Below are 115,343 nucleotides of genomic sequence, written 5' to 3'. Positions count from 1 at the left end.
AAATCCTCTTTGGAAAAAAAAGCAGTTGCCTGGAACGATATCGTAAAAATCGGCCGGACTCATATGATGGATGCAACCCCTTTGACACTGGGACAGGAATTTTCCGGTTATGCCTCAATGCTGGATCATGGTCTTTGCGCCCTTGACAACACCTTGCCCCACCTGTCTGAGCTGGCATTGGGGGGAACTGCTGTGGGGACCGGCCTGAATACGCCAATAGGCTATGATAAAAAAGTGGCCGGAGCCATTTCCGATCTGACCGGTTATACATTTATTACAGCGCCCAATAAGTTTGAATCCCTGGCCGCACACGATGCCCTTGTGACCACTCATGGGGTATTGAAAACCATGGCAGGCAGTCTCATGAAAATAGCTAATGATATAAGATTGTTAGGATCCGGGCCGCGCTGTGGTGTCAGTGAACTGATGCTGCCTGGAAATGAACCCGGCTCATCCATCATGCCGGGAAAAGTGAATCCCACCCAGATAGAAGCATTAACCATGGTGTGTGCCCAGGTTATGGGAAATGATGTCACCATCGGCATTGGCGGGGCAAACGGACATTTTGAGCTGAATGTGTTCAAGCCGGTTATTATTTATAATTTTTTGGAATCTGCCCGGCTCATGGGTGCTGCTGCCTTGTCTTTTAAAAATAATTGTGTGGACGGAATGGAGCCCAATCGTGAAAAAATTGCAAAATGTCTTCAAGAATCGCTTATGCTGGTGACAGCCTTAAATCCACATATCGGTTATGAACAGGCTGCCAGGATTGCAAAAAAAGCCCAGGAAGAAAACAAAACACTCAAACAGGCAGGCCTTGAGCTGGGAATTGTTACCAACTATCAGTTTGATCAATGGGTAGATCCCAACAAGATGATTGGACGTCCGTGAAAAAAGAGCTTATTCTCTGAAAATAAGCAATGAATATTTAATAACTGCCAAGGGCAGACTTGGTCTTTCGCTCAGATTTGCCCACAACAAAATATGAAAGTTACTGTTTGGATTTTTTGAAGACTTTCATATAAAAAACAGGAGCCAATGCTATGAATCATGATGTGACAGTGTTTACGCCTTATCCGTTCAAACTCGGGCAAAAGATACGAATTGAGGGATCAAGACGATCCGGTGACTGGGAGGTTATTGATTTGAGTGAAACCAAGGTGACCCTTAGGTGTCCGATTTCAAAAAAAGAGGTGAACTGGGACAGATTTTGTTATTTTGTTGAAGAAAAAAATATGAAATGGCCAAGTGACTGAGACCCGATAACTTGAGACCTTACGCCTTAGATCCGGGTGCATGAGATCCGGATGAATAAGATCTATATGCATAAGATCGGAGGCGTTAAAAAAGGATAGTAAACAATGAAAGTGATACTCTTGATGGCTGTTACAGCAGACGGGATGATTGCAAGAAATTCCATGCAATTGGTTGACTGGACCGGAAAAGCAGACAAACAATATTTTGTTGATGTCACACGAAAGGCAGGAGCCATGATCATGGGCTCGAAAACATTTGATACCATCGGGAAAGTGTTGCCTGACCGCAAAAATATTGTCATGACAAGGAACAAAAAAAGGACAAGCAAAAACACGGATCTGATTTTTACCGACCAGACACCAAAGCAGGTTTTAAAAGAACTTGAAGCACAGGGCTTAACTTGTGCAACACTTGTTGGCGGATCAGTTGTGAATACCTTGTTTTTACAAGAAAATCTGGTGGATGAAATCCATCTCACCATTGTACCAAGGTTTTTCGGCAAAGGTATGTCCTTGTTTAATGAAATTCTGGATACCCGTTTGGAACTGATGGAAGTCAAAAAAATTGATGAGGGCCATGTGTTATTGATATACAGGGTTAAAAAAGAATCATACTAAAAATTGAATGTCTTCATCTGAAAAAATAAACGCATTAGAACCGGATTTTGAAAAAACACCTTTGTTTTTGAAAACCCTTCCAGTACGACTTATTATTCCTGTCGCATTAACCATTCTTCTTTTTATCCTGACCATTTTCTTTTTAATCATTCCCCTTTTGGAAAAAAATATGATGGACGGTAAAAGAGAAGGCATTATGCATCTGACTGAAACAGCGTGGAGTACATTGGATTTTTTTTATTCAAAAGCCCAACGCGGTTTGATTTCACAAAAAGAAGCAAAACTTGCCGCCATCACCCATTTGCAGCAATTAAAATACGGCCCTGAACAAGAAGATTATTTCTGGATAAATGACATGACTCCCGGAATGATCATGCATCCCTACCGCCCGGATCTTGAGGGCAGGGATATGTCGAATTTTAAAGACTCTGCAGGCAAGCTTTTGTTTGTTGATATGGTTAAAATCGTGGAACAAAAAGATGCCGGGTTTGTGGATTATCTGTGGCAATGGAAGGGGGATTCCAATAAAATTGTTCCCAAAATTTCCTATGTAAAGGGATTTGCCCCCTGGGGATGGATTATCGGAACAGGTATCTATGTTGAAGATGTCAGGCAGGAGATTCTTACCATCACACACCAATTGATTTATACTTGTTCCGGAATTTTGATGCTGTTTTTGTTCTTGTCCGGGTATATTGTATGGCAGGGAACAAAGGGTGAAAAACAACGGATAATGGCAATGGAACAATCACGTTTAAGGGATAAACAATTGCTTCAGGCAGATAAAATGACCTCCCTGGGCATACTGGTTGCAGGTGTTGCCCATGAAATCAATAATCCTGCCACCTCGTTGATGCTCAATGCACCGAATCTTAAAAAAGCCTGGGCGTCATTTACCCCGATTCTGGATGATCATTTTAAGCAGCAGCAACAGCATGCTGTTGTCTGCAATATGCCTTACAAAGATCTTTCAAACCGCATTGAGATGATGTTGACGTCAATGGAAGACAGTGCGGCACGGATAAAAAGAATCATCACCGAGTTAAAGGATTTTTCCCGGCCCACAAGGGTTGAAATGGATGATGATATCAATATTAATAGTGTGGTTGAAAAATCCCTGGACCTGACACGTTCCATATTGAAAAAAGCAACCCATCACCTGTCGGTTTATCTGGAAGAGGGGTTGCCAAAGATTTCAGGCAATTTTCAGCAACTGCAGCAGGTGATGATCAATTTGGTGGTGAATGCCTGTCAGGCCCTTGAAACCCCGGAACAGTCAATTCAAGTGAAAACCTCAATTTCTCTAAATTCCGGTTTTATTGTGATAGAGTTGTCCGATACCGGACCGGGAGTTCATCCACGAGATTTGAACAAGCTGAAAGAGCCTTTTTTTACAACCAAAAGAGATCATGGGGGGACCGGTCTCGGGCTTTCTATTTCAGAGAAGATTGTGTATGATCACAAGGGGATAATGGAATTTTATTCGGAATTTGGAAAAGGTCTGACCGTAAAAATATTTTTACCGGTGAGCCGTGTTGAGAACAAGGTTTAAATCAGCAGGATACAATATACAATAATGGCAAACAGACAACATACCCTGGACCGGCCTATTTTTATTGTTGACGATGAACCGGAAATTCTTCTGGCTGTGGATACCTGCCTGAGAATGGCGGGTATGGACAATATTATCACCATCAGCGATGCCAGGGACGTTATCCGGCAAATGGAACGTCAGATTCCCTGCCTGATGATCCTGGATTTGAATATGCCCCATATCAACGGCAGGCGGTTGCTTCAAATTATTCGTAAAACTTATCCCAGGATACCTGTTATTATTCTTACAGGTGCAATTGACGTGGATACGGCTGTAAACTGCATGAAAATAGGGGCCATGGATTATGTGGTCAAACCGGTGGAGGAAAAGCGGCTTCTGGCTGCAGTCAAACAGGCACTTGCCCTGATCAACCTGGAAAACAAAGCCAAGGTGACTCTGCCAACAGAATTGTTTGCCCAGATTAAAAATCCCAAGGCATTTGCCCATATTATCACTCAGGATGAAAAGATGCACTCCATCTTTCACTATATTGAGGCCATTGCCCCGTCTTCTCAGCCGGTCCTTGTTTTTGGGGAAACCGGAGTTGGAAAGGAACTCATTGGCCAGTCCATTCATGAGTTGAGCCAGAGAAAGGGAAAACTGGTTGTGGTCAATGTGGCGGGACTGGATGACAATATCTTTTCCGATACGCTTTTCGGGCATGTTACCGGGGCGTTTACCGGGGCACAAACCTCAAGGCCCGGCCTGATCGAACAGGCGGCCGGGGGCACGCTTTTTTTGGATGAAATAGGAGATCTTGCCTTGACCTCCCAGGTTAAACTGCTTCGTCTGCTTCAGGAAAGGGAATACCTGCCCTTGGGGTCTGACAAGACACGGCAGTCAGATGCCAGGGTTGTTGCCGCCACCAACCGGGATCTGTGGAACCTTGAAAGAAAAGGGGTTTTTAGGAAAGATTTGATTTACAGGCTTTCCACCCACACCCTTACCCTGCCTCCCCTCCGGGACCGTCTTCTGGATCTGCCGCTGCTGCTGGACCGTTTCATATGCCAGGCCGCCAATGAACTGGATAAACCGGTTCCCGAACTTCCCAAAATATTGATTGAACAGATGGAAACTTATCCGTTCAAGGGCAATATACGGGAGTTGAAATCCATGGTGTATGACGCTATTTCACGATATCGGAAAGGACCTATGACAGCGGATCTGTTCAAGGGCCTGGGCCTAGCCGGATCGGGCGTGTTTGGATCAAGTTCATTTTGTTCAGGCGAAACCGTATCCGGGTCATTTGAATCCGGGGCCGGGCCAGACAAGGATTCGTCTGTCTCTCTTCCAACCCTTAAAGAAGCCTCCAGAGAGCTTGTGGAAAAGGCTATGAAGCAAACCGGCGGAAACCAGTCCGCTGCAGCGGGAATTCTGGGCATCTCTCAGCAGGCCTTGAGTAAGCGGCTGAAAAAGTTAAAACAGGAACAAGATAAAAACTAATTTACAACAAAAGTTGTATCTACAACAAAAGTTGTGGATTCTTTGCTTTGATCGGTACTGCCTAACATCCGCTCGGAATTGTTTGTTTTCCTACAACTTTTGTTGTAGGTTTTTAAAAGTTTAATCAATCCTATTATTCTAAATAAATCAAATAAAAACAAATAGATATGATCTTAACATCATCGGGCACAATACTTGCTTTAATAATAAATGAATAACAATTATTAATTAAAGGAGAATTGCTCATGGAGAAAATTAAAAATATAGGCTGGCGTGTAACAATGGCAGGACTGGGTATCAATCTGGCATTGGGAATATTGTATACCTGGAGTATTTTTAAGATGAGCATCAAAGAGTCAATTGTGGCAGGCGACGGTCTTTTTAACTGGAGCCTTGCGTCTTTAAACGACCCTTATGCCGTCTGCTGTCTGGTCTTTGCCTTTACCATGATTTTTGCCGGCCGTGTTCAAGACCGACTCAGTCCCAGGATTACGGCTGTTATCGGCGGTATTCTCACAGGGCTTGGCTTGATTCTCATTTCATTTTCCACTTCATGGATAAGCTGGATAATAGGATTCGGGATCTTCACGGGTATGGGGCTTGGATTTGGCTATGCATCAGCCACACCACCTGCCATTAAATGGTTTCCGTCTGCCAAAACAGGCATGATCGCAGGTATCGTAGTGGCCGGATTCGGCCTGGCATCGGTCTATATCGCCCCTTTGGCCATATTTTTAATCGACAAGTTCGGGCTTTCCCAGTCTATGCTGATTTTTGGTATTGCCTTTCTTGTTATTGTCTCTGCACTTGCGCAATTTCTTGTGAATCCGCCGGACGGTTATGTTCATCCCCAAACAATTCAAAATAAAAATTCCACGGCAAACACAAGCATTGATTTTGAACCCGGAAAAATGCTTCGTACAGTCACTTTTTATAAACTATGGATTATTTTTTGTATCGCCTCCGGTGCAGGCCTTATGATAATAGGCGGTGTGGCCGGGATGGCAAAACACGGCATGGGTCAGATGGCATGGGTGGTTGTGGCTTTGATGGCAGTGGGAAATGCGTCTGGACGGGTCATTGCAGGGATACTATCTGATCGTATCGGACGGGCTAACACCCTTTTTATCATGTTGATTTTTCAGGCCATTGTCATCTTTTCACTTTTGTTTATCACACCGGCCCAGGTTATGCTTCTGGTTATTGCCGCTATGCTCATAGGGTTTAATTACGGCACCAACCTTTCCTTGTTTCCGTCCGCTACCAAAGATTTTTTCGGTTTAAAAAATTTTGGTGTTAATTACGGTCTGGTATTCAGTGCCTGGGGTGTGGGAGGATTTATATTCCCAAGGGTTTCTCAAATGATCATAGCTTATACCAATACTCCCAGGATGGCATATATTCTTGCATCAGGACTGCTTCTTGTTGGAGCGGTTGTGGCTTTGACGACCAAGGCTCCTGCAACTGAACCTGTAGCTAAAATTGAAGAGCAGCCTGAATTTATCGCCACTCCCGTGCCTGAAGAGACCTAAGACAAAGTTCTTTATAACTGCGGAAAATAGTGACATCAATTTTGTATACGGTTTTAATTGAAAAAGGAGGCAAAATGAGCGAATTTAAATTTCATGCACCGGATGAATACCGTAAAAATGCCTGGATCAAAACAATGGATGAGTACAAACAGATGTATGATCAGTCTATTGAGAAACCAGAAGAATTCTGGACACAAATGGCGGATCAGTTCTACTGGGAAAAACGCTGGGACAGTGTCCGGGATTATAACTACAGCATTTCCAAAGGCCCCATTAATATCGAGTGGTTCAAGGGCGGCCAAACAAATATTACTTACAACTGCCTTGACCGGCATTTAAAAGACAGGGGCGATCAGACCGCCTTGATATGGGAAGGAAACAGTATTGGCGAAGACCGTGAAATTTCCTACAAAGAACTCCATGAAACGGTCTGTCAATTTGCCAATGTTTTAAAATCCAAAGGCGTACAAAAAGGCGACCGGGTCGCCATTTACATGCCCATGATACCGGAGCTTGCCGTCACCATGCTGGCATGTGCCCGAATCGGTGCCATTCACAGTATTGTTTTCGGCGGTTTTTCCGCAGACGCCTTGTCTAACCGTATACTGGACAGCCTTTGTAAAGTTCTTGTTACCTCTGACGGTGTTATGCGGGGGGCCAAGGCGGTTCCGTTAAAAGGCAATGCAGATACGGCTATGGATCTGTGTGAGAAACAGGGGCATTTGGTGGAGTGCTGTGTCGTTGTCAATCGAACCGGTTCCAAGGTTGAAATGAAACAGGGCAGGGATGTGTGGTGGCATGAGCAGATCCAGGCGCAAAGCATGGATTGTCCCGTGGAATGGATGGATGCAGAAGATCCTTTGTTTATCCTTTACACCTCCGGGTCAACCGGAACTCCCAAAGGTGTGCAACACAATGTAGGCGGCTACATGGTTTATACCGGTATCACTTTCAGATATATTTTTGACTACCATGACAACGACATCTACTGGTGTACTGCTGATATCGGCTGGGTAACCGGGCACAGCTACATTGTTTACGGTCCCCTCTCACAAGGTGCCACAAGCATCATGTTTGAGGGGGTCCCCAATTATCCTGATCCTGGACGGTTCTGGGCCACGGTGGATAAATGGAAGGTAAACCAGTTTTACACAGCTCCCACAGCCATAAGGGCATTGATGGCTCAGGGGGAGCAATGGGTTGAACAATATGACCTTTCATCTTTAAGATTGTTGGGATCGGTTGGCGAACCCATTAATCCCGAGGCATGGAAATGGTATTTTAAACATGTGGGCAAAGAAAGATGCCCGATCGTGGATACCTGGTGGCAGACTGAAACCGGAGGTATCATGATTACGGCTCTTCCCTATGCCATTGACCAGAAACCGGGTTCAGCCACCCTGCCGTTTTTCGGTGTTAATCCGGTGTTGTTAAATGAAGAGGGCAAACCCCTTGAAGGGGCTTGTGACGGTATCCTGGCCATACAAGAACCATGGCCCGGCCAGATGAGAACTGTTTACAATAATCATGAAAGATTTGAAAAAGTTTATTTTCAGATGTTTGACGGCTATTACTTTGCCGGTGACGGATGCCGCAGGGATGAAGACGGTTATTACTGGATCACAGGACGTGTGGATGATGTCATCAATGTGTCCGGCCACAGGATGGGGACGGCCGAAGTTGAAAGCGCCCTTGTCAGCCATAAGGAGGTGGCCGAAGCCGCAGTGATCGGCTTTCCCCATGACATTAAAGGCCAGGGCATTTATGCATTTGTCACCCTCAATGTCAGTGCAACCCCGAGCGACGAACTGTTAAGCCAGCTCAAACTGCACGTCAGAAAGGAGATCGGGCCAATTGCCACACCTGATATTATCCATTTTGCACCTGCATTGCCCAAAACCCGTTCAGGCAAAATCATGCGCCGGATTTTGCGAAAAATCGCAACTGATGAGTTTGACAGCTTAGGCGACATCTCCACCCTTGCAGATCCCGAGGTGGTGGGCAGCCTGATCGAAAACCATAAGGAATTAACAAGTAACTAAAATCGTTTCATATGGCCTGACAAGCTGCTGGTATTATAAAAAGTGGTGTTGTAAAAGACATAAAAAGCGCCCTTGATCGGATACGCTTTACATGAAAGGGTCGGTTTGAAATCCATGGGATGTTCAGACCGGCCCTTTATTATGTTCTGCCTAAAGTGTTCTGAATCGTTTAATAGACCAATGCAGGATCAAGTTTAAAGGTCCAGGGGACACCTGAGTTTTTCCATCCATTCACGGTTCTTTGACCTTGATCGTCCTTGTCTCCCTCAAACCCGTCGGTAATGGTGTAAACATCGTTGAATCCGGCTTTGGCAAGCAAATTGACACAGGCTGCGCTTCTGGCACCAGACCTGCACATCACAAGGATCTGATCCGTTTTTTTGAATCGTTTCGTCACCTCGGATACAAAATTTTCATTTGTCGGCATCACAGGCTTGTTTTTGTCTGTCAATCCGCGGTCCAGGAATTTTAGGGGGATATTAACCGCCATGGGGGCGTGGCCCACAAACACATATTCACCTATGGTTCTGGCATCAAGGATCTTGACGTTGGCCGGGTCTTGGGAGTATTTTTCATACGCTTGTTTCGCCGTCACATATTTGGCAAGTACGGTCTGTTTTTTTGGGGGAAGTGTTGAGGCCCCAAAACAGGCTATAGAAAAACTAAATACCAGTAATTGAGCCAGCAAAAATGCCATCATTTTTCTTTTCATATTGATCTCCTTTTTTCTGTTTACGATGAGGTTTTTAAACCATTATGAAGCTTCGATTATATTGGATAATGTCGGAAGATATATATTCATTTTCTTTTTTTTATGTCAACAAAAATTTTAACCTAACCGATTGTCAGTTTTGTGTCATTATGCTTTTACCAACATTTTGATCATAAAGAAGAGTTTCAATAAAGCGCAAATAATACAATTTTTTTCCAGATGAGCTGAAACTTGATGGTTCACTGTAATCATTGGTATGTTTTGTTTGTTAATCTTATGTGTTTGAATTTAATGGGAGTGATGGAATTTAAGGAAATTTTGATTGGTAAAACGTCAATTCACTGAACCAATTGTCACTGGGAAAAAATTTCAGGTGATGGTAGGTGCTGGTGTCGAGAATTATTGAAAAAAAGTGGCTGTGTTCAGGTGTGGCCAAGAACAGAAGAACAATGGCCAGGTAGATAAAAAATGTGGATTTGAGATCTGATGCACTCCCGAATTTAAATGCGGTTCCTGCTGATTTTTTAATTTTGAAACCTGTAAGATTGATGCTGTAAAGTTCATCCAGCAGCAGGTGGATTATATATCCTCCAAAAACAAACATGCCTGCCATCCAGGCGACAAATTCATTAAAATGAAAAATGCGGTAAAGCAGTATCGTGCTGATAAACCCGAAAAAGACAGAGGCGGGTATCGAGTGAATGATGCCTCGGTGGACTGTTATTTTTGTAAAAAGTGAAAAAAGAAAATATTTTATAAATACAAAGCTTCCCATCCATACAAGGAGCAGTTCGACAGCTGTATTTTCAGGCGGCTGCTTGAACATCACAAGAAAGGATATGACGGTTGCAATAAACGTAAAAAGCATTCGAACGGGAAGGGAGTTGTCTGAATCAATATCCGGTAAAAGACCGCCAACCACGCCGAGTGTAAAGTAGAGAAGCACTTCCTGCGGCGTGGCAATCGCCGATGCAAAAAGCATTGTGGATGCAATGCTGCTGCCGATACTGGTTATGGTAAAATGTGTTTTAAATTCAGCCACTTTTTCTGCCCGGTGATACTGTTGCTATATATTGTTAAACCACTAAAAAACCATTAGTATCATAAAAAATTTAAATTTGTAACAATCTATTGTAGATATTGGACTAGTAATTCAATATCTAAAGTGATCATAGCGCAAAAAATGTAAAAAAGGAGACTGTGTGTATGAATTTTATCTGCCTGCCACGAAGCACTACCTGTGTTTTCTGCTGGCATACCTCTGTACGGCCCGGCTGATACTTTTTTTGAACAAAATGGAGTTGATGGGTTTTTCAAGAAAATCCGAAGCACCTGATCGAAGCGCCTTTAAAGAGCCTTCTTTGCTGTCGCACTTAGCGATCAATATTACCTCACAGTCAGGATAAAGGCTTTTGATTTTCTGAGTAAGTTGAACCCCGTTAATTTCCGGCATTTCAAGTTCAATGATGGCCATGGAAAATGATTTTTCCAAGATTTTTTTTAAAGCATCACCTGATGTTGTAACCCCAATGGGTTCAAGACCGGCAAGTTTTAGTTCGGCACTGACACCTTCAACGATTGAAGGATCATAGTCCACCACCATGACATGGCTGTCATTCATGCGCATGACATGAATGATGGCATCAACTACTTTAGAGTCATACTGGATATTCAGTCCGGCGGACAGTTCGTCTATGGCTTCCTTAAGGGGAAGGCCGGGGCGGTAAGGCCTGTGGCTGGTCATAGCGTCAAAAATGTCAGCCACTGAAATAATGCGAGCCCAAAGATGTATCTTATCGCCTGAAATTCCCAGTGGGTAGCCTGTGCCGTCCAGCCGTTCGTGATGCTGGTGAACCACATCTGCAACCGGCCAGGGAAAAGGGATGCGGCGCAGGGTTTCAAATGCGGTTGTGGGATGTTCCCGGATAAAGCCCCATTCGTGTTTGGACAGTTTTCCAGGTTTATTTAAAATAGCAGCCGGGATAATAGCCTTTCCAATATCATGTAAAAGCGCACACACATTGAGGCCCTCAAGCTCGTTCTTGTTTAATCCCATCATTTTTCCTACTTTAACGGCCAATTTTGCCACATGCTTGGAATGCCCTGCAGTATAGGGATCACGGCTTTCAACCAGTTCGCTTAACGCTTCGGTGATGCCTTTAAAGCTGTTTGCAAGATCCTTGCTCAACCGTAAGGATTCTTTTTCATTTTGCCTGTGGGTGGTAACATCGCTGATAACTTCAACAGTGTGTGTAATCTTCCCTTTATTGTCCTTTATAGGAGATGCACAGAAATGAAGGGTCCGGTTCAGGTGGCTTTCGTATTCCTCGGCTTCACAATAAATGCCTGTGTTTTGCGCTTTTAGGTGTGGGCAATATTGGGGAGGGGTGTCCATATCGTGGAAAAGGTTATAGCAGCGCATGCCGATAAGCTGACTGATTTCAATGTTCAAAAGGCGAGAGGTGGCCATATTGGCTCTCCTGATTTTAAAATCCGGGTTGATGAGCATTACGGCATCATCCAGGGCATCAAAGGATTTGCGCCACTCTTCCGATGCCAGGGTTAATGCCCGCATCATGGCCTCGCGTTCACTGGTGTCTCTGACCATACAGATGATCATGTCCTGGCCCGATATGAACATATGCTGGGCAATAATTTCCACGGGTAGGATTTTGCCCTCCTGGTTTTGACATAAATTCCAGGATGTTATGCCGCCCGGGTTTTCCTTGAAACGATAAAAACTTTCTTGTGCCTCTTTTTGGAATTCAGGTGGTTGGAGTTCCCATACTTTTTTTTGTTTAAGTTCGGAAAGCAGGTATCCGGTCTGGCGCTGAAATTCCATATTGGCATCAATAATGTTGCCGTTAGAATAACTGGTAATGATAATGCCTTCTCTTACCAGTTCGAAAATAGACCGATATTTCTGCTCGGAGATTTTCAATTTTTTCTCAATCTGCTTGGTTTCAGTCACATCCATGAAATGGCCGACCACTGCTTTTTGACCTTCAAACTCTATGGCATCCACACTCTCAATAACCCACCTGGTTTCACCATTGGCTGTAACCACTCTGAACTCATATGGTTCCTTTCTTTTATGTTTTAACATGGCGACTGCATTGTCTCTTACCTTTTGCCGGTCTTCTTCTATCACTAGATCCAATGGATTCATTTTTAATAATTCATTTTCAGAATAGCCGGAAATTTTCTGGAATTTTGTGTTGGTAAACCGGAATTTATGACCTTGAACCACATATGTGCCAATAGGAGAGTATGTAAAAAAGCTTTTTATCTGATCCTGTTCGATTGGATAATGCATAATTAATATCCTTAATCCGTTGAAATTAGTCATAGTTAAATGTCGGATTTAATAACAACACTGATCTCATGTAGCAAAAAAATATTTTAAAATCAAATTAATGAGAAAAGAATATAGACAAGAACGTTGGACTTTATATTGGGCAAAAGCCTTATACCGAGCCTGCTCTAGATGAAATTTTGATTGACTTTCCATATTGAAAATGATCATATCGCAGAAAGTGGAAAAAAAAGACTTAAATTATAATAAGGTAGACATGACATGAGATTATTAACCCGTTCAGATTTTGATGGATTAGGATGTGCAGCATTGCTCAAAGAAAAGGGACTCCTTGATGATATCAAATTTGTCCATCCCAAAGATATTCAGGATGGCAAGATTGATGTGAATGAAAATGATATTCTTGCCAATATCCCTTATGTCAAAGGATGTGGCCTCTGGTTTGATCATCATTCAAGCGAAATGGAGCGTCAGGCCCATGGGGAATTTGATGGTAAAAGTGACCCTTTCGCACCCAGTGCAGCCCGTGTGATTTATGATTATTATGGAGGGAAAAAAATATTTAACGGTTCATATATAAATGATCTGGTCCGGGCAGTGGACAAAGCTGATTCCGGTAACTTTAATGTGGATGAGATATTGAACCCCAAAGGGTGGGATCTTTTGTCCTTTGTCATGGATCCCAGAACCGGGCTGGGCCGCTACAAAGACTATCGCATCAGCAACTACAACCTGATGATGGATATGATTGACTATTGCCGCTGCAAAACCGTTGAAGAGATACTGGAAATCGAGGATGTAAAGGAGCGAACCCGCCGTTATTTTGAACAGGATGTTCTGTTTAAGGAGATGGCCCGTACCAACACCACTCTTCATGGTAATGTCATTGTTATGGATTTAAGAGATCAGGAGGAAATTTATACCGGCAACCGTTTTGTACTTTACAGTCTATACCCTGACCAGAATGTCTCCATTCAAGTGATGTGGGGATTTCAGCGTCAGAATATAGTTATGACTTGCGGTTATAGTATTGTAAATAGAACCTGCACCGTTGATATCGGCTCTTTGATGCTGAAATATGGCGGCGGGGGGCATAAAAAAGTGGGAACATGCCAGGTAGACATTGATAAGGCTGATGAGGTTTTGAAAATGATTATTGAAAAGATGCAGGAAACCTGATTCATTAATTACCATTTTTAAATGATGATACGCGGGGCGGGAATGCATTAAAGAAACAAGTCATCGTATCATATAATTCAACCAGGAATTACGACCGGACCGGGCTGTTATTCGTTCAAGTATAAAGGATGAATTTTATGTCACTTGAAAATTGGGTTTTGTTTGTTACGGTATGTTTGATTGCCTCTATGACACCCGGTCCAGTAATTTTATCCGTCATTACACATAGTTTGAATCATGGAACAAAAAATTCAATTCCGATTATATTGGGAATTTTATCCGGGCTATTTCTGCTTTCTCTTATGGCGGTAATGGGTCTTGGTGTATTGCTTGAATCTTCGAAAACGATGTTTATATGGTTACAGTATTTTGGCGCTGCTTATCTTTGTTTTATAGGAATCAAAACTTTTAAGTCGAAAGCATTTTTTTCAACAGAATCATGTTTAGAGAAACAAAAAGAAAGTCCGATAAAATTATATTTACAAGGAGTTGGTGTGTCAGTTGCAAATCCAAAGGCCTTAGGGTTTTTTTCTGCTTTGTTTCTTCCATTTATTAATCTTGATTGCAATGTCTATTCACAATTTGCTGTTCTTTTATTAACACTTCTCGGGTGTTCAGTTTTTTCTCTTTTCTTCTATTCTATCGGTGCGCAAATTATTTCACCTGCTATCAAAAAGTATACTAAAGCTTTTAATAAAATTACAGGAAGTTGTTTTATAGGTTTTTCAGTAATGTTGGTAACTTCAAACAAACCATAACTTTTAAGAGTGTGTCAACTTGATAAGGTCGTCGATTTCAATTTTTTGTTCAACAATCGCTTACACTGCGGACCGGACTTAAGTATGTGCGTTTTTAAAGTTTGTTGATCCTCACACCCGGCCTGTGAAGCGAAACGTTTGAAATTTTATGAAATATAAATAGTTGGTGAGCATAATGAAAGAAACGAAATGGAACATGAAACCCGATAAAGCAAAGGCCATAATGCTTGCCAAACGTCAATTGTCTGAATTTGTATGGGATGCAGTGACCCTGGAAGGAATTAATTTTACCCTGCCGGAAATTCAAACAATATTGGATGGAATTACTGTTGGGGGACATAAAGTAACTGACCAGAATATAGCGATTAATCAAGCTGATACATGGCGCAGGTTATTTGAGTTAATAGAAAAAAATCAGTTTGAGATCACTCTTGAAAAAGTCTGTACTCTTCATCTGATCGCTGCCAGGGACGAAGCTTTGGAGTGTGGAAAGTTTAGATCTGGCGGGGTTACCATTGCGGGAACGAGCTATATGCCGCCACAGGCAGATTCGTTACCTGGGTTGTTTGAGAAAATGGTGGATGAGGCATCCAAGATATCCGATGTTTATGATCAAGCTATTCATTTTTTTCTTACAATAGCGAGATGTCAATTTTTTTATGATGTAAATAAGCGTATGGGGCGGTTTATCATGAATGGGCTTTTGTTAAATTATGGATACCCTGCTATTAATCTTCCGGCAAAAAGACAACTTGAGTTTAATCAATTGATGCTCACTTTTTACGATACTTGCGATCAGAAGCCGATGAATATCTTTTTAAGGTCTTGTTTGGATGAAAGAATTATAAAAATCATGAAAGAATAATATAGTTGACTTGGTACACATAAGCACTGCATAAACTGTTTTCGTTTCGGCAGACAGTCCCTATGTGTCAGAATCGTGCCAATTCGGTATTTACACAAGTTTAAATTATGATACTTATATACGAACGTCCCGATACCATTTAACAGGAGAAGTATTGTGAGAACAACACATCATTTTTTTTGTACTAAATGCAGATTGTTATTGGTTCTTGTTTTTGTTTTTGCCTTTATTCAGCCATGTTCTGCAAATACGGTGGTGCATGTTCCAAAATTGCTTCAACCCTGGGTGGACTGGGTTCTGCATGATAAAGAGGAACAATTGAAATGTATTGCGCAATATAACGATGCCGATATTTATCAATGTGCCTGGCCGTCCGAGCTTGAGGTGGCTTTGAACGATCAGGGCGGACAATTCAGCCAGTCCTGGCTGGTACACCACGAAAGCTGGGTGACACTGCCGGGCAACAGCAGGCATTGGCCTCTGGATGTCCGAGTTGACGGAAAAACCCGGATCATTCTACAGAAGCACTATACGCCGAAAGTTCAACTTCAACCTGGACTTCACAGGATAACCGGGCGTTTCACCTGGACCCGGCTGCCGGAAAATCTTAAGATCCCAGCTCAGTCCGGCCTTGTTTCTTTGACTGTAAACAATGAAAAGATCGGGTTTCCAAATCTTGATGAATCCGGCCGACTGTGGCTAAAGAGACTCCAGACTGAAGAAAAGATTGAAAATCGTCTTAAAATCGAGAGTTTCAGGCTGATAGAGGATTCGATCCCGTCTAAGGTTATGCTCTATTTTACTCTTGATGTGGCTGGTTCTGCCCGGGAAATTACATTGGGTCCTCTTTATGCACCGGAAAATTTTACCCCTCTTTCATTAAAAAGCGCTCTTCCGGCCAGGCTTGAACACGACGGCCGGATGCTCATGCAGGTAAGACCCGGACAATACAGCGTGAGCGTAACACTTCGGCATTCAGGACCCTTACACGAATTTTCGTTTCATCCGCCTGATAATGGGTTCTGGCCCCAACAGGAGATATGGTCATTTCGTGCGCAACCAGATTTGAGACTTGTTGAGATTGGCGGGGTGCCGTCAATTGATCCGCTTCGGACATCCGTGCCCAAGGACTGGCGTAAATATCCCGCCTACAGAGTGCTGCCCGGCGATTCCATGCGGTTTAAGCAAATCAAACGGGGTGACCCGAACCCTGCACCGGATCAGATGACATTGAACCGGAATCTCTGGCTGAGGTTTGACGGTTCAGGGTATTCGATCCAGGACCGGATCAACGGCCAGAAAAATACCAATTGGCGATTGGAAATAGATCCGGCCATCACGCTTGGAAGGGTTGCTGTTGATGGAATCGAGCAGTTTATTACCGCGCGCAAAGGATCTGATAAGGCAGGTATTGAACTTCGCAACGGGGTTTTAAATCTTACTGCCGACAGTGTGTATCAAGGAAAAATTACAAATCTTCCGGCCACAGGATGGGATCATGATTTTCAGCAGGCCAAAGGACGCTTGTACCTGCCGCCGGGCTGGAAATTGCTGAATGCTACCGGCATTGACAATATCCCGCGCACATGGGTTAAACGCTGGACCCTGCTGGATTTTTTCATTGTGCTTATTTTTACAATTGCACTGGCGAAACTTTTTTCAAAGCCCCTGGCCGGGGTTGCGTTTTTAACCCTGGTATTGATCTATCATGAACCAGGAGCCCCTCGTTATATCTGGCCGGCCATGCTGATTGGTTTTGCATTGCTCAAATACCTGCCTGATGGAGCGTTTAAAAAAGCGGTTAAATTTTACCAGAGTGTCGCTGTTTTGTGCTTTGTGATAATTGTAATTCCTTACTCAATTCATGCGCTCAGGATCGGTATGTATCCACAGTTGGCAAAGCCATGGACGTCAATGACCGATTATGCTTTGCGTCAAAACGCATCTTCTCCTGTAGGCATGCAAAGGGATGCGCTAAAGGAAATGCAGAGCGCACCCATGAACTCATACATGGACTCCGAGTCTGTCGGCAGGTCCGGCAAGGCCTTTGTCAAAAGAGAGGGGGCGCGTTTGAAATCTTCAATTTCCAGTGCAGGGTCTTCCTATTACGGCACCCAGGTCATGCAGCATGATCCAAAAGCTCTTACCCAGACAGGGCCGGGGATGCCCAAATGGCTCCCTTTTGAGACCATTGATTTCAGTTGGTCCGGGCCGGTGACTCGTGATCAGAGAGTCACATTTGCTCTTATCGGTCCTAAGACAAACCTGATTCTGGCGTTTGTGCGGGTTTTTCTCATTGTTTTTCTGGCGTTTGGCATGTTTGGAATCAGGTACAGGCCAGGGGAAGGAGTTGGTTTTACAGGAATGAAATCACTTAAGATATGTGCGTTTCTGGTGTTTTTTTTATTGAGCCCCCACCTTGCTCAAAGCACTGAAATTCCATCTCAGCAAATGCTCGATGAGCTGCAGGCAAGGCTTCTTGAAAAAAATGAATGTTATCCTGCCTGTTCTGATATGCCGGATGTCCATATAAACATCAGCTCCGATAGGCTTTCAATGGATATCAATGTGGATGCGCAACTGGATGCTTCCATACCGTTGCCAAGCCATGTGAAACACTGGCTGCCCAATCATGTGATGATTGACGGCAGTCCTGCCCAAGGCCTTTTGCGCAAGGAAAACGGTTTATGGATGCTGGTTCCGGCAGGCAGACATATGGTGACCTTGAGTGGTCCCATTCGAAAGCAGAATGTGCTGCAGCTTCCTCTTCCTCTAAGGCCCCATCATGTTACCGTTAACGCTGAGGGCTGGTCTGTAGAAGGGGTGCATCCTGATGGAAAGGTTGACGCCCAGTTGCAGTTCAAGCGGATTGTGGAACAAGATGAACAACAGACACAAAATCTGGAAACCGGTATTCTTCCGCCGTTTGTGCTGGTAGAACGAAATGTTTTGCTAGGTCTTGTCTGGAAAATCCAAACAAAGATTCAACGCCTGAGCCCGACAGGGTCAGCAGTTGTACTGGACATCCCGCTTTTGCCGGGAGAATCGGTGACAACAGAAGGGCTACGGGTTGAGGCTGGTGTTGCCAAAATCAACCTGGGTGCCGGCCAGGGGCATCTGAGCTGGGAATCCTTTTTGGAACCTGCTGATCAGCTTCAGCTTGAACATAAACAAACAACTGCCTGGACAGAAATCTGGAAGGTTGATGTCAGTCCCATATTTCACCTGGAGTATGAAGGCATACCCGTGATCCTGCATAAAACCGGAACCCGCTGGTATCCCACATGGCACCCCTGGCCGGGAGAAACGGTCAGCCTGAATATTTCCAGGCCTGCCGGAGTTGAAGGGCAGACATTGACCATTGAAAAAAGCCATCTTGAACTGCGCCCGGGACAAAAAAACACAGCCGCTAAAATGCTGCTTGCCATTAAAAGCAGTCAGGGGGGGCAACATACCATTACTCTTCCCTTAACTGCCAAATTACAGGAAGTGAAAATCAAGGGAAAAATTCAGCCGGTCCGCCAGGAAGGCCGACGGGTAGCGCTTCCCATCATCCCGGGTCAACAGAACATTGAACTTAAGTGGGTTGAATCAAAAAGGTTGGCAATGAGATATCAGAGTTCTGATATTGATCTGGGCACCCAAAGTGTGAATGCAAGTGTTGACATTTATCTTCCGCGCAGCTGCTGGCCCTTGTTTATAGGGGGAGAACAGCTGGTCGGACCGGCGGTTCTCTTCTGGTCGGTCCTCATTATTATTGTACTGGTCGCTTTTGCTTTGTCTAAAACCGGCTGGACCCCGCTTAAGTTTTATCATTGGTTTCTGCTGGGCATTGGTATGTCTATGAGCCATCTGGCTGCCGCTGTTATGATTGTCAGCTGGCTGATCGTTTTAGACCGCAGAAAAAAAGCTGCCACACTTGAAGGCTTAAAGTTTAATTTCATGCAAACCGGAATAGTCATCCTCACTATTGCCGCCATGGGATCACTTGTTTTTGCCGTTTCCAGAGGATTGCTCGGTCATCCTGATATGAATATCATCGGCAACGGATCAAACAGCGGTCTTTTAAGATGGTATCAGGATGTGAGTGATCCAACGCTTCCAAAGGCATGGATATTTTCAATCCCCATGTTATTTTATCGCATCGCCATGCTGGCCTGGGCACTTTGGCTGTCATTCTGGCTTGTTGGGATTCTAAAATGGGGGTGGCAACAATTTACAACACCAAAGCTGTGGTGCAGCCTGCCACCCAGGATCAAAAGAAATAAAAGAATAAAAAAAGAAACTGAAACTGATTAAGATTAAGCGCCTGAGCAAAGTTTTTTTGCCGTTTAGCAGTGCTTTCAGGATGTTTGGATGAACACCTTTGCAATAGTCGTTTTTGAAGTTGTACATGGCATATTGTACATGGTAAGCACCTGGACTAAAATTTTATTCTCCAATTATTTTGACCAAAACCCTTTTTTTTCTTCTGCCGTCAAATTCACCATAAAAAATTTGTTCCCATGTACCAAAATCAAGTTTTCCTTGAGTGATTGCAACAACACTTTCTCTGCCCATGATCTGTCTTTTCATATGAGCGTCTGCATTGTCTTCACCAACATTATGCCTGTATTGGGATACCGGCTCATGGGGTGCTAATTTTTCAAGCCAGATATCATAATCATGGTGTAATCCTGATTCATTATCATTGATAAATACCGAGGCTGTTATATGCATTGCATTAACAAGTACAAGTCCTTCGGTCACACCGCTTTCATTGATGCAGTCTTGAATGTCGGATGTGATATTGACAAAAGCCCGTCTGGTTGGAATTTCAAACCATAATTCTTTTCTGTATGTTTTCATAAATTACTCCAGTAGCAGTTAATTGAGTTGCAAGAATAAACCATATAAAAAATCATTTTTCAAGTTGGTTTGCCCACAAAAAAGAATGAGCCTGCTTAGCTGAGCTTGACGGCTGTTCCATACACCAACAATTCAGATGCAGTGCCAACAACACTGGTAGTCATATAGCGAACATTTATGACTGCATCAGCCCCCATTTCAGCGGCCTTGGCTGTCATCCTTTCTGTGGCGGTTGACCGGGCATTTCCCATCATTTCCGTGTATTCAATCAATTCGCCGCCAAGAATGAGCCTGACTATGGCGGACAGGTCTTTGCCAAGCCATATGGCAAAGACCGTTTGCCCCTGGACAAGCCCGAGAACCTCAGTTATTTTTCTATCGGGCAGTGTATCTGAGTTCAACAGCAGAACCCCTTGATCAGACTCAGCAGGCAATGTTTTTTCAACTGCTGCCATGTGAACCTTTTGCCGGTGTTATTAAAGCCCCTGATTAAAAATCTTTAAATTCATCATCAAAAGGGATGACCTGGTTCGGTCTGATTTCGTTTGTTTTTACTGCCTGCATTCTTTTTTGAGAAGCAAAAGCAGATTCAGCTTTGGAAACAAGGATACGGTTTTGTTGTAAAGAAAAATTTGAGGTGCGGTCTTTTGTCGTGCCGTTGACAAGCTGGACAAGCTCTCTTACATAGTCTTTGAGCTGTTCTGCCTGGGCGTTCATCTCTTCGGCTGCTGCTGCTGACTCTTCTGCATTTGCTGCATTCTGCTGAACCACTTTATCCATTTCCGAAATATTTATATTTACCTGTTCAATCCCATCAGACTGTTCTTTGGACGCCTGGGTAATTTCTGCAACCAGTTTTCCAACTTTGCCTGAACTGTCTGCTACCTGACTGAAAGCATCGTTTGTAGTGGCAACAAGTTCTGAGCCTTCATTGACTTTTTTAACGGTCCCCTCAATCATATCAGCGGTGTTTTTTGCTGCATCAGCCGCTCTTATGGCAAGGTTTCTGACTTCATCTGCCACCACGGCAAAACCGGCACCTGCTTCTCCTGCACGGGCAGCTTCAACCGCAGCATTTAAAGCCAGAAGGTTTGTCTGGAAAGCGATCTCATCAATGGTTTTGATGATCTTTGAGGTTTCCAGGCTTGCTTTGGAAATATCTTCCATAGACAAAATCAGTTGTTTCATGGATTTGTTGGCCTTGGTTACCACCTGATTGGCATCCTTCATCAAATTATCCGCATGCCGTGCATTTTCAGCATTTTTCTTTGTCATGGAAGATATTTCTTCCATGGATGAAGACGTTTCTTCTATTGAAGCTGCCTGCTGTGACGATCCATCGGCAAGGGACTGGCTGGTGGAAGACACTTCGCTTGATGCATTGGTCACCTGTTCTGCTCCCTGATTCAACCCTTCACTGATACGGATGATGGGCAGAACAAGGTTTCTTGCAAACAAGAGTACTACAAAAATTGCGACACCAAGGAAGGTCCCTCCCACGATAAGGGTCATGTTTCTCATGGCAACAGATGTGGCCATTAATTCATGCTTGTCCTGGTTAACACCAATTGCCCAGCCTGTGATGGAAACCGGTGCAAAACCGACTACCTTATCCTCTCCTTGATAAGAATATTCATCTGTCCCGGTTTTTCCACTTAGCATCTGTAAAATAATGGATTCTACCTCTTTGATATTTTTTAAATTTTTTTCAAGAATAAACTCTTTTTTGGGATGAATAATTGTCATTCCCTTTTTGTCCACCATGAACGGATAGCCGGTTTTACCTATCTTCACCCGGGTAATTTTATCTGATAAAATATCCAGCTTGATTACTGCTCCAAAAATACCTGCAAATTGTCCTGATGTTGTTTTTAATGGAACCGCCACTATGACGATTGGTTTTCCAGTGACTTTTGATTTGTCAGGAGCGCCGATATTGGTCTTTCCTTGTTTGGCAGCTTGAAAATAATCCCTGTTAGTTAAGGATAATTTTTTGTCCCGAAGTACACCCCCCAAGTTGTCTGATACGGCAGTTCCATTTGCATCTGCCATGAAAAAAAATTCATAGGCGCTCCCAGTCTGCTTAAAAACGGTGGCAAAAAATTGATCCAGGGCCTTTAGATCTGTAAGGGCATTGTCACTTCCGTTTTCATGGACATTTTGTGCGGCAGCGATGACAAGTGGTTCAACTGCAAGGGATTTGGCAAGTTTGATTTCCTGTCCAAAGAAGAGATCCGTCATGGCGGCAAGATCCAGTGCAACCTGTTTTGCCCCGGATTTGCCGGTTTCCATCAGGGCCTTGGAAGCCTTGTTCACCGAGAAAAAACCAATGATGATTAAAGGGAAAAGAACAACAAGAATACCGCCGGTTATAAGTTTGAATTTAAGACTTTTTTTTTCCATTTTATTCCTTCTGGTTATCATTTGATTATAATTATTTGATTGCCACTCTTTTTCAGCCAAAGCTAATAAACGCTAAAACGATAACTCAGCCGGCTGACATATTCTTAATAAAAAGAATCCCAAATAGTTCAAATACAAAATTATTCAAATACAAAAAGAATGCCAAATGGTGTAAAAAAATGGTGTTGTAAAAAGTTCAATATCTATTTTACAACACGAATTGTTTTGTTGTTATAAATGGCTTTCAATACATTGGGTTATGCTTAAAGCATTTTATGAGCTGATTTTTTTGTCTTCATTAACAATAAGCATAGAGACAGATAGCAAAATTCATCTTTCAAACAAGAAAAGAATTTTGCTAGTTAGGGGAAAGAATTTTGCTAGTTCAAGACGGCGATCTCAAAATAAATGAGACCAAAAGGGGAGGGCAGGGTCAAATTGTTGAATATTCGGTCAGGTGATTTTGAAGAAATGTTCAAAATATCGGTACAGAGACTGAAAGTTTTGTCCAAAGAATCAAAGCTGCACTGGTTTGAGTTGATCCTATGAAAATTGAGATAAAAATGCTTCGGGTATGGTTGTAACTTTATTTTGAGTACGGTCAATGAACACAATACCGGTTTTTGCCAGTAGAACCAGGTTACCGGTTTTTGCGTTTGTTGCGCGATAAAATATATCACATCCATATTTGTTAAAGTCACCGGTGCCTATTTCAAACTTCAATTTGTCGCCATAAAACGATTGTGACTTATAGGAAACTGCAAGGTCTGCGAGAATTAATCCTTTCCCGTCAATATCAGTTTCAGAAAAGCCGAAACGGCACAAAAATCGAACCCTTGCTTCATGCATCAGAGAGATAAGAGCATCATGTCCCACATGGTTGCCGTAATTCAGGTTTGATATCCTGATGGCAATTTCAGTTTCAAAAACAAATTTTTTTATCATGTCAATTTCAATGCGTGCCATAATCTTCCTTTTCAATCAATTCAGTTTGATTTTTACTTGAATTGATTTTTACTTAAAGCTTTTTGGTATCTTAAAAGTTTCTTTTTTAGCCTTTTTTATCTGAAATTTCAATGGTATCATTCCGGCAACTCGTCAATGATATGAAAATGGAATGCTGATATGAAATTGATTGCAGATAATCTTAGAATTACAAAAACCGATGTCCAGGACGCGCTTAATGTCCGTGACCCAAGGCCTGTGCAGGATCTTGTCAAGCTATGTGCGGCAAAAGGGGCCTTTGCCATTGATGTGAATACCGGACCTTTGGGCAAATCGCCTGAAGAGGGCATGGTGTTTTTTATTAAGGCGGTGGAGAGTGTAACAAACTTTCCTCTGCTCATTGACACCTCTAATCCTGCTGCAATGAGGGCAGGGGTTGAAGCTGCCCATAATCGGGTTATCATCAACGGATTTTCTCTTGAACCCCAAAAAATTGAGAAGATCTTACCTCTTGCACAAGAGCATGATGCGGATATTGTGGGATTTTTATTGTATCCTGACAGCCGGGTACCCAAGGATGAGGCTGAGCGGTTTGAGGTCGCGCTTGAGCTGTTTGAACGGGCTGAAGCGGCCGGGGTGTCAAAAGAGCGGATCATTATTGATCCCATTGTGCCGCCTTTGGCATGGGAGGACGGGATTGTTCAGGCAAGGGCGGTGCTGAATGTCATACGGACTTTGCCCGATCTTATGGGGTTCCCGGTTAGAACCATTGCCGGGGTTTCCAACCTTACCACGGGGGCAAAGGATAAAGCAAAAAAGAACCTTATGGAGCAAGCTTATGTGGCCATGCTGGCAGAGGTCGGCCTGGATTATGCCCTGCTGGATATATTGAACAGGGAAATTGTATCGGCTGCAAGGGCTGCAGCCATTCTTGCCCGGGAAGATATTTTTTCCTGGGGCATGATTCCCGGTTAATTGAAAAATAAACATCAGGAAAAAATTATGAAAATCTTGAAAAAGCTGTTGATCATTATCCCTGTTGTCTGCGGGATTGCTTTGTTTGCCGTAATGAAAATGAATAAAAAAGCACCGGTCCGTCTTGAGAACAAAGAGAGGGTTCAGACTGTCCGGGTGATCCCTCTGGAAAAAATGCAAGTTATTCCACGGATCACGGCCTATGGGTATGTTGAGGCAGACCGTACCTGGCAGGCAATTTCCGAGGTCAGCGGGAAAATTGTCAATGTGAACCAGAACCTTAAAAGAGGGTATTTTATAAAAAAGGGCGAGGTTTTGTTTAAAATTGACACCACCTCCTACGGCCTGGCAGAAACCCGGGGGGTGGCGGATCTGATGAACTTGGATGCAAGGCTCAAAGAATTGGAGCAGTCCCGGAAAAACACGGAACGTCTTTTGGCCATTGAAAAAAAATCTCTTGCCAGTGCGGGCCAGGAGCTGAAACGCAAGCGCGGATTATTTGCAAATGAATATATCTCCGCGTCTGATCTTGAAAAGGAAGAAAGAATTTTTCTGGCCCACCAGACCACTGTTAACAACTTGCAGAACACCCTGGACCTGATCCCGTCACAAAAAAAGGCGCTGCTGGCTCAGAAAAAATCGGGTGAATCCATGGTAACAGAACGCAGACTGGATGTTGCCAGGACTGAAATTCGGGCTCCTTTTGACTGCCGCCTGTCGGTTGTGAATATTGAACTTTACCAGTTTGCAGCCGCCGGAACCGTTCTGGTGGAAGCTGAAAGCGTTGACCGGGCGGAAATTCCTGTTTCCCTGACGCCAAAGAGTTTTATGACCCTTTTGCCCCGAAAATATGAGGGCACTGTTGGGCAGTTGCCGGATATGGAAACCATCCGACGGGCCATCGGCATTACCGCCAGGGTCAGACTTCCCCTGGACGGGCGGGAACCCATTGAGTGGGAAGGCATTTTTTCCAGGACAAGCGAATCCATGGATCTTAAGACCGGAGCCATTACCATCTATATCACTGTGGACAAACCTTATGAAAATGTGATTCCGGGCAAACGCCCGCCCCTGGTCACAAATATGTATGTGGAAGTTGAATTAAAAGGCAGATCCATGCCGGACCGGTTTGTAGTGCCCGGAAGTGCTATCCATGACAAAAAACTTTATATCTGTACCCCTGAAAATCGGCTTGAGATCCGGCCGGTGAACATTGAGTTTTATATGGCGGATGTGGCGGTTTTGTCGCAAGGACTTGAGGCTGGAGAGACGCTTGTGCTGGCGGATCTGGTGCCTGCAGTGGAAGGGATGCGGTTGAAACCTGTTTTGGCACAAGAGGTGGTGACGCTGTTGAAACAACAGGCCATTGGGGAGGCGATTCAGCGATGAAAGCATTTAAACAGGTTATCTCCTATTTTTGCGCCCATCCCACGGCATCCAATCTTTTGATGCTGCTGTTTATCGCCCTGGGTGCCGTATCAGTCACTGATTTGAAACGGGAAACTTTTCCTGATTTTTCAATCAATGCGGTTGAAATTTCGGTGGCCTATCCAGGTGCCACAGCAGATGATGTTGAATCCTCTGTGTGCAGGCGCATTGAAGATGCCATTGACAGTGTGAGCAATATTGCCGAGATCAAGAGTACGGCCATGGAAAATCGGGCTTCCGTTGTGGTTGAAATGGCACAAGATAATGATATTATTGAGTTTTTTAATGATATCAAAACCGAAGTTGAGGCTGTCAATGATTTCCCGGTCGAAGTGGAAGATGTGATTGTAAAAAGGGTTAACCGGACAGATCCGGTTGTGTCTGTTGCTGTAACCGGACCCATGAGTCCATTGCATTTGAAATTTTATTGTGAAGATTTAAAAGACCGGCTAAAGCGCCTTGACCGGGTCTCTCAGGTGGAGATCCTGGGATTTTCAGACCATGAATTTTTAATTGAGATCCCTTTTTATAACATGATGCGGCTGGGTCTTTCCGTGTCGGACATCCAGGGTGCTGTGGCCGCCCAGAATGTGGATCTGCCGGCCGGAAGCCTGGAAACACGGGATTCGGATATTTTGATCCGGTTTTCAGAAGAAAGAAAAACTTTGCATGACCTGGAAAATCTCATTGTGGTATCTTCGAGAAGTGGTGCTGAAATCCGTCTGGGGGAGATTGCAAAAATTTTTGACAGGTTTATGGATGATGAGGATAAGATCCTGTTTGACGGAAAACGGGCCGGACTTCTTCAGATCAACAAGACCAAGTCTGAAGACGCCTTGAAAATAATGGATGAGGTGGCGGCCTTTCTGGAGGAAGAGCAGGCTCGTGCCCCGTCCGGGGTTTCTTTTTCCGTTACCCAGAACGTGTCCAAGATTGTCCGGGACCGCCTTCAAATGCTGATCAAGAACGCTGTGGTCGGTTTGATTCTCGTGTTTTTAGCCATGCTGCTTTTTTTTCCGTTTGGGTTTTCCTTCTGGGTGGCCATGGGACTGCCGGTTTCGTTTTTCCTGACCTTTTTCTTTATGAAGCACCTGGGGCTTTCCATCAACATGGTCTCCATGGTCGGGCTGCTCATCGGCCTGGGGCTGCTCATGGATGATGCCATTGTAATTGCCGAGAATATTTCCGCCCACCTTGACAAAGGTAAAACTATTTTTAACTCCACGGTGGACGGTATCTGTGAAGTTGCGGCAGGTGTGTTTTCCTCTTTTTTAACCACGGTGTTTATTTTTGGATCTTTAGCCTTGAGTATGGCAGGAGATATTGGAAAGGTTCTTTATGTCATTCCAGTGGTGTTGATCCTGACTCTTTGTGTGAGTCTTGTGGAAGCCTTTTTGATTCTTCCCCATCACCTGTCACATTCTCTTTCAAAGCGGGTGCCGGGCTTGCAGAAAAAAACATACCGCCAAAAGATGGACGACGGAGTCAATTGGCTGAAGGAAAAGTTTCTGGGGCGGATTGTTGATGCGGCAGTAAATTTCAGGTATCTGTTCATCGGGCTTGTGATTTTTGCCTTTATTGCTTCTGTTGCCATGATTGCGGGCGGGCGTTTGAAAACCCAGGCTTTTCCGGATATCGAAGGGGATGTGCTGCAGGCAAGGGTTCTTTTTCCCCAGGGAACTCCCCTTGAAAGAACGCAATTTTATGTGGACCAGCTGGTTGCTGCGGCCCAAAAGATGAATGACCGGCTTGCTCCTTCCCAGCCGGGCAAGGCAGATCTGGTGGAGCATATCGGCGTATTGTACAACACCAATGTGGATGCAGGGGAAAAGGGCGCTCATGTGGCAACGATATCCCTGGATCTGTTGAGCGCTGAAAAAAGATTCAGTACCATGGATGATATTATCGGTCTGTGGCGAACCCTGGCAGGGGATATCCCGGATGCCATTGCCGTCGCGTTCAAGGAGCCTGTTATAGGGCCGGGTGGGCTTCCCATTGAAATCCGGCTTAAGGGAGATAGCCTGGATGAATTAAAACAGGCCTCCACACAGCTGATCAACTGGTTTTATGCTTATGAGGGCGTGTCGGATCTGTATGATGATCTTCGGCCAGGCAAACCTGAAATTCAGGTAAAACTTAAAAAAGGCGCTAAAATCAGGGGTTTTGATGCCCAAATCGTTTCAAAACAATTGAGAGCCGCTTTTTATGGTGCCACGGCAAGCGAAGTGATTGTGGGGGATGACTCCTATGAAGTCAATATTCGCATGGCAGGTGCCGACCGGAACAGTGTGTCCAGTCTTGAAAATTTTTATCTCATGGACGGCAAAGGCGAACGGGTTCCTTTGAACACAGTGGCATCCATTACCTACAGCCGGGGCTATTCCGGGATCAAGCGGGTGGATGCTGACCGGACGGTTACGATAACAGGGGATGTGGACACCCGGGTGGCCAATGCAGCCGATATCATAGCTGATACAAAGGCCAGGTTTCTGCCGCAATTGAAAAAACAATTTCCCAATATTATTATCGGGCTTGAGGGCCAGGAAAAGGAGATGAAAGCGTCAATGGGCGGTATGGTAAAGGCGCTTGGTATCGGTGTTTTCGGGGTGTTTTGTTTGTTGAGTTTTCAGTTCAGATCCTACCAGGAACCCCTGGTGATAATGATTACCATTCCATTTGCCTTTATCGGTGTTGTCTGGGGTCATATTCTCATGGGACTTGATATCAGCATGCCCAGCATTATGGGGTTTGTGTCCCTGGCCGGTATTGTGGTGAATGATTCCATCCTTCTGGTGGGGTTTATCAAACTGCATACCGCTTTGGGTAAATCCGTGGGTGAGGCGGGAAAATTGGCTTCAAGAGAGCGGTTCAGGGCGGTGATGCTGACATCGGTTACCACCATAGCCGGGCTTTTACCACTTCTTTCTGAACGATCTTTACAGGCCCAGATACTGATTCCACTGGCCTGCTCCATTGTGTTCGGACTTTTGATGTCTACGTTGCTGGTGCTGGTGGTGGTGCCCTGCCTTTACACCATCCTGGCGGATTTTAACCTGGTGAAACCGGTCTCCCGCACTGATTTTGTCCAGATCACCGCGAAGGACTGAGTGAAACCAGACAGAAAATTGTTTGCCGATATGAACGTCTCCAATGATTTGAGCTGTCGGAGCGATAAAGACCGTTGAATCAATTCAGGGCCTGGAATTTTTGTTATTCCGGATATAGAGGGGAGGAAACTCCTCGTTCCCCTTTTTGGAGTTTGATCATAAGATCGGCCACAAGGAATCCACTCAAAAAATTTAAAAATGACATTTAGGAAAAAAATCTGATTAACGGCAACGTACAAAGAATGCAAAGCAACGCTCTATAATTCTGAATCATCATAAGAACTGAAAAAAGAAGTCAACGCCCTAATAGAAATGGTTTCGGGCGTTGAGATGTAGACATAGTCCTGGGTTTTCAATTCAAAATTTAAGAAATAGAAAATTGCTATTCCAGAGATATTCCTTTCTTTTTCTGCTTGCTCATATAAGCTTTAGAAAAATTGATTGGAGGTAATAACAATGGTGCAAAGCCCGCTTTCATTGTTGTATCAGCAACTACTTGCCTTAAAAAGGGAAATAGTATTGCAGCCAGATTGATATTCGCCAATTTGTCAAGTTCCTCATCAGAAATTTGGAATTTTAATTCGAACACCCCTGTTAAAACTACTGTCAAAAAAAAGGGAGTATTAACGTTTTCGAATTTTATAGATAAATCGATGAAAAGTGTGCTGTCATTTTTTTTATATTTTACTGTGAAATCGGGAGCAATCTCTATTCCATTTGATACAGATTTGTTTTTAAATGCCTGATTCTGGGAATAATTTAATTTAGTTACCCTATAATTAATGAATTTAAAGTGATTCTCAATTGACATTATTCACCAACAATTTTAAGAAAAGGTTCATTGTTCTGACTATAATGGTAGACAAAGGTCTCTGAAAAATTAAAAGTACCATTATGTGCGCCTTGGTTCTTCTGGATTATTTCAATAACTTCCGGCTTTTCATTCACGATTCTTATTAAATTATCCATTGATTTGCTTTGTGTGACTACACATGATTCATATCGTGCAAAGCTTTTTTCACCGCCACCTAAAATTAAACCAAAATCTTTTTGGGTAAATCCCAAGGCTTTTCGAATGGTTTTAATTTCAGTAGAAGTCAACAATCCATCGACTTCTCTATGAAAATCTCTTAGAATCTTCTCTGCCTTTTTTAAAGTTTTTTGGTCGACAACGCTTTCATTACATTCTGAACATTCAAAAACAACGTAATTTTGTATTTCTTTAATTTGCCCTTTATATTCAAACGTTTCTGTTACGTTGTTTTCTTTTAATTTTCCAGATCCACATATTGGACATATATCATTGTGCTTAAACATTTTTCACCTCTCTATGGAGTTGTGCTTTTTATTTTCTCTTGAATTGGATAACAACTCCTTTACCATTAAATGATAGTTGTAATTTGATATATAATGTTATCGACCCTTCATTCGAATGGTAAACGTCTTGCCATAAACCAGGTTTTGATTCAGCCTCCATTGTCTTGTATAAATCTGACGGTCGAAGTTGCAAAACTCGGTTAACAATTTCTTCCTCACTGCTATAACCTAATGAAACAGCGTTTCGATAGCATTCCCGAGTAATAATTCTGCTTCCAGGTGTTTTTAATAAATCTTGTATTTCATATAAATCATACGTTGCGGTTCCAAATCTTGGCACAAAAGCTTCCCTAATTGAATATGTAATACTGTTCCATTGCAAAGTCAACACAAAGTATCATAATGATACTTTATTGATATTTATCAAAGCGATAACTAAACTGCATCGAGACTGTACTAAAAAAATATATTCAGAAACAATAGAATTGTTGTTTTTCCACTAAAAAATACGAAATAGTTCATTAATTGTTCAATGATGGTAACATGATCACAGGCCATGATTTCAAAACAGGGAGGACTGGTAGATTTATTGTTGGGGGTCAATTTCATAGCTCTGGTGGGCACTATAACGTGATAAGCTCGCTTTTGATAACCGGATTATTTTTTCAAATCCGGGAACCTTGTTCGGCAATCTTACTCTCAAAGCCCTGGAAAAAGATGATTATGTTTCTTCCATCCGGAACAAGCTTCTGGTCGAAGCCTTTTACCTGACCGGGGATATTGAAAAATACGGAACCGGGTTTATCCGTATCAGGAAAAAACTCAACGAATTAAAGACGGCGACCTGCAAAATCAGTGAGACCGGGGATTTTTTCAGGGTCGAATTATTGGATATACGGTCAGGCGACCTGGAAGGAATTTCCAAAACGCCGGGGAAAATGCCGGGGAAAACGCTGGTGCAGATACTGAAAATTTTATCCAGAGAACCACACCTGACGATTCCTGAAATTGCCAAAAAGATCCAAAAGTCCGACTCAGCCACTCAGAGGGCCATTCGAAAATTGCATGAAGCAGGGTTTATTGACCGGGTTGGATCTGCTAAAGCAGGGTATTGGAAAGTTCTGGTGAGTCAATCTGAAATTGATGGAAACAAATAAGGATCATGTTTAGCTGAGCTTAACAGACAGTGCATCTAAGTTTAACCTTTACGCCATTCTATCGGATTTTAATCTGGTTAAACCGGAAAAATCATGATCCCATCAAATTATTTGATGGAAGATCTCGCGATCTGTGCCTCGTCAAAGGAGGCCATATGGGTCATGATTTTACAGGCTGTCTCGGCCATGTCAATGGCAATTGCAGCTCCCGTGCCTTCTCCCAGACGCATGTTGAAATCAATCAGTGGGACAAGGTCCATTTGGGAGAGTGCCGCTTTCTGGGCCTGTTCCGCAGATTTGTGACCGGAGATGAGATACCCCCTGATGCTCGGGTTTATTGCATGGGCCACAAGTCCTGCCGCAGTTGAAATCACCCCGTCCAGAACCACTGCGGTTTTTTTGGAGGCGGCAGCCAGAATTGCCCCGGCAATGCCCGCGATTTCAAACCCGCCTATTTTTTGAAGGATCTCAAACCCGTTGGACGGATCAATGGTATGAAAGGCCAGGACCCGTTCAATGACCTCTGTTTTGTGGGCCAGCCCCTTGTCGTCAATGCCGGTTCCCCTTCCCGTGGCCTGGGCCGGTGAAAGTCCGGTGATGACACAAATGATGACGGAAGCAGCAGTGGTGTTGCCTATGCCCATTTCTCCGACGCCTACAATGTCAATGGGGTTTTGTTCATAGGCGTCAAGAAAGGTTGTCATGCCGTTTTCCAGGGCCTGGATCACCTGTTGGCGTGTCATGGCATTTTCAATGGCAAAGTTTTTTGTTCCGTTGGCCACTTTTTTAATGATCAGTCCGGGATGGGGGGTAAATTCACGGATGACGCCCATGTCAACCACTTTCATCTCTATGCCGTGGTGACGGCACAACACATTGATGGCGGCACCGCCGTTTAAAAAGTTGTCCACCATCTGGGCTGTTACCTCGGAAGGATAGGCGGATACGCCTTCCTCGCAAATCCCGTGGTCTCCGGCAAACACAAACAGATTTTTCTGCCTGATTTCAGGGTTCAGACTGTCCTGGATCAGGCTCATTTGGATTGCCAGATCTTCGATACGGCCCAGTGCGCCCAGGGGTTTTGTTTTTTCATCTATTTTGGTGGTGGCGGCTGCCAGCAGGTGGTTTGGCAGGGGGGTGATCTGTTCAATTACTTTTTTGCACAGGCTTTGGGGTGCAAGCTCATTGAGCCTTAAGTCCGGGGTATGGCTTTTTTGCGGGGTTTCAATGGTTGGCGAGTTTGATGCAAGGCTGAAATCAAGGATATATTTCAAGTGTTTTCCAGACAGCACCTCTGCCATGAGATCCGGCGCTTTTTGCGGGGCAACAATGGCTTCTATCAGCAGATTCAGCTCTTTTTCATGGGCCTGCATGAACGGCACCGCCTTTTTCATGTGAGTCCGTGTCATGCCGTAGACACCTGACATTACGGCTTCCTTGTAGTGAATCAGGTTGAGCAGGTTGGTTTCAATGTGTTGGTTCTTTGAAATCCCGCTGAAAAAGCAAATCTGTCCGGCTTTGCCCACCTTGGCAATGCCTTGGCAAAAGGCAATAAAATCCCCGCAGGTATTGATCACCAGTTCAAATTCGCTCTCATGGGTGTCTTTGTTGCAGGCAATACCGGTGGCTGCAACAAAGGGTGCAATATGGTGTATTTTTGTTTCATTTTTTTCAAGGACTTGGGGTACAAGCCCCAGGTGCCGGGCATAAAGCGCCGTGATCAGCCCCATGGTGCCGGACCCGTAGATCAGTATTCTGTCATTTTGCCTGACGGATAATTTTTCAAAGGCATTGATCACGCACCCGACCGGCTCTGCAAAACAGGCCGCATGGGAGGCCAGATCATCGGGGATGGGAATCAGGCTGTCTTTTGGCAGGACGGCATGGTCGGCAAATCCGCCGTCCGTATGGAACCCGGTGATTTTCATCTCCTGGCACAGGTTTTCCCGACCGGTTTGACAGAAGGCGCAGGTGCCGCAGCTTTTCCCTGGCCAGACAACAAAGCGTTGGCCGGTCTGATCCGTGACCACGATTTCATGGCCCAGAACCCTTGGCAGAACAAGATCCCTGTGGCCCTGTTCCCACATTTTAGCATCGGTGCGGCAGATGGCGCAGCAAAGGACGCGGGTTCGGGCATACCCTTTTTCAGGGGTGACTGTCTGTTGTTCGGCAGGGTCGATTTCAAGTTTGCCAAGGCCGGTTAACACCATTTTCATGTTATAACTCCTCTTCCGTCAGAACGAGTTTTTTTATGCAGACATTGTTAAATCCGTTTTCTTTGAGACAGAATTCATGCTGCCGGACCAGTTTCATTTGCTTAAAAGGAAAGACGCTGGCTTTTTCGAGTTTTACCAGCCGGTAATCGTCATCCTTGAACCGGATATAGCTTTTACCGGATTTGATAATCAAAAGTTCCATTTTATTATTCCCTTTTTATTGCGTCCGTTTTATTGCATTAGGCGGTGAAGTTTTTTTAGTCCTTTTTCAGGATCTGTATTTTGAGCTTTTACCCAGTTTTCAAGGGTTTCAAATGCTGTGCCTGCTTCCAGAAGTTTTGTTGCCTGTTGGATTCCGTCTTCCACATCTTTGGCTTTTCCTGCAGCAAGGAAAATCAGGCCTGCATTGAGCAGTGCCGCGTCTTTTCTGGCACTGTTTTCCTGGTTGTTGATCAGGGCGGCAAAACGTTTTGATTCGGTTTCAATGTCTTGTTCAGGCGACAGGTCTGTATGGTTTTTCACGGCAAGGCCCAGCTTTTTCGGGTCAATGGTAAACTCGTTTGTTTTTTTATTTTCCTGGATTTGCGCGCAATGGGTTATTCCGCAGACCGAGGCTTCATCCATTCCCTTGTCTGAGTCTTCAATGGAACCGTGCAGAACAATGGCATTTTGATAGCCTATTTCCTGCATGACATCTGCCACAGGCCGGATCATTTCCCTTGAATATACGCCCCTTACCCCGATGGACGGCAGGGCCGGGTTGGCCAGGGATGCGGCAATGTTAAGGGTGGACCCGAAATAGATTTGAGACAGGATGCGGCCCAATGCCATGGGGTGAATATGGGGGCTCATGCCGTTAAACAGGCCAAGACCTGCGGTTTCAATGCTTTTGGCAACAATATCAGCCGTGCATTCCACATCAACACCCAGGGCCTCTGCCATGTCAACGGTTCCGCACACTGATGTGATGGCCCTGGCACCGTGCCTTGCCATGGGGATGCCGCCTGAAGCCGCAATAATGGAGGCGGCAGTGCTGATATTGAATGTTTTAAAGGTGTCCATTCCAGTGCCGCTGTTGTCAACGGTTTTGATCTCATGGTTTAATTTTACTTTGGTTGTGTCAAGATCATAAATGGCCTCCCAGGAACCTGCCACTTCTTCTTTGGTTTCGCCTTTGGCGGTCAACGCTGCCAGGAAAGCACCCTGGTGCATGTCGGTGACTGTATTGTTTAAAACACAAACAAATGCTTGTTTTGCCTCATTTCGGGTGAGATTTTCTTTTTGGATAAGGCGGGTGATAATTGTTCCGAATTCCCTGTTAATTGTCTGGGACATAATAGATCTCCTGAATAATCACTGATTAATAATCATAATTTTATTCAAAAGGATCTTGTTCCAGCAAAGAATCCTGTAAATCAGCATTAAGGCAGGCTTTCCGACTTACGGATCATCCTAATCACTGCGTCTTCCCCTTTTAAACAGAGTGACATATTGCAGTTTTTGTCCCCGATCACGGCAACGGCTGGCATGTGACGGATTTGCACCGTCTTTCCTTTTAACCTTGGGAAGGCCATATCGGCAATCCCGGCACCTTGATACCTTAAAAAAGGTTATACCTTTCCGGGCGTTATTTTGTCAATCCATAATCCTCCTGCTGCAGCAATCTGCTCCAACTACAGCAACCTTCTTTTTTTATCGCCTTTTGTCTTTGGCAATCGCATTGTGAAATGCCGCTGCGATTGCTTTTTTGTAAAGATTGTATTAAAATTACCGAATTATTATATTGCCATGGCCGTTTATATGAAGGTCTTAAAAAAAATCATACAAAGACTTTCAATTTTTGTTGTGGGCAAACCAAGGTGACCAGATTGTACTATAAAAAGGTCAAGTTTGCCCGTGGCAGTTATATGAAAAAAAATAACCTGTGAGGATGTAGTTGGAACCGATGGATCATGAACTGCACAAGCTTCAAATAGCATGTGCTTATCTTTTTTCTCCCATTCATGCCAGGGATCATTCTTTTATTGTAAGCCTCGACCGCAACATGATTAAAAAAGCATTCAGGGAAAAAGCAAAGCTGTACCATCCGGATCTTCATGGCAATGAAACAGAAGCAATGATTTTGAAAAGAAAAGAACGTTTCATCAAAATAAAAAAATCTTATGAGTATCTGTCGCAAAGAGTCCATGATTACAGGCCTACGGATGTAAAACAGCCGGAGAATAAACCTCAAAAGCGACCGGTTGTTATTGCTGTAGGCGGAGCAAAGGGCGGTATAGGAAAAAGCTTGGTCACAGCCAATCTGAGCGTTTCCCTGTCCAACAAAGGACTGAAAACAGTTGCCGTGGATCTCGATCTGGGAGGGGCTAATCTGCACCTGTATCTTGGCAAGACCCGTATAAAAAAGAATATCAATGATTTTTTTGATAAAAAAGAGCTTGGCATCTCAGATATCATGGAAAAAACTGATTTCGGCCCTTACCTGATCGGCGGCGACAGCGGCAGGCTGGGAGCCGGTAATATTCCGTTTGCCCGAAAACTCAAATTGTTGAAAGCGATAAAAACAATTGATGCCGATTGTGTTGTCATTGATTTGGGAGGTGATACCTCCTATAACATGCTTGATTTTTTTCTTGCAGCAGATCAGGGTGTTGTGATGACAACATGCGATCCTGCCTCATATCTGGACGCCTATACATTCATCAAAGTGGCTTTATATCGAAAATTGAATCGTTTGTTTGGGCCAGAGTCGGATTATTCAGGAGAAACAACCGGTGTTTTAAAAAATCTTATCCAGGACATGACCCTGCCTCAAAATGGGCGGGGGGTATCAGACATGAATGTTTTCAGGGCAAAAATCAAACAGGAATGTCCGTCAGGACTGGGTATTGTTAATCAGGCCATCTCAGGTTTTTTCCCCCACATCATTGTAAACAAGACAAATGATGCAAATGCCGCCATTGAACCTGTAAAAAGGATTCAACAGGTGGCAAAGCAGAACCTCACCATTGATATAAACCATCTTTGCAACCTGCCGTTTATGACCGACATTGAGAAAAGCGCCAGAACTCTTGTCCCATGGGTTTCCACAGACAGTAACGGCAGTTTTGCCATTTTGCTGGACGGACTATCAAAGACTCTCCTGAGCAATATCATTCTTTAAGATATATATAAAGCATATCTTCTTTTCCAAGCTACTGAACTTGATTGCAGAAGCTGCTGCCATATTTGAGTTAAGGTGCTTGATTTTTTTATTTTTTGCAACTTCAAATAAATTCATAACCATTCCCAATAAATTCTTTTTCTAATTGCAATTGGCTTAAACTCTTTTTAAGATGTTTTTGGTTATTATAAGTCTCTTTAAGCCGCAATATTTTTAATATTGGTGAATATATTGACAAATACAAACCAATAATATAACTATTAGGCTATTTTTAGCTGTGAGGACGGGAGGCTGAAATTTCCTTGAATACAAACAAGATAAAGGAATAATAAAATGAAAATTTCAAAAAAAATAAAATTGGGATTCTTATTGATTTTATTTGTTTTAATTCTGGCTGGAATCTGCCAAGCAGATACCTGCAAAGCAACCTATGGAAATGGAACTCTTTCAGTTAAATTGGCTACCGGCAGTCCTGGTGAACTGGGTTTGCTAAAAGAGCTTGCCAAAGTGTTTAACAGAGAACACAACACATCCATGTGCTGGATAAAGGCAGGGTCGGGTAAATCTTTAGAGCTTCTCAAAAATAAAAAAGTGGATATTGCTATGGTTCATGCGCCAGCTGCTGAAAAACAGGCTGTTAAAGATGGCTGGGCCATTAAAAGAGTTCTTATCGGATCTAATGAGTTTTATATAGTTGGTCCCAAAAGTGATCCGGCAGGCATTGCATATGCAAAAAGTGCTGCTGATGCCTATGCCAGGATTGCAAAAAGCCAATCAAACTTTCTTTCGCGAGGTGATAATTCCGGGACCAACAAAAAGGAACTTGCCATCTGGAAAAAAGCCTGCATTGATCCTGAAGGGGACTGGTATGAAGGCAATTGGTATATTATCACAAAAACATTTATGATGGCCACTTTGAAAAAAGCGGATCAGATAAACGGGTATTTTATGACAGATTCATCAACCTGGGTGGCTGGTAAAAAAGATATTAAAAATTTGAAAGTTTTGTTTAAAGGAGATCCTGTTTTAATCAATACTTACCATGGCCTTTGCCAGCCCGTCGGGAATGGCAAGTCTCAAGAATTTGCTTCAAAATTTATTGATTTTCTTGCGTCAAAACAAGGTCAGAAAATTATTGGTGAATACGGGAAAGGCTTATATGGTGAAGCTATGTACAATGATGCAGAATATGCCAAACAATACAACCATTAAAAGGAGACTTATAGTGAGTAAACTCAGAAAATTTCCGGACAATGTGATACCGGTTGATTTTAATAGAAAAAGCACGGTTCTGCCGGACAGGAAAACATTGTCTTCAAATCCATTTGCCATGTTTGTGGATGAAAATTCTTTAAATCCCGATGAATTCAGCAAAGCACTTTTAGCATCTGTTAAAACGCATGATGATTTGGTTTTTGAAATTGAAAAATAGAATCAAAACAGATAAATCTCATAGCGCTTAACCTTGATTTTTATACAGCAATCTTCCTTTTAAATGGGGCAGTCCCTGGTGTTTGTCTCTGAGTTCAAAATGAACAATAGGCGGATGGCCTTGTGTATGGTTTTGGCGGTCATACCCCAGAATAGTTGTTGCGGGCAGGAAAATCGGCAGTTTGAAAGCCGCTTCAATCATGGCGGCATCCTGAATGCCAAATTCCCTGTCAAGGCTTGCTGTAACCCTTGCTAAGCTCCACATGCCATGGGCAATGGCTCTTTTGAATCCAAAAAGTTTTGCAGGTAACGTGTGGAGGTGATGGGGATTGTAATCCCCTGAGACGGCTGCATATTTTCTGCCGGTTTCTGATGGCACAAAAATGGTCTCTTTTTTGGCTAAAAAGATGTCACTTTTTTTCTTTGATGGTTTTTTCTTGTTTACACGGTTTTTGGTTAAAAAAGTTGAGACACCCTGCCATACAAGAGTTTTGCCTGACATCACTTCCAGAGTAAAATCGGTTTCAATGCCTTTTGGAGTTTTTCTAACACCTGAAAGGATGCAGGCAAGATCAAGAATTTCATTGGTTGTCACAGCTCTTTTTTGTTCAAAAGACTGAAAAATATGGATCAGCCCCAATGGATTAACCGGAAAAAAACAAGAGGTGATAAACCGGCCTATAAGCCCGATAAAAAGTGTCTGAAAATAGGATATGGGTATGATATCAATCCTGTTGTCCTCTGAAAATGCACAGACGTTTCGATACTGTTTGATTCGCTGCTTATCAGGTAAATAATTTTTCAGGATCATCCGGGTGGTTTTCATAATCGCATTATCTGCAATCGTATTGGTGCGAAAAGGAGAAATCAACACGGCCTTGAGAAAAATAAAACCCATTTGGCTTTTAAAGGAAGGGTTCTTTTTTATCTCAAAAATGGTTTCAGACCCGGTCAGTGGAATGTCTATAATTGGCGGATTATTTTTCATAGGGTTTTTAATTTATCCTTGCTCAGGGGGAAGTCAATAATGACTTTCATGTTTTGTTGTGTGCAAACCAATGTGACCTGATTATAGCATAAAATGGCCATATCTGACCGTTGCTGTTTAATAAAAAAGTGTTATTTGATCATGAAAAGTGTTATTTTAATTAAAGATTAATTTGGTTTTTAAATCAAAAAAAGCCTTAATCCAGCGAAAAAAATATTTATAGTCTGACAAACCGATCCTCTATGAAATGAAATTTATTACCATTGTATCTTGTACTGCTCTTACGACCGGGATGCAAACGATAAAGATCCAAACAGTGACTTTCAACCTTTGTTGTTGGCAAATCAAGGTGGCACAAGCCTATGCCCGAAAGTTGAATTTAACACTTATTTTAACAGGAGGCGGAAAATGGATTCAATACTTGATATTGTAATGGCAAGAGATCCATTTGAAAAAGAGTTCCATCAGGCGGTCACAGAAGTGATTGAGTCGGTAAAGCCGGTTCTGGACAGGAATCCCGAATACCGTCATGCAGGTATTATGGAAAGACTCATTGAGCCGGAACGTGTGGTTCAGTTCAGGGTTCCCTGGATGGATGACCAGGGGCAGGTTCGAGTCAACCGAGGCTTCAGAGTCCAGATGAACAGCGCCATAGGGCCTTACAAGGGAGGAATGCGTTTCCATCCTTCTGTAAATCTTTCCATTATGAAATTTCTTGCATTTGAACAAGTCTTTAAAAATGCATTGACCACTTTGCCCATAGGAGGTGGAAAAGGAGGATCGGATTTTGATCCCAAAGGCAAATCAGACAATGAAGTCATGCGCTTCTGCCAGAGTTTCATGTGCGAACTGTTTCGTTATTTAGGCCCTTATACGGATGTCCCGGCAGGGGACATTGGTGTTGGCGGAAGAGAGATCGGATACCTTTTCGGGATGTATAAAAAATTGAAAAATGAATTCTCCGGTGTTCTGACCGGCAAAAGTCTTAACTGGGGCGGAAGCCTTATCAGGCCGGAAGCAACCGGTTATGGTTCGGTGTTTTTTGCCGATGAAATGCTGAGTACCCGTAAACAAAGCCTTAAGGACAAGGTTTGTCTTGTTTCAGGCTCCGGCAATGTTGCCCAGTATACCATTGAAAAACTGAACCATCTGGGGGCAAAGGTGCTAACGCTTTCAGATTCTTCCGGATATGTTTATGATGAAAAAGGGATTGATGACGCCAAACTTCAATATATCATGTACCTGAAAAACGTCAAACGCGGAAGGATCAAGGAGTATGCCGAAAAATATCCCAAAGCGGTCTATACGGCTTTTGATGCGGGGACTGACCACAACCCGTTATGGAATCACAAGGCTGACTGTGTGTTTCCCAGTGCCACTCAAAATGAAATCAATGCAAAAGATGCCCAGAATCTGGTGAACAATGGTGTCTATATGGTCAGTGAAGGGGCGAACATGCCCACCATGCCGGACGGGATTGATATATTTCTTGACAATAAAATACTCTATGCACCCGGCAAGGCAGCCAATGCCGGCGGTGTCGCCGTATCCGGGCTTGAAATGTCCCAGAATTCAATGAGAATCAGGTGGTCCAGGCAGGAAGTGGAATCCCGGCTTAAATCCATCATGCAAAGCATTCATGCATCATGTCTTTTGGCTTCGGAAGAATATGGAACTCCCGGCAACTATGTTAATGGTGCCAATATTGCCGGATTTATTAAAGTCGCGGATTCAATGATGGATCAGGGGATTGTTTGATCTGTCATGATTGTTTGTCTGGATAAACTAAGGATTCTGAATTTTATAGTTTGAATGAAATCGTTTGTTTTTTGTTTTATATTTTGCAGTGCATCAAAGGCTGAATACTTTGAGTATTTAACCTTTGATGCGTCTTTGTAGATGCACCTTTGTTGATGCATCAATTCTATCCTTGCTAATTATGTTTTGTCAGGGAAGTGCCGGATCATCATCCACAACGGGGTTCAGGACAGGATCTGCACCGGCATAGGCAGATCCTTCGCCCATACTCCATTCAAACCAGGAACTGTCAAAATTGCTGATTTCCGGGTATCCCATCAGGTAACCGTAGAACCAGGCAAGGCTTGAGCGCCAGGCTGTACCGCAATAAAAACTCAAATGATTGTCCGACGTGATCCCATTAGAATCCCAGAACTCTTTTATTTCATCAAATGATCTCAGGCTGCCGTCTGCTGCATCTGTATAGTCTTCCATGGTCCAGGGACTGGTTCCGGCAAGACCCCACACAGCGTCTGGAATTCTTCCGTCTGTGGGAATATACCCGTAGGGGGCGCTTTTGCCATCGTATTCATCTTTGGAGCGGATATCAACGATCACGGCATTGGTTTGGATACCGTTCACCACATCCCGCACATAGGGAATATCAACCTTGTATTCAGGATGAAGGGCTGTTGTCCTGCCGGGATTGTCCGGGTCGAATTCAGATACGGGCTTACGTTCAACTGCTGTTGTTTCCAGTTGATATCCAGCATATGTCCATGCATTTTTTCCGCCGTTAAAAAGACGCACATCTTCTACACCTGCATATAACAGGGTCCATAAAAGCCTTGCGGCAGCGGTTATGTCATCGCCGTAGATCACAACCTTTGAATTTTTGTTTATGCCCATATATGCAATGCCGGGAAGCAAATATTGGTCTGGATAGATATTCCACCAGTTGCGCGGCAGGCTGTCATCCGGGGCCAAATCTTTGGCAAGGTCTTCATCTTCACTGGTACTGCGGTCCCAGCAGGGAGGGTCTCCAGCATCCACGGGCCAGCTGTCCCTGGCGTTGAAACAATCGTATTCTATTTCATCGGTGTTAACCCAGATCGCCCCTGGAATATGTCCGCTGTTGTAGTTATCACCAGCCGCTCCCCATCCTGTTTCGACAATGACGATATCAGGATTTGTTTTTATCTCGCTGTCAAGCCAGTCCGGATACACAAGTTTTTGATAATTTTCCAATTTTACCATTGGGTAGTCATCTGCATTTTCAGCTGCCCAGTCCCATATGGATGCATCGTAATTTGAAACACGGCTGTAGCCCATCAGCCGGCCAAGAAAGTAGAAAAAGCCGCTGCGGATTCCCGCTGTGCAATAGGCAACAATTTCTTTTTCTTCAGTGATTCCTCGGGATTCTAAAAGAGTGGTAAGGTCGGCATGGCTTAGGATGGAATGATCCTCGTTGAAATACCATTCATAGGGAAGCTGTATAGCCCCAGGAATATGTCCGCCCCGGGCTTCACCGTAAAGAGTCCAGCCGTTGTACTCTTCGTCGGTGCGGGTATCTACTGTTACAAAATCAGCTTCACCCATCCTGGTTATGATATTCTCTTTATCCTTGCTGATGGATGAATTTATCTGTGCTGTGAAAACAGCCGGAGAAAGTGAAACAGTTGATTCCTGTACAGGTAGGCCGTCTGCATCCCATTTGTCCCAGCCGCCGTTTAGAATTTTAACATTTGTGCATCCCAGATATTCCAGCATCCAGAAGATGCGGCCGGATGATCCCCATGAGGTTAGGGTGTCATCATAGATCACAATGGCGGTATCCCTTGTCAGGCCCAGTGCCCCCAGATCGGCTTCAAGATCGTCAACAGGTTTTAGTGTTGCTTTTTCAGGCGGATCATTCCACAGAACAAAATCTTCCCATACAGCGTTAATGGAACCGGGTATGTGTCCCAGGTTATATTCCTCGGCTGAGCGGGTGTCAATTATTACGGGGTTGGTATTGGCAGATGATTTGCCGGTATCTTGTGCGCCGTTGTCCAGAAGAAACTGGGCGGAAGCCAGCAGGTGGGCGTTGGGGAATAAGGTGGAGTCCCCGGTGAGTGCGTCGCTTGGGGCGGCTTTGGAGGTGCTGCTGGAACTGTTGCATCCTATTGGAAGGCAAGTCAGGGCAATAAGAAACATCCCTGTAACAACGGTAAAAAAGACGGCAAGGTGTCTCTTCATGGTACTATACTCCTTTTCTTTCATTTGATAGCTTTTAAAAAAAATGAAAGGAATATGGCATGGGGTAAAGTAAAATACCAATTGATAATCATGATGTATCACAGGGTTTTAATAGGTCATGCCAATACCCTTTGATAAGGTTGTAAAGATCCACAACAATTACCAGAAAAAATCCCATGGGAAAAAGGCTGATAAAAGGCAGGGCAACCCATGTTCCCTGTTGCCAGGTAAGGGTAAGGGGAAGCAATGAGTAGAGCATGAACGGTACGTTGACCAGCAGGGCCCAGATATCATTGGCGCAGGAATGGAATAAATCTTGAGCAGATCCTCTTGTATGGGACAGTCCAAGTTTTGGAGTGCGAATAAATTCACCTCCTTTTTGGAAAATGCCCTGGAACACGCAGCGTGAAAAACAGGGAGAAAGGCCGATGCTCAAAAGAGGCAGAATGCCGATGATCCAGGCAAAACGCCGGTGACCGGTCATCAGCGAATGCATAAGGTAATAGCAGATGATGGCCCCTGAGGAGAACATGAACAGGGGCAGGTCAAACCACAGGATCTGGTATATGCCGATGTTGATGCGGTGGATGATTACCGGGTAAAGGGTCAGTGTCACCACCAGGGCGAACAACCAGCAGAGATTGGCCATGAGATGGGCCATTCCCTCCAGTTTGATTTTCAGGGAAAGAGGAGAACAAAGCAGTGAAGGAATAATTTTGATTGCCGTCTGGACAGCACCCTTTGTCCATCGTTCCTGCTGTGCCCGGAAGTGGGAAAGGGTTGTGGGAAGTTCCGACAGGACTGAAACATGATCCAGGTAAAGAAAGCGCCATCCTTTTATCTGGGCGCGGTAACTCAGGTCAAGATCTTCGGTGACCGTATCATCTTGCCATCCGCCGGAAGTTTCAATGGCCTGTTTGCGCCATACGCCGGCAGTGCCGTTAAAATTGAAGAACAAACCCCGGTCTGAGCGTATCTGGTGTTCGATACTGAAATGGGGGCTTAATAGCAGGGCCTGAAGACGTGTGAGCCATGATTGATTTGCATTAATAAATGTCCATCTTGCCTGGACCATACCTACATTTTTTTTGTTAAACCAGGGAATGGTTTTTTCCAGAAAATCGGGATCAGGCACGAAATCCGCATCAAACAATGCAATGAATTCCCCCTTGCAGAGCGCCATGCCGTTCCGGAGCGCTCCGGCCTTATAGCCGTCCCTGCCGGTCCGCCTTATTAGCTGAATGGGAACGCCTATATCAGCCCATTTGGCAACCCTTTTCAGGACAATTTCCCGAGTGACGTCAGTGGAGTCGTCCAGTATTTGTATGTCAAGCTTTTCCTGTGGCCAGTCAAGGCGAACAACAGCGTCAATGACACGTTCAGCCACAAGGGGTTCGTTATAGAGAGGCACCTGCACAGTCACCTTGGGGTGATCGTCCAGTGCGGGTGGCTTTGTTCCATGTAGCTTGTTTTTCCGGATCAATCGGATACTCAGCCAGCAGATAAGAAACCATATCCGATGAATACCGTACAGTGCAAGTCCTGCAATACCGGAAAAATGAAGCAAGGTCAGGATGTCTAAAAAATATTCCATCATGGACGGGTCTATATCATGCAGCAGATCTTAAAATCAATGCTGGCCTTCATTATAGCCTGTGTCAATAGCGTGTGTATTCCGGATCGGTATAATCAATTGGACACGTTGGAATGCCTCACTTATTTTCATAAACTTTAACAATCATTATGCTAAAACGAAAAAGAAGGATAAGATGATGAAAATTATTTTAAAAACGATGTCATGGATTCTGATTATGGTCGTGTTGTCAACAGGTTCCGTGTTTGCCGGGGCATGGACTGCCAAAAAGGGAGCTATTTATAACAAGCTAACATTCAATATATATGACGCTGAAAAAGCTTTTAATGACTCAGGAGATAAAAATGAGTTCCCGGCCAATGGTGATTTTTCCGATACCAATATTGCCTATTATGTGGAATACGGCATTACAGATAAAATCACCGTTCTGGGATCGGTCTCTTACAAATGGCTGAAATCTGAAGATGATACCATTATCAATAAAACCACAGGTTTTTCCGATCTGGATATGGGGTTAAAATATTGTCTTGTTTCGGGTGATTTTGGTGTGGTTTCTGCCCAGGCACTGGTTAAGATTCCCGAACTCTACGATGACGACGAGGCAGTGGCACTGGGCAACAGCCAGTATGATACGGAATTCAGGCTCCTGTATGGCAAATCACTTTACCCTTTTTTGCCCGGATATGTGAATATCGAGGCTGGATACCGTTTGCGTGCGGAAGAACCAGCGGATGAGTTCAGGTATCTTTTGGAACTGGGGATCGACATGACAAAGAAAATTTACGGCAGGGTAAAGCTTGACGGTATTCTGGGGATAAACAACGATGACCCCATTTTGGATTACAACGCAAATCCCACTGCCACATTGAATTATGATCTTGGAAAGCTTGACTTGGCCCTGGGGTTTAAACTGTCAGGCCCATGGAGTCTGGAGTTTGGATACCGTACCGATATCTATGGTAAGAATACAGCTGCCGGGGATAATGTCAGCTTTTCGTTTATTGCCGCATACTAAAACGGGCAACAATGCCCTGGATGGCTATGGCTGCTGCCGGGGCCGCAATGATAAGCAGGGGAGTCAGATCATCTTCGATCCACAGGCCCGTGGTATGCCGTACCATGAGGATGCGGTAGGATAGCAACACCGACCAGGATAAGATCAGCACGGCAGGAGTCTGGACAAAGGAGAGGCATGCTGCAGGGTAAAGGGCATACCAGGGGTAAACCGTTGGGGATAGCATTGGAAAGGCCGTTGAGACGACAGCCAGATAAGCAAAAATATTTTTTCTGGATGTATGAAAAAAAACGTGCCGGATAAAAAGCACACCGACAATTCCTGTAAACAGGGCTGCCACAATGCTCCGGGCAATGATTCCAGATCCGCTTAATTGGCGCAGACTTCTGAACACAAAGCCTGAAAATTCCCAGTGACGCAGGTATTGCCCCAGGGTTGCAATGCCGTTTGTCAGCTCCGGCCAGAACAGGGCGGTTAAAATTCCGGAGGTCAAGAGGGCTGATGCCAGGGCTGTTGCCCTCTTTTTGTTCGGCACCAGCAGCAGCCAGGCGGGAAGAATCATGAGGGGTATCCATTTGGTGAGGATGGCCAATGCCATGAACACGCCGGTGAATATCCCCGTCTTTGCCCGGCTGGTTAGCATGAGGGCAGCCGTAAAAAAAAAGACTGCAGCACCGTCAATATGGCCTGACCCTGCAATCTCCATTACGGGCAGGGGGTTCCATGCATAGAGGATTACCCGGCAGGCTGGTATATCCAATGAACGAACCAGGGTAATCATCATCATACAGGTGCATATATCCATGATGCAGAGGACCAGCTTCATACCGATAAGCGGGTCAATCAGGATTCCCATGGTGGCTCCGGCTGCAAACACGATCTGGGCTGCCGGGGGATAGAGAGTGATAAGGTGGCTGTGGTTGACCAGTTCGGGCAGATTCGCCATGTCAGGTGGCAGGAAATCAGCTGCCTCAGGAGCCATGGCATAGGGGCTGATTCCCCGGAGAATGGCTTGGCCGTCTACCAGGTAGCGGTACAGGTCGTCAGACAGCACAGGCGGTTCCCGGATAAAGATCAGCCGGATAAAAATAGCTATGCCGATGATGAGCGGAACAGACCATGAAAATGACCATTGGACGGCGAGATATTGTGTCAAGGCAAGGAGGATAACAATGATACCGCAAATAATTAATAGAAGAGGAATGGATCTGGAGAGGTCCGGTTCCATGGCAAGTCTTGTAAAAAGTAAAAATACGGCAACAGGGATCAGAACACTGATTGGTTTGCTAAGCCTGCGGAGGTTGCCGGCAATGGTTATAGTTCTCATGTTTGCTGCTGTTACCAGAGTGCCTCTTGTCTGTCAAGCATCTGACCTGGGACTTATCAATGCTTTGGAACTCAAACAAAATACTGCAGGTTGGATGATCCTTGACGGCCGCCCGGAAAATGCATGGAAAACCAATCATATTCCCGGTTCTTTTTCTTTTAGCTGGGAAACCCATACGCATACGGATGAAAACGGCATTCAATTCAGGATCTTGTCTCAGGACAGGCTGGCCGAAGCCCTTGGAAATTTAGGAATTAGCCGGGATACGCCGGTTGTGGTATATGGCGATGCCGACAAAAGTTGGGGCGGCGAGGGTTGGATATGCTGGATGCTTGGTTGGCTGGGCCATTCAGGCCCCATTCGGCTTTTGTCGGGAGGGGTTCAGGCATGGGAGCGCAACGGCTTTGTCTTGGAATCATACTCCCGCCATACACCGGCAGGTAAAAAGAAGAATGAAGCCGGCACAGTGTATGTTCCCATTTTGCATCACGAACTGAACATTTCTGCCAAAGCCCTTTTTAAGGAAAAAGAAAAAATTCAACTGGTGGATACTCGGTCAATCCGGGAATGGTTTTTCGGTCATCTTCCAGGTGCTGTGCATATACCGTGGAAAAAATTTATAAATGGTGTGGACCATACTCCCCTGGACAGGCTTGAAACCCTGCAGCTGCTGAAAAAACATGGTATTAATCCGGAAAAACCGGTTGTCTACTATTGCACCGGCGGCATTCGTTCCGCATATGCGTGGATGGTACATGAACTGTCCGAACTGCCCATGGCCCGGAATTTTGAAGGAGGCACTGAGGCATGGGACACTCTCATACCATGATTCCAGAGGAGGGGGCTCGTCCATGCCGCACCATCTCAGTTGTGATTCCGGCTCTTAATGAGGAGGCCTTCATTGGAAGCTGCGTGAAAATTGCGCTGCGCTCTCCCCATGTGATTGAAGCCATTGTGGTTGACGGCGGTTCCGTGGATCACACCCTGTCCAAAGCCCGGTCAGCCGGAGCCCGGACATTTTTGCACAACTTGCCTTATGGGGCCGGGGGCGGCCGGGGAGGGCAGATTCGAGTCGGTATTATGAAAGCACGGGGGGATGTGGTGGCAATAGTTCATGCCGATACCCGGGTGCCTTTGCCGGTATTTGGTTCAATATTGCGAATATTGAATGCCGAAAAACGTGCCATTGGCGGGGCAGTTGGCAGCAGATTCTCCACGGCTTCATCTTCTTGTGCCACCCGTATCCGCTGCAGGATCATTGAATACCTGAACCATGTACGTGTTCTTTTCACCGGGATTAGCTTTGGTGATCAGGTGCAGTTTTTTCGCCGGGGTCCGGTGGTTCGACTGGATCTTTTTCCCGCCATTGCATTGATGGAAGATGTGGAATTTTCCATCCGTCTTCGTTCTCTGGGGCGGCTGGTATATCTGAATAAAAGGGCAGAAGTTTCTGCCAGACGGTGGGAAAAAAAGGGCAGCGCAAACGCATTCCTGATCATAAGGCTGTTCTTTCACTACCTGGTGAAGAGGTTGGGTAAAAATCCTGATTCCGGCTTTTTTTTCGAGTCCTACTATGGAAAACCTCCACAAAATTGATAATTTGACCTTTGGGAAATGCTGCTTTTTAAATATGATTTTTTGGACAATTTTCACATGTCAGAAATATAGGGTTTGATCATCGCAAGTTCGTTGGGCCGGATAGACCGCCAGGATATGGAATAAAGTGTTTCAGGGACATTTTTTTGAACAGGGGTTAAAACAGCCACCCTGATTTTATCATCTATTTCAATCCAGAGGGTCTTGCTGATATTCAGATTATACTCTTTTGACAGCTTTTGGGCAAAATTATGGATATAGTTTTTTAATGATGTATTCATCATGCTCGGCTGGGTTTTGGCATTTTTCAAGATAACGGCAATGGGCACAAGGTAGCTGATGTTGTTTTTATCGGTTCCCAGTTTAACAATTTTAACATGGTATGATCCAGGCCACCATGAAACCGGCTTTTCACCTTTGGTTGTTTTTCCGTCCCATTCATAAATAAAATCATGCAGAATCATTTTTATTTCCTTTGTTAAAGATTTTTGATTGTCATTCGACAGGCATGGGCAAAATCCTCGGGATAACATCCGCTGATCCATCTTAACTGGGCTTCGGAAAAGGTATCGGGCGCATAGGGAAGTCTCGGGATAAAGGAATACAACATGTGTTGATCATGAATTTTTGAATCAAACCGTTTTGAAAATTCAATGGAGGTTACAAATTGTGCCCCAAGGGATTCAAGGGTTTTTACGGCGGTCAGGATGGCTTTGTCCAGAGAGTTTCTCATCTTGGTGTCTGCTTCAATAATATTACCGCAAGCGGTTTTGGGCATAAGCTGCAGTTCCCATTCACTTATCTGGGCCTTGGGCACAAATAAAATAACCTGGTCATCTTCCATCAGGACCAGGGAAGAGGGATTGCCTGTTTTGCCGTCCGTTCTTGTGTTGTGCTTAATTGCTTTTAAATAGGTTTTGAAAAATCCTTTGCCTGTTGCATCTTTGTACTGCCTTATAAAATCCTTGATAAGGTCACCGCAGGAAAAGGACGGTATTGTTTGACCTGAATCGGTTTGAACAAGTTTCGGGATCATGGCATTTTGCTGGTGTATCATCTGGTGGGAGGCATGCAGCCTGTGGCCGGACTGGGCATATCCGAATCCAAAGTTCCATCCCCACAGGGTATTGTCAAATTCCAGGCAAGGAGCCGGGGTCTGGTTGAGTTTTGCCTGCAGGGCCTTCCTGAGATCTTCAAGCCGGTTTTGAGTTAAGCATGCTTTTTTGTCGGGCAGACAAATGCCAAGCCCGGCAGCAACTCTTACAAAGGCGCGCTGGTAGTATAAATGACGAATGCCTTTCATGTCTTCATCGCAAAGATCCAATGCCCTGTACCGGATGGCGTCATTGGCCATGTTTGATGCAAAATGGCCCCAGGGAATATAGGAATTTCGTCTCAGGTATTCAAATACATGGGTTTTCCCGTCTTCAGACAGATATTCGCCTGTAATTTCATTGTTTCCCTGTACCCCAGGTTTCAGCACCAGGGCATTTTTATAGTCATCAGGAAGATACCGGTTGTTCACAAGCACTTCAAAAAGTTCATGGTCATGGATTTCCGGGATCCGCTTGTCGTTTTGATCCTTTGTATATCCGATCCCGGCAGGACTCTGATTATCAGGATCAAACAGGATACGACAGGATTTTTTTGCCAGAAGCATCAGTTCTTCGGGGTCTGTGGATGCCTGGGCCAGTGCAATGGTAAGCGGATGAGGCAGAATGTCCAGAAGGGCTTTTTTGTTTTTGATTCCCGTGGTTTTATTTGCCTGGAACTTTTCAAAGTTTTGAAGCAAAGAGCAGGGAGCCGGTTTTGAGATACCTATGGTCTCGGGGTGTTCAGCTTTTACATCGGCCCATGCAGAGTTGATATATGTGGTGCCCCTGAAGGGAAACGGGTTGGCAATTTCATAAATAATGTCTGCACAGGGTTCATAAAGATCCGCATCGGGGAAATTGACACGGTTGTCAACTATCGTGCCGTCTTCAAGCTGCCCGAGAGATGCAATATGGTCATGGTTTCTTAAGTTTTTCACTTCAAAATCAGGCTTGTGAATTCCTACGATAAACCGGGCGTCCTCTCCCACACAGGATCTTGGGGTTGTCATAATTCAGGCGCTCCCGATGGTATCAGGCAGACAAAGGTAAAGGTCTTGTCCGATGTGTTTTTGAACTGATGTTCTATGTTTGCCGGAATAAATATGGCCGATCCTTCTGACAAGGGATGCCAATGATCCTCTATAAGCACTTCTCCTGTGCCTGTGTGGACAAATACTTCATGTTCCCAATCATGGGTGTGCCTGGGGGTATACCCGTTTTTGCCCATTTCAAAAACTCTCATGCAAAAGTTTTTTGCTCCGTCTTGTTTTCCGATCATGACCCTGCCGGCAACGTTTTTAACCGTCTCATTGCACATGACAACCGGCAATACATCTTTATAATTGACCACTTTCATTTGTAATTCTCCCCATAGGTTTCTTGCTGCTGATCAAAAATATTGTTAAAAAGCTTTTTAAGCTCTCTTTTTTTAACTGCAGATCCGTTCTGCTGATCGCATATGACAAATCCCTTGTTTGCAAGGTGATTCAGATTTGAATACCATATCTATCTATATTTTATATGGTAATGTTTTGGACAAATCAATCAATTAATTTGTCTTTTAACGATAGGATGGTTAGCTGTAAAAAATGAAAAAGTAGGGTTTTTTTCTGATTTTAAGGTGACGGCTGGAGTGGAATGAGATATGTTTGCCTTTTCTTGATAATGGAATTTTAAAAAAATATTGAGGAAAATGGACTGTTAACAACTGGTTAGCATAAATATATTTAATAATAGTGAGTTGCAATATTGTGAAAATAAACAAAACTTTCGAATTATATAGATTTCAATTGCTTTCTAAGAGTCGCAATATACAATTAGACTTGTTTGAAAATATTGAAACTCTTATTAAAAATAAAAATAAATTTTTGGGAACAATTTTAGCTGATTTTCCTGAAATCAAACATAAAAAATTGTCTACAAGACAGAAAATTATATATGAAAAGCACGATTGGCATATTCTAAAAATTGGTGCTAAAAAAAAGATAGAAAACAATAAACCTGATTTTGACAAAGAAAGTTTGGATGATTGGCCTCATGTTACAGTTATTATAAATAATCATCCTGAAATTCAAACAATAGCCATATCTATAAACAGAAAGGCCTTTAGCAGTACTCAGGTAGTTGCTAATTTAATAAAGGATGCTATTCAGGATCAATTATATAAATACGATTTTGTTATGCATGTAGATGCAAAATTTCAAAAAAATAAATTTTGGGAACTAATCAATGAATACAAAGAGGAGATAATCGCTCTGAAATTTGAATTGATATCATCGGATATGACGGAAACATCAAAAATATTAAGCTTGGATTTGGGAAAAATTAATAAGCTTACAAATTCGCATAAAATAAATTTGGAACTCAATAGTTTCAATGGTAATGCTTTAGATATAAACCAGGAAAATGATAATATCAGAAGTCTTGTCGACTATGCAGCAGAAGGCGGTGGCGATATTTCTATTAAAATTTCGGGATTGCAAAGAAGAAAAAGGGCATCAAAATTTATAACATCTGTAAAATTTGATGAAACAAGTTTAGACAATCCCACAAATGAAATTCTCGAATCTTTAACAAAAATTCTAATATAAGGTTAAACAATACTGCTTTGTTTTTTGATTATAAAAATCGGGCATACTTTTCATAAAACAGATCAAAGAGTTTGCCGGCAGGGGATTATCCATTCTTGTCCTCCAGGGTTTCCAAAGCTTCCTTGGCAGCGTCAACCAAGTCTTGATGGTCCAGCGCGGCAAGTTTTTCTTTGATCCATTCTGTTGTTTTTTTGTCTCCGGTTTCTCCCAGGGCATAGAGAATATCTCCTTGTACGGAAATCTCTTTTTCATCAAACAGGCTGATCAGAACGGGGCACAGACGGGCAGCCAGTTTCGGGTCGGTTTCGGCAAGTTCCTCCACGATTACCATGGCCCCCAGCCTGACCGACCATGTGTCATGCAGCAAAAGCTTGATAAAGGCGTCAAAGATATTCTGCTTTTCAATCATCTGCCGGGCTATCCAGGATGCGTCTCCCTGTTCGAGAATGTTTTTCAGGGTTCCGGCACTTAAGTGTGACGGATCACGTCCCACTATCATGTTGACAATTTCATCTGCCGTAACATTTCCTGTCCATCTGAAATCATCATCAAGGATCAGGCAGGGTGCTGACATGACGCCGTCTTTTTGTGCGGTTTCACTAAACAAACTGCCGTCAATGATATGAAGATTTATGTTTTTGCAATTCAACGCAATGGGGATGACAGTTCTGACCACATTGGGACAATGGGGGCACTCAAGAGCAATATAAAGTGTTAACCGCACCGGGATGTCTATTTTATCAAGTGTGCTTTGAACATTCTCGGAAAGGTCGGATTGGGCCAGCATGGGTGGGGTGCCGTTGACCTGTGACAGGGCGTCAAGAAACGGGTCCAGTTCTTTTTTTAGGGGAAGGGCTGAATAGATGATGTTCTCTTTGAGCAAGAACCCCGGCAGGTCTTTTTCTCCTTTCTCAGATTCAATGACCAGCTTTGATGTGGCATCTGCCATCTGGCGGGTAAAATTTGCAAATTGAGAGTTCTCAGCGTGATCCGTGGCGATCAGTTTTATCTTGACCGGTTCTTTGATTGTTTGATCCCAGGTTTGGATCAAGGTTTTGGATGCTGTGTCAAATATGTTCATAGTAAGCCTTCCATTTGATTGTATAAGGTTAGATGTATATCTTGAATACGGTGCATTGCAATCCCTTTTATTTTTATTGCAGGGGTGACAGCTCTTCTTTAGCAGATTCATGCTTTTAAATTAAGGGCAAATCATGTAATTATTGAACCTGTAACCGGATTTTAACCTTTATATTGATCTATAATCGGGCAGAAAAAATGAAATTTATTGCTGACCTTCATGTTCACTCCAAGTATTCAAGGGCTACGGCCAAAAATCTTGATTTTGAAAATCTTTATTATACGGCACAGATGAAAGGCATTACGGTTGTCGGAACCGGGGATTTTACCTATCCAGCCTGGATTGACGAGATTGAGTCCAAGCTTGAAGAAACCGAGCCGGGAATGTTTTCCCTGAAAAAAGAGATTGCAAGGGATATCGACAAAACCGTTTCTGAAAATTGCCGGAACCCTGTCCGGTTTATTTTGCAGACCGAGATCAGCAATATTTACAAGAAAGACGACCGGGTGAGGAAAAACCATAACCTGGTCTATTTTCCCGATATTGCCAGTGTGAAAAAATTCAATGCCAGGCTGGATGCCATCGGTAACATTAAATCCGACGGCCGTCCCATACTGGGACTGGATGCAGCCGACCTGCTTGCCATCATGCTGGATGTCAATGACAAGGGTTTTTTTGTGCCGGCCCACATCTGGACCCCCTGGTTTTCCATGTTCGGGTCAAAATCGGGATTTGATTCCATTGAAGAGTGTTTTGGTTCTTTAAAAGAGCATATCTTTGCCGTTGAAACAGGCTTGTCTTCCGATCCTCCCATGAACTGGCGGATCAAGGATCTGGACAATGTCCGTCTGCTGTCCAATTCAGATGCCCATTCCCCAGGATATCTGGGACGCAATGCATCCGTGTTTGACACGGAGTTGAGTTTTTTTCATATGCGCCAGGCTCTTGAAAAAAATGATCTTGAACATTACCAGGGTACTTTGGATATGTTTCCCCACCAGGGCAAATACCATTATGACGGCCACAGGAAATGCAATATCTGTCTGAATCCCGCCGCCACCGACCAGATTGACGGCATCTGTCCCGAATGCGGTAAAAAGGTTACCTATGGAGTACTCAACCGGGTCCAGGAACTGTCGCAAAGACCGGAAGGGTATGTGCCGGAAAATCGGCATGGATATCAAAGCATTATTCCTCTTGCTGATATGCTTTCGGAAATTTTTGAGGTGGGTCCTAAAACCAAAAAAGTGGCAACATATTATCAAAAGGCCATTGAAAATCTTGGGCCGGAGCTTGGCATCCTTCTGGATAAATCTTTTGAAGAGATAAAAACCGCCAACATACCCCTGCTGGCAGAGGCCGTACAAAAGATGCGAACAGGGGATGTCAACATTGATCCCGGTTATGACGGCGAATACGGGAAGGTCAACCTTTTTTCCAGGCAGGAAAAAAAACGTTTAAAAGGAGACAACAATCTTTTGTTTAAGCTTCCTGCCAAAAAAGCAAAAAAAAATGCAAAGGCAGTGGTTAAAAAGCCGGGTGCTGAGAAAAATAATGAAAAAAATCAAAACAATAAAGAAAAGCCCCGACAAACAAGACCCGCAAATCATAACCGGGATCTGTTGGCCGGTCTGAATCCTGAACAGCAAAAGGCGGTTGAATCATCTGCAAGGGCCGTGGTTATCCAGGCCGGACCAGGTACGGGCAAAACCAGAACTTTGACTGCAAAAATTGCCTGGCTGATATCCAAAAAAAATATTGATCCTTTGTCCATCCTTGCCCTGACATTTACCAATAAAGCGGCAACACAGCTTGGACAGCGCATGGACAATTATATGACCAAAGCCAAAACACCTGTTCTGGCGGCAACTTTTCATTCTTTTTGCCTTAAGCTTTTAAAAGAGTACAAGGCATTTGATGCTGTTATTGTTGATGATCCAATAAGGCTTTCGCTGGTCAAAGAAGCCATAGAGTCCTTGGAAAGTATTGAAATTACGAAAGAAAACAGTAAAAAGGGTCAGGTAAACAAAACAGATCAATTGATCAGTCTGTGCAAACAAAACTTGCTGGGGCCGGAGGATGATCTTGAAAAATTCATACCCCTTGAAAAATTCGTACACCAGGGTGAATTAGAATCCTTTAAAAAAATTTATCAAGCCTACCAGGTTCTTTGCAAAGAGCATAATGTGGCGGATTTTGAAGATCTGATGGCAATGACAATAAACATGCTCAACTGCGAAGAAAATGTTTTGGCAAGTGTCCGCAAACAGTATCAATATATTTTTATTGATGAATACCAGGATTTGAATTTTGGACAGTATGTGTTTGTCAAATTGATATCACAAGATAATCATATTTTTGTGATTGGTGATCCGGATCAGTCCATATACGGGTTCAGAGGATCGGACAATAAATATTTCAAACTATTTGAAGATGATTTTCCCGGATGTGAAAAAATTTTGCTGACTCAAAATTACAGGTCCACCCAGACTATTCTTGACGCGTCTTTTCAAATGATCAGCAACTCTTTGGACAATGAGGAAAAATTTAAAGTTTTTTCAGATGTGGAAAGTCAAAAAAAACTGATCATCAAAGAGACTGCCACGGAAAGGGCAGAGGCCGTAGCCATTGGCAAGATGATTGAAAATCTTGTGGGGGGAACCTCTTTTTTTTCAATGGACGCGGGCAAGACCGATCAGGACGAAACAAAAGATTATTGTTTTGCAGATTTTGCCGTTCTTTATCGAACACGAAAACAGTGCGAGATTTTTATTGATGTGTTTGAAAAAGAGGGTATTCCTTTTCAGGCAGCCGATAAAAAAAATATGGTTGATATTGAAGGCATCCGGCAATTGATCAGTCTTTGCAGGATCATGTCCCAAAATGAGTGCTTTATAGACGTTGAGATCGTTTTTGATCATTTTGGCGTTAGGCTGGGTAAAAAAGGAAAAGAAATTTTTCATAAAGCGTATAATGACGCCTGCAAAACAAATCAGGATATTCTGGATGAATTTGTGCAAACAGATATCAGCGGGATCAAAGCTGCAACAAGACAAAACATTGTCATGATTGCACAAAAGCTCAAGTGCCTTCAAGAGGAGATTATGCAGTGTGACACTGAAACAGGGTTAAGGCTTTTGTTTGAAAAGGCGGATTTAAAACCGATCATTGAAAGCAATGATAAAACAAACCAAATTTTTGAAAAACTTTTATCCATCGGGATTCTTAACGATGATTTAAGGGGTTTTCTGGATGCGGTTGCCTTGAACCAGGATGAGGATACACTTGAGTTTAATACGCAAAAAGTCTCTTTAATGACTCTGCATGCTGCCAAAGGGCTTGAATTTCCGGTTGTGTTTGTTGCGGGGTGTGAACAAGGGCTTGTCCCTTTTGCAAGGGATGGTAAAAACACAGATGATCTTGAAGAAGAGCGTCGTCTGTTCTATGTCGGCATGACACGGGCCATGGACATTCTTTGTTTGACTTATGCAAAAAAAAGACGCATATTTGGCACCATTAAAAAAAGGCAACGATCTTTTTTTATTGAGGATATTGAAGCAAAACTGACACAGGTGGAAAAAGCGCCTGTTAAATTGTCAGTTAAAAAGAAAGCAAAACAACTGGAATTGTTTTGATTATGGTTTAATTGATGGAATTGAAAAATGCAGGATAAAAATGGAATCTAAAATAGTTGCAAAAGAGATAGTGAAAGAAAAAATAGTCAGGGAAATTGAACTGGAAAACAACCAGACCCTTGTGATATCGGATTGGTCCAGAAAAGTTAGTGAAGATGCTTATGTGGTTATCATGAAGGCGAATATGGATATTAAAATCAAAAAAGATCTGTTTTCTGATGAACCCCTGTCTGAGTTTAAATTTGAAGATATCCTGGCGACTCTGGGTGGCAATGCAATGTATGAATACAGGGTTGAGCGCAACTTTATCATGGATCATGAAAAAGACGATGTGTTTGACGCGCTTGTCAAAACCTTTCTGGACAATCTGGGAAAATATGTGGCAAACTCCAAGTTTCCGGGAAAATTTATCTTAAAAGCATACAAAGACAAAAACAAATAACTGCCATGGGCATATTTGGTATTTTATTTAAGATTTGCCCACAACAAAGATTGAAAGTCTCTGTGTGAATTTTTTAAGACTTTCATATAAATTGGGGAAAATGGTAAAAAAAACAGGCCTTTTTTTATGGATTTGTTTTTATTGCATGGTTTGTGCTGGCAATGCTGCCGGCGATATCTATATGTATATTGACGGCAGCGGTATTATCCATTTTACAAATGTCCCCACATCAACGGATTACAAAGTATACATCAAAGAAAAACCCAAAAAAACAAACCCTCGGGCTTATATTCGCAAATATGATGAGTTTATCAAGAAAGCCCAAAAAAGATATGGCGTTGAGTTTTCATTGATTAAGGCGGTTATTAAAGCAGAATCAGACTTTAACGAAAGGGCTGTTTCAAAAAGAGGTGCCAAAGGCCTCATGCAGATTATGCCGGCCAATTTCAAATCCCTTTTTGTGGAAGACCCTTTTAATCCTTTGCAGAATATCATGGGGGGAACCCTTTATCTTCAGCGGCTGTTGACGCGCTACGAGCATAAACTTCCACTGGTGCTTGCAGCTTATAATGCAGGGCCACAGGCTGTTGATAAGTATCAGCGGATTCCCCCTTACAAAGAAACACAAAATTATGTCAGAAAAGTGATGAAAATTTATAGTCAGTATAAAAATTCCTGAGTGTGCCTAATATTTTTTTTGAATTTCTCGTATGAATTTTATCAGCCTGTCTCTCAGGTCCGGTCTTTCAAGGGCAAATGACAGGTTTGCCATCTGGAATCCTGCTTTATCTCCACAGTCAAAGCGTGTTCCCTTAAATTTATATCCATAGATCGGCTGTTCTTTGAGAAGGGTTTTCATGGCATCGGTAAGCTGGATTTCTCCTCCCGCGCCTTTTTCTTTTTTTTCTAAATATTCAAAAATTTTGGGGGTGAGGATATAGCGGCCTATAATGGCAAGGTTGGAAGGGGCTTGGTCCGGACTTGGTTTTTCCACCATATCGTCGATTCGGAAAATATCTTCTTCCACCTGTTGGGCATCAAGGATGCCGTATTTGTCTGTCTGGTCTTTTTCCACTTCCATGACCGCAGCCATGGATGCCCGTAACCGATCGAATTTTTTTACCATTTCGGAAAGAACGGGTTTGTCGGTCTGGATAAGGTCATCAGCCAGAAGTACTGCAAACGGCTCATCTCCGACAATATCTTTTGCACACAATATGGCATGACCCAGGCCCAAAGGCTGGTGCTGACGGGTATAAATAATGTTGCCTGTTTTGGGAACAAGTTCCTGGATTTGTTTTAAAAGATCGTCTTTGCCTTTTTCCTGTAGTGCGTGTTCTATTTCATAAGACCTGTCAAAATGGTCTTCAAGTGCTTTTTTCCCACGGCCCGTAACAAAAATAATTTGTTCGATGCCGGCTTCAAAGGCTTCTTCAACCGCATACTGGATGATGGGTTTGTCAACAACAGTGAGCATCTCTTTAGCCATGGCTTTGGTTGCGGGGATAAATCTCGTGCCAAGTCCTGCTACCGGAAAAACAGCCTTTTTGATTTTCATGAAAACTCCTTTGGATGATTTCGTGCGTCATGATCAGCGAGTATAACATTTATGATATGGTTTTATTGTTTATTTTGAATTCAATCATATGTCAAATTTATTTTGATTGAATATGTATGATATTCGTATTATTAAGATGAGTTGTAAAGTTTGTAATGGTTTGACATTATTGATTTTTTTTTGTATGGTTCATATCCTTAAGCGATCATGATAATTTTAGAGAAGGAAGTTCTAATGACTGATACAACCCAGAAAACATCTGGAATACCACCGGAACAACTCAGCTTGCAAAGTAAATTTCGGTTTAATTGCCATAAAGGCGTCAAATGTTTTACCGACTGCTGCCGGGGAATTGATATTATGCTGACCCCCTACGATATTTTAACCATGCGCAAAAAACTCGATTTGACGTCCGAGGAATTTCTTGCCGTATTTACGGACCCACAGATTCTTGAAAAGGCTGATCTTCCCGTGGTAACGCTTAAACTTCTGGATGATGAGAGAAAATCGTGTCCTTTTGTGGAAGACAAGGACGGATGTGTCATATATGAAGACCGCCCCACAACCTGCAGATACTATCCGTTGGGAGTCGGGTCTTTAAGTTATTCCGGTGAAAAAGGCGAAAAAGATGAGTTTTTTTTCACGGTGAAAGAAGATCATTGCATGGGGTTTGATGAAAACAAAGAATGGACTGTTGCAGACTGGAGAGCTGATCAGGGCGTTGATCTTCGTGACAAGGTAAATGACGGATGGATGGAACTGATTGTCAGGAAAAAATCATTGCCGCTGAGTATGAAACTTACCGAAGAAAGCAAAAAGATGTTTTTTATGGTTTGCTATAATATCGACAAGTTCAGGAACTTTGTTTTTAACAGCACATTTCTTGAAAGATATGATTTTCCAAAGGAAAAAATTGAAGAAATTAAAAAAGATGATATCTCATTATTGCAGTTTGGATTTGAATGGCTTAAAGCTGGCTTTTTTCAAACAGGACGGGAAAACTTTAAGGTAAAAGAAAAAAATAAACAGTAAGAAATCGGGTTCAAGTGTTTTTCAAACAGGCCATATTGCAATGCAAATGGCCTGTTTGAATTTTATTTAATAAGTATACCAGAGACTTGCGTGGGATTTGGTGTCGTTCAACCGCTCTTCAATGTTTACATTAAAAAATGACGCAACCGGTTCAAAAATTTCCGGGTTATGGGCCTGGACGCTTTTTGCGGCATCCAAAAGGATTTGAAAGCCTTTGAGGGTCATTTTTCCCAAGGGTTTGCGGCAGGGACCTGACGGCATGCCCAATAACTGCATCAAAGTTTTTAATGGAAGAGGATTTCTTGCCCTGCAAGTGACGGGTCCGAACTCGGAATCTTCTTGTGTGGTAACTACCACAAGGTCAAGCAGTGGTTTTAAGGCCTGCTGGATTTTCATGGCTCCGTTTGTATCTGCTTGGTTGAGCTGCAAGATCATCTGAGTCATAAATTTCGGGGCAATGTTGGACATGACTGAAATCCCTCCGCATGCCTTGATTTTCGGATCAGTCATCACGTCATAAACCAGGGCGTCATCCCCTGAGAATATTTTAAAGTCATTGCCGCAAAATTTACGGGTAAGTTGCATGTTTTCAATATTTCCTGTTGCTTCTTTTACGCAGGATACATTTGAAAAATTTTTTGCCAGGATGGCAAGGTCCTGGGGCAGCATCTGCGCACCGGTTCTGCCCGGAATAATATAAGGAATAATATTTACATCCGGGAATTGCTTGGCAATGACCTCATAGTATTCCCTTCTGATTTCAAGGGAGCTGGGTCCATTGTAATAAGGGTCCACCAAAAGGACTGCATCAATCCCTTTTTTTGCAGCATTGCCCACAGCTTCCAGAGCTTCTGCGGTGTTATTGCTTCCTGTTCCGGCAATTGTGAGACATTTGTCTTTTGCATGTTTGGCAACCTGGGCAATTACGTCATCGTGTTCCGTCCATTTGAATGTCGGGCTTTCACCAGTGGTTCCTGTTGCAAGTATTCCTGTGATACCATTTTCAATCTGAAAGTTGATAAGCTGTTCAAGTCCCTTTTGATCAAGTTCTCCTGCTTGATTAAAAGGGGTAATTAATGCTGTATAGCACCCTGGCTTCATATTTTACTCCTGGCATGTAAATAAATTGTTTCTAAATGGATTTTCCTAGATTCAGGTGCTATCACAACTCTTGGCTTGGTTCAAGCCAAAATTAAAATTGGTGATTATTTTAAAGGGGTCTTGACACAAAGTTGTATCAGAAATAGTATATAAGGTTTTAAATGATTGCCACAGGCAGGCTTGACCATTTTATATTACAATCTGGTCATCCTGGGTTTGGCCACAACAAAATTTGAAAGTCGTTGTTTGGATTTTTAAAGGCTTTCATGTAATTTAAGATTTGGACTTTTAATAAAATTAAATCTAAGGATAAGATCAATGACCAATACGGATCAAGGGAAAAATCTGCCGAAAGATGCGGATGAGCATATTGCAAGATTAAGAAGTCAGATTACCCATAATACTGAATGCGGTACAACCCATTATAACCTGGCTGTGGCTCTTTTGGGAAAGCAGGAGTATGTAGAGGCTGAAAAAGTCCTTCATGACGCAATTGACTGTAGTCCAACTCTTGCTGAGGCCTACGTTCTTCTGGGCGGTATCTGTCTTCAAAGAAAAGATCTTGAAGGGTGCTACCGGTATAACCAGCGTGCCACAAAGGCACGGGCCGGGTTTGCGGAAGGCTATGCGAATATGGCATTTGTCCTTCTTCAACTGGTTGATGGAAAAGATTCAAAGGAAGATGAAGAAAAGGTGGATAAAGCCATTAAAAATCTCAAAAAAGCCATTATTCATAACAAGCATTTTGTCCAGGCCTATGCAACCCTGGGGACTGCCTATTTTATGAAAGGGCTTGTACCGGAAGGGATCAAAGCAAATCTTGAAGCCCTTAACGTGCAGCCTGAATTTCCAATTGCCCATAACAATCTTGCCGTGGCCTATCTTGAGACCGGTGAATTTGATAAAGCGATTGTCCATTGTGACAAGGCTGAAGAGCTTGGGTTTGAAGTTGCCCGGGAATTAAAAGATGAGCTTGCGCCACACAGAAAAGCATAATGGAACCTGATTTGTTTTGCTTTTTTTTGTCCGGTGAAAAAAAAGAGGTCTTGCCAGGTTCTGAGTTGTGGGAACTTCCATTGTCAGGAAAAAATACCGGTTTTTCAAGCGACACTCCTTCTGAAAGAAAACTGCAAGATGCTGTTATAACTATTGGTGACTATTTTTTAGCCTCCTGTCGTTTTTTATCGGAAAATAATTTTTCAATATTAAAAGCAGGCCTTGAGGTTGTTTGTAAAAGGTCTGTTTTGACTGGGCAAATTGACAGGATCGTTGTGTTTCTTGAAAAGCACGGTGCTTTTTATCATCCGTTGAAAATTCAGGTTGTAGTTCATGGTTTTCCTGAATGTTGTTTTGTTCTGAACGGTGCAGTGTCAAAATCGGGTCTGTCATTGTTGGAAAATGAGTATAAAATCATATCCCGCCTGAACAAGACTCATTATGTACAACGCCATCTTCCTATGGTGTTTGGCGTTGATGTTATAACCACTGATAAAGGCAGGATTGGATTTTTTTTAGGAGAGTGGTTTGACGGCTATAAAGAGTTTCATGCCACACAAGACCATGGCATAAGACAAGTCGTGATATGGGAATCCGACGGCAAGTGCCATTATATTTCTGAAGTAGCAGCTTTTCCTATTTATCAGGAAATCTCCCGGATACTGACTTGTTACTATGATATTGAAACCTTTGATCAGATTTTTCCCTGGCATCATGCTGCCGGGGATTTTATTGTCAGGCAGGAGGCTGGTAAGGTTCATGTCCGCTTGATTTCAGTGCGAGGATATTCGCCTTTAACGGAATTTGGTGCGGATGAAAAAGATAAGCAAGAGCATATTTTGCCGTCTCTGCTGCTTTTTTTTCTGAATTTGCTTTTAAGGATGCGCCTTGACCGATTGAATGGCACGGGTCAAACCGTTATGCTTGGAAAGAACATGATAAAGCCGGTTGTGGAAGGCTTTTTGCATGCATTAGACGAGAAATCAGCTGTTTGTGGCTTTGGAAATTTAAGATTGATTTTTATAGCATTTTTCCAGCAATTCAGCCTTGAACAGGTTATGGGCATTATGGAAAATATTTTAGAATCTTATCAATCCAATTCAGAAGAAATTGCATTGATAAAAGAAAATTTTGAATCCCATTGTCGGACCTTGCATGTAATTTTTAGTGGGTTTTAAAAAAACCTTTTTTATTGACATGTTGAAATAGAAATTTTATATCTGCAATGTTATTTTGCTTAAGGTGATTTCAAGAAAAAGACGTTGATTTTTTAAGTCTTTGGAATAACAACATATCAGACTATTGAATGAAAAGTTTGGATAAATTTTTCATTATTGATTGAATGTAAATTAACTATTAATGGAGGTAAGTAAATGGCTAAGCATGAAACTCCTTTCCTGGATCAGTTAGAATCCGGCCCATGGCCTAGCTTTGTCTCTGACCTGAAACAGCAGGCTGAAGTCAGAGCAAAAAATGAAAAAGGCGTGGAATTCCAGATTCCCCAGGATTGTGTAGACGATCTTCTTGGGATTGTGGAACTTTCTTACAAGCATGGACGAACCCATTGGAAACATGGTGGTATCGTAGGTGTTTTTGGTTATGGCGGTGGCGTTATCGGTAGATATTGTGATCAGCCTCAGGCATTTCCAGGTGTTGAGCATTTTCATACAATGCGTGTAAACCAGCCTGCAGGTAAGTATTATACAACTGATTATCTTAGAAAATTGACCGACCTTTGGGACTTCAGGGGTTCCGGTGTTACCAATATGCATGGCGCAACCGGTGATATCATTCTTCTGGGAACAACTACTCCTCAGTTAGAAGAAGTTTTCTGGACACTGACACATGATTACAATCAGGATCTTGGCGGATCAGGTTCCAACCTGAGAACACCTGCTGACTGTCTTGGCCAGTCCAGATGTGAATATGCATGCTATGATACAAATGCACTGGTTCACTTTTTGACTAACGAATATCAAGATGAGCTTCATCGTCCTGCTTTCCCGTACAAGTTTAAATTCAAACTTGATGGCTGCCCCAACTGCTGCGTAGCATCTATTGCCCGTTCCGACATGTCTTTTATCGGAACCTGGAAAGATGATATCCGGATTGATCAGGATGCAGTCAACAAATATGTTGAAAATGACGCTGCATATCCTGCCAACGCCGGTGCCCATAAAGGCGGAGACTGGGGTCCTTTTGACATTGAAAAAGAAGTTATTGCGCTTTGCCCCACCGGATGCATGAAGTTTGAAAATAAAAAATTAGCCATTGACAATGCCAATTGTACTCGCTGCATGCATTGTATCAATGTAATGCCAAAAGCTCTTAAAATCGGTAAAGAAACAGGATGTTCCATCCTTTGCGGTGCAAAAGCTCCTATTCTTGATGGTGCTCAGATGGGTTCTCTGCTGGTTCCGTTTATTGAAGTTAATCCTGACAATGATTATGAAGCAATTACAGAAGTCATTGAAAATATTTGGGATTGGTGGATGGAAGAAGGTAAAAACCGTGAAAGACTTGGTGAGCTGATCATGCGTCAGGGATTCCAGAAACTTCTTGAAGTAACTGGTATCGAAGCAATGCCTCAGCATGTACAATATCCGAGAACCAACCCGTATATCTTCTGGAAAGAGGATGAGGTTACCGGCGGCTGGGAACGTGATGTTGAAGAATACAGAAAACACCATCAAAGATAAAAAGGGAGAATTATAATGGCATTTATTTCTACGGGTTATGATCCCAAAAAACCGATGGAAAACAGAATCACTGACATCGGCCCCAGAGACTATAATGAGTTTTATCCTCCAGTGATCGCAAAAAATAAAGGCAAATGGTCTCATCATGAAATCCTTGAGCCGGGCGTCCTCGTTCATGTTGCTGATTCCGGAGATGAAGTATATACAGTAAGAGTTGGTGGTGCGCGTTTGATGAGTACCACCCATATCAATGAGATCTGTGAAATTGCTGACAAACATTGTGACGGGCACCTTCGTTTCACTACCCGTAATAATGTTGAATTCATGGTTGACTCAAAAGATAAACTTGAACCCTTGAAAAATGATCTGGCATCCAGAAAATTTGATGGTGGTTCCTTTAAGTTTCCCATCGGCGGAACAGGTGCCGGTATCACAAATATCGTTCATACCCAGGGCTGGATTCACTGCCATACACCTGCAACAGATGCTTCCGGTACTGTAAAAGCATCAATGGACGCATTGTTTGCTGACTTCCAGGACATGAGACTTCCTGCACATCTTAGAGTTTCCATGGCTTGCTGCCTGAATATGTGCGGCGCAGTTCATTGTTCTGATATCGCTATCCTCGGATATCACAGAAAACCGCCAATGCTGGATCATGAATATCTTGATAAAGTTTGTGAAATTCCTTTGGCTGTTTCTGCTTGTCCTACCGCAGCAATCAAACCTTCAAAACAGACTCTTGCTGACGGCACGGAAGTAAAATCTGTTTCTGTTAAAAATGAAAGATGCATGTATTGTGGTAACTGCTACACCATGTGTCCTTCCATGCCTCTGGCTGATACAGAAGGTGATGGTATTGTTCTTATGGCAGGTGGTAAAGTTTCCAACAGGATTTCCGATCCTAAATTTTCTAAAGTTGTTGTTGGCTTTTTGCCCAATGAAATGCCAAGATGGCCTTCCATGACAGCTGCTATCACCAGAATGGTTGAAGCCTATGCCAAAGGTGCCAATAAATACGAGCGTCTGGGTGACTGGGCTGAGAGAATCGGATGGGAAAAATTCTTTGAAGCATGTGAACTTGAGTTCACACATCACCTGATTGATGATTTCCGTCAGCAGGCATACATGAGCTGGCGTCAGTCAACTCAGTTCAAATTCTAAGAATAGTTTTGAACGATAGTTGCTTATAAAGTCGTATAGGCCGGAGTGTATTTGCACTCCGGCTGAACCATTTCATTTCAAAGGAGTATGAAAATGAGTGAACTTCTTGACAATACCGAAGCTGCAACCAAAGCTGTTGTGGACTGGCTGACAAAAAAAGCTAAAACTAAATCAAAATTTTATATTAAAGATTTTTATAAGATTTTCCCGGATGATAAACCCAGGGCGATTAAAAAAGTTGTTAATAAAATGGTGGAAACAGGCGAACTCGAATTCTGGTCTTCAGGAAGTACAACCATGTATGGCCTTAAAGGCGGTGGTATTCAGCATTCTTCAGAAGGCGAAAGTTAGAGGTTAAAAGCTTTTAGATTTCATGCAAAAGGTCGGTAAAAAAGTTCCGGGTATTGTTATTGCCGGCCTTCGGGGCGGATCAGGAAAAACCATTATTTCTTTAGGGATTGCCGGAGCATGGAAAGAAAAAGGCTATAAGGTCTCCCCATTTAAAAAGGGACCTGACTATATTGACGCCGGCTGGCTTTCAACAGCAGCCGGTCGTCCCTGTTACAACCTGGATACGTTTCTTTGTACCCCGTCAATTGTTCAACACTCCTATTATGAAAATTCAGCTAATTGTGATGTCGCTGTTATTGAAGGCAACCGCGGCCTTTATGACGGTATTGATATTGATGGTTCCACATCGACTTCAGAGCTTGCAAAGCTTTTAAATCTGCCTGTTTTACTGGTTTTAGACTGTACCAAGAGTACTCGTACAATGGCGGCTTTGCTCATGGGGTGCATGAAGTTTGATCCTGAAATTAACATTTGCGGTGTGATTCTCAATCGGGTGGCCGGCAAACGCCATGAAGGAAAAGTCAGAGCAAACATAGAACGATTTTGCAAGGTTCCCGTGTTTGGTGCAGTTCCAAAATTGAAAGCCGAAGATTTTCCTGAACGCCACATGGGACTGGTTCCTTCCCAGGAACATGGCTTTTCAAATCAGGCAATTCAGGCCGCCGTTAAAGTTGCCAAAGCCAATATTGATTTGGATGGACTCTATCAGGCCGTAACCTTTGGATATAAAAGCAATGATCCAAAAGTGAAACCCAAAGCTCACCTTTCAGAAGAAAAGCAAATTGATTCAGCTCCAGTCACCATAGGTATTATAAGAGATTCTGCCTTTCAATTTTATTATCCCGATAACATTGATGCTTTAATAAAGCAAGGTGCTGATATCGTTTTTATCAGCCCGTTAAATGAAACCGTTATACCGAAGGTCCATGCCATTTATATGGGAGGTGGTTTTCCTGAAACCCATGCGCCGCAGCTTGCTCAAAATATTGCCTTTAGGGAGAATTTGAAACAATTGTCTCAAAAGGGACTTCCCATTTACGCTGAATGCGGGGGGCTTATCTTCCTGGGCCAAAGCATCCGGCTAAGTGACCGTGAATATCCCATGTCCGGTATTCTTCCAATTAAATTCGGCCTTTCCATAAGGCCCCAGGGGCATGGCTATACTCAAGTCAGCGTTGTGAATAAAAATCCGTTTTTCAAAACCGGTGAAATTTTAAAAGGGCATGAATTCAGATATTCCAGTATTCTGGATATTGATTATAAGGATACTGAAATGGCCTTTAAGATGGAACGGGGTAAAGGCATCCTTGACAAAAAAGACGGTTTTTTTAAACACAACACCTTTGGAACCTATACCCATATTCATGCCCTTGGCAGCCCTTCCTGGGCACCTGCTTTGATCAAAAAAGCCGGAGAATTTAAAGCAGCGTTTGTCCGGTAAATCATCAGATAAATATTACAATTTTTTATGTGAAATTTTTTTTCAGACTAAACTTTCGAGTTTTATGCTTAGTTGTGGCAAGCCTGGGTTAAAGAACAAGTCTTTCCATGGCAAGAGTATTCCATAAAAAAAGAGGCTTTCCATATTCTGAAAAACCTCTTTTAAAGCGTAAAAAAACGGTGTTATGAAAAACGGCTATTTTTTCTTTAAAGACACATGGCATTTTGCACATGAAGCAGGAGCAGGTCCCTTCATTCCTTTAGGATCTCCGGCTTTTTTGTTCACGTCTTTATGGCAGACGATACAATTGCCGTGCATGGCATTTTCAAGTACCATAATGTCTTTTTTGTTCTTTTTGTCTTTGGCCATTTTTGTGTGGCATTCCGCACATCTTTGAACATTATCCCCTATTTTAAGGTCCAGAGGTTTGTTGTCCTTGTCATGGTGACAGTCACCGCATGAAATTTTATAATCCTCATTGTGCTTTTTGTGGCTGAATTCAATGAATTTTGATTTAGGCGGTTGTTTTTTGCGTTTTTTGTATTGGTTGTAGTCCATTTTTATCGTGTCCGGAACATCTGTCCCGGCATACAGACCCGTGGTAATAAACATTACAGCCATACCTGCAACCAAGAGCATCGTCAGCAGCTTTTTGTTCATCATTTTTTTTACTCCTTTAATAATTTATTTTGCCTTTTTACCGATGATAATTCCATATCACCGATGGTTTCCTTAAATTTTTTTATTCAGCGTTTTACACCCAAGCATGTTGAAAAGTCAACCTTAAATACTTTTTCAGACTACGTATGATCATCCTGGTTTACCGTGTCTGATTGTGACAGATTATCCTGGTTTTCAGGTTCTTCTTCGTCAATTTCAGAGGTATTTTTTTTGCCGAATATTCTGGCACCAATAATGCTGATCTCATAAAGAAGCATCAACGGAAGGGCCATCATCACCTGGGTGACCACATCCGGTGGTGTGATAATTGCGGCACCCACAAAAAACAGCAACAGGGCATACTTTCTGTTCTTTTTTAAAAACGGGACTGTTACCAGACCCATCCTGGCCAAAAATGTTAAAACTAACGGCAATTCAAACACAAATCCAAATGCCAGAAGCATCTTTGAAGCAAAAGAAAGATATTCTTTCATGGATGGCATGGCATGGATATTTTCAGTGGCAAATCCTAAAAAGAATTTAAATCCATAAGGAAAAACAACGAAATAGCCAAAAGAGGAGCCAATGGCAAAGAAGAAAACTGAGAGAATGACGATGGGTAAGAAGTATTTTTTTTCGTTTCTGTAAAGCCCCGGAGATACAAACATCCAGAATTCATAAAAAAGTACCGGAGTCGCAACAACAATCCCGGTTAGTAAGGACACTTTAAGATAAGTAAAAAATGCTTCAGGAAGCCCTGTAAAAATCATCCTGGTGTTTTCATTTTCGCCCATGGCATTGACCAGGGGGGCTATCAGTATCTCAAATAATTTTTCCTTGAAAAAATACGCCGCTACAAATCCAATGCCCACGGCAATAAAGGAACGAACCAGTCTATCTCTTAATTCGCCCAAATGTTCGGTAAACGGGCTTTTTTCTTCTGTACTCATATGTTAATCGTTTTTATTGTTTTCAGATGTGTTATTGTTTTTGTCCGGTTCTTTATCAGTTGTTTCTTTATCTTTTGGGATTTCATATGTAGCTGTATCAGAACTTTTTGTTTCCGCATTCTGCGAACCTTTATCCTCTTTAACTGCTGATGTCTGCTCTTTTGGATAGGTGTCTTTAAGAGTTTCTTTGAGGTCTGTTTTAGAGATATTGATGTCAGTCATGTCTTTGACAGTGGTTTCCACATCAATGCTGCGTTTAAAGTCCTGGGCGGATCGTTTGAATTCTCCCATGGCACGGCCAAGCGTTTTGGCAAGGTCCGGCAGCTTTTTGGGTCCTATGACAATGAGGGCTATGGCCAGAATCAATAAAATTTCAGGCATTCCAAGACCAAACATTTTTTATTTTAACTCCTTTAATGAAAATTGCCGGTTAATAAGCTTCTATTTTTACACTGAATGATGACTGGGTGTCAAGGTAAGGATCAATAACCGGGGAAAGGAGGTTGCCTTATTTGCCCTGCTTGTTGTATTGCCTGCCACTGTCATGCTTTCTGTAAGGTCTGTGTTTGCCTTTAAAGGGTTTTTTCTTTTTAACCGCTGATTTTGAATGATATTTTTTCTTTGGTTTGGGAAGTGGTTTGTCCAGCGCCTCGGATGGATACTCACAGACTATTTTATTTCCCAGAACCTCTTCTATTTTTGGTATGAAAAATGAACTCATTTCATCGGCAAAACTGATGGATATCCCTTTTGCTCCGGCCCTTCCGGTTCTTCCGATCCTATGAATATAGTGTTCCGGCTCATGGGGAAGATCATAGTTAATAACATGGCTGATATTTTCAATATGCAATCCACGTGCAGCCACATCTGTGGCAACTAAAATATTAATTCTGCCGTTTTTAAAATTTTCAAGAACTTTAAATCGTTTGTCCTGGGAGATGTCCCCTGAAAGTACACTGCATTTTTGGCCGTACCGGTCAAGTTTTTCCGACACAATTCTTGCGGTATCTTTACGGTTTACAAACAAGATAACCCGTTTTAACTGCTCGTTGTTGATCAGGTTATAGACATGCTTGAATTTGTCGGTTTCCGTGCTGATATAAACAATCTGCTGGATACTGTCGGCTGCCGCCTGATCAGGATCTATTTCAATTTGAACCTTGTTTTCAGTGGTCCAGCTTTGGGCAAGTCTCAATACATCCGGTGTTAAGGTTGCAGAAAAGAACAGGGTCTGCCGCTTATTTTTGTGGGGTGTTTTTAAAATAATTCTGCGGACATCCGGAATAAATCCCATGTCCAGCATTCGATCAGCTTCATCAATTACGATAATTTCAACCTTGGAAGGGTTGATAAGGCCTTTGCTCATGAAATCAATGAGACGGCCGGGAGTAGCAACAATTATATCAACCGGTTTTTCTTTGAGCTGCGTTTGCTGTTTTTGATATCCGGTTCCACCAAAAATTGATACGATTTTTAAATTGGTATATCGGGCAAGATCCTTGAAATCTTTTTCAATCTGATAAACCAGCTCTCTTGTGGGTGCAAGGATCAAAGCCCTTGGGCTTCCTTTTTTATTTTTAAAGGGCTTTTTGATGAATGCAGCTAAAATAGTGATGATGAAACTGGCACTTTTTCCTGTTCCTGTCTGGGCCTTGGCTGTGGCATCCTTTCCTTCCAGGGTATGGGGCATCAGCTTTGCCTGAATCGGCGTACAATATTCGAACTTTAAATCTGCAATAGCATGCATGACACTCAATGGTAGAGCAAAATCATGAAATCGTGTTTCCCCTTCCCGGGGTTCAACTGAAAAATTATTGATGGACCATTTTTTTTTGGGAGGTTTAGGCAAACGTTTGTTGTGTGATTCTGTTTCAGGCAAAGGTTTTGTTTCTGCTTTAGGCCTGGGAGGTAGTGGAACAGAAGGTGATTTGATTTGGGGCTTTTTGCTAAAAAGCGTTTTTAAAAATAGAAAAAATTGTTTCAATCGTTACTTTCTTTGTATGAGTTAAAATATTAATTGTCTGTCTGATACCAATGGTTTTTAACAGACAGTCAGTTGTTTGTGAAGTTAAAATTATTAAAAAGCAAATTTATTCTCAGGTTTATCCTCCGGCAACAAGGGGTAGCAGTTGAATTTTTGAGTTGTCCTCGATCATTGTCTCAGCAAATTTAGGGCTTGAAATAAGCTTGCCGTTCAGGCGAACCACAGCACAAAAATCAACATTATCAAGTGTTTCCAAAAGGACTGCAATGGTCATGTTCTCAATCCATTGCAGCTTTTCTCCATCAACCTCGATCATTTTGTTACACTGTTTTTTTTTAAAATTTCCATAACTTCAGGAAAATCAATTCCAAGACGTTTAACGGTTTCCACGGTCGGAATTCCGTTTTTGTTCCACCCGCGTCTTTCGTAAACCGCATCTTTAAGCTGTTCGTATTGTTCTTCTCTTTTCTGTCTTAAAACGGCTGTTTTTTCTTTAGAGTCCATATTACTGATCGTGATGTTATATTTGTCCTTTAGCTGTTGATCATAAAGTTCCTGGCGCGATTCATATTCTTCCACAGTTACAGGACCGATTGCCCTGTAGGGCAATGTATCATGTTCCCGTGTGCCAAAGCCCATTTTCAGGTTGAAAATTCTTTGAAAATTGTAAACTGCCTCGCTCATTAAAATCAGATCGTCGGGTTTCGTTTTCCTGCCGGTAACAGCAGAAAAAAAATCCGCATACCAGCCCACATGTTTGACCACCTTGGCAGGTTCGGATGTGGTTTTATTGTCTTCTGGAACAATATCATTCCAGGGCAGTTTGCAAAGGCCGCAAAGACCGAACCAGGTTCTGAACATGGGGAACCAGTGAAGGGCTTCGGCCTTGTTTTCAAATGTTGGCATGAAATTGTGAACCATATCAAGAAAGATTAGCCAGGCTTCATCATGCTGGGGGCCTTTCAGAGCAAGCCCGTATCCTCCCTGCTGGGCAAGGGATTCCTTGGTGATATATTCGGAAAATTCAAGCCCCTTGGATTCCATTCCAATGTCCTTCATAAAATCGGCATTTGCACCAAAATCTGTTGCAAAGATCTTTTTCATTTGTCTGACACCTTTGCCGACAATAGCACCGAATCCCTCACCCCTTGCCATCTGATGGATAATCTCCAATGCATTGAACCGGCTGCCAAAGCTCAAGTCCATCCCGCCGGTATGATCGGCAGTAATTAAATTGTTTTCAAAGCATTCCATGACAAACCCGATAGATGTTCCCACTGAAATGGTATCCAGACCATAAGCATCACAATAAAAATTTATTTCAACAATGGTATGGGCATCAAAAATACCCAGGTTGGAACCGCAGCCGGCAATGGTTTCATACTCAGGTCCGTCTACAAATACTTTTTTTCCCTTATAGGGACCTGTAATTGGTGAAAAGTTTTTTACCCCGTGGGAACAGGCAACGGCACAGCCTTTCCAGCAACCGTCAAAACCCTTGTCAAAGAGATGTTCAAAAATCTCTTCTCCTATGGCATGGCTTTGCGGATGTGAACCAAACTTGAAATTATGTACCGGCAGACAGTCGTGATCATTCATAATAGGAACAAGATGCGTAGTGCCGACCAGGGCCATCCTGTTTTGTTTGGGATCAAGGTCATGAATCTCTTTTGCATGGGTTTTGGTGACTGCTTTCAGGCCTTCAAAATCTGCAGGGTTGTTGGTTTTCATCGATATGGCACCACATCGGGCCACAATGGCTTTGATTTTTTTATCGGCAAAAACGGTTCCGATACCGCCTCTACCTGCTTGTTTGTATCTGACTCTTTTGCGCCCGGCATCCCACCAGGAAAAATTCAGGCATCCAAATAAGGAGTGTCTTGCACCAGGTCCTGTTGTTACAACAGAAACATTAACCGGTTTTTCCTTATCAAAATACCGGGTTAAAACATCTGAAAGCTCATAAGCATCTGTTGGAAGATTTTTTGCTTCAAATAGCTTGATTGTATTCTCAATTCCGTCAATGACAATTATTGTATCCTCTTTTGCTTTACCGTTAATTTGCAATACATCAAAACCGGAAAATTTTTTATAAGGTCCAAAATAGCCTCCCACATTTGAATCAATGGGGGCACCGGTTAAAGGAGAAATGGAAGTCACGATACTTTTCCCGCCACCTGGATATCCAGGTGTTCCACCAAGGGGACCCGAAGAAATACAAATGGTATTTTCCGGGTCATTCCATTTTGTGTCACCAAGCACAGCATTCCACATCAGCCAGAGATCATACCCTTTTCCTCCAATAAATTTATTTTTTATTTTTTCTTCAATAGGGGTAATGATGATATCTTTTGCATCAAGGTTAATTCGAAGGGATCTGTCTGCATAACCTTTATTAATAGTTGCTTTTTTATAAGAGATGGCTTTGATTTCTTTGAGATGAATTTGATCCATTTAATTTCTCCTTAAACTTAAATGTTTTTTTTAAACGAATTTATGATTTAAGCTTACGAAACCTTTTTGTATCTTCGATTGTACTGTAAAATAAGATATAGCACATTTTAAGACTTAAATATATAAACTTGGATATATCGGGGTTGAATGTTTAATGCTTAAACTATTGTTATTTTATTGATTTTTAGATCCTGTACTTCAGGGTTCAATATTTAATCCGGGCTAAACAGTCAAAAAAACTTGACTTTTGATATAGTTCATAGTTAATCAGAACACTGAAAGTTCAAGGGATTTTTATATGAAAGTCTTTAAAAATTCAAATAGAGACTTTTAATTCTTGTTGTTGAAAATTTTGAATAAAATACCGGATCTGCCAGTGGCAGTGATTGAGAAAAGGGAACATAAATGATTATATTAGCCAATTTTTTTGAAGCTATCGCTATTGTTCTGGATTATGCTTTGACGTTTTATATGTGGATTGTTGTAGCCGGTGCTGTCCTGTCATGGGTGAGTCCCGATCCTTACAATCCCATTGTAAGGTTTATCAATACGGCAACCGAGCCGGTTTTTCATCAAATCAGAAAAAGACTTCCTGTGAATTTCGGAGGCCTTGATATATCGCCTATTGTAGTTATTTTAGTTATTATTTTTCTTCAGGCATTTGTTGTTAAAAGCCTTCACGGACTGGCACGCACAATATCATAATAAAAGCGAGGGGTGCTTATGGGCATAACACCATTGGTTGTAAAACAAAAAGAATTTACGACAAGATTCAGAGGATTTGATGTTCAGGAAGTGGATTGTTTTCTCGAAGAGGTGTCAAGAGAACTTAATCATCTTAACCAGGGCATTCAAGATATTCATGAGGAAAATCACCGGCTTAAACTGGAGAATCAAGGCTATAGAAAAAGAGAAAATTCTATGAGAAACGCCATGATTCAGGCCCAGAAAGTTCTGGATCAGATGAAGGACAATGCCAAAAAAACTTCACAGGTGATCATTGCCAATGCTGAAGTTGAAGCGGAAAAAATGTTGAACAGAGCGCATAATAGGCTTTCACAACTTCACGGTGATATTATTGAGTTGAAACGTCAACGTATTCAGCTCGAAATGCAAATCAGCGCCGTTCTGGAATCCCATTCAAAATTGCTTGAAATGACAAAGGAAGAAAATAAAGCAACTGATGAAACTGATTCTACCTTGAAGTTTATCCAGCGGGCATAAATTTTCAATTAACGATTAACAAAGAGGGCATGTGAAATGGCTGAAATTGATGCTTTTTTTAAGCTGATGCATGAGCAGGGTGCTTCCGATCTCCATCTGGCCTCGGGCCAGCAACCGGCATTAAGACTTCATGGCGATATTGAACGTATAAAATATGATACATTGACCAGTGATAAACTAAGGGGCCTTTTATATGAAATAACCTCCCAGGAGAAGATCAAGGTTTTTGAAGAAACCGGGGATGTGGATTTTGGCTATGAAATCCCTGGGCTTGCCAGGTACAGGGCAAACTATTTTATGCAAAAAAGCGGTATTTCAGCAGTTTTCCGCGAGATTCCGTCTGAAATACTGACTGCAGAACAGTTGGGGCTTCCGCCGGTTATTTCAAAACTGGCTGATCTTCCAAGGGGTCTTGTCCTGGTTACGGGTCCAACCGGTTCTGGTAAATCTACCACCCTGGCCGCTATTATTGATCAGGCTAATAGAAACAGAAAAGATCATATTATTACTGTTGAAGATCCTATTGAGTTTGTACACAGAAGCCAGAGCTGCATTGTGAACCACAGGGAAGTGGGAATGCATACCCAGACATTTTCATCAGCCTTGCGAGGGGCCCTTCGTGAAGACCCGGATATTATTCTCGTAGGGGAATTAAGGGATCTTGAGACCATCTCACTTGCCATTGAAGCGGCTTCCACAGGCCATCTGGTGTTTGGAACTCTTCATACTTCCAGTGCAGCTAAAACCGTTGACAGGATTATCGAAGTGTTCCCATCCACAGAACAGGCCCAGATACGCTCTACTTTGTCTGACGGTCTTCGAGCTATTGTGGCCCAGACATTATTTAAGAGAATTGATAAAAAAGGCAGGTGCGCGGCTTTGGAAATTTTAGTGGCAACACCTGCCGTGCGAAATCTTATTCGTGAAGCCAAAACTCACCAGGTTCCATCCATGATTCAGACCGGCAAGCAATACGGGATGCAATTGCTGGATGATGCCATCATGCAATTGTATAAAAAAGGATGGATCAGCCCTGATGAGGCATATGGAAAGGCTAATAATAAATCTTTGTTCAGGTCTTTTTTGAAGAACCCGCCGTCTGATTTTACTGAAGCTTAAGTTCTCTTATGGATGAAATGAAATTAAATTGATTGATTCATAATGGATGAAGCAAATGGATGAAACCAATGGATGAAACCAAGAGAAAAATAGCATGAAAAAACAGCAGATCGACCATATACTTTCCAAAATGCTGGATTCCCATGACAATGTTTCAGACTTGAATTTTACCCCGGGCAAACCCCTTCAGGTTGAAAGTTCCGGGGAATTGGTTCCAGTAAACATAGATCCTGAGTTTAAACTGCTGACTCCTTTTCAAACTGAAATATTTGCACTGAATTTGATTAATAATAATCGGAAACTTGCTGAGACCCTTATAAGGGAGGGATCATGTGACCTTTCCTACCAGCTGGGAAATAAAGCCAGGTTCAGGGTGAATATTTTTTCAAGATCCAGCAAATATTCCATTGTCTTGAGAAAGCTTGAAACAAAAATCCCTACAATTGAAGAATTGAACCTGCCCAGGGCATTTTATACCATGGCCGAAGAAAAAAACGGGATTGTTTTTGTTACCGGTGCCACAGGTTCCGGAAAGTCAACATCCCTTGCCGCGCTGCTGGATAAAATCAATGAAACAAAATCGGTACATGTTATAACCCTTGAAGACCCCATTGAATATCAGCATTCCCAGAAAAAATCCACTTTTAACCAAAGAGAACTGGGCGCTGATTTTGATACTTTTGCAAACGGGTTGAGGGCTGCTTTACGCCAGGCTCCCAAAGTGATCCTGGTAGGTGAAATGCGGGACAGGGAAACCGTTGAAATCGGTCTTTCCGCAGCTGAAACAGGACACCTTGTTCTGTCCACATTGCACACCGTGGATGCCGGTCAAACCATTAATCGTGTTCTGGGCATGTTTTCCACTGAAGAAGAAAAACAGATCAGGATACGCCTTGCTGATACAATTCGTTGGGTTGTGGCCCAGAGATTATTGCCGAAAAACGGTGGCGGCAGGGTGGCGGCCTTTGAAATCATGGGGTCTAATTTAAGGGTGAAAGATACCATTTTGAATGGTGAATCCGAGGGAAAGACTTTCAATGATATTATTAATGCAGGCAAAGCTCAGGATATGGTGTCGTTTGATGAATATATTGTTTCCTTGTATGAAGAGGGAAACATCAGTGAAGAAATCGCATATTCCTATGCATCAAGGAAGGATATTGTAGGAAGAGCCCTTGATTCGATAAAAAATGCACGCGGTGAGACTACAACAAAGATTGATTCATTGGAAATTGATCATGGATATCAAGGATAATTAAACCATGAACGTCACCTGTCATAATTGCAAAACAAAACTCAATATTCCGGATCACAAAATTCCCAAAGATAAAGACTTAACCCTTGCATGTCCCAAATGTAAAGAAAAGATCCGGATTCCTGTGGTAAAACAGCAAAAATCTGCGCAACTTTCTCTTGAAGACCGATTGAATGCACTTGTTTGCATAGATGATAATGACTTGAAAAAAAAGGTTGTCTCGATTATCGGGCAGATGGGATTGGCAGCAGAAATCGCATTAGATACCAAAGCGGCATTAAATAAAATGGAATACCACATCTATCACCTTGTGATCATTGATGAGAGTTTTGATCAGCAAAAAGGGATATCCGGTATGATGGACAGGATGAATTCCATTGATATGTCGTTAAGACGCAGGATATGCCTGGTTTTAATCAGTGATAAATTCAATACAAATGATAATATGGCCGCCCTTAACACCAGTGTTAACAGTATCATTCACAGGGATGACATCATTCACCTGGAAACATTTTTATCAGGGGTTCTGGCAGATCATAAAAATTTTTATATGGTCTATAACGACTCCTTGAAACTGGCTGGAAAAGCTTAAAAACCCGGTCGAAAGAGTTTTAAAATCCTGAAAAATTTTAAAATAAAATAAGGATTTACACACGATTTTTTATGATCCGGCAATGGTATGAACCGGCAGGGTTTTTTGAGTGGCTGAGACGGACTTTTTGTTTTTTGAACATCGCTGTTTTTATGCTTACGGCAATGGTTGTCTTTTCTGAATTCAGATTTGACTGGTTTGAAAACCTTGTGGGTTCTTATCTTATTTCAACAAATGAGTTTCGTTCTGAAACAGGGGCTGTCTGGGAAAAAGGAAAACAAACTTCCAATGCCCGCGAATACATCAATAAAATGATCAGTCAAAAAGAAGATGCCCGGCAAAGTGTTCACAAGGCCTCTTCTTTTTCCGGGCTTGCATCAAGGCTGTTGCCGGGCGAGTGGGTTATACTGGAAAAACAGCGGTTTAAAGCTCTTTATCTGACCCTTGAAAAATCAACAGCATTAAAACTGATTGAACCGGCCAAGCTGCTATGGCTGCTGAACGGCAGCTCCCTTGACAGAATTTTTTGTGAAGGGATTAAGGGGGGAATCAAAATATATTTTATTGATTCCGAGAACAGAGTGATCAAACAGATTGATCTTAAAAAACAAGATATTCTTGATATTGAAAACGGTGAAAAACCGGTTTCAGGAAATCTTGACCAGATAGATGGATTTGCAGGGAGAATATTTTCCGCTGAAAAGTTTTTTGACGCGCTGTTTAAATTGCCAGCTGATATTATTCCCGATTTGATGGAAAATCCGCAAGCCTTGCTAAAGCAGGATGGAAGGATTAACCGGGTAGGCATATGGAATGAAGTCAAAAACGGTTATATTGAACTTGGATTTGAATTTAAAGGAACACAAGACAGCCAGGTTGTTTTTGTAAAAGGCCGTGAATGGGCAGTATGGCAACTGAGCCTGAATCTTAAAAGAGAGGAAAATTGACTTTTTTTTTAAGGTTTTCAAAGCTTATCCGGTTTTGCCTGTTTGCCGGGTTGATCTTTGTTTCGCTTGCGTGTCTTGCCGGGATGTTCCTGGTGTTTTATGTGGCAAAAGATCTTCCAAAACTGCCGTCGCCCCTGAGCAGGATTATTGAAACTCCTCAAACCCGGGTGTTTGACTCAAACGGACAGGTGCTGATAACCCTTGGAGAGCGCAACCCCATCCCTTTGAACATGGTGTCCCGTGATTTTATCAATGCCATTATCGCCACAGAAGATCATCGCTTTTTTGATCATCACGGAGTCAATAAGTTAAGAATCTTAAAAGGGCTTTATGTTACATTGTTTCAATCCGGCAATGTCCAGGGTGCCTCGACCATTACCCAGCAGCTGGCTAAAAATCTTTTTTTCAGTTTTGAAAAAACTTATACACGCAAATTCAAAGAACTGCTTGTGGCATTGCAGATTGAGGCCTCCAATACAAAACAGGAAATTTTACATGCCTATATCAACCAGATTCACTTTGGTGCCGGGGCCCAGGGGGTTGAAAAGGCAGCCAGGGTGTTTTTTGGAAAATCAGCATTTGATTTAAGTTTGCCCGAGGCTGCACTTCTTGCGGGATTGCCCAAATCCCCAACTAATTATAATCCATATCGTCACTATGACCGGGCTCTGGCAAGGCGTGATATTGTTTTGAAAAGAATGGTTCAAACAGGCTTGATATCCGATCTTGAAGCCCGGCAGGCCATGTCGGCAATACCGGAACTGTACCATGAAGAATCAGACTCAAGAACCGGCAGTTATTTTGTAGATGCCCTGATAAATGAATTGATTTCAACTTATGGGGAAGATGTTGTGTATCATGGTGGGCTTAAAGTATTTGCCACCATGGATAAAAGACTGCAATCATATGCCAGCCAATCCATTAAAAAAGGCCTTGAAAGGCTGGATACAATGATGGGGATCAAAGCGGAGAACAGGGTTCATCCCCAGGGGGCACTTGTGGCAATCGATACAGGGTCCGGTGCTGTAAAAGCCATGGTGGGCGGCAAAAATTATTATAAGAGTGAATTCAACCGGGCCGTTAAAGCCAGACGTCAGCCGGGAAGCGGATTTAAACCTTTTGTGTATTATGCGGCATTCAAGCAATTGGGGTGGCATCCGGCGACTATCATGACTGACAAGCCTGTCATCATACCGGTAAAAGGAGCAGCAGACTGGAAACCGAAGAATTTTACCAAAACTTTTTCAGGCGATATGATTTTAAAAAAGGCCTTAATCAACTCTGTGAATACCATTGCGGCACAGTTGGTGGAAAAGATCGGGCCTGATGCGGTTATCCGTATTGCCAAGGCATGTGGTATTCAAAGTCCGTTAAAAAATGTTTATTCCATAGCACTGGGAACTTCCACCATTACACCGTTTGAGATGGCTTCGGCATATACGGTTTTTGCAACCCTTGGGATCAGGCATGAACCGTTTTTTTTCCGGCGGGTTGAAGATGCATTGGGCCGCGTTATTTTTGAACATATTGTTCAGGAAAAAAGAGTGCTGGAGCCGTCTATTGCTTATCAGGTTGTGGATATGATGAAATCGGTCATTGACAGAGGTTCCGGCCGGTCTGTTCGCCAACTGGGGTTTAACCGGGTGGCGGCGGGAAAAACAGGCACTACGGATAATTACAATGATGCATGGTTTACAGGTTTTACACCAAACCTGTGTACGTCTGTCTGGATCGGTTTTGACAGGAAAAAGAGATTAACAGACATCAATAAAAATGGGATTACCGGCGGCAAGGGTGCGGCACCCATCTGGGCTGAGTTTATGATCAATGCACTGAAATCCGATCCTGAAAGAGATTTTTCCATTCCTGATGATATCCGGTTTGAAACAGTAGATATTATAACAGGGTGTACTCCTAAAGAGGAAAATTCGATAGCTGAATTTTTAACTGTTCCTTTAAAGCAGGAACAATTTTTGTGTGTAAAAGAAGAAAAATGACCCGTATGTTAAGAAATATCAGTATTCATCTGTGGATCACTACTCTGTTTTGCATACCTTTTTGTTTTTATATGTTGCCTGGGCTTTCAAAAATTTTTCCCGGGATCAATCCTGTAACCACTGGGTGTGTGACCCTTGGCTGTGGTATGTTGATCATTGGTTTTTTAATGGATATGACAGCGAAAAAAATTATCAACCACCTGATCAAGGAAGGCCAGGCCTGGGAAAGGTCAGGGATTTTTAATAAAGCTGAAAAGAATTATACAAGGGCCTTAAGGATTTTTGATACATTTCTTTTTAGGCCCTTTTTTTCAAGAAACACAACCCGAAAAATATCTGCAGCCATTGCAAAATTTCAATTAAACACTGCTGTTGAAAATCCAAATTTTAAACCGGTCGCAGCGGTTTATTTAAAAATGAACCCGGATGATGTTGATGTTGCAGAGCTTTGGCTTAAACAAATTGGGAAATCTGCTTGTGTTACATCTTTTGAGCAGGAGGTGATCTCTGTTCTTGCTGAAAAATATTATGCTGATACAACCTTATCCGCTTTGCTGACAGATATTTTTCTTGGATTGGAAAGAAAGGATTTTACAGCAAAAAAACTTTATAACCAGATACAAAAAGAGTTAGCTTTTGAAAATCGCTATTCAAAGAAAATCGAGGATATCATTGGGAAAGCAGATAAATCCTTTGAACAGGCAAACTATTTTTTTTTAGATGATAAGACTCAAGAAAAGACGATTGGTATTGGCACACTCTTAAAATCAATTATATCAGAGTGTGTTTGTTTTCTGAAATGGTTTGGTGCGGGGTTTGGATCTGTCTTAAGTCTTTTTGTTTTGTCCACAGGCAAAGGGTATGCATATCTCAAAGAGTGTGAAAATACCCGATTTTATTTAAAGGCAGGGTTGCTTTCGATTCTTTCGGTCTGGTTTGTGGTGTTCATGGTAAGTACCTTTTCTCATCTGCTCAAGTCCGGAACAATGGAAAAGCAAACCGTTAAAATTGAAATCAGGATACCCAAGCCGTTTACGATTCAAGTGTCAGCTTATTTAAAACAGCAATATGCTGATAAGTATGTGGAGAGATTAAAGAAAAAAGGTGTTAAAGCAATGGTCAAAAAGGTTGTGGGCGGTGGAAAAACCTGGTTTGTGGTAAGGGTTTCCGAGTTTGTCGATAAAAAGAGTGCAACAGCTTACGGCCAAAAACTCAAGCAGCAAAACATCATAGATGATTTTTTTGTCAACAATATATAATTTTTGCAATACATAATTTCCCCCGGAAAAAGTGGGGGGATAAATTATGTTGACATGGGTGAGGCTCAAAGATAATGCAGCACAGTTAATTATATATTGATGACTTTGTCGGCTAACTGCATTGATGTTACAACATCCAGCATGTTGGTTGTTTCACCGATGACCTTTGCGTCCATTAATCCAAAGTGGGTCAGGCAGGCCCCGCAAACAAGAATGCTCACGCCGGAAGCATCAAGATCGGTTAGATCTTCAAGAATTTTGGAATCTTTGGTGGAAAATTTTACACCGCCGTTTAAAAGAATCAGGCGCCAGAGATCATTGCCCATCTCTTTGAGGGTTTTGACAAAATTGATCATCAGTTTTTGACCCAGTTCATTATCCCCTTTTCCGATTTGCTGTGAGGAAATAACAACTAAAATTTTTTGAGTGTCTGAATTGTGGGTTGTTTTAGTATGATCAAGATTTGTTTCCAGTATCGTGGCGGTTTCAGGGTCTCTTCGTCCGGATATGGTTGAGGTTACACCATCAGTATCCACGGACACCTCAAATCCATGGAAACTTAAGAATCTGCTTACATTTTCCACGGCAGCATCATTGTCTACAATAACATCAATTTCAGTGGCTGGTTCCTTTTCAAGAAATTTTTTTGTATTAAGTACGGGTGCCGGACATTGAAGTTTTCGGCAATCAATTTTTTTTATCATTATTTTTTCCTTATCATTCTCTTTTTTAATTTATTTTAACGCTGAAATTATGAACCCTTTAAGGTTTCGTCAAATAGCAATATTCGATATGAATTTTAATTGTCATTGAAAATATTGATAATGGATCTGAAAAGCTTGAAATTTATAACAACATTGCTCACACATAATATTGGTGAGCCAATGGCCAATGTTGTTATTAAGCCTGAAAAATATGTTTTCTTTGAAAAAGAATATTGAAAAGATTTGACAGCCAGGGTCTTATATGACCATACTTTTCCTTACATTGACATGAATATAATTGTTAAAAAAAGGAGACAAACATGGTCATTATTTCTAATGTTACTTATCCCCCTGAAAGTACCAAGGAAATTGCAAAACGATATCTGAAGGCACCTGTTTTGCCGGAGTTTCTCAATAAAAAGGGACCCTATGTGTCGGCCAGTAAAACCGGTGGCATGAATTCCATTACATTTTATGAGCTGAGCAATGACAGGCTTGCAGAAGGCTTAAAAGCCATTGGTGAAAGTCTGGCCATCTATTTTGGTGTGCCCGGATATAAATATGATCTTAAGCCGTATTTTGAACTTGAAGAAGGCTTGGCAATACTGGGCCTGTAAGGGTATATTTTATTTTTTTAATTCTTTTTTTGCCCAGGCGCAAATTTTTTCAAATGCCGTGAATTTCCATTTGAGAGGAAAATCACGGCATTGATCCGGCTTTACATCATTGATCCTGCAACCCTTCGGCGTTAAAAACATACATTCACCATTTTCTTTTTCTACCAAAGAGAGGTTGTGCCTGTCTTTGGTCAGGATCGTACAGGTTTCAATGAATTGATAAACATCCATGTTCAAGAAAGCTGCAATGATGTCCGTTTCGTTTTTTTTCAGCCTGACATATCCTTCCTGTCTGCAGCAGGCCCCGCATCCCAGGCATTTGAATCTTGAAAGATCAAGTTTTGTCATTTTTTTATTCATTAAGTTTGGACACTACAAGAACAAATTAAGGTTTGGTCTTGAAAGGGTTTCGGGTGTGGATTCAAATATTGAATCAAGGTTGTTTCTGATATCATCCATTGTTTGAGCGCGCATCAGTTTCTTTAAGATGCTATGCCCGAATTTGAAATTAGCGCAAAAATAGGGAGAAAACTTTTTAAAGAGCTTAACGCTAAAATGATCTTCATAATGATCTGAAAGAATCCGGGTCATTCTCATGGCAGTGGTAAAAAAAATATCATTTCCCGGGGAAAAGTCCTTTGTCCACTGGGCGAACAGCCATGGCCTTGCAACTGCCATTCTCCCGACGGACAGTCCATGGCAGGATGTCTGGTCAATCATTTTTATCCCGTCTTCTGCCTGAAAAAGATTGCCATTGCCGAACACGGGTATGGAGACGGCCTGCCGGACAAGTTTGATCACCTCCCATTGGGGTGGCCGGTTTCTTCTGTCCGGTGCAATCCGTGGATGGAAGGTCAGTGCATTTGCCCCGGCATCTTCAAACCGTCTGGCCATATCAACGGCAGATTGAGGGTTATTTTCCCATCCGATCCTGAATTTAACAAAGACCGGAATCGAGACTGCATCACTTACCGTTTTCACTATGTTTGATGAAAGATCAGGATTTTTTAACAGCTCAGCCCCGCATCCTTTTTTGCAGATAGCCGCCACAGAGCATCCGAAATTAAGATCCACCCCGAAAAAACCTTCTTTTTCAATTCGTTCTGCAGCCCGGGCCATATTTTCAGGGTCTGATCCAAAGATCTGACAGACAAGCCAGGGCAGTTCTTCTGGCCGCCATTTAAACACCAGGGAGGTATTGGGATTTTCATGAGGGACTGCTTTTGCACTGCACATCCCTGTAAACAACAGTCCAAACCCGCCGAATTCAGAGATAAGCTGTCTTAAGGCTATATGACCAAGGCCTGCCAGGGGCGCAAGTACCATACGGTTATGAATGGTTTGGTTTTTTATGGTTAAATCTTTTAAAAGATATTTAGAAAGCTTGAGATTCTTCATGGTTTATTTTTTTTATATGAAAGTTTTTTAAATTTTAACATTTACTTTAATGTTTTGTTGTGGACAAACCAAGGTAAATAACAAGTCTACCCATAGCAGTTATAAAAATGTTTGATTAAAGTGGCTTAAGTATCTGAGAATATATGCTCTTGTCAATGGGGTATTCCATTTCGTTCCATTTGCTTGACATACACCAGCAGCTATAATATCTTAGAACGTTATTTTAAGGGACAAAAAGCAATGATTGATACACATGAGCAAGAAAAAAAGCAGTTTAAAAGATTGTTTCAACAACAGGGTGTTGACCAGTTTAACCTCAAATTTCAGGTTTTGGAAGCTTTTTTAAAGCTTGAACACCATGTCACAATCAAAGATATCCAGTTGCAGCTTAAAGCGGACGGGATCAAGCTTGATGAAGGTTTTATATTCAACAGCATGGAGCTTTTGTGCCGGTTTGGATTTGCATGCAAAGTAGAGTTTGATGACAAAGAGACCCAATATGAACACAGGCATATTGGATTGCATCATGACCATATGGTCTGTACAAAATGCGGCAGCATACTGGAATTCAAAGATGAGGCCATAGAAAAACAGCAGCTCAAGGTTGCGCATGCGTATGGGTTCCACATGCTTCAGCATAAAATGGAAATATACGGCATTTGTTCAAAGTGTATGGAACATCGCAATGAACTGGTTCAGCTTCATAAGGCCAAACAAGGGGAAAAACTTATTGTAAAAGAATTTGAAGCAGGTAAAAATATGCAGCTTCGAATTTCTTCAATGGGACTTAAAATCGGGGATTTGATCGAAGTCGTTTCCAGCGGGTTTGGCGGCCAGGTGGTGATTGCCACAGGCGATAACCGGTTGGTTTTAGGCAAAGGCATGGCTGAAAAAATCAGGGTTCAATCCTTTGACCAGGGAAAAGCGCTTAGCCCTGATGAAGATCGAGAAGACAAAGATACCTTTGAGTCACCCCTTATGCTCAGCCAATTGAAAACAGGCCAGGAAGGCATTATCAGAAAGGTTTCAGGAGAAAGCGTTTTAAGACGGCGATTGCTTGAAATGGGGATCAACAGGGGATCAACAATATATGTTGAAAAATACGCACCTTTAAAAGATCCTATTGAGCTTGTGATCAAAGGATATCATATTTCTCTTCGAGTTGAGGAGGCCGCAAATATACTTGTGGAAAACGTAAGATTCAGAAAAAGGTAATATGACTGAAAAAATGACCATTGCCCTTGCGGGGAACCCCAATTGCGGCAAAACAACCATATTTAACAACCTCACAGGTGCCCGGCAGAAAGTTGGAAACTGGCCGGGTGTAACCGTGGAAAAAAAAGAAGGAAAGCTGCGCCATAAAGATTATGACTTGAGGGTGGTTGATCTTCCGGGAACTTATAGCCTGACGCCATTTTCAATTGAAGAGATCACAGCCAGAGATTTTATTTTAAATGAAAGTCCTGACATTGTTGTGGCGATTATTGATGCCTCCAATCTTGAAAGAAGCCTTTTTCTGGCCATTCAAATTCTTGAGCTTGGACGACCTGCATTGTTTGTCCTGAATATGGCGGATGTGGCGGAAGCAAAAGGGATTAAAATTGATGAAAAAAAATTATCCTTGTTGCTTGGCCTGCCAGTGGTCTTTACCATTGGAAATAAAAACAGGGGGATTGATAAACTTGTTGATGCCGCTGTTGAGGAGATAACCCGGTTTAATGCAGGGAAAAAAAGCCGGGATATCCGTTACGGCAAGGATATTGAATCATGTATTTCCAAGGTTGAAGATCAACTTATTCAAAGCAAATTAAATCTTGATGATGTGCTGAGATGGACGGCAATTAAAATTCTTGAAGATGATAAGATCGTTAAAGGTAAACTCAGGGAATTGTCATCACAGGAAGCAGAGAAAATTTTTCACATTGCAGAAAATTGCCGCAAAAGAATTTTTGATTTGTTTGAAGATGATTTTGAAATTGTATTGACCGATGACCGGTATGGGGTTATTGCCGGGATTGTAAAAGAAACAGTGAGCAATCTTGCCATTAAGCGTATTGATATGTCACGCAATATTGACCTTGTACTCACTGATAGATTTTTTGGAATCCCTGTGTTTATCTTTTTTATCTGGGCCATGTTTCAACTGACTTTCTCTCTTGGTGCATATCCCATGGAATGGCTGGACATGTCGGTTTCTCTGTTGTCTGACAGTCTGGATAAAATTTTGCCGGCTTCCATGTTCAAGGATCTTTTGTTGAATGGTGTTATCGCAGGTATCGGCAGTGTCGTTGTTTTTCTGCCCAATATTCTAATTTTGTTTTTCTGTATCGCCTTGTTTGAGGATACCGGATATATGGCAAGGGCTGCTTTTTTGATGGACAGGGTGATGCATACCTCCGGGCTTCACGGAAAATCTTTTATCCCCATGTTGATGGGATTTGGCTGCAGTGTGCCGGCGATTATGGCCACGCGAACCCTGGAGAGTTATAAGGACCGGATTTTAACCATTCTGATGACTCCTTTCATGTCTTGTTCGGCAAGGCTTCCGGTGTATATTGTATTGGCCGGCACTTTTTTTGCCGAAAAAGCGGGGACAATTATTTTCACTCTTTATTTTACCGGTATTGTCATTGCAATTTTATCCGGCAGAATTTTAAGAGCTGTTTTGTTTAAAGGAGAAGAGGCCCCATTTATTATGGAGCTGCCGCCTTATAGAATGCCGATGCTGAAAAGCCTTTTGATTCATATGTGGGAAAGAAGCAAAATGTTTCTTAAAAAAATGGGCGGGGTTATTTTGATCGGTTCAATTATTATATGGGCGCTTTCAAGTTTTCCCAAAACAATTTTTTATTCCGTGGATTATGATGAACAGATCAATACGGTAAAATTTGAGTATTCCCGGAAAATTGCTTTGGCAAACGATTTGGAGATTGAACAATTAAACCGGCAGTTAGCGCTGAAATTAAAACAGATAAATAATAGCAAGGAGCAGGAACGCGTATCCAAATCCTATATCGGCAGGATTGGAAAAGTGTTAGAGTCGTTTTTTAAACCTATTGGGATAGGCTGGCAGTCCAGTGTGGCACTTGTGACGGGGTTTGTTGCCAAAGAGGTTGTTGTCAGTACAATGGGTGTGTTATATGGTGTTGGCAATGATGAGGGAGATGCACTGAAAAAAGCGCTTAAGAATTCTGGTATGACAGCCTTGTCTGCCCTCTCAATGATGGTGTTTGTTTTGCTGTATGTGCCCTGTTTTGCAACGATTATAGCGATTTACAAGGAAACTTCAGCAAAATGGGCTGGTTTTAATGTGATATACACAACTATGGTTGCATGGGGCATGTCTTTTTTGGTATACCAGACGGGAATGATTTTAGGTTTTGGTTAGGAGAAAAAAAATACGGAGGCTTTTATGAAGCATTTGAAAATTAACGTTGTCACTAAAATTATTACAGCCGCTTTGGCCGGTTTATTGATTTTACCGGCTTTACTTGTTGCGCAGGAAAGGCTTTGTGTTACGGCCGGTATCGCCAATATGCGGTCGGGTCCGGGTACAAAATATGATGTGCTGTGGCAGGTAGAGCAATATCATCCCGTTACCATTGTTGAAAAAAAAGAGGACTGGTATAAAATTAAGGATTTTGAAAATGATGTGGCCTGGCTTCATAAATCTCTTTTAGGCAGCACGGCAAGTGTGATTACGATAAAAAACAAATGCAATATCCGATCTAAACCGGTTACAGACAGCACTATTTTGTTTACGACAGAAAAAGGCGTGCCGTTCAAGGTTCTTGGAAAAAAGGGAAATTGGATCAAAATTGAGCATGCAGACGGGGATATCGGGTGGATTTATAAAACACTGGTGTGGTAATGCTTAATTATTAATATATATTTTTAGGGCTGGGTGGAAGAATGGCAGATCAGAAAGTATCAAATGAACGGAAAAAAGAGCTTGAAAAATTAGACTCTTTTCAGGAAAATCTTTTGAAAACAATGGCCTGTGCAAAACAATATAAAAAGCAATTGATTCTGATTGCAGGTGCTGTTGTTTTGTTGGTGATGGTTTTTTCAGGGGTTATGTACAGTTTTCAAAAAGCTGAAAACAGTTCTGCCAGACTTGTGAACAAGGCATTAAAAAAATATGTGGACACCAAGGATCCTGATAAAGGGTATGCGCAAGTCAAAGATGATTTTCAACTTATTTTTACCGATTATACCAATACTGTTGCGGGCAGGCAGGCCAAGGTTAAATTTGCCAAAATATGTTATGATGCTTCAAAATTTGATCAAAGTTATCAATATTATAAAGAAGCTCTTGATATATTTGATGATGAAGCGCTTATGGAAAATCTGCTTTTAGCATCGTTGGGGCATGTCTGTCTTGCACAAAAAAAGTTTGACGAAGCTGAGAAATATTTTCTTCAAATCGAAAAAGGGAAAACCGATCTTCTCAAGGATGAAGCACGATATACCTTGGCAATGTTGTATGAAACCGATAATAACGCGGTCGAGAGCAAGAAAATGTATGAAAAAATTGTAACGGAATATGAAAATTCCATGTACAAGCCGGTTGCCCAGAGTAAAATTGCTGAAATGAAGTGATAATAATTTAAAATTTTGAAACACTTATTATTTTATTAAATCATTTATCCAGGTTGAATTTTTTCAGTTTCTGGTTCAACCCGCTTTTTCCTATTCCCAGAAGCTTGGCTGCTTTTGTCTGAACGTTGCCCGAAAGTTTCATTGCCCTTTGTATCATCCTTTTCTCGACTGCGGCCAGGGTTTCCGCAAGGCCGACACCCTCTGGAATTCCATCCAGATCGAGTGTGAAAGGCTTGGTTTGCCTCACATGGGATGGAAGGTCGGACGGGGTGATGGTATCACCGCTGCAGAGGATGACTGCGCGTTCTATCGTATTTTCAAGTTCCCTTACGTTGCCTTTCCAATGATACTCGTACAGCATTTTGACGGCTTCAGGGCTGATCCCGGATACTTTGCCGGTGGCGTGGGGCTCACGGGTATATTTGTCAATAAAATGTTTGATCAGCAACGGAATATCCTCGGATCGGTCTCGAAGGGGGGGGATAACCGTCTTGACAACATTGAGCCGGTAAAAGAGATCTTCTCTGAAATTGCCTTTTTTTACCTCGTCTTCAAGGTTTTTGTTGGTGGCCGCAATCAGGCGGAAATCAACAGGAATGGATGCGGTCCCGCCGACCCGTTCCACTGTTTTTTCCTGGAGAACCCTTAACAGCTTTACCTGGAGGGAAATGGGAAGCTCGCCGATTTCATCAAGAAAGAGGCTTCCCTTGTCTGCCATTTCAAATCGTCCTTTTTTCAGCGTGCCTGCCCCTGTGAACGCCCCTTTTTCATGGCCGAACAACTCACTTTCCAAAAGTGTTTCAGCAAATGCTGAGCAGTTCACTGCAATCAGGGGGCTGCTATGTCTCGGGCTGTTATAATGGATCGATTTTGCCACCAGTTCTTTTCCTGTGCCGCTTTCACCTTCAATCAGGATGCTGGCATTTGACGGAGCCACTTTTTTGATAATTTCATAAATTTCCTGCATGGGTTTGCTTTTCCCGATAATATTATCAAAACTATACCGTGAGGTGATGGCCTCTCTAAGAACACTGTTTTCCTGAACAATTTTATAAACCGACAGGGCTTTGGCAATGTGGGCAATGAGGGCCTGGTTTTCAAACGGTTTGAGAATAAAGGTGTATGCTCCTTTATGCATGGCTTCCACGGCTTTTTCAACGCTGCCGTAAGCCGTCATAATGATGACGGGGATGTCCGGTTTGATTTGTTTTATTTTTTTCAGTAATTGGATGCCGCTCATCCCGGGCATTTTTACATCGGTCAAAACCAGGTCTATAAGTTCATTGTTCAATATATCCAATGCTTCCATTCCACTGGAAGCGGTTAAGGATGCATAACCTTCTTCTTGAAGAAGCTCTCCTATTATCATGGGATAATTTTTTTCATCATCAACAATCAGGATATTTTCCATTTAATCTGTCTCCTAAACCGGAAGTGTAACTTCCACATTTGCCCCTTTGGGTTCCATATTCGTAATTGTAATTGTTCCATTGTGGGCTTCAATCATATTTTTTACAATACCAAGGCCCAATCCTGTTCCGGTATCTTTTGTTGTAAAAAAGGGGGCCCATATTTTTTTTAAGACCTGTTCATTGATGCCTTCTCCATTATCGATAAAATTAATACAGATGCTGGTATAATCATGTTTTATCCGTATGGTAATACTTCCATTGTTTTTCAGGGACTGGAAGGCATTGATCAAAATATTTAAAAACGCCTGGTACAGCATGGCACTGTCAGCAAGGATTTCAGGCAGATCATCCGGTATGTCTTTGATAATTTGCACATCATGATCTTCTATCTGGGGGGTAAGGTAGGCAATGTTTTTTTCTATAAGCTCTTCGACCCTGCAAGGATGGATATCCGGGATTTTCGGTCTGGCAAAATCGAGGAAATCGGTAATAATATGATCAAGCCTGGCAGACTCTTCAACAATAATATCTGGTATTTGGCTCTTGGCATCCAGTTTGTCCATCTTTTTTTTCAATAATTGCGCACTGCTTTTGATAATTCCCAAAGGATTTCTGATTTCATGAGATACTCCGGCAGTCATCTCACCAATGGCGGACAAGTGTTCGGCCTGACGCAGTTTTTCTTCCAGTTTGCGCCTTTCATCTGCTCTTTTTTCTATGATTTTTTCTCCATGCCTGACAACGAATAGAAGAACCAAAAAGAGAATCCCCATGACAATAAAACAGGATCCGACAATAAGTCCTTGAAGTTTAACGATTTGCTTGTAATCATCGGAGACATCCCGGACAATTTCAACCACGCCCAGTACCGGTCCGGCAAAGGCGGGGGATAGTTGTTTTTCAGCTCTCAAGGGGGCAAAGGTGATGATTTTTGTTTCCTGAGGAAACCAGAACAGCAGCTCCAGAAAGCTTCCCTGCTGTAAAAGTCTTGATGTGGCTTGTTTTTTCATGGCTTTTTCATAATGAACACCCCCGGCGTTTTGCTGCCCTATTTTGCTTTGATCAAAGCTATAGGAGATGATGTTTTTTTCATCATAAATAGTTACCATTTCTACATTAAAGCTATGCAGGGTTGAGCGGACGACTCTGTCCATCAGAATAAATTGTTTTTTTTCTCTTAATCTGATTTCCCCGTATTGTATTAATGCAGGGAGCATAAATCTTGAAATAATCTGATGGTTAAGGTTTTCAACAAGAAGGGACGCGTATTCTTCACTTTTTTCCAGGAGAATATTTCTTACCCAGTGTACATTCAAAGCTGAGATGACAATTGTTGCAGTGAACATTATCACAAGAGAAGAGAATGTGAAAAATTTAACTAATCTGAAGGGTTTGATACCTTGTTTTCTGTTGGTTTTTTGTAACATTATGTTTTATTCTTTTTAAGTTTGACAACTCTTTTTGTTTTTTGCTATTAATTGAGCAAAAAATATGATAGTGCTTGGTTTTACAGCAATTTCGCATGACAGTATATGGATATTGCTGCTATAGATCAATATAAAAAAGATTGTTTGCATTATCGTGAGTAACATTGGTTTTACCTTATTATTGTGAAAGTGTATGATATTTGGAAAAAAAGATCATCTTGTAGGTCTGGATATCGGTTCTTCTTCCATTAAAGTTGCTGAACTCAAGGTAACCGGGAAAGAACGCATCTTAAATAAATTTGGTATGACTCGAATCAATCCGGGCGTCATCTCTGAAGGCAGGATTATGGATATGGAAAGTCTTGCCAATGATATCAGGACGCTTTTTAAATCTCAGAAAATTCATGAAAAAAATGTTGCAATTTCAACAGGCGGGCATTCTGTTGTTATAAAAACAATCAATACGTTTACCAGGCCTGACAAAGAGCTTCATGATACAATATATTCAGAAGCGGAACAATATATTCCTTATGATATTGATGATGTTAATATTGATTATCAAATTCTGGGAGAAAGTGAGATTTCGCCTGAACAGATGAATGTGCTGCTGGTTGCAGTTAAAAAAGATCTGGTGGCTGAATATATTGATTTGATTCACCTGGCCGGACTTAATCCGAAAATAATTGATGTTGATACCTTTGCGCTTCAAAACACCTATGAAATACTTCCCTATGAAAGTCGTGAGAAAACAACCATGTTGATTGATGTAGGAGCATCAAAAACGTCTTTAAACATATTGAAATCAAACTCATCTTTAATGATGAGGGATACGGTATCGGGGACAAATCAGATTTCAGAAGAGATTGCAAGTCAATTTGATATAACGGTTGATGAGGCGGAACAGGCAGTTAATGGAGGCGGAAATGACGTTGTTACCCGGGGCATGATTCAAGAAATTAGTTTGAGTATTGCGCAGTCATGGTGTTCTGAAATATGTGAAGTGGTTAATACATATCAATCCGGGGCCAATGATGAGAAAGTTGAAAAAATAGTACTCAGTGGGGGCGGTGTCTTTGTTGAAGGATTTAAAGATTGTCTTTTATCTGAACTTGAGGCTGATGTATCAATAATTAATCCGTTTGAAGGGTTGATTGTAAATGAAAAAAAATTTCCAGATTCTTTTATAGCCAAGGCAGCTCCCCTGGCACCGATAGCCATAGGGCTTGCATTAAGAAGAGTAGATGATAAATGATCAGAATTAATCTTTTACCATTTAGAATTGCCAGGAAAAAAGAGAATATCAGAAGACAGATATCTGTTTTCTTATTGTTGATTTTACTCACTGTTGTAGCCCTTGTATGGTATACGATTACCGTAAACAAACAAATTTTAACGGTAAAAGAAAAAACAAACCAGGTAAACTCTCAAATTTCAAAATATAAAGAAAAGGCAGATCGGGTTGCCAAAATAAAGAAAGACCTGAAAGTGCTTGAAGATAAGCTTGAAATTGTCTCTTTATTGAAAAAACAGCGGGAAAAACAATTGCTATTGTTTGATGGTATGACAGATCTTATTGTTCCCGAACGAATGTGGCTTGAAAGTTTTAAAACAAGTAACGATAATGTTACGATCAAAGGAGTTGCATTTGACAACCCTACCATTGCAGATTTCATGGAAAAACTTGAAAAATCAATTCTTTTCAGTAAAGTTGATTTGAAAACAGCTCAAATGAGAAAGTTTAAAAATGATGTGATGTTAAAATCATTTGAATTATTGTGTGTAAAAGCAAAGCCCAAACCAGTTGAAAAAGAGGCTTTAAAGCAAGGCAGAAAATGAAGAACAGTGAAAAAAACAAAATCAATGAAATAAAAGAAAGATTAAGCCTTGTCTTTGAAAAAATAGGGGCGCTCACAAAAGTACAGCGGTTGCTTGTTTGTCTTATTACATTTGCTGTTATTGGTGGAGCATACTATTATTTTGTTTTTATGCCCAAGCATGAAGAATTAAAAAAAGTTCAACAAAATTATGAAACTCAATTAAATAAACTTTCAACTTATAAAAAAAGGGCTGCTGAGATTTTAAAATATGAAAAAATGATGGCCGCAACCCAGGAAAAGTTTAACGAGGCAATGAAAGCACTTCCTGATAAAAGAGAAATACCCGCTTTGCTGACGGGCATCTCCAAAGCAGGGAGCGATGCCGGTCTGGCTTTTCACTTGTTTAAACCGAATAATGAGATAAATAAGGAGTTTTATAAAGAAATTCCCGTTTCCATCAAGGTGGAAGGCAGATATCATCAGATTACGGATTTTTTCTTTCAAATTACAAGGCTGAACAGGATTGTAAATATAAATGATGTTGATGTTAAAGGTAAAAAGGGCGGTAATATATTGGAAATGAGTTGCAAGGCTGTTACCTATATGTTTGTTGAAAATATAAAGTCCTCAAAAAAAAATCAACGGAAAAAAAGAAAGTAATAGGGATAAATAAAAAGAATTCATGATAAGGGTTGATTCAAAAATTATTTTATTAATATTATGCGGTCTTATCTTTTTGCTTTTTGCATGTGATGATCCGCCACCTGTAAAAGCTAAACTAACACCTGATGTCGTCTCAGGAAAAATAAGTCAATCCATTGTTCAAAATAAACTTGAAAAAGATCATAAAAAAAACAAATTAAACCTCAAAGCCGGATTAACATCCAAAACCGAACCAATTCCCAAAGCCAACCCAACAACTAAAACAGAACCAATTCCTAAAGACGAATCATTGGCAGAGAAAAATCATAAGGTATCAGAGATAAACTCGGATATGGAAAAAGAGCGGCATTATGATTTTAAAGGCAAAACAGATCCGTTTAAACCGTTAATTCAGGATAAACCGGAAGAAAACATGCCTATTGTTGATGACAGACCCAAAAGAATTCTGACCCCCCTTGAGAAAATTGACTTAAATCAAATTCGTCTGGTTGCCGTCATTGTCATGAAAGACAGGCAGATTGCAATGGTGGAGGAGGCTACAGGCAAAGGGTATGAGGTTGCCATCGGCACCTATATTGGAAAAAACCAGGGGCGAGTATCTGAAATTAAAAATAATAGTATTGTGATCAAAGAGCTTGTCAGGGATTATAAGGGAAGACCCAAAGAGCGTGTTCAGGAAATAAAACTTCATAAAAATGACAATGAGGAGTAAAATGTTTTTTTTTCAGATAAAGAGAATAAACAATATCATAAAATTATTGGGCTTTTTGGGCCTTGTATGTCTTATTGTCGGGTGTGGTGCCCAAAAAATTGAAACAGTTACAACTGCTGAACAGATACAGCCGCAAATATTAGATAGAACGGCTTCAGTTTTCAGTGGCAAAGAGATTAGTGCTGTAAGTATCGCGTTACGTGATAATGTTATTGAGATCATGATTCAAGGAAATCAGAAATTAGTAGGTTATGCTTCTATAAAACAACCTTTTCCCTTTGGAATTGCCGTTTATTTTCCGGAAACTCAAATTGCTGATGGATTAACCACGAGTGTGCCTGAAAACAACAGTATTGGTGATTTGATCGTAAATTATGCGGATGAAGACAAGACCACGGCCAAAGTTGAGATTTTGCTCAAAGAGGAACTTGATTATGATGTGATGGAAAATGACAATGTCCTGAAACTAACACTTTTCAGAGGCATGGAGACAAATCAGCAGGCTTTAACAGGGACAGTAAATTCAGTTCCTGCCCTTGCAGATAACCCTTCTCAGGAAAGAGTTGTATCCAAAGAGAATATAATTATTCCCGGTAAACTTGCGACAATGACCGATATTGAGTTTAACACAATGGAAAACGGAAAATCCGATATCATTGTCCAGACAACTTTTCCTGTAAAATATGACATCATTCGGGGCAGTAACGATAAATTATATTTGAATCTGTATAATACAATTATCCCAGAGTATCATAAACGGCCAATTTTAACGCACTATTTTAAATCTGCCGTAAAAAGTTTACTGCCGATACAGGTTCCGGGGAAAAAAAATAATTCTAAAATTGAGATAAAAATAAGGGAACAGGTTCCTTATCGCATTGTTCAGGATCAAAATATCATTTCCTTGTTTTTTGAACCCTCCACAATTGAACCGCCTGTGTTCAGTAAGGCACGGAAAGAAATGATCAGTGGTGAGCAAATCCAGTTTCTCGAGGGCCAGGAAAAAAATATTGATTTGCCGGAAAAAACAGCAGCGGTACAAGATAGAAAGAAAACCATGGAAGAAGAAATTTTCGGATCGCCTCAAAAGTATACGGGCGAAAAAATCAAGCTGGATTTTTATGAAACCGATATCAAGAATGTCTTCAGGATACTTAAAAGTATCGGGGGACTCAATTTTGCCATTGATCACAATGTTGAGGGAAAAGTAACCTTAAGCCTTGAAGATCCTCTTCCCTGGGATCAGGTGCTGGATCTTGTGTTAAAAATGAATAACCTGGGCCAGAAAAAAGAAGGAAATGTTATTCGAATTGCGACCCTGGATACCCTTAAAAAGGATGAACAATTAGAACAAGAGGCCATTGCTGCCAGGAAAAAAACTTTGGAACAGAAAAAAAGTTTTGAACCGTTAGTCACAGAATATATACCTATAAATTATTCAGATGTAGAAGCTGATATCAAACCTCATATAGATCAAATTTTAACAAAAGACAGAGGTAAGATCAGTGTGGATAAACGAACCAATATGATAATTTTTACTGATACTCAGGCAAAAGTGGATCAGGCCCGGGAAATTATCTTCAGGCTGGATAAAGTCACTCCTCAAATTATGATTGAAGCAAAGATTGTGGAGGTGACAAAAAATTTTTCACGGGCACTTGGGATTGGTTTTAGTTTTTCCGAGAGTCAAACTCCCCATACAGGATATGATGAGGACTTCAACATTGCCTTGAATAATCCTTCCGGGTCTGGGGGAGTCGGTAATTTTAATTTTTATAGAATTCTGGGATCTAATTTTTTAAGCATGAATGCACAAATAGCTGCATCTGAAACAAAGGGGGATCTTAAAATCGTGTCTTCTCCCAGGATACTTACACTGGACAATAAAAGCGCAAAAATCACTCAGGGCCTTGAATATGGATACCTTGAAAGGGATGATACAGGTGGGTCGTCTGTTAGCTTTAAAACAGTTAATTTGCAGTTGGAAGTTACTCCTCATGTAACACAGGATAAAAGAATTTCAATGGTTGTCCATTTAACAAAAAATGATATTGGCGATATTATTAATTCGGTTCCATCCGTTACAACCAATGAGGCTCAAACTGAGTTGTTAGTGAACGATAATGATACCATCGTTATTGGCGGAATCGTAAAAACATCTGATAATCAAGGCAGAACAGGAGCCCCCATTCTTTCCGAAATTCCTGTTTTGGGAAGACTGTTCAGAACAGATACAAATACCGACAATAGAAACGAACTCTTAATATTTATAACACCTTCAATTGTACAGTTGGAACAAAAAAGAAACAATTTAACAACAACAATAAATTAATTCATCTCAAAAAGATGTTTTTGTGCTTCCTTTGCAAGTGAGGATGTTTCAGGTACTGATTTAAGGACATTTTTCCAAGCTTTTTGAGCTTTATCAAATTCTTTTAATGCTTCATAAGCTTTTGCCAGATCAGAGTGAAGAATGGCAGCCCCCGGGTTCTTTTCCAGTGCGCGGTGAAGAAACTCAATTGCCTTACTGGGATAGCCTGTTTCATTATAAACGGATGCAATCCCGTGGACTGCAATTAGAAAATCAGGCCTGATTTCCATGGATTGAATAAAGTATTGCTTGGCTTTTTTAAACATTTTCTGATGAAAATACGCCCAGCCAAGATTTGATAAGGGAATTTCAGGCGTTGAATACAAAAGGTTTTCACAAACCGATTCAAAGCATTTGATGGCAAGATTCCATTTTTCCTGTTTTAGATATACTGCGCCAAGATTGTTTTCTGCCTGACTATAATCTGCCTTAAGGTCTAATGCCTTTTTAAACTCATTTTCCGCAAGATCATATCGTTGCTTTGCCAGATATACAAGTCCCAGGCTGTTATGAAGATAGGGATCATTGGGTATTATTTTTTGGGCTTCGAGAAGATTTTTTAAGGCAGCCGTATACTTGCCGGCATTATAGTATTCTTCACCAACTCTTTGCGTTGCAGCAGCGATTTTTCTTTTGTTTTCCGAATGCAAGTTGTTAGATGCACATGATATCATAAAAAAAAAGGCAAAAAAAAGGTAGCATAGGTTTTTCATACAAAGGTTTCCTTTTATCAGAATAGGTCTGTGTTTTTTGGAGATAGGATTTTTATATCTTCTTTTTTCAGGTACGATACAGCGTTATGGCTTAAGGGTTTAACAGGAATAAACAATTTGTCCTGCTTTTTATCTGCATACAGGCCATTAAGGCTTTCAACTGATCCCCCTGTAAAAAAAGAAGGATTCTTCCATGTTGAATATCCAAGATGGGAAAACAGATTTCCAATCAGTTCGAGCATGGTCAATTTCGGTGTTATGGAAATGATTTTAAATTCTTTTTTTTCCAGGACCTCCAGGGCCGCACCATAGACCGTTCCAAAGTTGATCAAAAGATCGGAGGCGTCTTTTTTTACGACTCTGCCGAAGGAAGCTTCAAGGTGAATATTATGGAGTGTAAACGGTATTTTTTCGTTTGGGATATACTCATGACCTGCTTGATCCAGAAGGGTTTTAATAATTGTTTGATATTCAGCGGTTATATTTTGGGGTTGAATTGTTTTACGATTATTTTTTAGTGTGCCAAGCGTATCAATTGTTTCCGATATTGATTTAATTTTTAAATTTTTCCAATAGGTTTTTACACTTTTTAACAGCTCATCATTAGCATTTTTATCTGATATAATGAGTGTTTTAGACCCATTCTGGGTTTCAATAATTGGGGTGGAAGCTAAATCAATAAACGGGTTAGAGTCGTTTTTACCGGGAAAATACAGTTTGCCTCGGCTTAAAAGGGTTCCATCAATGAGCGAACAATATCTTTTTAATTGTGTGAGTTCGCAGGCTTCCAGTTTAAAATGTTTTGCCGGTTGCTTCTTTTTTACGGGTTCTTGTTGCATTGTTTTTTCGGATAACAAAGACCGGAACCAGGATTGTGATATTATTGAAGGATCAGGCAGAAAAATATCATCACCTTCATATACAATGTTGATATCTTTTATGCCGGGGTTTGCCAATTGAAATGCTTTTAGACCTTCTTCCGATATAATACCGCCTTTTTTCAAAAATTCTTTATCCACCAGATTTGAAATGGTTTCCCCCTTTTTTATCTTATGTTCCATTAAAAATGGTGAAAGATCAGGGTATTTTGGTAAAGTTGAAAATTCAATGACCGGCACATCAATATTGCCGGGTGTACTCTGATCATAGTCTCCTTTTTTTACCTTTTTCAAAGGAATGCGTATATGACTGCCCGGTTCAATCGTATCAATGTTGCTGATTTGTGGATTGATCTCTTTAAAGATAATAAGAAAAAAGGGGAAATCTTTTTCCGATATTTCCCCTTTTTGTCTGAAAATTTTATATAACCAATCGTTTTTTTTCACAATATAAGGTTCACACAAGATGTCTGCATTTTTATATTTAAAAATTGAATAACGTTTATAAGACGTCTTGATCCCCTTTGCTTCAGCAATGGATAAAAAGGGTATCGAGCCATAGGCATAGAAGGCTAAAACAGTGAAAAAAAATATTTTAAAACAGATCCGTTTTTTCATAAATCATAAAGATACTTTTAGACTCAATCTTTCGGCAATTTTCTCTGAAATATCTTTTACAAAGTTTTGAAAATCTTTTTCTCCAAGTCGTTTTTTTTGCGATGGCACCATATTGGGATTATCAGGCAATATAAGAGACGGCAAATTGATTTTATCCGGGTTGGAATCAATGTGATAATCTTTGGGAATTTTTGAGTTAAAATAAAGGTCCTGAAATTCTGAAAATTTAATGGCATGTGCTGTTGCATCAAGGATGGCGGTCTCTTTTTTGCTGACAATCTTTTTATCAAGTGCTTTCACAAGCCCTGCAAGGCATTCTCCACCCTGGGTGCAGGTAATATGTCCGTTCTTGTTGGCCAGAAGCTGCCAATCCATGATGGACTGTTCTGTTACCTGAACAAAGAATACCTGTTGACGACCGGCAAGCGAGTTGTATTTCTTTGCGATGTTTACAACCCTGGGCATTGAAACCGGATTTCCGATCATTGCAGCCTGGGCAACGCTTGGCTTTGTATCCACAGGTACAAATTTTCTTTTGGTCTCGTCCGGTTCAAGATAGTATTGAAAAACAGGATCTGCATGTTCTGACTGAACGCCTACAATTTTTGGCAGGCAGTCAATGATATTGGCTTCATAGAATTTGATAAAACCGTTCATTACCGCTGAAATATTGCCAGCATTCCCAATGGGAACAACGATCACTTTATTTTCCATATCCCATTCAAAATCCTGGGCAATTTCATATGAATAGGACTCCTGACCTAAGATGCGCCAGGCATTTTTTGAATTTAAAAGCACCACTGAATACTGGGTTGACAAATGTTCCACAATTTTCATGCAGTCGTCAAAAACACCCGGAATTTCAAACACATGCGCACCGCTTCCCAGTGGTTGTGACAATTGTTGAGACGTTACTTTTTTGTGTGGTAAAAGAACGGCGGATTTGATTAAAGGGTCCAGGTAAGAGGCATAGAGTGATGCCGCAGCAGAGGTGTCACCCGTGGAGGCACAGATGGCAATAACATCCGATACCAGGTTTTGGTCGATGAGATATTTGATGCTTGACACGGCACTGGCCATGCCCCGGTCTTTAAAAGATGCACTGGGGTTTTGTCCGTCGTTTTTATAAAAAAAGGATAGCCCGACTTTCTTTTGCAGGGTTTCATTGGCTTCAACAATGGGGGTGTGACCTTCGCCAAGGTAAACGATGGATTCCAGTGGGATGCAGGGTCCGATAAATTCATGATACCGGTAAATTCCCTTGAGTGCGGGGATTTTTAACATTTTTCTGAAATCAAATATTTTCTGCCAGACAGCCCCTGGAATTTTTTGTAAGGACCCGGCATTTCTATCCTGTATGAGCAGTACCTGATTACACTCAGGGCAAACATACAACAGTTTTTCAATGGAATATTCGGCAGAACACCCAAGGCATTTGTAGTACAGCCCTTCTCTTGTCTTTGGTATGATATGAGGTCGTATATCCTCTGGAAAGAAATCAAGCTTCATGACAAATCACCTTTTGGCCTCCCATGTACGGTATTAAAGCATCTGGAATCAAGACAGATCCATCTGCCTGCTGATAATTTTCTAATATGGCGGCAAATGTTCTTCCCACAGCCAATCCTGAACCATTTAAAGTATGAACATATTCCGGTTTTTTATTGCCTTTTCTTCTAAAGCGTATGTTGGCACGCCTGGCCTGAAAATCCAGACAATTGCTGCAGGAGGAGATTTCCCTGTATTTGCCCTGGTCGTCCTGGCCCGGCATCCAGACTTCGAGATCATAGGTTTTTGTGGCTGAAAACCCCAAATCGCCAGTGCAAAGTGTAACGACTTGATAGGGCAGTTCAAGAAGCTGAAGGATTTTTTCGGCATTGGCAAGCAGAGATTGAAGTTCATCAAAAGAGGTTTCCGGCGTCGTTAATTTAACCATTTCCACTTTATTAAACTGGTGCTGTCTGATCAGTCCTTTCGTATCTCTGCCGTATGAACCGGCCTCTGACCTGAAACAGGGCGTATACGCCGTAAACTTGCAGGGGAGCATTGACTCGTCAAGGATTTCATTGGCATAAATATTGGTTATGGGAACCTCAGAGGTCGGAATCAGGTAGTAATCCAAGCCCTCGATTTTAAACAGATCTTCTTCAAACTTGGGCAATTGACCTGTTCCGGTCATGGTGGTTTTATTTACAATAAAGGGGGGAAGGGCCTCGGTGTAACCGTGTTGGGATGAGTGGATGTCCAGCATGAAATTAATGAGGGCTCTTTCAAGTCTTGCCCCTTTTCCAATATAGAGCGGAAATCTTGCCCCGGTCAGTTTGGCAGCCCTTGTAAAATCAAGAATTCCTAAATCTTCACCAATTTCCCAATGGGGTTTTACTTTAAAATCAAATTGTTTTGGCTGACCATGGGTTTTTTCCAGCCGGTTTTGTGTGTCATCTTTGCCCATGGGGACATCCTCATGGGGGATGTTCGGTATGGAAATAAGAAACTCATAGATGGTTTCTTTTATTGTTGAAAGTTCTTTGTCCAGTTTTTTGATTGTTTCAGACACGTCTCTCATTTTTTCAATAAGGTATCCCGCATCTTGGCCGGATTTTTTTATTTTGGCAATCTCATCTGAAACCATATTTCTTTTGTGTCTTAACTCTTCTATTTCCAAAAGCAGGGCTTTTCTTTTGTCATCATTTTTCAAAAGAGATGTAAAGTCAAGTTTAGCCTTTCTTTTTTCCATTCCATTTTTAACAATTTCCAGATTGTTTTTTACATATTTTAAATCCAGCATTTTTTATTATTTTACCTTTTTTAAATCCGCTAAGTTCTTATTTTAAAAGATTCTTTAACAATTGTAACCTGATATCACGAGGTGTGTAAACAGTCAATGGTTATTGCAGGTTGACAATTGCCAATCTGTGCATAATATTTGCTAAAATTTTTTTGTAATAATAAGGAACGAAAGAGATGGATGAAATAAAGAATGGGAAGAATAATAATTTAGCAGTGGTGGCCGAACGGCTTGCAAAGCTTACAAAAGAAGAACTTTCTGAAAAATATAAAACTATTGAGGCTAAACTTTTTGAGTTTGCCAATTTCATGGAAGCCCACCTGGCGTTTTTATATACCCCGGTGAGTAATGAAATTCCCACTGAAAGAATTATCAAAAAAGCGTTACAGATAGAAAAAGGACTTGTCTTGCCGGTTTTTACCGATGCAAAAAATGCAATCAATCTTTATAAAATAAGTGATTATGATAAAGATCTTATCACAAGTGCTAATGATATCCTTGAACCGAATATTGAAAAATGCAAGAAGATATCATTGGAAGCTGTTGATATTGCCATTATCCCAGGGCTTGCGTTTGATGACAAAGGTGGCAGAATTGGGTTTGGTAATAATTTTTATAGCAAATTGATAACAAAATTGCCTGAAACATGCAGGAAAGTATCTCTTGCCTATGAGGAGCAGATTGTTGATCAGATCCAGATGGAGTCTAGAAAGTATACCGTTGATATTATCATAACGGATAAACGGGTGATTTATAAAATATAATTGCTGTCAGCCGGAATAAAGAATAGCGATTAATTATAAAAGGACTGTTTCTGAAAAAAATCGGGTAAGAGTTCTTTTATTTTTTTTCCGGATTAATTGCTTTGGCGAATTTCCTTAAATCAGGTGTTTTCCCCATGACAATGACTGTGTCCAGGGGTTCAATTAAGGTTTCAAAGTGGGGGTTAAACAACATTTCTCCAGAGGCTTTTTTTATGGATATTATGATGAGATTGAAATCCTGCCTGATCCCGGAATCTTTTAATGCAACATTGGTATACCTGGAACTTTTTGGGACAAAAAGCTCTTCAATTTGAATGGCCTGGCTTCTTCTGGATAATGCAATATCAAGAAAGCTGCTGACACTGGGTCTTAATAGTTTTAATCCCATGGAAACAGCTCCTGTAACATAGGGAGACTCAACCAGATTAGCCCCGGCAACCATGAGTTTTTTTCTTACCTTCGGACTGCTGGCCCGGGCCATAATATAAATATCAGGGTTGAGCTGTTTTGCCGTTAAGACAAGAAAGACATTTGCTGTGTCCGTTCCAAGTGCTGCAACTAAAAATGAGGCTTTTGCAATGCCCGCTTTTGCCAGGAGATCTTCGTCAGATGAATCCCCATGAAGGTAATGCATTTTATCTTTTTCCAATGAGTCAATAAGGGTATCATCATTTTCTATTACTACAATATCCTTGGTCTCGTCTTTGATCAGTTGACACAATACTCTCCCTATACGGCCGTATCCGCATACAATATAATGGTTTTTCAATTTACTGATTTTTCTATCCAATCTTTTTCTCCCCAATATTGATTGCATTTCCCCTTCAACAATGGATTGTATGATAACACCGGTAATGTAAAGAAAATAGCCGACACCTGCAATCATAAGGATGATGGTAAATATTTTTCCGGCGGGACTTGTTTCATGTACTTCCATAAAGCCTACTGTCGTAACGGTTATGGCAGTCATATAGGCGGCATCAAGGAAACTCCATTTTTCTATCACCATATATCCGGTCACTCCCATAAAAAACATAACCCAGGAAATGATAATTGTTCGTATGATTTGCTGAAGTCGATTCATGATGTGTAAATATAGATCTTAAGAATAAAAATTAGATTACTGATTTGAGTTAGGACACTCATTCGAAACAGGGCTTTTCTGATAAGCCCTGTTTCTAAGTATTATGTGCTGGAAAATTTTCATCAAAAGCTTCAAACCGTTCCACCTTATGCCGGTAATCAAAATAAGATTGCAGGATGCAAAAGGCTGATCTTTTTAAGGAATAAAAATCCATTATAAAGAGCAGCCTTTTAAAATTTATGCAGTTTGAGTTTAGAGCGGACCCGTCGTGTCAGTTACAGGGCCGCTGGAATTTTCACCTGCACTATCGTCACTTGGAGGCGTCACAGTCACTATGACCTCCAAAGAACCGTTGTCAGGGTCATCTGTACCTTGAGGAGTTATCAATAAGCCAACAGTATGCCATTCTCCAAACCCATTAGAATCGGGTAAAACAAAGTCAGTATCACCCGTTAATTCAGCTTTGCCAAATGCACCGGAAGTGGTTATTTTAACAGTAGTTCCACTAACTAAAGCATTGCCATACACATCACCGAGGTAATAGGTTAATGGATAACTCCCTCCGTTAATTCTATTGATGTTGAAATTTTTGGTCAAATCAAGTGCTGCCTGGTCATCGGAAAAAAGGACGTTTCCACTATCCCATATAATGGTATTTGACTGATATTTTCCATCCGCTTGTGTAAACGAACCGCTTCCATCGCTGTCAATATATTTTTCTCCACTATCATACTGGTTGTTATCATTGGCATCAATATAGGGTTCACTCATATCCACAGTCAAAGTATCTATGCCTTCATCATAAACATTGTTACCATTAATATCATAAAAGCCTTCATTTCCAGGAGTATAAATCACAATTCTACATAAGCCGGGATTGCTTTGTGTGGAGCCATTCACTCCCCCCAGATCAGGAGTAGTTGGAGGTGATGTTTGCAAAACAGCTTCGGCAACTCCAAAAACAGTGGACGGTTCAAAACCATCACTGGTTCCAATCGTTCCACCCTCGGACATAAAACTTACCTTTGTTCCATCCGGCACAACATTCCCGTATCTATCCCCCAGGTATGCTGTTATTTTATTCTGAAGTCCAAATGTTCTGCCACCCGCCATATTATGATATTCAACAGCCATGCCAAGCTGCTCTGCAGCTGGCAGGCCACTGACAATAGTGACTTTTGCTTCTGTTAAAAGATCAGTATTTCCATCATTATAAATCGCATTAATTCCCACTGTGCCTGAAACAGTGCCGCTGGTCAGGGAAACAGAAACCTTACCGTTCTGTGTTTCTGCTTCAGTTGTCGATAATTTTTCCCCCCCCCCTATAGCCGTTGAAATTTTAAATGTCACCAAATTATAATCAGGGACAGGATTGCCTGAACTGTCATTAACTGAAAAGTTAATAATAGATATATTTGAAATGCCTGAACCTGCTACCCCAATAGTTTCAGGAGTAATACTGTCAATAAAAATAGTAGCTGGTGTTCCGCTGGCAACCTCAAAGGAAATAGTATCAGTTAAAATATTTTCTTCATAAACATCACTAATATTGTAAACCATATTTGGATCGGTTGCAGCGTATATTTTAACATTACCGCTATTATTTTCTGCCTGGTAAACAGCGTCCGCATATCCATCCAAAGTTGTCTTAACAGACTCAATTGTTCCGGAATTATTTACAGAATTCTTTTGATCAATTCCATCGGTAGCAATAACGAAAAAGTGAATCACAGTACCATCTTCCACAGGAACCTCTGTTTTATTGCCATTAGAATCAGTTGTCGTTTTTAAAACATATGCTCGAATTGTTGTTTGACCGCCGTGCGAAATCAAACTGCCTGGTTCAAGATTAGGAATTGAAAGTCGCAAATCATAAGAAGAATCTATTGTATTGTCCACATCTCCATTGCCCCCACCTCCATCATCGTTACAGGCATTTATCATCAACAGTGCGAATATTATCATGATTAAATATTTAATTGATCTCATTTGTACCCCTTATATAATGTTTTAGTAATCTATCGAATAGTAAGGATATGTAGGATAGGCAGATGTTTTTGTCAAGAAAAGGATGAAAATTGTATTTTCTTGACGGACGAATGGGTTGCTGGTATTAAGGATACATGAAAGACGAACCTAAAAAATTTGCCCACTGGCGTCGTGAAATGGTTGAAAAACAGATTATGTCACGGGGGGTAACAGACCCATTGGTCCTTGAGGCAATGAGAACAGTGCCCAGGCATTTATTTGTCAGTGAAGCCCTTGTAGAAAGCGCATATGGAGATTTCCCGCTTCCCATTGGAGAGGGGCAGACAATTTCTCAACCCTATATTATTGCTGAGATGACTCAGAGCCTTAAGTTAAAAGGCCATGAAAGAGTTCTTGAGATCGGTACAGGATCAGGGTATCAGGCTGCCATCCTGGCCCGGATTGTGTATAAGGTATATACCATAGAAAGAAACAATACCCTGTTTTTACAAACAAGAAAGCTTTTTGACAGGTTGAAATACTATAATATTGTTACCAGATATAGCGACGGAACTCAGGGTTGGAAACAGGAAAGTCCGTTTGATGCCATTATCGTTACTGCCGGGGGCCAGCAGATTCCTGCACCATTGATTGAACAGCTTGCAATTGGGGGGCGTCTGATCATGCCGGTGGGCAGTAACTTTTTACAGGAATTGCTACAACTTGAAAAAACAGAAGATGGGATAAAAACAACCAACCTTGGTGCTTGCAGATTCGTAAGATTGATTGGTCAATATGGCTGGGATGAATAGGGCCTTAAAAAAAAGCTGATGCAAAATGATATTGAGCCCCCTTCATTGATCAAAGAGCTTTTCATCGGATTTTGTCTGGGAACGGCAAATATTATCCCCGGGGTTTCCGGCGGTACATTTCTTCTGATTTTTAAAATTTATGAGCGTGTCTTTTCCATTCTGAACAATATCAATAAAGCCAATATCCTCTACTTTTCCTGCCTTTTCTTAAAATTGTTTTTTAAAGCAGACAAACCGCAAACATTTAAAATTTTTATGGAATTTTTAGAAAAAAAGGATTTTATTTTTCTGTTTAAGTTGATGGCGGGTGCTGTAGCGGCCATTATTTCCCTTTCAAGCCTGATGAAATATTTGATTGTTCATCAGTTTTCCATTACCTATTCTTTATTTTTCGGGTTGATTCTGATTTCCATCATCATACCTGTAAAAATGTTGACGGATAAAAAGTTTTATCTGATTTTTTTTGTTTTGATGGGTACAATCTCGACCCTTTATGTAACCCATGCTGTTAACCCTTACGATAAAGTAAAGATGAAATCAGATGTTTACGCAGGCAAGTATTTGCAGACCCAGTCTTTACAGAATCGGGATTTAAAACAGGATTTAAAAAAAGAAAAACAAGAGAGTGCAGCCTTTTTTTTTACTGGGAAATATACGTTTGATGAGTATCTGTATGCAGGCATTTGCGGAACGGTTGCGGTTTCAGCAATGGTTCTTCCCGGCATAAGCGGGTCTCTGGTGCTTATTTTGATGGGTGAGTATTTTGAAGTTGTTTCCGCCATCTCAGGCCTAAAGACATTGAATTTGGATAATGTTGTTTTTTTAGGGTGTTTTGCAATGGGTATCATTCTGGGCGGGCTTTTATTTGTAAGGTTTGTCACTGCTGTTTTAAAACGATATTATAATGCAGCCATGGCATTTCTTATCGGGTTGATGGCAGGGTCTTTATCTGCGTTGTGGCCGTTTAAAAAAAGCATTATCATGGCACAGCACTATATCAAAGAGGATGGCGTGATCCGTATGATCCAAGATGTAAGGGTCTATACAAATATGAATGAACTCCCCTGTATTGGGACCGAATTCTATCTTTCAATTGCATCCTTTATTATCGGATGCAGTATTATGTTCCTGTTCATTAAAAAAGAAGAGAAGCAATGAGTGAATTGTTTGCGGTCGGTTGTTTGAGATTTATAGTGCTTCCGGCGTGAAGGTCACTATATCATCAATGGATGGGGCATCGCAAAAAATCATGACAAGCCTGTCAACGCCCAGCGCAATGCCTGCGGCATCGGGCATGGCATGAAGATCTTTCAGGAATTTTTCCGGTACAGGGATCACTGCTTTATTTTGAGATTTCCGGATGTGGTTTTCTTTTTTAAATCTCAGGTGTTGTTCCGCAGGATCGGTCAGTTCCGTAAATCCGTTGGCAAGCTCAATGCCTGCCATATAAAATTCAAATCTCTGGGCAAAGGCCGGATTGTCCTGTTTGAGCTTTGCCAATGATGCCAGGCGTGCCGGATAATCATACAAAAAGGCAGGTGTTGTATTCCCAAGGCATGGCTCTATTTGAAAGCTCATTATTTCATCAAAGCTGTTGTCTTCCAATGCTGTGTTGAGGCTTTTATCCGCATATATATCAAAGGCCTGCTCAACAGTCAGCTTTTTCCATGGGCCGTCTAACCGGATATGTTTATCCTGGTATCTGATCTGGTTTTTAAGGGTCAGCTTTGCCGCAATAAATTGAATCAAGCCCTGACATTGATCCATTAAATCAAGATAGGTGTTATCTTTTGCATACCACTCCAGCATGGTTAATTCCGGCAGGTGATGTGATCCTCTTTCGTTTTTTCTGAAGCATTTGCAGATCTGGAATATTTTATCGAATCCTGTTGATAACAGCCGTTTCATGCAAAGTTCAGGTGATGCATGGAGAAAATGGCCTTCCGTGGTTACAGGATCAATTTGGGCTTCGGGAATAACAGACGGACACCGGATGGGCGTATCGACTTCAAGATAGTGATTGCCGGTAAAAAAATCCCTTATGGCTTGAATCACAAGGGATCGTGTTGCCAGGTTTTTGTAATGTTTTTTTTGATCCAATGTTACTTTGTTTGATATGTATCTTTTGGTCGGTCCTGCAAAAATATTTTATCAAATTTGCTTTTATCCGCTTGGTCAAAAAAATTATATCCGGCTTCAATACAGGCTTTACAGGCGTTGATAGGAATATGCACGGCAAGAATATGTCGTCCTGGTGTGGCATTGGAATTTTTTTCAAAGCAACCGCCACAGTCCTGACAAATTCGAATTTTTTCTTTTTGCCGTTCAAAGATATTGTCGGTATCATAAAATATTTCCCGGTGTCTGATCTGGAGTTCCCCGGGCTTTCCGGCTTTTTGTCTTAATTCGTCTTTCTGATGCCAATAGGAATTGACAAGATCCGTGGTTTTTTTGATCTTGTCCGTGATACTGACCGATTGTTTCAGACGTTCAGGATTGAAATCCGGTTCAACAACGCCGGAATAATCAAGACCTGCCATGGCAAGGATAATGCCCAGGTTCACATAGGGAAGCGCGCCTTCAATAGAATATCCGCCTTCAAGAACGGCAATGTCCGGTTTTAGAAGAGTGGTAAGTTTTGCATATCCCTGGGCTGAAAAATTCATATTGGTCAATGGGTCTGTATAATGATTGTCTTGGCCTGCAGAGTTAACAATAAGATCAGGTTTGAATTCTTCTAAAACAGGCAACACACAATTTCTAATAACATAAAGATACCCTTCCGTGGATGTGCCGGGCGGTAACGGGATGTTCAGATTTGAACCTTTGGCATTGGGGCCACCCAGTTCGCCGGGAAAGCCTGTGCCGGGATACATGGTTCTGCCATCCTGATGAAGGGAGATGAACAATACATCAGGATCATGCCAGAAAATATCATTGGTCCCATCCCCGTGATGGCAATCAGTATCAACAATTGCTATTTTTTTAACACCGAATTGAGATCTGATATACTCGACCATGATAGCTTCGATATTGATGTGGCAAAACCCTCTGCCGCCATGGGAAACCCTCATGGCATGATGACCCGGAGGACGAACAAGGGCGAATCCGTTTTTCACTTCTTTGTTTAAAACAGCATCTGCAATGGCCTTGGCCCCACCGGCACTGATGAGATGGGATTCAGTGGTAATGGCTTTTTCGCTGGGTACGCAAAAATGCGCTCGCCTGATATCCTGATTGGTGACAATCTCCGGTTTGTATTCCATAATACCGCTGATATCAAAGATGCCTTCCTCTATTACCTGGTCCTGGGTATATAGAAGCCTTTCTTCTCTTTCAGGATGGGTTGGATCAATAGCCCAGTCAAAAGCGGGGAAGAATACAAGACCTGTTTTGTGGTGTGCCTTTAACATTATTACCTCTTTGAATTATTGCAAAACCTTTTCAAATCCTTTGATCAATCCGGGTTTGATCTGCATTTTTGTTCTGTATATTTTACCCCTGGGTGAAAAATTCCGTACAATATTGAATTTTTGAAATTCAACCACTTCCACTTCAGTCAGATTGTCGGGATTGGCACCGGAATTTATTGCTTTTTCTTTTAAAAGCGTTGTTGCCGTTTCAATAAGGTTCTCGTCAGAATATGTTTTGGAAATGGGTTCTGCAAAATCTTCTTCATGGGCTGTCACAATACCCTGTTCAGTATCTGCATTCAGTGAAACCTCACATGTGGTTCTGGCAAGGGCGGCACCAATGGCGTTTGCCACCGAAGATTCCGGTACGGCAATCGTTTTTATATGATAAAGTTCTTCTATCTTTTTTGCAAAATAGGGTGCAGGCCCTCCTAAAATGAGTATTTTTCTTGGACTTATTTTATATCCTTCAAGAAATTCATGAACAGTATATACTGGTTTGGAATTGAGTCTATCAATCATTTCAAAGGTTTTTTTAAGAATGACGGAACAGCATTTCTTGAAAATTTTATCAGCTGTTTCCTTATCGGTCAGGCCCAGTTCCATGGCAATATTGTGTATTCCTTTTTGAGCATTTTCTTGATTGCCATCTGTCATGAGTCCGAGTACAAACATTGCGTCTGTAAGAGTAGGTTCAGGTCCGCCAAAGGCCATGGCCGGTCCTTGGCGATCGGGTCCAATGGTCAATTCTTTGTCTTTTACCCTGACGGTGCTGTCTCCTCCAATGCCTTTTGAATCGGTTAGAAGGGAGCGGATCAAACTTTTATATTGCCCTCTGCGGATTCCCACAGGTTCTAATAACGGGGCTTTATCAACCAGAAACGCAATATCCGTGGTTGTTCCACCGATATCAAGTACAATGGCATCCTGTTTTTTAGGGGCATAAGGGATCGCTCCCATAATACTGGCGGCAGGTCCGGACAGCACGGTTTGACCTGGGAAAGACATGGACGACTCAAGTGACATGGTTCCGCCGTCAGCTTTTAGGATCTGAATTGGAATGGTAAGCCCTTTTTCCGCCAGGGATTTTTTGACAGCCTCAAAAAAAGATTTATAAAGGGAAAACACAGCCGCATTTAAATGGGTTGTGACAATCCTGCGGGGAAAATTAAGGTTTCCTGAGACATGGTGGCCCAAAAATATTTTTTTAAAATATTTATTTAAAATTCTTTTGATAAGAATTTCATGGCTGGGATTTCGAACGCAGAATTTGCTGATCACACCAACATATTCAATGCCTGCTTTTTTCAGCTTTTTGGCAATATCTTCGATCTCCATCTTGTTTACCGGAGCTTTTTCTCTTCCCCTGTGATTGATTGATCCTGATACACAATAATAGTGTTTCCCGATTTTAAAGGCTTGAGGATCAATCCCTGGGCCTGCCGAGACAATTATGCCAACCGGCTCCATGTTTTTCTGGACAATGGCATTGGTTGTCAGTGTTGTCGAGATCACGATCCGTTTAACATGTTTTGGATCAATATTATCCAAAAGTTGTGTAAAGCATGAGAGGATGGTATTGAAAAGATCAGCAGAGTCTGTGGATACTTTGACTTTTTTTTCAATACCGTTGCTGCTTAAAAGAACGGCATCCGTATGTGTACCGCCAACATCTAATCCTATAATCATGGCGCATTCCTGATTCTTTATGTATTACAGCCCAAAACTTACTTTTAATACCATGCGGAGCTTGTCAGAAAAACCAGGGCTTGTCAATCAGATTTTCTTTAGAAATCTATCAGGTATCCGGCTTGAAAGATCGGTTTTAAACTTGAATTATTAAGATATTACATTTATTTATAAATAACTGCTACGGGCATACCTGGTCTTTCGATCAGATCTGCCCACAACAAAATATGAAAGTCGCTGTTTTGATTTTTTAAGACTTTTATATGACAATGGTTCGTTATTTTTTTTTATTTACAGAATAGGAAAATATAACTATCTGAATTTATTATAACTGGGGTTTTATTGTGACTTTCATAACCTACTGAACTTATTGAAAACCAAATTTTTTATCGAACCATTGATATAAAAAATATTGTTTGTTTTGAAAAATTAATATTTGTTTAAAAGGAGTGATTTGTGGCCTGCATTGAATGGAAGAAACATGAATCCGTGGCAATCATCAATATGTGCAACGGCGCAAATAAACAGAACCTGGAGTTTGTAGCTCAGATGAATCGCTGTTTTGATCAAATACTGGCAGACAAAGCCATTTTTTCCATTGTTTTAACATCCACTGACGAAAAAAATTTTTCTCAGGGGATTGATATCCAATGGTTGGGGCAAAAGATGGAAGATAAGGATTTTTACAGTGTAAAATCATTTTTATATGGTATGAACAAAATTTTTAAACGGATTTTATTAATGCCTGTTCCAGTGATTGCCGCCATTAACGGGCATGCATTTGGAAATGGTGCCATGCTGGCATGTGCCTGTGATTTTAGATTTATGAAAAAAGACAAGGGATTTTTTTGTTTCCCGGAAGTGGATATCAACATACCGTTTTTTCCCGGTATGATTAAAATTATTCGCAAGAGCATCCCTGAATATCAATTAAATGAGATGATTCTTTCGGGTAAACGTCTTACAGCTATGGAACTGGAAGATAACCATGTCATCGTTAAAGCAAGTGCTAACCAGGAAGAGCTGTTAAAGGATACGGTTGCATTTGCAAAGCAATTCATGAAAAAAAGAGGCATTTTGGGCGAATTAAAAAAAAGAATGCACAAAGATATTATCCGGGTGATGGAGACCCAAGACATAGAACAAATTGATTCCCTGTCAAAGTCAGGCTGTTTCGTCTGTATGTAGAGGCTGTCTTGCAAATGCGATGAATTTGTTACAAATGGGAGACAAGGTCCTTTTTTTTGACAGGGTCAGGTAAAAAAAACGGTCAAGATCAAGACCTTTCACGGATAAAGCTTTTAGACGCCCTTTATTGATATCATCCTGGACGGCAATGGTTGACAGGATGGATATCCCGACGTGGTTTAATATGCCTTGAATGACGGAAACAGTGTTTCCCATTGTAATACCGGTGTTAAGTTTTTTTGAATTTAATCCTGCTTCATCCATACTTTTAAGTATGGATTGCCATGTTCCCGATCCTTTTTCTCTTGCAATAATTTTTTCTTCAAAGAGATTTGAACAGTCAACAAAGGTTTGATCCGCCCATTTATGATTATATGGAACAATCAGTTTCATCTCATCGGCAACCAGCTTTTCCTGTTTGATTTGAGGATCATCTATTTTCGCACCTACAATACCAATTTCTATTGACCCTTTTTTTATTTTTTGGACAATCTCCATGGTGTCACCGGCAGTCAATTCAATGGAAATATCAGGGAATTGTTTTGAAAACGGTCCGATAAGCCTTGGGATGATATAGCAGGAAGGAATAGTGCTTCCGCCAATAAAAAGATTTCCTTTTGTTCTGCCCAGAAAATCATTCATGGCAGCTTCTGACTGGTCTCTAAGGGTTAAGAGTTTTTTTGAATATTGATAAAGAATTTCTCCGGCTTTTGTGGGTTCCGTGATTTTTCCAAGCCGGTCTAAAAGACGGCATTTGAAATGGTCTTCAAGTTCTTTTATGTGACTGCTCACCGTGGGTTGAGAAAGATTAATGGCGCAAGATGCCTTTGAAAAACTTTTGTTATCAACAACGGATACAAAGATATGAAGCTGCCACAGATCCATTCTTATTCCTTTATTTTGGGAAATTTTTCCATCATTTTTTGATGGACAGCTTCCGGAACCATGTCAGTGATATCTCCGCCAAACTGTGCTGCTTCCTTGATAATGGACGAACTGGTAAAAATCCATCTTAACCCGGTCATCAAAAAAACAGATTGTATTTCCTTGTTTAGTTTTCTGTTCATCAATGCCATCTGAAATTCGCTTTCAAAATCAGAGATGGCACGCATTCCCCTGATAACGGCTACGGCATTTTTCATTTTTGCATAATCCACAAGAAGTCCGCCAAAAGAATCTACCTGAACACATTTGTTGTTTTTAAAGCTTTGGTTGATCATATCCACTCTTTCTTTCATGGTAAAAAGAGCTTTTTTAGCAGGATTGTGCAATATTGCCA

General features: G+C 41.7%; 100 protein-coding genes and 1 riboswitch (2 of these 101 only partly in view). Of the genes, 55 read left to right on the top strand and 45 right to left on the bottom strand.

What is annotated here, in order from left to right; translation table 11 throughout:
- From fumC to acs, 7 genes are all read left to right on the top strand, one after another.
- Nucleotides 1-891, top strand: the 3' portion of a protein-coding gene (gene fumC / locus BLT94_RS04240) for a class II fumarate hydratase (protein ID WP_092230802.1). It extends 501 nt beyond the left edge of the window; only the last 891 of its 1,392 coding nucleotides appear in the window; its start codon lies off the left edge, out of view; the stop codon is at nt 889-891.
- A gap of 152 nt (nt 892-1,043) precedes the next feature.
- Nucleotides 1,044-1,256, top strand: coding sequence for a hypothetical protein (locus BLT94_RS04235; RefSeq protein ID WP_092230799.1), 213 nt, complete (start codon nt 1,044-1,046; stop codon nt 1,254-1,256).
- 105 nt (nt 1,257-1,361) lie between these two features.
- Complete coding sequence (locus BLT94_RS04230; protein ID WP_092230796.1) at nt 1,362-1,874, top strand: dihydrofolate reductase family protein; 513 nt, start codon at nt 1,362-1,364, stop codon at nt 1,872-1,874.
- Between the two features lie 7 nt (nt 1,875-1,881).
- Complete coding sequence (locus BLT94_RS04225; RefSeq protein WP_092230793.1) at nt 1,882-3,426, top strand: cache domain-containing protein; 1,545 nt, start codon at nt 1,882-1,884, stop codon at nt 3,424-3,426.
- Between the two features lie 24 nt (nt 3,427-3,450).
- The gene (locus tag BLT94_RS04220; protein ID WP_092230790.1) at nt 3,451-4,911 is read left to right on the top strand and encodes a sigma-54-dependent transcriptional regulator; all 1,461 of its coding nucleotides are present in this window, start codon (nt 3,451-3,453) and stop codon (nt 4,909-4,911) included.
- Nucleotides 4,912-5,156: 245 nt separating this feature from the next.
- Complete coding sequence (locus BLT94_RS04215) at nt 5,157-6,443, top strand: L-lactate MFS transporter (protein ID WP_092230787.1); 1,287 nt, start codon at nt 5,157-5,159, stop codon at nt 6,441-6,443.
- Nucleotides 6,444-6,517: 74 nt separating this feature from the next.
- The gene (acs, locus tag BLT94_RS04210) at nt 6,518-8,485 is read left to right on the top strand and encodes an acetate--CoA ligase (RefSeq protein WP_092230784.1); all 1,968 of its coding nucleotides are present in this window, start codon (nt 6,518-6,520) and stop codon (nt 8,483-8,485) included.
- Between the two features lie 169 nt (nt 8,486-8,654).
- Here the strand turns inward: acs and BLT94_RS04205 are convergent, their stop codons facing one another.
- From BLT94_RS04205 to BLT94_RS04195, 3 genes are all read right to left on the bottom strand, one after another.
- On the bottom strand, nt 8,655-9,197 hold the full coding sequence (locus BLT94_RS04205) for a rhodanese-like domain-containing protein (protein ID WP_217641224.1): 543 nt from the start codon (nt 9,195-9,197) through the stop codon (nt 8,655-8,657).
- 307 nt (nt 9,198-9,504) lie between these two features.
- Nucleotides 9,505-10,239, bottom strand: a complete 735-nt coding sequence (locus BLT94_RS04200) for a metal-dependent hydrolase (RefSeq protein ID WP_092230782.1) — start codon at nt 10,237-10,239, stop codon at nt 9,505-9,507.
- 192 nt (nt 10,240-10,431) lie between these two features.
- Nucleotides 10,432-12,513 (bottom strand): PAS domain S-box protein, encoded by a 2,082-nt coding sequence (locus BLT94_RS04195; protein WP_175530266.1) that lies wholly within the window; start codon nt 12,511-12,513, stop codon nt 10,432-10,434.
- Between the two features lie 261 nt (nt 12,514-12,774).
- On the opposite strand from BLT94_RS04195, the gene BLT94_RS04190 reads away from it, so the two are divergent.
- From BLT94_RS04190 to BLT94_RS04175, 4 genes are all read left to right on the top strand, one after another.
- Nucleotides 12,775-13,692, top strand: coding sequence for a DHH family phosphoesterase (locus BLT94_RS04190; RefSeq protein ID WP_092230777.1), 918 nt, complete (start codon nt 12,775-12,777; stop codon nt 13,690-13,692).
- 137 nt (nt 13,693-13,829) lie between these two features.
- Entirely contained in the window at nt 13,830-14,450 is a 621-nt protein-coding gene (locus BLT94_RS04185; protein WP_175530265.1) for a LysE family translocator, read from the top strand.
- 175 nt (nt 14,451-14,625) lie between these two features.
- The gene (locus BLT94_RS04180; protein WP_092230772.1) at nt 14,626-15,315 is read left to right on the top strand and encodes a Fic family protein; all 690 of its coding nucleotides are present in this window, start codon (nt 14,626-14,628) and stop codon (nt 15,313-15,315) included.
- A gap of 156 nt (nt 15,316-15,471) precedes the next feature.
- Entirely contained in the window at nt 15,472-19,614 is a 4,143-nt protein-coding gene (locus BLT94_RS04175; protein ID WP_245742939.1) for a hypothetical protein, read from the top strand.
- Between the two features lie 132 nt (nt 19,615-19,746).
- On the opposite strand, the gene BLT94_RS04170 is transcribed toward BLT94_RS04175, so the two are convergent.
- From BLT94_RS04170 to BLT94_RS04155, 4 genes are all read right to left on the bottom strand, one after another.
- On the bottom strand, nt 19,747-20,163 hold the full coding sequence (locus BLT94_RS04170; RefSeq protein WP_014956051.1) for a secondary thiamine-phosphate synthase enzyme YjbQ: 417 nt from the start codon (nt 20,161-20,163) through the stop codon (nt 19,747-19,749).
- Between the two features lie 95 nt (nt 20,164-20,258).
- Nucleotides 20,259-20,618 (bottom strand): YbjQ family protein, encoded by a 360-nt coding sequence (locus BLT94_RS04165; protein WP_092230769.1) that lies wholly within the window; start codon nt 20,616-20,618, stop codon nt 20,259-20,261.
- Nucleotides 20,619-20,652: 34 nt separating this feature from the next.
- Nucleotides 20,653-22,566: a methyl-accepting chemotaxis protein gene (locus BLT94_RS04160; protein WP_092230766.1), complete on the bottom strand. Its 1,914-nt coding sequence runs from the start codon at nt 22,564-22,566 to the stop codon at nt 20,653-20,655.
- Nucleotides 22,567-23,109: 543 nt separating this feature from the next.
- The gene (locus tag BLT94_RS04155) at nt 23,110-23,532 is read right to left on the bottom strand and encodes an acyl-CoA thioesterase (protein ID WP_041279217.1); all 423 of its coding nucleotides are present in this window, start codon (nt 23,530-23,532) and stop codon (nt 23,110-23,112) included.
- A 159-nt stretch (nt 23,533-23,691) separates the two neighbouring features.
- Between BLT94_RS04155 and BLT94_RS04150 the strand changes: the two genes are divergently transcribed.
- The 3 genes from BLT94_RS04150 to BLT94_RS04140 are packed head-to-tail and all read left to right on the top strand — an operon-like array spanning nt 23,692 to nt 29,021.
- Nucleotides 23,692-24,486 carry a dihydropteroate synthase gene (locus BLT94_RS04150; protein ID WP_092230763.1) on the top strand — a complete coding sequence of 265 codons (795 nt, stop codon included), beginning with the start codon at nt 23,692-23,694 and terminating at the stop codon, nt 24,484-24,486.
- 27 nt (nt 24,487-24,513) lie between these two features.
- On the top strand, nt 24,514-25,875 hold the full coding sequence (locus tag BLT94_RS04145; protein WP_092230760.1) for an efflux RND transporter periplasmic adaptor subunit: 1,362 nt from the start codon (nt 24,514-24,516) through the stop codon (nt 25,873-25,875).
- A complete protein-coding gene (locus BLT94_RS04140; RefSeq protein ID WP_092230757.1) occupies nt 25,872-29,021 on the top strand; it encodes an efflux RND transporter permease subunit in 3,150 nt (1,049 codons plus the stop codon). The genes BLT94_RS04145 and BLT94_RS04140 overlap by 4 nt, the downstream gene beginning before the upstream one ends.
- Nucleotides 29,022-29,403: 382 nt before the next feature.
- Here the strand turns inward: BLT94_RS04140 and BLT94_RS04135 are convergent, their stop codons facing one another.
- Genes BLT94_RS04135 through BLT94_RS04125 form a run of 3 tightly spaced genes read right to left on the bottom strand, consistent with a single transcriptional unit; the run spans nt 29,404 to nt 30,678 of the window.
- On the bottom strand, nt 29,404-29,832 hold the full coding sequence (locus BLT94_RS04135) for a protein-export chaperone SecB (protein ID WP_092230754.1): 429 nt from the start codon (nt 29,830-29,832) through the stop codon (nt 29,404-29,406).
- Nucleotides 29,832-30,338, bottom strand: a complete 507-nt coding sequence (locus BLT94_RS04130) for a type II toxin-antitoxin system MqsA family antitoxin (protein ID WP_092230751.1) — start codon at nt 30,336-30,338, stop codon at nt 29,832-29,834. The genes BLT94_RS04135 and BLT94_RS04130 overlap by 1 nt, the downstream gene beginning before the upstream one ends.
- 28 nt (nt 30,339-30,366) lie before the next feature.
- Nucleotides 30,367-30,678: a type II toxin-antitoxin system MqsR family toxin gene (locus BLT94_RS04125; protein ID WP_175530264.1), complete on the bottom strand. Its 312-nt coding sequence runs from the start codon at nt 30,676-30,678 to the stop codon at nt 30,367-30,369.
- A 316-nt stretch (nt 30,679-30,994) separates the two neighbouring features.
- Between BLT94_RS04125 and BLT94_RS04120 the strand changes: the two genes are divergently transcribed.
- Nucleotides 30,995-31,495, top strand: a complete 501-nt coding sequence (locus BLT94_RS04120) for an ATP-binding protein (RefSeq protein ID WP_281243345.1) — start codon at nt 30,995-30,997, stop codon at nt 31,493-31,495.
- Between the two features lie 107 nt (nt 31,496-31,602).
- Here BLT94_RS04120 and cobT read toward each other — a convergent pair whose 3' ends face one another.
- From cobT to trpD, 3 genes are read right to left on the bottom strand one after another with little or no spacing between them, the layout of a single operon-like run.
- Nucleotides 31,603-33,711, bottom strand: a complete 2,109-nt coding sequence (gene cobT, locus BLT94_RS04115) for a nicotinate-nucleotide--dimethylbenzimidazole phosphoribosyltransferase (RefSeq protein WP_092230742.1) — start codon at nt 33,709-33,711, stop codon at nt 31,603-31,605.
- 1 nt (nt 33,712) lies between these two features.
- Nucleotides 33,713-33,913 (bottom strand): hypothetical protein, encoded by a 201-nt coding sequence (locus tag BLT94_RS04110; protein WP_092230739.1) that lies wholly within the window; start codon nt 33,911-33,913, stop codon nt 33,713-33,715.
- A gap of 29 nt (nt 33,914-33,942) precedes the next feature.
- The gene (trpD, locus tag BLT94_RS04105; RefSeq protein WP_092230736.1) at nt 33,943-35,046 is read right to left on the bottom strand and encodes an anthranilate phosphoribosyltransferase; all 1,104 of its coding nucleotides are present in this window, start codon (nt 35,044-35,046) and stop codon (nt 33,943-33,945) included.
- Between the two features lie 73 nt (nt 35,047-35,119).
- Nucleotides 35,120-35,321, bottom strand: a riboswitch (cobalamin riboswitch).
- Nucleotides 35,322-35,656: 335 nt separating this feature from the next.
- On the opposite strand from trpD, the gene BLT94_RS04095 reads away from it, so the two are divergent.
- The 3 genes from BLT94_RS04095 to BLT94_RS04085 all read left to right on the top strand — a co-directional run bounded on the left by BLT94_RS04095 (nt 35,657) and on the right by BLT94_RS04085 (nt 38,306).
- On the top strand, nt 35,657-36,874 hold the full coding sequence (locus BLT94_RS04095; RefSeq protein ID WP_092230731.1) for a nucleotide-binding protein: 1,218 nt from the start codon (nt 35,657-35,659) through the stop codon (nt 36,872-36,874).
- 333 nt (nt 36,875-37,207) lie between these two features.
- On the top strand, nt 37,208-38,086 hold the full coding sequence (locus BLT94_RS04090) for a substrate-binding domain-containing protein (protein ID WP_092230728.1): 879 nt from the start codon (nt 37,208-37,210) through the stop codon (nt 38,084-38,086).
- Between the two features lie 13 nt (nt 38,087-38,099).
- Complete coding sequence (locus BLT94_RS04085; protein WP_092230725.1) at nt 38,100-38,306, top strand: hypothetical protein; 207 nt, start codon at nt 38,100-38,102, stop codon at nt 38,304-38,306.
- Between the two features lie 27 nt (nt 38,307-38,333).
- Here the strand turns inward: BLT94_RS04085 and BLT94_RS04080 are convergent, their stop codons facing one another.
- Complete coding sequence (locus BLT94_RS04080) at nt 38,334-39,293, bottom strand: MaoC family dehydratase (protein WP_092230722.1); 960 nt, start codon at nt 39,291-39,293, stop codon at nt 38,334-38,336.
- Between the two features lie 408 nt (nt 39,294-39,701).
- Between BLT94_RS04080 and gdhA the strand changes: the two genes are divergently transcribed.
- The gene (gene gdhA, locus BLT94_RS04075) at nt 39,702-41,051 is read left to right on the top strand and encodes an NADP-specific glutamate dehydrogenase (RefSeq protein WP_092230719.1); all 1,350 of its coding nucleotides are present in this window, start codon (nt 39,702-39,704) and stop codon (nt 41,049-41,051) included.
- 189 nt (nt 41,052-41,240) lie between these two features.
- On the opposite strand, the gene BLT94_RS04070 is transcribed toward gdhA, so the two are convergent.
- Both BLT94_RS04070 and BLT94_RS04065 read right to left on the bottom strand, forming a co-directional pair.
- Nucleotides 41,241-43,268 carry a sulfurtransferase gene (locus BLT94_RS04070; protein ID WP_175530263.1) on the bottom strand — a complete coding sequence of 676 codons (2,028 nt, stop codon included), beginning with the start codon at nt 43,266-43,268 and terminating at the stop codon, nt 41,241-41,243.
- 88 nt (nt 43,269-43,356) lie between these two features.
- Nucleotides 43,357-44,865 (bottom strand): glycosyltransferase, encoded by a 1,509-nt coding sequence (locus BLT94_RS04065; RefSeq protein WP_092230713.1) that lies wholly within the window; start codon nt 44,863-44,865, stop codon nt 43,357-43,359.
- Nucleotides 44,866-45,037: 172 nt separating this feature from the next.
- Here BLT94_RS04065 and BLT94_RS04060 point away from each other — a divergent pair, with 172 nt between their 5' ends.
- Nucleotides 45,038-45,877 (top strand): hypothetical protein, encoded by an 840-nt coding sequence (locus BLT94_RS04060; RefSeq protein ID WP_092230709.1) that lies wholly within the window; start codon nt 45,038-45,040, stop codon nt 45,875-45,877.
- Here BLT94_RS04060 and BLT94_RS04055 read toward each other — a convergent pair.
- Nucleotides 45,861-47,204, bottom strand: a complete 1,344-nt coding sequence (locus BLT94_RS04055; RefSeq protein ID WP_175530262.1) for a glycosyltransferase 87 family protein — start codon at nt 47,202-47,204, stop codon at nt 45,861-45,863. The genes BLT94_RS04060 and BLT94_RS04055 overlap by 17 nt on opposite strands.
- Here BLT94_RS04055 and BLT94_RS04050 point away from each other — a divergent pair.
- Entirely contained in the window at nt 47,188-48,033 is an 846-nt protein-coding gene (locus BLT94_RS04050) for a sulfurtransferase (protein WP_175530261.1), read from the top strand. The genes BLT94_RS04055 and BLT94_RS04050 overlap by 17 nt on opposite strands.
- Nucleotides 48,012-48,800, top strand: coding sequence for a glycosyltransferase (locus BLT94_RS04045; protein WP_092230699.1), 789 nt, complete (start codon nt 48,012-48,014; stop codon nt 48,798-48,800). The genes BLT94_RS04050 and BLT94_RS04045 overlap by 22 nt, the downstream gene beginning before the upstream one ends.
- A gap of 53 nt (nt 48,801-48,853) precedes the next feature.
- Here the strand turns inward: BLT94_RS04045 and BLT94_RS04040 are convergent, their stop codons facing one another.
- The 3 genes from BLT94_RS04040 to BLT94_RS04030 are packed head-to-tail and all read right to left on the bottom strand — an operon-like array spanning nt 48,854 to nt 51,251.
- Nucleotides 48,854-49,264, bottom strand: a complete 411-nt coding sequence (locus BLT94_RS04040) for a hypothetical protein (RefSeq protein ID WP_092230696.1) — start codon at nt 49,262-49,264, stop codon at nt 48,854-48,856.
- Between the two features lie 14 nt (nt 49,265-49,278).
- On the bottom strand, nt 49,279-50,904 hold the full coding sequence (locus BLT94_RS04035; RefSeq protein ID WP_092230687.1) for a hypothetical protein: 1,626 nt from the start codon (nt 50,902-50,904) through the stop codon (nt 49,279-49,281).
- Complete coding sequence (locus BLT94_RS04030) at nt 50,901-51,251, bottom strand: cupin domain-containing protein (RefSeq protein WP_092230684.1); 351 nt, start codon at nt 51,249-51,251, stop codon at nt 50,901-50,903. Before BLT94_RS04030 ends, BLT94_RS04035 begins: the two co-directional genes overlap by 4 nt.
- Nucleotides 51,252-51,645: 394 nt before the next feature.
- Between BLT94_RS04030 and BLT94_RS04025 the strand changes: the two genes are divergently transcribed.
- Complete coding sequence (locus BLT94_RS04025; RefSeq protein WP_139168973.1) at nt 51,646-52,485, top strand: hypothetical protein; 840 nt, start codon at nt 51,646-51,648, stop codon at nt 52,483-52,485.
- Nucleotides 52,486-52,570: 85 nt separating this feature from the next.
- Here the strand turns inward: BLT94_RS04025 and BLT94_RS04020 are convergent, their stop codons facing one another.
- Nucleotides 52,571-53,566 (bottom strand): thioredoxin family protein, encoded by a 996-nt coding sequence (locus BLT94_RS04020; protein ID WP_175530260.1) that lies wholly within the window; start codon nt 53,564-53,566, stop codon nt 52,571-52,573.
- Nucleotides 53,567-53,763: 197 nt separating this feature from the next.
- Here BLT94_RS04020 and BLT94_RS04015 point away from each other — a divergent pair, with 197 nt between their 5' ends.
- From BLT94_RS04015 to BLT94_RS04005, 3 genes are all read left to right on the top strand, one after another.
- On the top strand, nt 53,764-57,201 hold the full coding sequence (locus BLT94_RS04015; protein WP_092230674.1) for a UvrD-helicase domain-containing protein: 3,438 nt from the start codon (nt 53,764-53,766) through the stop codon (nt 57,199-57,201).
- Between the two features lie 40 nt (nt 57,202-57,241).
- On the top strand, nt 57,242-57,643 hold the full coding sequence (locus BLT94_RS04010) for a hypothetical protein (RefSeq protein WP_245742938.1): 402 nt from the start codon (nt 57,242-57,244) through the stop codon (nt 57,641-57,643).
- Nucleotides 57,644-57,743: 100 nt separating this feature from the next.
- On the top strand, nt 57,744-58,322 hold the full coding sequence (locus tag BLT94_RS04005; protein WP_245742937.1) for a lytic transglycosylase domain-containing protein: 579 nt from the start codon (nt 57,744-57,746) through the stop codon (nt 58,320-58,322).
- A 6-nt stretch (nt 58,323-58,328) separates the two neighbouring features.
- On the opposite strand, the gene galU is transcribed toward BLT94_RS04005, so the two are convergent.
- A complete protein-coding gene (gene galU, locus BLT94_RS04000) occupies nt 58,329-59,201 on the bottom strand; it encodes a UTP--glucose-1-phosphate uridylyltransferase GalU (protein ID WP_014956076.1) in 873 nt (290 codons plus the stop codon).
- Between the two features lie 234 nt (nt 59,202-59,435).
- Between galU and BLT94_RS03995 the strand changes: the two genes are divergently transcribed.
- A complete protein-coding gene (locus BLT94_RS03995; RefSeq protein ID WP_014956077.1) occupies nt 59,436-60,233 on the top strand; it encodes a YkgJ family cysteine cluster protein in 798 nt (265 codons plus the stop codon).
- A 66-nt stretch (nt 60,234-60,299) separates the two neighbouring features.
- Here BLT94_RS03995 and dapA read toward each other — a convergent pair whose 3' ends face one another.
- Nucleotides 60,300-61,334 carry a 4-hydroxy-tetrahydrodipicolinate synthase gene (gene dapA / locus BLT94_RS03990; protein ID WP_014956078.1) on the bottom strand — a complete coding sequence of 345 codons (1,035 nt, stop codon included), beginning with the start codon at nt 61,332-61,334 and terminating at the stop codon, nt 60,300-60,302.
- Nucleotides 61,335-61,652: 318 nt separating this feature from the next.
- Here dapA and BLT94_RS03985 point away from each other — a divergent pair, with 318 nt between their 5' ends.
- From BLT94_RS03985 to BLT94_RS03960, 6 genes are all read left to right on the top strand, one after another.
- Nucleotides 61,653-62,330, top strand: coding sequence for a tetratricopeptide repeat protein (locus BLT94_RS03985; protein WP_014956079.1), 678 nt, complete (start codon nt 61,653-61,655; stop codon nt 62,328-62,330).
- Complete coding sequence (locus tag BLT94_RS03980; RefSeq protein WP_092230671.1) at nt 62,330-63,508, top strand: hypothetical protein; 1,179 nt, start codon at nt 62,330-62,332, stop codon at nt 63,506-63,508. Before BLT94_RS03985 ends, BLT94_RS03980 begins: the two co-directional genes overlap by 1 nt.
- 195 nt (nt 63,509-63,703) lie before the next feature.
- A complete protein-coding gene (dsrA, locus tag BLT94_RS03975; RefSeq protein ID WP_014956081.1) occupies nt 63,704-65,029 on the top strand; it encodes a dissimilatory-type sulfite reductase subunit alpha in 1,326 nt (441 codons plus the stop codon).
- A 15-nt stretch (nt 65,030-65,044) separates the two neighbouring features.
- Nucleotides 65,045-66,193: a dissimilatory-type sulfite reductase subunit beta gene (gene dsrB, locus BLT94_RS03970; protein WP_014956082.1), complete on the top strand. Its 1,149-nt coding sequence runs from the start codon at nt 65,045-65,047 to the stop codon at nt 66,191-66,193.
- Nucleotides 66,194-66,286: 93 nt separating this feature from the next.
- Nucleotides 66,287-66,544 carry a dissimilatory sulfite reductase D family protein gene (locus BLT94_RS03965; RefSeq protein WP_014956083.1) on the top strand — a complete coding sequence of 86 codons (258 nt, stop codon included), beginning with the start codon at nt 66,287-66,289 and terminating at the stop codon, nt 66,542-66,544.
- A gap of 22 nt (nt 66,545-66,566) precedes the next feature.
- Nucleotides 66,567-67,985, top strand: coding sequence for a cobyrinate a,c-diamide synthase (locus BLT94_RS03960; protein ID WP_092230668.1), 1,419 nt, complete (start codon nt 66,567-66,569; stop codon nt 67,983-67,985).
- 195 nt (nt 67,986-68,180) lie between these two features.
- On the opposite strand, the gene BLT94_RS03955 is transcribed toward BLT94_RS03960, so the two are convergent.
- The 6 genes from BLT94_RS03955 to BLT94_RS03930 form a co-directional block, all read right to left on the bottom strand.
- Complete coding sequence (locus tag BLT94_RS03955) at nt 68,181-68,648, bottom strand: cytochrome c3 family protein (protein WP_092230665.1); 468 nt, start codon at nt 68,646-68,648, stop codon at nt 68,181-68,183.
- Between the two features lie 137 nt (nt 68,649-68,785).
- On the bottom strand, nt 68,786-69,595 hold the full coding sequence (tatC, locus tag BLT94_RS03950; RefSeq protein ID WP_092230662.1) for a twin-arginine translocase subunit TatC: 810 nt from the start codon (nt 69,593-69,595) through the stop codon (nt 68,786-68,788).
- A gap of 3 nt (nt 69,596-69,598) precedes the next feature.
- The gene (locus BLT94_RS03945) at nt 69,599-69,991 is read right to left on the bottom strand and encodes a twin-arginine translocase TatA/TatE family subunit (protein ID WP_092230659.1); all 393 of its coding nucleotides are present in this window, start codon (nt 69,989-69,991) and stop codon (nt 69,599-69,601) included.
- A 112-nt stretch (nt 69,992-70,103) separates the two neighbouring features.
- On the bottom strand, nt 70,104-71,474 hold the full coding sequence (locus tag BLT94_RS03940; protein ID WP_245742936.1) for a DEAD/DEAH box helicase: 1,371 nt from the start codon (nt 71,472-71,474) through the stop codon (nt 70,104-70,106).
- A 223-nt stretch (nt 71,475-71,697) separates the two neighbouring features.
- On the bottom strand, nt 71,698-71,895 hold the full coding sequence (thiS, locus tag BLT94_RS03935) for a sulfur carrier protein ThiS (protein WP_092230652.1): 198 nt from the start codon (nt 71,893-71,895) through the stop codon (nt 71,698-71,700).
- Nucleotides 71,892-74,033, bottom strand: a complete 2,142-nt coding sequence (locus BLT94_RS03930; RefSeq protein ID WP_092230651.1) for an aldehyde ferredoxin oxidoreductase family protein — start codon at nt 74,031-74,033, stop codon at nt 71,892-71,894. Before BLT94_RS03930 ends, thiS begins: the two co-directional genes overlap by 4 nt.
- Nucleotides 74,034-74,438: 405 nt before the next feature.
- Here BLT94_RS03930 and BLT94_RS03925 point away from each other — a divergent pair, with 405 nt between their 5' ends.
- The 8 genes from BLT94_RS03925 (at nt 74,439) to BLT94_RS03890 (ending at nt 82,426) form a co-directional block, all read left to right on the top strand.
- On the top strand, nt 74,439-74,738 hold the full coding sequence (locus BLT94_RS03925) for a YggT family protein (RefSeq protein WP_092230648.1): 300 nt from the start codon (nt 74,439-74,441) through the stop codon (nt 74,736-74,738).
- Nucleotides 74,739-74,756: 18 nt separating this feature from the next.
- Nucleotides 74,757-75,257, top strand: coding sequence for a DivIVA domain-containing protein (locus BLT94_RS03920; protein ID WP_092230646.1), 501 nt, complete (start codon nt 74,757-74,759; stop codon nt 75,255-75,257).
- A gap of 36 nt (nt 75,258-75,293) precedes the next feature.
- Complete coding sequence (locus BLT94_RS03915) at nt 75,294-76,376, top strand: type IV pilus twitching motility protein PilT (protein WP_092230640.1); 1,083 nt, start codon at nt 75,294-75,296, stop codon at nt 76,374-76,376.
- Between the two features lie 94 nt (nt 76,377-76,470).
- Nucleotides 76,471-77,631: a type IV pilus twitching motility protein PilT gene (locus BLT94_RS03910; RefSeq protein WP_092230638.1), complete on the top strand. Its 1,161-nt coding sequence runs from the start codon at nt 76,471-76,473 to the stop codon at nt 77,629-77,631.
- Nucleotides 77,632-77,638: 7 nt separating this feature from the next.
- Nucleotides 77,639-78,223, top strand: coding sequence for a zinc-ribbon domain-containing protein (locus tag BLT94_RS03905; RefSeq protein WP_092230635.1), 585 nt, complete (start codon nt 77,639-77,641; stop codon nt 78,221-78,223).
- A gap of 152 nt (nt 78,224-78,375) precedes the next feature.
- On the top strand, nt 78,376-79,170 hold the full coding sequence (locus BLT94_RS03900) for a hypothetical protein (RefSeq protein ID WP_245742935.1): 795 nt from the start codon (nt 78,376-78,378) through the stop codon (nt 79,168-79,170).
- Complete coding sequence (locus BLT94_RS03895; protein ID WP_092230630.1) at nt 79,167-81,167, top strand: penicillin-binding protein 1A; 2,001 nt, start codon at nt 79,167-79,169, stop codon at nt 81,165-81,167. Before BLT94_RS03900 ends, BLT94_RS03895 begins: the two co-directional genes overlap by 4 nt.
- Entirely contained in the window at nt 81,164-82,426 is a 1,263-nt protein-coding gene (locus BLT94_RS03890) for an SPOR domain-containing protein (protein ID WP_092230626.1), read from the top strand. Before BLT94_RS03895 ends, BLT94_RS03890 begins: the two co-directional genes overlap by 4 nt.
- Before the next feature lie 89 nt (nt 82,427-82,515).
- On the opposite strand, the gene yedF is transcribed toward BLT94_RS03890, so the two are convergent.
- Complete coding sequence (gene yedF, locus BLT94_RS03885; protein ID WP_092230621.1) at nt 82,516-83,130, bottom strand: sulfurtransferase-like selenium metabolism protein YedF; 615 nt, start codon at nt 83,128-83,130, stop codon at nt 82,516-82,518.
- A gap of 320 nt (nt 83,131-83,450) precedes the next feature.
- Between yedF and BLT94_RS03880 the strand changes: the two genes are divergently transcribed.
- The gene (locus BLT94_RS03880; protein ID WP_092230618.1) at nt 83,451-83,747 is read left to right on the top strand and encodes a hypothetical protein; all 297 of its coding nucleotides are present in this window, start codon (nt 83,451-83,453) and stop codon (nt 83,745-83,747) included.
- A gap of 9 nt (nt 83,748-83,756) precedes the next feature.
- Here the strand turns inward: BLT94_RS03880 and BLT94_RS03875 are convergent, their stop codons facing one another.
- Nucleotides 83,757-84,095 (bottom strand): YkgJ family cysteine cluster protein, encoded by a 339-nt coding sequence (locus BLT94_RS03875; protein WP_245742933.1) that lies wholly within the window; start codon nt 84,093-84,095, stop codon nt 83,757-83,759.
- Between the two features lie 24 nt (nt 84,096-84,119).
- On the bottom strand, nt 84,120-85,145 hold the full coding sequence (locus BLT94_RS03870) for a tRNA dihydrouridine synthase (RefSeq protein ID WP_092230612.1): 1,026 nt from the start codon (nt 85,143-85,145) through the stop codon (nt 84,120-84,122).
- 240 nt (nt 85,146-85,385) lie between these two features.
- Between BLT94_RS03870 and BLT94_RS03865 the strand changes: the two genes are divergently transcribed.
- Genes BLT94_RS03865 through BLT94_RS03850 form a run of 4 tightly spaced genes read left to right on the top strand, consistent with a single transcriptional unit; the run spans nt 85,386 to nt 89,747 of the window.
- Complete coding sequence (locus BLT94_RS03865; protein WP_092230609.1) at nt 85,386-86,360, top strand: FeoA domain-containing protein; 975 nt, start codon at nt 85,386-85,388, stop codon at nt 86,358-86,360.
- A gap of 1 nt (nt 86,361) precedes the next feature.
- A complete protein-coding gene (gene feoB, locus BLT94_RS03860; protein WP_092230607.1) occupies nt 86,362-88,533 on the top strand; it encodes a ferrous iron transport protein B in 2,172 nt (723 codons plus the stop codon).
- Nucleotides 88,534-88,557: 24 nt separating this feature from the next.
- Entirely contained in the window at nt 88,558-89,016 is a 459-nt protein-coding gene (locus BLT94_RS03855; protein ID WP_092230604.1) for an SH3 domain-containing protein, read from the top strand.
- Nucleotides 89,017-89,057: 41 nt separating this feature from the next.
- Nucleotides 89,058-89,747 carry a tetratricopeptide repeat protein gene (locus BLT94_RS03850; RefSeq protein ID WP_092230601.1) on the top strand — a complete coding sequence of 230 codons (690 nt, stop codon included), beginning with the start codon at nt 89,058-89,060 and terminating at the stop codon, nt 89,745-89,747.
- 40 nt (nt 89,748-89,787) lie between these two features.
- Here the strand turns inward: BLT94_RS03850 and BLT94_RS03845 are convergent, their stop codons facing one another.
- Both BLT94_RS03845 and BLT94_RS03840 read right to left on the bottom strand, forming a co-directional pair.
- Nucleotides 89,788-91,158, bottom strand: coding sequence for a sigma-54-dependent transcriptional regulator (locus BLT94_RS03845; RefSeq protein WP_092230598.1), 1,371 nt, complete (start codon nt 91,156-91,158; stop codon nt 89,788-89,790).
- Nucleotides 91,159-91,170: 12 nt separating this feature from the next.
- Nucleotides 91,171-92,586: a sensor histidine kinase gene (locus tag BLT94_RS03840; RefSeq protein ID WP_092230595.1), complete on the bottom strand. Its 1,416-nt coding sequence runs from the start codon at nt 92,584-92,586 to the stop codon at nt 91,171-91,173.
- Between the two features lie 193 nt (nt 92,587-92,779).
- On the opposite strand from BLT94_RS03840, the gene pilM reads away from it, so the two are divergent.
- The 5 genes from pilM to BLT94_RS03815 are packed head-to-tail and all read left to right on the top strand — an operon-like array spanning nt 92,780 to nt 98,110.
- A complete protein-coding gene (gene pilM / locus BLT94_RS03835) occupies nt 92,780-93,838 on the top strand; it encodes a type IV pilus assembly protein PilM (RefSeq protein ID WP_092230593.1) in 1,059 nt (352 codons plus the stop codon).
- Nucleotides 93,835-94,422, top strand: coding sequence for a PilN domain-containing protein (locus BLT94_RS03830; protein ID WP_014956109.1), 588 nt, complete (start codon nt 93,835-93,837; stop codon nt 94,420-94,422). Before pilM ends, BLT94_RS03830 begins: the two co-directional genes overlap by 4 nt.
- Nucleotides 94,419-95,063 carry a type IV pilus inner membrane component PilO gene (locus BLT94_RS03825; RefSeq protein ID WP_014956110.1) on the top strand — a complete coding sequence of 215 codons (645 nt, stop codon included), beginning with the start codon at nt 94,419-94,421 and terminating at the stop codon, nt 95,061-95,063. The genes BLT94_RS03830 and BLT94_RS03825 overlap by 4 nt, the downstream gene beginning before the upstream one ends.
- Nucleotides 95,064-95,085: 22 nt before the next feature.
- Nucleotides 95,086-95,778, top strand: a complete 693-nt coding sequence (locus BLT94_RS03820; RefSeq protein ID WP_092230590.1) for a pilus assembly protein PilP — start codon at nt 95,086-95,088, stop codon at nt 95,776-95,778.
- A 1-nt stretch (nt 95,779) separates the two neighbouring features.
- A complete protein-coding gene (locus BLT94_RS03815) occupies nt 95,780-98,110 on the top strand; it encodes a type IV pilus secretin PilQ (RefSeq protein WP_175530259.1) in 2,331 nt (776 codons plus the stop codon).
- On the opposite strand, the gene BLT94_RS03810 is transcribed toward BLT94_RS03815, so the two are convergent.
- The 4 genes from BLT94_RS03810 to serS are packed head-to-tail and all read right to left on the bottom strand — an operon-like array spanning nt 98,107 to nt 103,146.
- On the bottom strand, nt 98,107-98,862 hold the full coding sequence (locus BLT94_RS03810) for a tetratricopeptide repeat protein (RefSeq protein ID WP_092230584.1): 756 nt from the start codon (nt 98,860-98,862) through the stop codon (nt 98,107-98,109). The genes BLT94_RS03815 and BLT94_RS03810 overlap by 4 nt on opposite strands.
- Before the next feature lie 17 nt (nt 98,863-98,879).
- A complete protein-coding gene (locus BLT94_RS03805; RefSeq protein WP_092230581.1) occupies nt 98,880-100,358 on the bottom strand; it encodes a hypothetical protein in 1,479 nt (492 codons plus the stop codon).
- 3 nt (nt 100,359-100,361) lie between these two features.
- Entirely contained in the window at nt 100,362-101,867 is a 1,506-nt protein-coding gene (gene thrC / locus BLT94_RS03800) for a threonine synthase (RefSeq protein ID WP_092230578.1), read from the bottom strand.
- Nucleotides 101,857-103,146: a serine--tRNA ligase gene (gene serS / locus BLT94_RS03795; protein WP_092230575.1), complete on the bottom strand. Its 1,290-nt coding sequence runs from the start codon at nt 103,144-103,146 to the stop codon at nt 101,857-101,859. Before serS ends, thrC begins: the two co-directional genes overlap by 11 nt.
- A 176-nt stretch (nt 103,147-103,322) precedes the next feature.
- Here serS and BLT94_RS03790 point away from each other — a divergent pair, with 176 nt between their 5' ends.
- Nucleotides 103,323-103,910, top strand: coding sequence for a 5-formyltetrahydrofolate cyclo-ligase (locus BLT94_RS03790; RefSeq protein WP_092230572.1), 588 nt, complete (start codon nt 103,323-103,325; stop codon nt 103,908-103,910).
- A 76-nt stretch (nt 103,911-103,986) separates the two neighbouring features.
- Here BLT94_RS03790 and BLT94_RS03785 read toward each other — a convergent pair whose 3' ends face one another.
- Both BLT94_RS03785 and BLT94_RS03780 read right to left on the bottom strand, forming a co-directional pair.
- Nucleotides 103,987-104,994 carry a potassium channel family protein gene (locus BLT94_RS03785; protein ID WP_092230569.1) on the bottom strand — a complete coding sequence of 336 codons (1,008 nt, stop codon included), beginning with the start codon at nt 104,992-104,994 and terminating at the stop codon, nt 103,987-103,989.
- Nucleotides 104,995-105,246: 252 nt separating this feature from the next.
- Nucleotides 105,247-106,983, bottom strand: a complete 1,737-nt coding sequence (locus tag BLT94_RS03780) for an Ig-like domain-containing protein (protein ID WP_092230567.1) — start codon at nt 106,981-106,983, stop codon at nt 105,247-105,249.
- Between the two features lie 134 nt (nt 106,984-107,117).
- On the opposite strand from BLT94_RS03780, the gene BLT94_RS03775 reads away from it, so the two are divergent.
- Nucleotides 107,118-107,774 carry a protein-L-isoaspartate(D-aspartate) O-methyltransferase gene (locus BLT94_RS03775; protein ID WP_092230564.1) on the top strand — a complete coding sequence of 219 codons (657 nt, stop codon included), beginning with the start codon at nt 107,118-107,120 and terminating at the stop codon, nt 107,772-107,774.
- A gap of 18 nt (nt 107,775-107,792) precedes the next feature.
- The gene (locus BLT94_RS03770; RefSeq protein ID WP_092230562.1) at nt 107,793-108,932 is read left to right on the top strand and encodes a DUF368 domain-containing protein; all 1,140 of its coding nucleotides are present in this window, start codon (nt 107,793-107,795) and stop codon (nt 108,930-108,932) included.
- 30 nt (nt 108,933-108,962) lie between these two features.
- Here BLT94_RS03770 and epmA read toward each other — a convergent pair whose 3' ends face one another.
- Genes epmA through BLT94_RS03755 form a run of 3 tightly spaced genes read right to left on the bottom strand, consistent with a single transcriptional unit; the run spans nt 108,963 to nt 112,876 of the window.
- Nucleotides 108,963-109,874, bottom strand: a complete 912-nt coding sequence (epmA, locus tag BLT94_RS03765; RefSeq protein WP_092230559.1) for an EF-P lysine aminoacylase EpmA — start codon at nt 109,872-109,874, stop codon at nt 108,963-108,965.
- A gap of 2 nt (nt 109,875-109,876) precedes the next feature.
- A complete protein-coding gene (locus tag BLT94_RS03760) occupies nt 109,877-111,187 on the bottom strand; it encodes a histone deacetylase family protein (protein ID WP_092230556.1) in 1,311 nt (436 codons plus the stop codon).
- A 15-nt stretch (nt 111,188-111,202) separates the two neighbouring features.
- Nucleotides 111,203-112,876 carry a hydantoinase/oxoprolinase family protein gene (locus BLT94_RS03755; protein ID WP_092230553.1) on the bottom strand — a complete coding sequence of 558 codons (1,674 nt, stop codon included), beginning with the start codon at nt 112,874-112,876 and terminating at the stop codon, nt 111,203-111,205.
- A gap of 456 nt (nt 112,877-113,332) precedes the next feature.
- On the opposite strand from BLT94_RS03755, the gene BLT94_RS03750 reads away from it, so the two are divergent.
- The gene (locus tag BLT94_RS03750) at nt 113,333-114,064 is read left to right on the top strand and encodes an enoyl-CoA hydratase/isomerase family protein (protein WP_092230550.1); all 732 of its coding nucleotides are present in this window, start codon (nt 113,333-113,335) and stop codon (nt 114,062-114,064) included.
- Here BLT94_RS03750 and BLT94_RS03745 read toward each other — a convergent pair.
- Both BLT94_RS03745 and coaD read right to left on the bottom strand, forming a co-directional pair.
- Nucleotides 114,041-114,949 (bottom strand): selenium metabolism-associated LysR family transcriptional regulator, encoded by a 909-nt coding sequence (locus tag BLT94_RS03745; RefSeq protein ID WP_092230547.1) that lies wholly within the window; start codon nt 114,947-114,949, stop codon nt 114,041-114,043. The two genes, BLT94_RS03750 and BLT94_RS03745, sit on opposite strands and share 24 nt — an antisense overlap.
- Nucleotides 114,950-114,951: 2 nt before the next feature.
- Nucleotides 114,952-115,343, bottom strand: the 3' portion of a protein-coding gene (coaD, locus tag BLT94_RS03740) for a pantetheine-phosphate adenylyltransferase (RefSeq protein WP_014956127.1). The gene runs 109 nt beyond the window's last position; only the last 392 of its 501 coding nucleotides appear in the window; its start codon lies off the right edge, out of view; the stop codon is at nt 114,952-114,954.

The sequence above is a fragment of the Desulfobacula phenolica genome (assembly GCF_900105645.1).
Classification (GTDB): Bacteria; Desulfobacterota; Desulfobacteria; order Desulfobacterales; family Desulfobacteraceae; genus Desulfobacula; species Desulfobacula toluolica.
Note: the sequence above shows the minus strand (reverse complement) of the source record. Positions and strands in the feature narration are given on the sequence as shown.

Excerpts from the sequence above, each read along its gene's own strand:
- BLT94_RS03840 (WP_092230595.1), bottom strand. The coding sequence starts at position 92,586 with ATGTTACAAAAAACCAACAGAAAACAAGGTATCAAACCCTTCAGATTA.
- dsrB (WP_014956082.1), top strand. The coding sequence starts at position 65,045 with ATGGCATTTATTTCTACGGGTTATGATCCCAAAAAACCGATGGAAAAC.
- BLT94_RS03760 (WP_092230556.1), bottom strand. The coding sequence starts at position 111,187 with ATGTTAAAGGCACACCACAAAACAGGTCTTGTATTCTTCCCCGCTTTT.
- cobT (WP_092230742.1), bottom strand. The coding sequence starts at position 33,711 with ATGAAAATGGTGTTAACCGGCCTTGGCAAACTTGAAATCGACCCTGCC.
- BLT94_RS04110 (WP_092230739.1), bottom strand. The coding sequence starts at position 33,913 with ATGGAACTTTTGATTATCAAATCCGGTAAAAGCTATATCCGGTTCAAG.
- dsrA (WP_014956081.1), top strand. The coding sequence starts at position 63,704 with ATGGCTAAGCATGAAACTCCTTTCCTGGATCAGTTAGAATCCGGCCCA.
- BLT94_RS04015 (WP_092230674.1), top strand. The coding sequence starts at position 53,764 with ATGAAATTTATTGCTGACCTTCATGTTCACTCCAAGTATTCAAGGGCT.
- BLT94_RS04220 (WP_092230790.1), top strand. The coding sequence starts at position 3,451 with ATGGCAAACAGACAACATACCCTGGACCGGCCTATTTTTATTGTTGAC.
- feoB (WP_092230607.1), top strand. The coding sequence starts at position 86,362 with ATGACTGAAAAAATGACCATTGCCCTTGCGGGGAACCCCAATTGCGGC.
- BLT94_RS04155 (WP_041279217.1), bottom strand. The coding sequence starts at position 23,532 with ATGGCACGCATTGAAATTGACATGATAAAAAAATTTGTTTTTGAAACT.
- BLT94_RS04095 (WP_092230731.1), top strand. The coding sequence starts at position 35,657 with ATGGATCATGAACTGCACAAGCTTCAAATAGCATGTGCTTATCTTTTT.
- BLT94_RS03790 (WP_092230572.1), top strand. The coding sequence starts at position 103,323 with ATGGATGAAATAAAGAATGGGAAGAATAATAATTTAGCAGTGGTGGCC.
- BLT94_RS03780 (WP_092230567.1), bottom strand. The coding sequence starts at position 106,983 with ATGAGATCAATTAAATATTTAATCATGATAATATTCGCACTGTTGATG.
- yedF (WP_092230621.1), bottom strand. The coding sequence starts at position 83,130 with ATGATAAAAAAAATTGATTGCCGAAAACTTCAATGTCCGGCACCCGTA.
- BLT94_RS03870 (WP_092230612.1), bottom strand. The coding sequence starts at position 85,145 with ATGAAGAATCTCAAGCTTTCTAAATATCTTTTAAAAGATTTAACCATA.
- BLT94_RS03910 (WP_092230638.1), top strand. The coding sequence starts at position 76,471 with ATGAAAAAACAGCAGATCGACCATATACTTTCCAAAATGCTGGATTCC.
- BLT94_RS04130 (WP_092230751.1), bottom strand. The coding sequence starts at position 30,338 with ATGTTTAAGCACAATGATATATGTCCAATATGTGGATCTGGAAAATTA.
- BLT94_RS03785 (WP_092230569.1), bottom strand. The coding sequence starts at position 104,994 with ATGAATCGACTTCAGCAAATCATACGAACAATTATCATTTCCTGGGTT.
- BLT94_RS03925 (WP_092230648.1), top strand. The coding sequence starts at position 74,439 with ATGATTATATTAGCCAATTTTTTTGAAGCTATCGCTATTGTTCTGGAT.
- BLT94_RS03905 (WP_092230635.1), top strand. The coding sequence starts at position 77,639 with ATGAACGTCACCTGTCATAATTGCAAAACAAAACTCAATATTCCGGAT.
- trpD (WP_092230736.1), bottom strand. The coding sequence starts at position 35,046 with ATGTCCCAGACAATTAACAGGGAATTCGGAACAATTATCACCCGCCTT.
- BLT94_RS03955 (WP_092230665.1), bottom strand. The coding sequence starts at position 68,648 with ATGATGAACAAAAAGCTGCTGACGATGCTCTTGGTTGCAGGTATGGCT.
- BLT94_RS04050 (WP_175530261.1), top strand. The coding sequence starts at position 47,188 with ATGGTTATAGTTCTCATGTTTGCTGCTGTTACCAGAGTGCCTCTTGTC.
- BLT94_RS03810 (WP_092230584.1), bottom strand. The coding sequence starts at position 98,862 with ATGAAAAACCTATGCTACCTTTTTTTTGCCTTTTTTTTTATGATATCA.
- BLT94_RS04005 (WP_245742937.1), top strand. The coding sequence starts at position 57,744 with ATGGTAAAAAAAACAGGCCTTTTTTTATGGATTTGTTTTTATTGCATG.
- BLT94_RS04230 (WP_092230796.1), top strand. The coding sequence starts at position 1,362 with ATGAAAGTGATACTCTTGATGGCTGTTACAGCAGACGGGATGATTGCA.
- BLT94_RS04055 (WP_175530262.1), bottom strand. The coding sequence starts at position 47,204 with ATGAGAACTATAACCATTGCCGGCAACCTCCGCAGGCTTAGCAAACCA.
- BLT94_RS03890 (WP_092230626.1), top strand. The coding sequence starts at position 81,164 with ATGACCCGTATGTTAAGAAATATCAGTATTCATCTGTGGATCACTACT.
- BLT94_RS03980 (WP_092230671.1), top strand. The coding sequence starts at position 62,330 with ATGGAACCTGATTTGTTTTGCTTTTTTTTGTCCGGTGAAAAAAAAGAG.
- BLT94_RS03845 (WP_092230598.1), bottom strand. The coding sequence starts at position 91,158 with ATGGAAAATATCCTGATTGTTGATGATGAAAAAAATTATCCCATGATA.
- BLT94_RS04215 (WP_092230787.1), top strand. The coding sequence starts at position 5,157 with ATGGAGAAAATTAAAAATATAGGCTGGCGTGTAACAATGGCAGGACTG.
- BLT94_RS03965 (WP_014956083.1), top strand. The coding sequence starts at position 66,287 with ATGAGTGAACTTCTTGACAATACCGAAGCTGCAACCAAAGCTGTTGTG.
- BLT94_RS03865 (WP_092230609.1), top strand. The coding sequence starts at position 85,386 with ATGATTGATACACATGAGCAAGAAAAAAAGCAGTTTAAAAGATTGTTT.
- BLT94_RS04040 (WP_092230696.1), bottom strand. The coding sequence starts at position 49,264 with ATGATTCTGCATGATTTTATTTATGAATGGGACGGAAAAACAACCAAA.
- BLT94_RS04045 (WP_092230699.1), top strand. The coding sequence starts at position 48,012 with ATGGGACACTCTCATACCATGATTCCAGAGGAGGGGGCTCGTCCATGC.
- BLT94_RS03900 (WP_245742935.1), top strand. The coding sequence starts at position 78,376 with ATGCTTACGGCAATGGTTGTCTTTTCTGAATTCAGATTTGACTGGTTT.
- BLT94_RS03850 (WP_092230601.1), top strand. The coding sequence starts at position 89,058 with ATGGCAGATCAGAAAGTATCAAATGAACGGAAAAAAGAGCTTGAAAAA.
- BLT94_RS04150 (WP_092230763.1), top strand. The coding sequence starts at position 23,692 with ATGAAATTGATTGCAGATAATCTTAGAATTACAAAAACCGATGTCCAG.
- BLT94_RS04195 (WP_175530266.1), bottom strand. The coding sequence starts at position 12,513 with ATGCATTATCCAATCGAACAGGATCAGATAAAAAGCTTTTTTACATAC.
- BLT94_RS03745 (WP_092230547.1), bottom strand. The coding sequence starts at position 114,949 with ATGGATCTGTGGCAGCTTCATATCTTTGTATCCGTTGTTGATAACAAA.
- BLT94_RS04060 (WP_092230709.1), top strand. The coding sequence starts at position 45,038 with ATGATGAAAATTATTTTAAAAACGATGTCATGGATTCTGATTATGGTC.
- BLT94_RS03755 (WP_092230553.1), bottom strand. The coding sequence starts at position 112,876 with ATGATTATAGGATTAGATGTTGGCGGTACACATACGGATGCCGTTCTT.
- tatC (WP_092230662.1), bottom strand. The coding sequence starts at position 69,595 with ATGAGTACAGAAGAAAAAAGCCCGTTTACCGAACATTTGGGCGAATTA.
- BLT94_RS04035 (WP_092230687.1), bottom strand. The coding sequence starts at position 50,904 with ATGACAACCCCAAGATCCTGTGTGGGAGAGGACGCCCGGTTTATCGTA.
- BLT94_RS03960 (WP_092230668.1), top strand. The coding sequence starts at position 66,567 with ATGCAAAAGGTCGGTAAAAAAGTTCCGGGTATTGTTATTGCCGGCCTT.
- BLT94_RS03815 (WP_175530259.1), top strand. The coding sequence starts at position 95,780 with ATGTTTTTTTTTCAGATAAAGAGAATAAACAATATCATAAAATTATTG.
- BLT94_RS03995 (WP_014956077.1), top strand. The coding sequence starts at position 59,436 with ATGACTGATACAACCCAGAAAACATCTGGAATACCACCGGAACAACTC.
- dapA (WP_014956078.1), bottom strand. The coding sequence starts at position 61,334 with ATGAAGCCAGGGTGCTATACAGCATTAATTACCCCTTTTAATCAAGCA.
- BLT94_RS03775 (WP_092230564.1), top strand. The coding sequence starts at position 107,118 with ATGAAAGACGAACCTAAAAAATTTGCCCACTGGCGTCGTGAAATGGTT.
- BLT94_RS04235 (WP_092230799.1), top strand. The coding sequence starts at position 1,044 with ATGAATCATGATGTGACAGTGTTTACGCCTTATCCGTTCAAACTCGGG.
- BLT94_RS04160 (WP_092230766.1), bottom strand. The coding sequence starts at position 22,566 with ATGGAAAAAAAAAGTCTTAAATTCAAACTTATAACCGGCGGTATTCTT.
- BLT94_RS03805 (WP_092230581.1), bottom strand. The coding sequence starts at position 100,358 with ATGAAAAAACGGATCTGTTTTAAAATATTTTTTTTCACTGTTTTAGCC.
- BLT94_RS03930 (WP_092230651.1), bottom strand. The coding sequence starts at position 74,033 with ATGGATCAAATTCATCTCAAAGAAATCAAAGCCATCTCTTATAAAAAA.
- BLT94_RS03880 (WP_092230618.1), top strand. The coding sequence starts at position 83,451 with ATGGTCATTATTTCTAATGTTACTTATCCCCCTGAAAGTACCAAGGAA.
- BLT94_RS04145 (WP_092230760.1), top strand. The coding sequence starts at position 24,514 with ATGAAAATCTTGAAAAAGCTGTTGATCATTATCCCTGTTGTCTGCGGG.
- BLT94_RS04070 (WP_175530263.1), bottom strand. The coding sequence starts at position 43,268 with ATGAAGAGACACCTTGCCGTCTTTTTTACCGTTGTTACAGGGATGTTT.
- gdhA (WP_092230719.1), top strand. The coding sequence starts at position 39,702 with ATGGATTCAATACTTGATATTGTAATGGCAAGAGATCCATTTGAAAAA.
- BLT94_RS04225 (WP_092230793.1), top strand. The coding sequence starts at position 1,882 with ATGTCTTCATCTGAAAAAATAAACGCATTAGAACCGGATTTTGAAAAA.
- BLT94_RS03855 (WP_092230604.1), top strand. The coding sequence starts at position 88,558 with ATGAAGCATTTGAAAATTAACGTTGTCACTAAAATTATTACAGCCGCT.
- BLT94_RS04185 (WP_175530265.1), top strand. The coding sequence starts at position 13,830 with ATGTCACTTGAAAATTGGGTTTTGTTTGTTACGGTATGTTTGATTGCC.
- galU (WP_014956076.1), bottom strand. The coding sequence starts at position 59,201 with ATGAAAATCAAAAAGGCTGTTTTTCCGGTAGCAGGACTTGGCACGAGA.
- BLT94_RS04080 (WP_092230722.1), bottom strand. The coding sequence starts at position 39,293 with ATGAAAAATAATCCGCCAATTATAGACATTCCACTGACCGGGTCTGAA.
- BLT94_RS04165 (WP_092230769.1), bottom strand. The coding sequence starts at position 20,618 with ATGGCAGCAGTTGAAAAAACATTGCCTGCTGAGTCTGATCAAGGGGTT.
- BLT94_RS04135 (WP_092230754.1), bottom strand. The coding sequence starts at position 29,832 with ATGTCAATTGAGAATCACTTTAAATTCATTAATTATAGGGTAACTAAA.
- BLT94_RS03915 (WP_092230640.1), top strand. The coding sequence starts at position 75,294 with ATGGCTGAAATTGATGCTTTTTTTAAGCTGATGCATGAGCAGGGTGCT.
- acs (WP_092230784.1), top strand. The coding sequence starts at position 6,518 with ATGAGCGAATTTAAATTTCATGCACCGGATGAATACCGTAAAAATGCC.
- BLT94_RS04170 (WP_014956051.1), bottom strand. The coding sequence starts at position 20,163 with ATGAAAACATACAGAAAAGAATTATGGTTTGAAATTCCAACCAGACGG.
- BLT94_RS04065 (WP_092230713.1), bottom strand. The coding sequence starts at position 44,865 with ATGATGGAATATTTTTTAGACATCCTGACCTTGCTTCATTTTTCCGGT.
- BLT94_RS04030 (WP_092230684.1), bottom strand. The coding sequence starts at position 51,251 with ATGAAAGTGGTCAATTATAAAGATGTATTGCCGGTTGTCATGTGCAAT.
- pilM (WP_092230593.1), top strand. The coding sequence starts at position 92,780 with ATGATATTTGGAAAAAAAGATCATCTTGTAGGTCTGGATATCGGTTCT.
- thrC (WP_092230578.1), bottom strand. The coding sequence starts at position 101,867 with ATGAAGCTTGATTTCTTTCCAGAGGATATACGACCTCATATCATACCA.
- BLT94_RS04020 (WP_175530260.1), bottom strand. The coding sequence starts at position 53,566 with ATGAACATATTTGACACAGCATCCAAAACCTTGATCCAAACCTGGGAT.
- BLT94_RS04090 (WP_092230728.1), top strand. The coding sequence starts at position 37,208 with ATGAAAATTTCAAAAAAAATAAAATTGGGATTCTTATTGATTTTATTT.
- serS (WP_092230575.1), bottom strand. The coding sequence starts at position 103,146 with ATGCTGGATTTAAAATATGTAAAAAACAATCTGGAAATTGTTAAAAAT.
- BLT94_RS03820 (WP_092230590.1), top strand. The coding sequence starts at position 95,086 with ATGATAAGGGTTGATTCAAAAATTATTTTATTAATATTATGCGGTCTT.
- BLT94_RS03830 (WP_014956109.1), top strand. The coding sequence starts at position 93,835 with ATGATCAGAATTAATCTTTTACCATTTAGAATTGCCAGGAAAAAAGAG.
- BLT94_RS04190 (WP_092230777.1), top strand. The coding sequence starts at position 12,775 with ATGAGATTATTAACCCGTTCAGATTTTGATGGATTAGGATGTGCAGCA.
- BLT94_RS04180 (WP_092230772.1), top strand. The coding sequence starts at position 14,626 with ATGAAAGAAACGAAATGGAACATGAAACCCGATAAAGCAAAGGCCATA.
- BLT94_RS03875 (WP_245742933.1), bottom strand. The coding sequence starts at position 84,095 with ATGACAAAACTTGATCTTTCAAGATTCAAATGCCTGGGATGCGGGGCC.
- BLT94_RS04140 (WP_092230757.1), top strand. The coding sequence starts at position 25,872 with ATGAAAGCATTTAAACAGGTTATCTCCTATTTTTGCGCCCATCCCACG.
- BLT94_RS03920 (WP_092230646.1), top strand. The coding sequence starts at position 74,757 with ATGGGCATAACACCATTGGTTGTAAAACAAAAAGAATTTACGACAAGA.
- thiS (WP_092230652.1), bottom strand. The coding sequence starts at position 71,895 with ATGATCGAGGTTGATGGAGAAAAGCTGCAATGGATTGAGAACATGACC.
- BLT94_RS03770 (WP_092230562.1), top strand. The coding sequence starts at position 107,793 with ATGCAAAATGATATTGAGCCCCCTTCATTGATCAAAGAGCTTTTCATC.
- BLT94_RS04010 (WP_245742938.1), top strand. The coding sequence starts at position 57,242 with ATGGAATCTAAAATAGTTGCAAAAGAGATAGTGAAAGAAAAAATAGTC.
- BLT94_RS03985 (WP_014956079.1), top strand. The coding sequence starts at position 61,653 with ATGACCAATACGGATCAAGGGAAAAATCTGCCGAAAGATGCGGATGAG.
- BLT94_RS04205 (WP_217641224.1), bottom strand. The coding sequence starts at position 9,197 with ATGAAAAGAAAAATGATGGCATTTTTGCTGGCTCAATTACTGGTATTT.
- BLT94_RS03825 (WP_014956110.1), top strand. The coding sequence starts at position 94,419 with ATGAAGAACAGTGAAAAAAACAAAATCAATGAAATAAAAGAAAGATTA.
- BLT94_RS03945 (WP_092230659.1), bottom strand. The coding sequence starts at position 69,991 with ATGTTTGGTCTTGGAATGCCTGAAATTTTATTGATTCTGGCCATAGCC.